Here is a 115,343-nt window from a genome sequence, read left to right on the forward strand (position 1 = left end):
AAAAGCAGGCAGGTGATCGACAAGCCATCGCCGATACTCGCGCGCGAGGCAACCACCCTGGAATTATGTAAGCAAAGTTTACGCCAGCGCTCAAAAAATGCCTTGCCTATTCCATCGAATAAAAACTCGGGGATGAGAATGGGTTTTCATGGAGTTTGAGGACATTGCGATCCAAAGGCTCAAGGTTGAAGCTGTTTGCCGAGGTATCGGTTGAGAATGATCAGGGTTTGGGTCCGGGGCAATGGTCTCAGCAGTGCTGCGACAATTGCGTCATGCCTGTATGTCGTACTGGCCATATTCAAGCAATCGGGCAGCAAACCGCTGCCCAATTTAATTGCCCAACAACCCGCTGGACAATTACACCCTCACGGATAACTAAACCCCTTGACCAACGTCAACTCCCCCACCGCCCGCATCGGCACCAGGAACGTCTCCATCTTCTCGTTCGGCGTCCCCTCCTCCGTAATCACCGTAATCTGCGCAGTCGTCAGGGGCTGAACAGCCTCTTCCTGCCCCTCCTCATCACTGCGATACCCGCCACCGTAGTAGTTCACGTACACCAGGTATTGCCCCTTGATCGGCGCCGGCATGGCGAAGATTTCCGGGCCGTAGCCGGTGGTGACGTCGACGTCGAGTGCGCCGCCGTTGGCTGCGACGCGGTCGCCGTACCAGATGTGGCCGCCGTCAGGCGTGACGAGGTGCAGGTCGAGGTCGGTGCCGTCGCTGTCCCAGGCCAGCAGCACTCGCAACTTGGCCGGGGTGGCGCCGCCGCTGGCATTGAGGAACTGCGTGCGATGGCGTTGTTGACCATCGGGGCTGCGGACTTCAACGCTGTTGCTGCCGTTGGGGAATGAGAACGGGCGATCATAGCGGCCGGCGGGGTCGATTTTCAGCGGCATGCTGACGCCGTTGACGATCAGCTTGCCGGGTTCATTGCCCTTGGGCGTGGATTTGATCTGGCCGGTAATGCGAGCGGTATTGGCCTGCCCCACCGGTGTGTTGACCGAGGACGCCGGGTAATTAACCGTCTGACGAAAGTTTTCGCCTTCGCCTTCGGGCGCGCCTGTGCGCCAGCCGCCGACGGGCGTGTCGAGTTTGACCGCGCTATCGGCGGCGAACGTGGTCGGCCATACGCAAAAGGAACAAAGGAACAGGAGGACCTGTGGGTAACGGAGTTTCATGGCCTAATCCAGCAAGAGGTGGCGGGCGAGCCCTTCGATGTAGGTTTCATCCTGGCCGTTGGGGTGTGCTTCGAAGGCCAGGTGCAGGTATTCGTGGGTCAGGTCGAGGCGGTCTTGCAGCGACAGCACCCCGCGCACGTAAATGCGCTGGCGTTCGCGATCGACAAAAGGACGGCCGAAAGCCAGGCGGCAAACGGCGAAGGTGTTGACTTCGTTGTAACCAACTTCGCTTTCCAGCCGTGGTCGCCAGCCGCGGCGTTGTTTTTGCAGCCAGTCTTGCGCGGCGGGCAATGCATCGCAGGAAGCCACTGGATTGTCCCAGCGGCTGAGGCTGGCGCGCGGGTAAGCGTGCAGCAGGATGGCGTCGTAGCGTTGACCGGCATTGGCCTGTTCGACGGCTTGCTGCCAGGAGAGCTTGTCCGGCCCCGGTTGGTCGGAGTGATAGGTGACGTTGCTGCCGGCGAGGACCAGGTCGCTGGTCCACGCGGCGATGTTGCGTGATTCGGTCGCGGCCGGGCGTGGGGCGACGCGCTGTCGGCTGCTGCTGTCGTCGATGCTCAGGCAGTCGCCATTGCGGGTGGCGTTTTGCAGCAGGTAGGTGCGGATCGCGACGCTCAGGGCTTTGGCAGCTTCGGCGGGTTCCGGTCTGGCTTCGCGCTGCAGGACGCGGGCGACGTATTCTTCGCGGTCCAGGCGGGCGACGAGTTTGTCCTTGAGCAAGAACAACTCGCCGTCGCTGTGGATCTCGAGTTGATTGCCGTTGGCGAACTCGACGCGATAGTCGCCTTGCAAAGGCCCGGGCGCTAACACGCGATCCCCCGACAGCACGCGTTTGAGCGGATAACGCGCGAACAGGCCGACCTCGACGCACTTCCCCGCCTCGGCGGGCCAAGACGAAGGCAACACCGTCGCCAGTGCCTGACCGTAATTGCGCAAGACCATTTGACTGGTGCCGCGCCCACCGGCCCAGATCGGCGTGCCGTCCGCCGTCCAGCCAGCGAACCCGCCCTGGCGCGACGAGGGATCCTGATCCCCCAACCAGCTCCAGGTTTTCACCCGCAACCGGCCGCCAAGCTCACCGACGACATTGCCATCAGCCGCATTCAGCACCACATCAAGCAACACCCGCCGCGCCTGATCCTGCGCCGGCATCACGGCCAAGACCTTCAGCAACCCGGCCACCGAAACCCGGGTCTGTGGTTGCAACGACGGCAAGTCCAGCAGCCACTTCGGCGCTTGTCTCGCCTGCCAATACTCGCGCCATTCAGCGCCGGCAATGCCCAAGCGCGCAGGCTCGAAATACAGCCCGCAAGACTTCACCAATGCCTGATCGCGCTCAATCCTGCCGCCCGCCGTGCAGCAATAAACCTCTTCCTTTGATTGCCCGCGACACTCATACGCCGGCTCACGCGCGCCGGTGTCCACCAACCAGCCGTAGACAAACAGCTTCCACAAACTGCCCAGCGGCGTCTGCAGATCAGCAGGCAATGGCTCACGCGAGATCACCTGAGTCTGGCTCAATGAAAGCAATTCATCCTTGAAGCCCAGTCGCAACGGTTCGTCCTGCGCTGTCGCCAGCGCAGGCATCAAACACAACAACCACCAGACCAGACGCCGGGTCATGTCAGTGGACCGTGACCTGACCAAGCGCCGGTTTCTGTTCCTGGGCCTGATGCTGTGGCGCATAGACCTGGGTGAAACGCACCGGCGGTAGATTGAACTGACCTTTTTGCGAGAAGCGCACCAGATGACGCAGGCGCAATTCACCGCTCAAGGCATCCACCGGGATCGCGTAAGCCATTTGCCCCGGTTCGAAACGGGCCTTCTCCAGCGCGGTCGGCTCGGTGCCAGCCTTGCCCATCAGCTTGATGCCCCACGTGGTGCGCTCGACGTCCGCGCCCGGTGGCAGCGGCACTTCGAGCATGCCGTAGCGCAGCGGTTTTGCGGCTTTGCTGGTGATGATCACTTCGTCCAGGTACAGGCTGTCGCTGGACAACGGTTTGGTCCCGACGGCTTCGAGTTTGAACTCGAACGCTTCGTCACCCGGCACCAGACGCGACAGACGACGAGTGATGGTCACGGCCATCGGGTCTACCGGCGGTTGCTTGCTCTGGAAGCTCAACGCAGCGCGAAGCGGGCGTTCTTGCGTCCCGCTCAGCGACAACGTTGCAGGCACGGTTGCAGCCCCCTGCCACGTCCAATACATCTCACCGGTATCACCGTACTTTTTCTTCCAGCCATCACCCGGTGCCAGCGCGATGGTGGGCGAGGCCTGTTCGATGCTGCGTTGCAGCCAGGTCAGCGCCAAGGCGCGTTCCAGGGTCGATTGCTGTGGCAACAAGCGTTGCAGCAGCGCTTGCGCGTGAGCCTGATCGAAGGCTTGCAGCGACAGGTTCAAGGCTTCGACAAACGGCTGGGAACTGGCGGCCACTTGTTGTTGCGCAGCATCCAGTTGACGACTGAACGCCTCCGGCAGATTGACCTTGGCCTGACGCGCCAGAGAGGCGGTCAACAGCCGAGCGCTGGCCAGCCCCAACGCCGAATCCGGATCGCTCATGACCAGGCTCTCTTCGCCGTCGTCCATCACACTCGCCGCATGGCCTTCGCCGGCTTTCACCAAGTCGTCGATCAAACCGCTGAGCAACGTGTTCACCGGCAATTGCATCTGTTTGGCAAACGACAGAATCAACGCCCGCTGCAACAGCGGCGTGTTCTGCGACTGCTTGGCGTACACCTCCAGCACCCGCTGCCAATGCTCCGGCGGCAGGCTCAGTTCCAGCGCTTTGCTGGCGTGCCAGTCAGCGTAGTAGGCATACGCGGTGAGGAACGCATCCGGCTCACCGTCAAAGCCCCACCAGGTGAAGCTCGCCGACGGGCCGGCCATTTGCACCAGCCGCAGGCGGCTGTTCTGCATGATCAAACGCAAGCGATCGCGGATCTGCGGGTTCGACGATAAGGTCGGATAAGCGATGCTCAATGGCAACAAACGACTGGCGGTCTGTTCGACGCCGCCGTACGGATAGCTCAGCAGATCATCGAGGGCCGAACGGAACAGCGCTTGCGGGCTGTCATCCAGACGCAGGCGAATATCCGTGGCGTCCGCCGGCAAGGTCAGCGGCGTGTCACCGCTGGCCACGTCCAGGCTTTGGCTTTGCGTCACCTGCCAGCCTTCGCCGGTCGCGGTCAGGCGCACGGCCAGGGCATCAGCGGTTTTACCATCCTGCACCAGCTCGGCAGTCCACTCGCCATTGGCTACTGTGAACGCTGGCAATGCGATGTAGTTGATGCCGTTGTTCAAGGTCACCGGCACACGCTGTTCCGCGCCGCCGTAGTGAATTACCAGCTCAGCCTTGACCGGCTTCTCGGCCTGACTGAACGCGAACACACCGAGATCCGGTTTGTCGCTGTTGCGGAACTTGGTCGGGCCGCTCCACTTCAGGTACAGCGGCTTTTCCGAGCGGACAAATTGCTTCTTCTGCCCGACCTGGCCTTCATCGGCGATAGCGCGGGCGGTGATGCGCCAGCGGGTCAGCGAGTCCGGCATCTTGAAGGTGAAGCGGGTTTTGCCATTCGCATCGGTGATCAGTTCAGGCTGCCACGCGGCGGTGTCGACGTCTTCGCGACGTGGCCGTTCCAGTACTTTCACCCCGCGCTCGCTGCGGTTGGCTTTGCCCGGCGCGCCTGGGCTGCCCGGCAGTGCCACGTCGTAGCTGATGAACGACAAACTGGCGCTGGTGCGCACATTGTTGCGGCGTGGGTGGTAGAAGAACTGGTCGATGGTCGGCGCGACTTCCGGTTGCAGGGCGTAGACCATCTCGTCCACGACACTGACCGTCAGGTGCGCCGGAATGGCTTTGCCGGCGAACTGGGTAGCGAGATCGACGGTAACGGTATCCCCTGGTTGATACGCCTCTTTGTCGGTGGTGATTGCCACGTCGATCTGCGGCGCGACCACTTTGATGCCGGCGTTCTGGAAGCTGTATTGGCCACCCTTGGTGTAAAGAACCGAGAACGTCAGGTTCGGCGCGAAAGTGTCCTTCACCAGGATGCGCGCGCGGTATTGGGTGTCGCTGATTTTTTCCATCTTCAGCCAATCGCTGCCCTTGGACAGCAGCGCCGTGGCCTCGACCTTGTCGCGTTCCAGCGACAACAGCGCATCGATAATCGGCTCGGGGAAAGTGATCAACGCGAGGGCTTCATCGCCCGCTTTGTACTCGGGTTTATCGAGGACGATTTCCACGGTGCCGGGCACGGCTTTGACGCCGTCGCCGGTGACCGAATGACCGGTCGCGCCAAGCACGCGACCGTGATCATCTTTCAGCGTCAGGTTGTAAGTGCCCGGACGGTCGAAGGCCAAGGTGAAGCCTTTATCTTTGGCGGTGAGTTTACCTTCGCCAGTGGTCTGATCCTCCAGACGCACCCAGCTGTAGCTACTCGGGGTGACCGCTTTGCTCTGCTCGCTGCCACCTTCGTTGGCATAGCTGAAGGCAACCTTGCCGCCCACCGCGCTGAACCGCTGCGGCGCGCTCAGGCGGAAACTCGCAGCACCGCGATCGATGAGGATTTCCTTGGTGGTCTTGACCCGATACGCCGCGCCATCGCTGGCGAACACGGTGAGCATGTAGCGGCTCGGTTTCTCGGCGGCAGGCAGGTCGAGGCTGGCGTTGCCCTTGGAATCGGTGGTCAGTTCGGCGCTGGTCAGCTCTACCGGGAATTGCCCGAGGTATTGCAGCTCGTTATCGACCATCGACAATTGTTGGGCACGCAGGCTCAGGCTCAACTTGGCGTTGGCCACTGGTTTGCCGTCCGGGTACAACAGCACCAGACTGCCCTTCACCGGTTCGCCGGTGCGGTAATCCTGCTTGGCCAGGTTCAGGGAAATCTCGAAGTGCGGCTTGATGTATTCAGCGACGCGGAAGGCGCTGCTGTAGGCCTGATCCTTGTAGCTGAAACGCAGCTCATAACCGCCTGCCACGGCGTTGTCCGGCAGCTGGAAGCGGCCCTGAGTACCGGCCTTGGAATCAAGCTTTAGCGCCAACGATTGCAGCGCGGTACCGGTAGCATCGAGGACGGTCACATTGACGTCGGCAGCAGTCGGCGCCACGGAATCCCGCGCGTTCTTGAACTCGCGACCGACGATTTTCAGCGACACCCAGTCCCCCGGCCGATACAGCGGCCGGTCGGTGAATGCATAGAGTTTGGTGTCGTAGATTTCGCTGTCGTAGTAGAAGTTCTCGGAGACGAACACCCCGCCCTCTTCGTCCTCGCCAATCACGAACGAACGCTCGGGGCTGACGTGTTTCAGACGCAGCAAACCGTCGGCGTCAGTCGCGCCGCTGCTCATCACGCCCAGGCCGTCGGTCCACAGCACATTCACTTTTGGCACCGAACTGCCTTCATGTTTGCGTGCGGCCCACACCAGCAATTCATCGCCAGCAATCTTGCTCACGGCCACGGTGTTGGAGACGAAAACCATGGTGGTCGCGCGGTATTTGCCGACCAGCGCTTCCACCAGGTACAGGCCCGGTTTCAGGTTGCCCAACGGGATGTACACGTTGCCCGGCGAGACACTGACGAACTCGCTGGAAGAACCGGCCAGGTTCACGCCCTCAGGCGGCTGGATCGGTTTGGCTTGCCACAGCGGATAACGGAATTGGCTGACCACCGGCAGGCCCGGAATCAAGGCGAATTGTGGCTGTGCGTCGTAAGGCGTTGGTGCGGCGATGGCGGTGCCCATCTTCAGTTCCGGCACTTCCTCGGTGACTTGTTTACGCGACTCGTAGGAAAACGCCCGCTGCATCACCCTACGGGATTTGCGGTACCAGTTGTCCCACAGGTACGCGAGGGTGTTCGACAGGCCTTCGCCCTTGAACTGGCCGTCACTGACCACGCGGTGCAGGTTCTTCTGGCGCTTGAGGAAATCCAGCGGCTTGTCGATGCGATACACGCGAATGTCCGCGCCGCCGTAAGGCTCCATGCGGAACCGGCGGTAATCGCGGCCCGGCGCTTCGAGGCGAACCATCGCCTGTTCGTCGCTGGCGAAACTGCTGTCGGCCAGCAGGAAAAAGCTTTCACCGGCCACCGGCGTGTAGCCGCTTGGCTCGACGGTGTCTTCGGCGTTGACCGTGGCTAAAGGCGCCAGAAGGGCCAGCAGCAATGAAATTCGAGAGCAAATGCGCAGCATGCGGGCACCGATCATTGGGAGAGGAAGTTCAGTCGATAGACGCCGATGAAGTTGGGGTTGGCTGCGTCGGGTATCCATCGGGTGTCCTTCCATGTCATGAGTTGTTGCAGGCTTGCAGAGCGCATGCCGTTGTCAGTGGGGGTGGTAGTGCCGGTGTGATAGGCGATGAAGCGGCCCATCCAGATCATCAGGTGCTGGTCGTCGCCCTGATCGAAAAACATCAAGTCGCCGGGTCGGGCCTGGGCCACATCGCGGCCGACCAGATGACTGTTGAACTGAATCAGCTTGATCGCGTTGACGTAAGGTCCGACTTTGCCGCCGCCCTGTTGCCATTGCTGGGCGAGGCCGCGTTGGGCGTCGCTCAGTTGCAGTTCCGGCGGCAGGTAGCGATTGGACAAGCCATTGCTGCGCAGCCATTTATCGTCATGGACTTTCAGCGCTTCGTTGGCGGCAAACCGCACCAGCCCGGCGCAGTCCTGCTGATACCAGCGCGGGCTCGGGCCTTGGGTCAGTTGTTCCTGGGCGATGCGCACGAACCAGGCGCGGAATACCTGGGATTGCTGCGGGTCGAGCGCCGGGGCTTCGCTGGCAAAGGTGCGAGTCCCCAGCAACAACGCCAGCAGGCCGAGGCCTCGGATGAGTGTGGTCACAGGGCTTTCCACTCCAGCGGCAGCCACTGCCAGTGACCGTCGGGCTCGCTGCCTTTAGGCAAGGTCAGGGCATATTTGCCATAGCCGCCGAGGGTGCGCAGTTTCGGGATCAGGTAGGTTTGCGCGGCGTTGTAGAACACCGGCTCCATGTCTTGCGGCAGGCTGTCGAGGGTTTCCTGTTGCATCAGTTGCGCCATGGAGTCCGGGCCGAAATAGATCGGCATCAGCAGGTCTTTCGGCACCACGTCAGCCATGGGCGGGAAGCGTTTGTCGAGGGTGCCGAGGGCTTTGTCGACCAGTTTGTCATCGAGGGAGAACAACAACGTCGAACCGTGGCGCGCCAGGCTGACGCGCATAAAGGCTTTGCCGGTGATCGCGTCCGGTTGCTCGGCATCCTTGGCCTTGTAGGGACCGAAGTTGGAGCTGACCTGGCGCTGCCACTGGTGGGTCTGGCCTTCCTGTTTCTCGACCACCGGGAACGCGTGCTCGGCGACGTTGCCTTCGTAGGCGCCGACCATCGAGCCGAACAAGTTGCCCAGGTCGCCGTCGAGCTTGGCACTGTCATCGTCGTTCAGGCTGGCCACCAGCAGCGGCGTGTACAACCGCGAATCGGCGTACCAGCACAGGCCGGCGGCACCGGCCATGTGTTCGGTCAGGGTTTGGGCCGCGGCGGCGTCGGCGCCGAGTTTCACCAGCAGCGGTTTCTGTTGTTCGGCGGCCAGCGGCAAGGTCACGCAGGCGCTGGCGCCCATCGGCATGGCCTGCCAGATCGGTTTGAAGTCGAAGTCTGGCTGGTTTTCCAGTTCATCCATGGCGAGGAAGCTGTGCCAGCCCTTGTCGTCCATGTCGAAACGCAGGCCGGCGAAATTCGGGATGAAGCGCTGGTAACCCATGGCCAGAACGCTGGAATTGACCGAGAGGCGTTGCTTCACTTCAGGCGCGCGGGGTTGCAGGCCGAAGGCTTCGGGGAACAATTTCTGGCCGCTGAGCAGTGCTTCCAGCGATTCAGTCGAGACCATGCCGGGTTCTTCGACTGGACCGTGGCCGGCTTCATAAAGCTTGGCCGGGTTGGACAGCACCACCAGTTTGTCGCCATGAGAGGCGAACAGCAGCGCTTTGCTGTTGTTGTAGGTGAGTTGATAAAGCGGCACCACATCGCCGGCGACCTTGATTTCAGCCAGCTTGCTCAGCTGCGTATCATCCAGCGCCACTTTCGCCAGCGGCTCCAGCACCTTGGCCAGCCCGCCGCGATCCATCACCAACAGGAAATCCTTGAGACGCCCATCCGCCCCGCGCCACAGCGCCACGTCCGCCGGTTGATCGAACAGCTGCTCGATCAGGCTGTCCTGCAACTTCAGGTCATGCTCGTAAATGATCCGCCGCAAGCTGCCGATCAAGCCGAGGCGGTCGGCGTGGGCTTCGTAATAGAAGACGAAATCTTCGGTCAGGGTTTCCTTGAGAAACGGCACCGCCAGCAGATCCTTGGGCAGTTGGCTCAGGGAGTGGGTTTCAAGCAAACCGTCCGGCCGGCCCATGCCCAGTTTGTCACTGGCCAGTTCCGCAGGCGGAGCCTTGGGTTTGTTCAGGAACCACCCCAACCCACCCGCCACGCCGGCCACCAGGCACAGCCCGATTACCAGCGCCGGCCAGCGACGGGACGTGTTGGCCACAGGTGCGGCAGCGGCCGGGGAAGCGGCCGGGGAAACAGTGTTATCACTCATGTTCACAAACCCAATTCATCCGTGGTGCGGGATGTTTAATAGTTGAAAGTCTTGACCAGCAGCAGGTCGCCGATCGCCCGCAAAGGCACGATGAAGGTCTCGCGTTTTTCGTCGACGGTGTTTTCGTTGAGTACCAGATTGATTTGCGAGGTGATCACCTCGTTCTGGTTGCTGGTCTCATCGAAGTTATAGCCGCCGCTGCCGAAGTTGCCCCAATAGTTCACGTAAACCAGATAAGTGCCATGCATCGGCGCGGTCATGGTGAACATTTCCGGGCCGGGGCCATCGACCCCGTCCGGGTCCAGGCCGCCGCCATTGCTCATCGCCGGGCGAGCCCAGAACGCATGCTGGCCGTCGGGGGTAATGATGTGCAGATCAAGTTCGGCCTTGGGGTCGTCCCAACCCAGCACCACGCGAATTCGCGCCGGCGTGCGCAGGTTGTTGGCTTCATAGAATTGAACGCGCTTGAGCGACTTGCCCTCGGAACTGCGCACTTCGACGCTGTTGGACCCGGCGCCGAACGCATATGGCCGGGCGAAACGCCCTTGGTCGTCGGTGTACAAATTCAGGGGATTGCCGTTGACCGCCAGGCTATGGGGCGGACGCAACGTGCCGAGAGCCTTGAGTTGGCCTTCGATCATCGTGCGATTGCGCTGCACGCCCCGGTCGATGGGCGGCGTGGGATAGGCGACTCGAGGATTTTCACTACGGTCCAGCAGGCCGTGATAGCGCCAGCCGCCTACCGGTTCCGACAACTCGGCCGTGGGCTCGGCCCATGCCACCTGTGCGCAGACCAGCGTGATCAGCAGTGAAAGAACACAACGCATGTAACGCCTCCTGCCATGCATAACGAAACCTGGCGCCCAATCCTCGGCGCGTTATCAATCTTACTGCTGGATACTGAAAAGCCGTTTGAGTCGCCTCAAACACACCGTCATGTTTCAAAACATGACGGGATACAAAGGCTGGCAATATAACATTCCCGCCAATCTGTTTTTCCGGTCTTTTTGTGCGCATCTCTGCATTTTTTCAAGTTGACCCGATCGTCGTCTGAGCGAACCACCTATCGGACAACACCAAGCAGTTCCATTGCAGGTCTTTAATGGTTACAGGATTCAAAGCCAGCCCCTCGATCTATCCACCAACACGACACTCGGGACTGACATCGCATCGGGAGACTCGTCATGAAAATCGTCGTCATTGGCGGTACCGGGCTGATCGGCAGACACCTCTGCAAAAACCTGCAAGACCTGGGGCATGAAACCCTGGCCGCATCACCGAGCACCGGCGTCAACGCCCTCACCGGCGAAGGACTGCAAACCGCCTTGCAAGGCGCCGACGTGGTGGTCGACGTGGCCAACTCGCCCTCCTTCGAAGACGCTGCCGTGCTCGAATTCTTCGAAACCAGCGGGCGTAACCTGCTCGCTGCCGAGAAAACCGCAGGCGTCAAACACCATGTCGCCCTGTCGGTGGTGGGCACCGAGCGCATGCTCGACAGTGGTTACTTCCGGGCGAAAATGGCCCAGGAAACACTCATCAAGGACTCAGGCATCCCCTACACCCTCCTGCGGGCCACGCAATTTTTCGAATTCATCGGGGCGATTTCGCACTCGGGCGTGCAGGAAGGCGACACCGTCCGCCTGACCTCCGCCGAGCTACAACCGATTGCCGCCGTCGATGTCGCGACAGCGCTGGCGAAGGTCGCCGTGCAAGCGCCGAGCAATCAGACATTGGAGGTCGCAGGCCCAGAGCGCTGGCCGCTGGTGGAGTTCGTGCGCCTGTTTTTGCAACACACCAACGACCCGCGCCAGGCCCAAGCAGACGACACTGTCCCCTACTTCGGCGCGCCAATCGATGACCATTCGCTCACGCCGGGAGAACACCCCATCATCGGGCCGACGCGCTTCGAGAACTGGCTCAAGAGCAGCGTTTGATACGCAAATGGCTAATTGCACAGACTTGCCCACCCATTAGCATTCGACCTGACCAGTCATTTGCATCGGATTTTAACCAGCATGCTTCGCGGCCATGACCGGCAGAGAACGACCCAAAGGAGACGGTCAATCTCTGTGTCAGGTTCAATCCAAAATAGAAACTAGGTCGCATGCTTTGTGAATGTGATATCCATTACCGGACGGTCATAGTCCAGCAGGTATGCATGATGATGGCGGTACAACTGTAAGAGCAGATCTGTATTGGGGCCAACCACATCCATACCCCTATCGTCATATGGGAAAATCATGACGCGCTTTTTCAAATTGAACAGATAGAAATCACATCTGGGCTTAGGCTGTATCACGGCGAAGTCTTTAGCCAATGCACACCAAAGAAATGCTTGGAGCAGGTTCATAGGCGCTTCAAATGCCACGTTGATCCAATACTCCGGATCATTTTCGCAGTACCACTCAGCTGGATCTATTTCCTCGCTCCAGACTGACCGTTCAGTGGGTATGTCAATGCCGGCAGATCGAAGAGCGTGAATCGCGGCACGATGAGCAAATTGATTGCTTCCGGAGTGAATGCGCAGGCAAGCGACAAGCGCCGTTTCACCAACAAAAACATCGCTGCAAATCTTCGTTGATTTATGCAGTGCTGAAAGGAACTGCTCTATCACCCCGCCGGTTTCGGATAGTGCAAAGCGCAGCCCGCCTGGACACGAGTAGAAAAGAGGTCTAACAAAAGCTTTGCCCCCAAAAACTCTCTCAATTTCAAGCTCTAAATTCATTCAATCCCTTCGTGGTTATCAGCCCGACTCCATAACCTTGGCGGTGCGCAGGGATATTACCGTATGCGTAAGATCTGAGCTAAAGCTGGCCTGCGAGAGACCGCTTCTGGCCGATTCTGTTGAAAAAGTCGGATTTTCAGATCGCCTGAACTCAGGCACGACTACCACTGGAGAACCTACTCACCACATTGAGTGGTTTTTCGGCCCTTCGTTGACCGTTGCCGCTCAGTTAGTGGGTTAGTTTGAGGTTTTTGCTTAGTGCAGGCGCACCTATCCCGTGACCGGTGGACCTTGAGAGGTAAATTTGGCCAGCCGGCGCAGGTTCTGCACCGCAGCGGCCAGCGTGAACTCATCGGTCGCGCCGCTCATGCCACGTAGTCGCAAGCGATCCAATTTCAGGATTCGCTTGAGGTGGGCAAACAACATTTCGACCTTTTTACGTTCGTGGCGAGAGCGCTGATACGCCGGTGTTGCTGCAATGCGCCGAGCCACATCCCGAGCGGCTTCATGGACGCTGCGGGCGATCTTACGAAACGCAGTGTTCGGGCAGCACTTGGCTTTCATCGGACACGCTACGCAGTCGGTCTGTCTGGATCGGAAGATGATGGTGTTGGCTTTGGTGACGTGCGAACGCTCGTTCTTGAAGGCTCGCCACTCGCTGCGCAAGGCGTTGCCGGCCGGGCAGCGGTATTCATCAGCCTCTTCATTCCAGTGGAAATCGGTGCTCGAGAAACTGTCGTTCTTGCGCTCTGTTTTGTCCCACACCGGCACATGCGGCTCGATGTCTTTTTCCTCCACCATCCAAGCCAGCATCGGCGCTGTACCGTAAGCGGTATCGCCAATGAGGCGCTCCGGCTTGATGTCGAACTGCGCTTCGACCCGTTCGATCATTGTCTTGGTGCTCTCAACCTCGGCCGTTCGATGAGCCGGTGTAGGCTCCACATCCACGATGACGCCGTGTTCGGTATCGATCAGATAATTCGTCGAGTAAGCGTAGAACGCGGGGCCGCCTGGAGCAGCGGTCCAGCGAGCCTGAGGATCAGTCAGTGATAAACGCTTCGGTAGCGTTTCGGCCAAAGCCTCTTCATCGAGGGCTTCAAGGTACTCACGCACGGCGCGGGTGCTCAGGGCCGGATCGCTCCAGTTGACCTGTTCATCACCCGGTACGCCGCGCTGCCGACTCGCATCCGCTTTGATGATGCTGGCGTCCACAGCAAATCCTTCGCCTTTGACCAGGCCAGCATCCATGCAACGACGCAGCACCTCGTTGAACAACCAGCGAAACAGATCGCTGTCCCGAAAACGGCCGTGTCGATTTTTGGAAAAGGTCGAGTGATTGGGGACTTCATCCTCAAGGCTCAACCGGCAGAACCAGCGATACGCCAGGTTCAAATGGGCCTCTTCGCACAACCGCCGTTCGGAGCGAATGCCGTAGCAATAGCCCACGATCAGCATGCGGATCATCAGTTCAGGATCAATCGACGGACGCCCGATCGGGCTATAAAAATCGGCGAGGTAATGGCGCAGGTCGTTCAGATCGAGACACTGATCAATGCTTCGCAGAAGGTGATTGGCTGGGATGTGATCTTCAAGGTTGAACGAGTAAAACAGTCGATCCTGCCCACTCGATAACTGTCCCATCATGCTGTGTGCTTCCCTGCTGGCCAATGCAGAGATTTTGCCGCAGGCCAGACAGGGGAGCTACTTTTTCAACAGAATCGGTCGATTTCTGCCTGTCACGAGGGGCAGAAATCGGGCCAAAAGGAGCCAGTCGAGGCGTCCTGGAAATCAGGGGCGATTCATTCTGGTAAAGTCGTTGAGACCAAGGGCGGCAACCACAAAACAATAAAAGACTGGAAAGCCCAGTACGGCGCACAGGAAGTCGAGAGCTGGCTCAGTACGACCTTCGAAGGGCTCCTCACGGGGCCTTTTTTATGCAACGGTGACAGCAGGGAGCTGGATAGTCGAAATGACACATAAAGTTTTGGATTGGCGCAACCGACGCGCCTGGTTGCAACACGTCCGGTCATACGCAAAGCCTTTGCTGACGCCGAGCCTGGCAAAGGTATTGGAGCAGCGCAGGCCCCAGTGCTGGTCGGACGTCATGGACTGGCTCCCGAATCACGATGACCTGGTACCAGAGTTCTGCGATCGAATGTCCTCGTTCTATACCCATTTCAAAGCATTTCACGGCTGCCGACCTGAGTCGCTTTCGAGCTACTACGAGCACGGGCTTCGGGGACAGAACGCCAACTCGATCATCAAGAAATTTCGACAGCTTTTTGCTGATCTCCCAGCGGCCACCCTCGACCAGGCCATCGAGAGGATGAAGCACCGTGAGTCAAGTGAACGGGGCAGGATTTGGCTGTCCGGGGATGACCGCACGATGGTTAGGGAATTCGGTCACTACATCATCAACGGCAGCGAGTACCTCCTGGCACTGGCAGCGAAGCTGTGTGGCGGGCGTTACGACGAGGACTACAGACTCCGGCTACGGACGATCGGCATTCCGACCGTATTGGAGGTGGACATTCCTATCGAGCTCATTACACCTGCGCAGAAGCTGGATGTAGCGAAAATCATACTGTCGGAATGGGGGCAGCTTCGGACAAAACGCCCTTTAGGCATATCGTCGTCACCGAGCTACGTAGTGCGCTCAGACATTCCAGCAGAGTGCATCAAAGCGCACTACCATCCGGCAAAAATTCAGGACTTCCATCACGACATCCCTACCTACATCAACAAGGCTGTGCGATGTGATCACTGCCCACCAGACCCCGAGTCTGCCTAGACCGGAGCCCAATCCGCGCACAGATCCTGGCAGGACATTCAGGGCCTACTTGCCTGAGTAGGCCTGATCGTGAAGGAACACAATAGCTGAGGCCGTGAGGTTTATCGCATACCTAGCGATATGCTCAGGCACTACCTTCGCGTTTTCTCCTGCGCCATGGGCTGAGCTCAGCTTGTTGCGAAGCGTGCCCACAACCATCAGCGGTGTCTCCCAAAACCCCTCCATCTGTGTCTGAGCCATGATGGTTCTCAAAAGCTTTGCAGTGCTATCGCCCTCGCTGTAGCCGAAACGCTTCTGGCCGCAGATCACCTTCATGACGCTCTCATAACTGGCGTTGCACTTGGTGACACAGTCACCGAATTTTCGATGCCTGTAGTCTTCAAGCGCGGCCATGAACTCGGTGTTGGCATAGCGAAATGCGGGTTGCCGGAGCAACTGAAGTGCCGGCTCAATTGCCGTTTCATGGATCACCTGACTGTCTTTGGGGATCACCTTCGATTCCTCAAGAAGCCTTATTGTCTGGCTACTGCGGAAATCTTCGCCCTGCCAAGGCTCCCAGACCTGTTTGGTGACAAAGTAAGGCAGGTGATCGATGCTCAAGAACTCGTTCAATCGAGTCACGACGTCCTCTTGCCGCCCGCCCAAGCACATATGTGCGTCTGCCTGCAGGATGTACTCCACTGCATCGAGAAAGTGGGCATCGCTGCACGTGGTTAGGAACTGCAGGGTATCTTCATGTGGAGATAATCCCTGCCGTTGACTCAATGAGACCCGGCCCACCAAGTAGGTCAATTTTCCATGGAGATGCTCAAGGGCTACAAATAGACTCCCGCCACCCGCATCACGTAGCAGTATGAGCGTCCGTTGCCTGAAGCCTGGGGTCAGCGGCTTTCTGACTGCTGCTTGGTTTTCCTTCCTGCGGGAAAAAACGTTGAAAATATTTCCTATCACATCATCTTCCTGCTGCTAGTTAACTGAGGAACGTATTTCTCGCCCTGTAGCCGTGCCTCCCAGGCAATTAGGTCAGTCGGGATCGTTCACCGGCTGTAGCACCATCCATCGTCCGCCGATACGCGATCGACTGAACTCCCCGTCCACTTGGCACCTATCACTGCGGTCACTTCACGATAAGCGTCTCTTTTCCTGTCTCAGGATCACGAGACCACTTAATGTCGCAAGGGTCATCATTCCCAACCTGGCAAAATAACGAAATCACCTCATCGATACTGATGAAGTACAGGCATTTATCCTTGTCCAGATCTGAGCTGAAGAATGCCCCGTCAAGTCCGCCCCCCTCAGACATACAAGGCGCGAAAACGAAGCTATGAATGATCCGCCCGCATACAAACATAACGTCTCGCCCCTCCTGACAGGCCTTGGAGAGGTCGTAGAGCTCATCTAGGCGGTGGTTGTTACGCCATGTCACGCGCTTCAGGTTTGGATGCTTATGAAGGGGGATAGAACGGTGGCGGGTCTCGTCGGTGATCTTGGCAGGGGCCTCTAGGAGCTTCCTGACGGAGTAGAAGCCGATAAAGATGTCGCGTTCCACCTGGGCAAGTTCTTCATCAGACAGGGCACTGGCCGTTTTGAGGTGCTCAAGACGATCTGCCATCTCTAGCAGCGGTTGTTTCCAGTACCAGCTCTCCCAGATCATCTTGTGAGCCCTCTAAAGTCACTTCGATATCTTGATCAAATAGCTGCTGACCGAGGCGCACAGGCCAACTACGAGCTCTGCGTCTTCGAAAGACGGCTCACGCCCTTCCTGGATGTGCCGCCCGAACTCCGAGGCATACGCCCAGGTTTTGATGACAGCCTGATCCAATGGCGCTGGAATCAGAGTTCGGGAATCATTCATGATCTTCCCGAGGGTCGCTTGTTGGTCGCCAGTGACCTGCCGAGCGACGCACTCCAGCGAAGCCATGGCATGCTGTATCGCCCCCGTCGGGTCTGGAGACGGTCGGCGTGAAAGATCAGCAATCGCCTGGTGTAATTCCTTGCTGGCCGTGACGTGCCCATGTTGATGCTCAGTTTCTTTCGCCGAGGTCAAAACCTGTTCAAAGGATTCAGAGCCACGGATTTCGATGCGACCATCCAGCAGCTTCCACCCTATGCCGTGCTCAATGAAGAACTCGTTCAACTCTGTAGTGAAGTGCTCGTACACGCCAGAGTCATAATTACGGTTGCCGAGGTAATCATCGAGCCGCTCAATGACGTCATACACCTTGAACCACTTGCACTGCTCAAGCCGCTGAACGTTTTCCTCGTGGATATTGGGCCTCTCACTCCAGTTCTGCTTGTCGGGCAAGACCTTCAATGTCTGGCAGATGATTTGGCGCAGATCTGATGGCTTGAGACCACATTCGTAGCTCAATTGAATCAGATACTCCTGCAGCGCTTGCGGTGCGTCTTCCCGGACAGTGATTTCGGCTTCATCGACCTGCGAGAAACCGTTACGCCGTGAAAATGAGTCTTTCATCCTTATCCTCCGCCTCACCTAGTCCACTGGCAAATCGCCATAGCGATCTGGCTCGATAATGCCTGACAATCCGGGGTTGGGATAGGTAACGGGAATCGACGCTTGACCTGGCCCGAGACTGCGCAATCACCCGCAGCGGTCCATTCAAGCCACGAGCTTTGAGAAGCGGCCTCAGTTCTTGCCCGAGCTACCAGTGAACTGGGCGTCACGGAGATCGGCTGCATGGCCCATGCACGCCGCAAGTTTTTCGACTTGCACGCGACCAACAGAGCCAGATCGCCGAAAAGGCGCTGCACTACCCCACCGACGACGTGCGTTTGCTGACTCAAGCTGGTGAAGCTACAAAGGTCATGTCAGTTCTCGATGCTATCAACAGCAGATGGGGCCGCGGAATGCTCCGGGTGGCGAGCGTGCCCGCAACGCCTGAGTGGGCCATGCGACGCAACTTGAAGAGCCAAAGCGACATAACAAAACTCGATCAGCTATGGCAAATATTTTGCCATTAGCTGCTCAATCTTGCATCTAACCACCTGCCCCCTCCAATGTCTCACAGTGCCTGCCTTTGATTGGAAAGTACCTATTTAAGCGTAACCCCAATACATAACATTTGGGTTTCTCCGCTGATGTCTTTGTTCAAATTTGCCTTTATCAGCCATCTCAGCTTCGTTCACAACATTATTTGCTAGAGTAAGAATATCTTCACTTCTTCTATATAGCTAATGAGAATAATCGTTATGGCCAATCATCATGAATTCGAAGCAGAGATCAAGAACAAGCAAATATCAGCCACTATTTTTAATGCTATAGCGAAAACATATTGTGATTATATGATCAATTCCGGAGCTTCCAAAGCAATTGGCTATGCTTCAATTGCTGCCAGCGGCGCTTTGCTAATGACTATTGCTGCACCGGTGGGAATCGTTGGGATTAGCGTAACCGCAATTGGCTTAACCCTTAGTGGCTACGGGCTGGCAGGAGCTTCAGCTTACTCTTCTGATGCAGCATTTTATTTAACAGGAAAATTTAACGGCGGTCAGCTTCAAACAACATACGGAAGAAACTTTGACTCAATTTATGGAACCAAGCCAAGCGATAGAAGACCAGACCCTAACCAAACCAAGACTCAGGCAACAGCAGATTACATAATCGACAAATCCGTAGGTGTATTTATTGACGCCGCGACCAAAGCAGGAAAACCATCTATATCAATCGGCTTGGACGAATTAAATAAATTATTCGAATCAATATTAACAGAAACCGACAAAGTCCTTGAAGAGATCTATAAACAGCAAAAAGCTGAGGCAAGCAAATCTAAAGCATCGCCGCAACTAAAATCGGCCCCTCAATTAAAACCCGGCCGGACGGGACAAAACAACAATGGATACGATGACGGGATCATTGACTCGCACGGTCACTTAAATACGGGAGAAGGAACTAAGTGGACAGGAAATGACGCTGGACCAAAGGCACCAAATGTTTCCAATATTGCTTAACCTTAACTTAAGGATAAAGTGATGGACATTAATTCGGTAAACCTCTCACCATTTGATTTGGGGAATCAGACAATAACGGAAGTTATTCGAAGTATTGATTTAGGCCCATCGGCAGAAGTACCTCTTAACCCTGAAAAGTATCCAAACGTCCCGCCCCTCCCAAAGTGGGTTCCAGCCCCCAAAAATCCGCCAAAATTCACTCTCCCGCCAAACCTGAAAATCCCCGAATACCCTAAACCAACCCGGCCAACCTTTCCCGATGACTTCGAAGATATACTTAAGGCCAAGCTATTAAAATACAATTCATTAAAGCAGAAACCCGTAAAATCCAAAATAAATTATGAACTATGGTTAGCCGCTACTTTTCGGTCACTTGGCGAGGCCAGAACCGCCTCAGCAGACTGGCTTTCCCTAACTACAGCTATCACTGCATACAACGTACAATTAAACGAAATTGCTATCCGTATATCGCAGGTTAAGAACGAGGAAATTTCGCGCCTACTCCTTGAAGAAAAGGATATATTGCAAACTCAGGATCAAATAAAAACGCAAAAAAACAGAATCAAGGAAAAAATAGATAATTTGGAATCCATCTATAAAGCGAGACAAGAGAATGACACAAAATTGCGCCTCGCCGCGCGGTTGAGAAATGAAATTCAAATAAAGAGAGATCCACTACCTGACGGCAAGATAAGCTTCGTAGAATCGCCAGCCTCCGCAGACTACGAAAAATTTTCCGAAGGCACTGACAATAAATTAGTTAGTGTTGCACTTGTAGCAGCAAAAATAGAAGACGAACTACCGGCCGAGTGGTCACTTAAGTTATTTGAGGACGAGGTATTTGCAGCCAAGGTACAACTTATCGCAATAGAGAAGGCAGAGCAGGCGTTAATTGAAAGATCCAATGATATTGCTTCACTGCGAGAAAGCACAAATGACAGACTAAAATTACTATCCGACCAGCACTATACCATAGCTTCATTTTTAACAAACAGTACATCTAATTTATCAGAGCGCCAAGCAGATGTGGCTGCACGTTATATTTCGGCAATTCGAGACTTAAGAGAAAGGGCATGGTCACTGATACAGTCAATCAACATCACGCTAGACAAGGCGCTTCCAAAAGAAATCTCTAGAAGCTTACTTATCGCATTACAGGGAGACGAAGCAGATCGAGGGGAAAAACTTGTTGAAGTTGAGGGGGTACTTGTTGGGATACAAGAGTGGATGCACGGATTATCGCAGAGAATGACGCGTGAGAGCATGATAACCTCAGTATTAGGGGCGGCCGAAGGTACCACTTGGCAAGGCAACTGTAGTTTCAAAAACGAATTACCAAAGCTCCCGACAGCACTTCTTCGCGGTATTCGAATTTTCTCTCCGAATGAAAATAATTATAGCCCATGCATCGTTCGAATTACTCCAAAGAACTCAGACACTATTATTCTAGGCTTTAGTACTCTGAGGGCCCCAGAAAAAGGCGACGACAATTTTTTTGGTGCTCCTTTACTATGGAATGATAACCCCTTTAGAGAGTGGAAGGTTATACTTGAGGCAGTACCTGGTTCCCAGCTTTTAATCCCTGAAAGCATTGTCCTTGAAATACTTTTTGATCGGCTACAAGACTACGACTGGTTAGATTTGTAAGATCCATATTGTTTTTAAAAGTCTGTTTGAAGTGATTGAACTGTCAAATTTAAAAGTATTAAAAGAAAGCCCGCATAGGCGGGCTTTGTTGTATCTGGGGGATTGGCCCTCTCTGGGCGTGATCGGCATCTACCTCTCTTCCTTAAGGCAGATAAGCGAGGACCATTTCAATGTTCTGACGCAGCGCCTGTTCCACCGACTGCAGCGAGGTGGGGTTATGCAATCTGACATGGGACTGCGTATTCAGGCATCTTTATCGTCATCATCGTCACTAACAATGTTACTGACGGTGGCCTGGCTAACCTGAAACTGAGAAGCAAGCTGCTCCTGTGTGTAGTTCCCGGTCATGTAGTAACCCTGTATCTCCGTGCGTTCTCGGTCGGTCAATCGAGCGTTGCCCGCCCTAGGCGTGACTGCTTGTAATACCGGTGCAGCAGCTTGAAGTCTTTTCCGAAGGTCAGATGCCAACACCATTTTTTGGGCGACCTCCAGCGCGTTAGCAGCACTAAGATCCTCATGCAACAACTGACGCTCGACAGCTAGAAGGGCGTCGTTCATCTCCTGAAAGGATCGATGGGTGGCTGCGACTTGCGACCTGGTCATAGCTTGGCTCTCGGTCTTGATCACATACCCTGAAGGATCGTTGAGTTCTTCTGCCATCTTCCAACTCCTGATAATTTTGATATTCGAAATATTAGATATTATTACCAGTAAACGTCAATGGCTGATTAATTGGTGATAAAAACCGTTATCACCAATTAAGGTTTTGCCTCGAGTTTTACTGAAATCTCTATCTATAGGTAGGTTACAAATAGTTCTTGCCGTCAGTGATCTGACTCGTTAATCTCTGTCCTTAGATTACCTACCTACACAAAGCGAGATAAAAACCATGACTACTACCCACTACGACCCAAAAGCTGTTGGTGAAGCCATCGACAACATCACCGCCGGCCTGGAACGCGTGATGACCGGATTTGCCAACCTGAAATCGCTGCTGGCCCCGGTACCCGATGCCGCGGAGGGCCCCGAGCTCAATCCGCGTGATCCGGCCAACAAACTGGATAACGGCAAACTCACCCCACGGGGCATCGAGGTCTGCTACCGACTGTTTGATGCAGGGAAAAGCCGCTACGCCGTCGGGGCCGAAATGGACATCAGTTTCGGCGCGGCCACCCATCGCTTTGAAGCCTGGAAAGACGCCGGAGGCCTGGATCGTGAGAAACAGCCGCTGGACTGACTAAAAACGGAATGACCCGTGAGGCCTAGAAAGGCCACGGGTCATGATTCCCTGAGAGACGAGATGGCATGACCCAAGCGACGACGACCGACCTGGTACAACCGAGTAATGAGCGCCGGCTCACCGCGGCCGAATTCCAAGACCTGGCCGCGGTGCCGGCGGCGGTCGAATGGTTCGCCAATCTCGACAACCCACGCACCCGCCGCGCCTATCAGAATGACCTGCAGGACTTCTGCAGCTTTGTCGGCCTCAGCGGCGCGGAAGAGTTTCGCGCCGTGACCCGCGCGCATGTGCTGGCCTGGCGTGCCGATCTGGAACAGCGCGGGCTGGCCGGGGCGACCATCCGCCGCAAACTGGCGGCGCTGGCTAGCTTCTTCGATCACCTGTTGGAGAGCAACGCGGTGGCCGGCGGCAACCCGGTGCACGGCGTCAAGCGGCCGAAGATCGACAGCAGTGAAGGCAAGACCCCGGCCTTGGGCGATCACCAAGCCAAGGCACTACTCGATGCGCCGGATCCGGACACCCTGAAAGGCCAGCGGGATCGGGCGATTCTCGCCGTGTTGCTGTACCACGGCCTGCGCCGCGAGGAAGCGGCGTTATTAAAAGTGGCGGACATCCTGGAGCGGCGCGGCATCAAGCATTTAAGGATTCATGGCAAGGGCGGGAAATTACGTTTCGTCCCGCTTCATCCGGTAGCGGCTGAACGCATCTATACGTATTTGAAAAACTCCGGGCATCAGCTGGACAATCCGAAAGCGCCACTGTTTAAGCCTTTGCGCGGCCGGCAGACCGGCGCCCGCATTAGCGCCAATGGCCTGTATGCGATGGTCGGAGACTACGCCAAAGCTGCCGGCATCGATGTAGCCGAATTGGGCGTCCACGGTCTGCGCGCAACGGCGGCGACCAATGCCCTAGAGCACGAAGCTGATATTGCAATGGTCCAGGTCTGGTTAGGGCACGCCAATACCAGCACTACGCGGATGTACGACCGCCGCCACTCACGACCGGAGGACTCTCCTACGTACAAAGTGCGCTATTGAAGGAGGTGGTAAGGAGTCAGCTGTCGAACGCAGACATTCCTGAATGTCTGCATCGGGTTGAGTGCAGCCCTTCGCGTCAGGCGGCCATCTGCCAAATCGGCATGGGTCGCGAAACCGGAATCGAACCTTTCTCTTTGTTATTGAAAATAAAGGGAATTTTTTAGTTCGAAAATTTTCTACCTCTATGTGTACCCTCAGTCTGCGAGCAGCCTCAGTATTGAGCGTTGCTACCGGTTTCCACCGAGTAATCACCATGGAAAATTCGGGTGTGGTCATCCACACGGAAGGGTCCTTCGGTGAGTGGACTTTTCCAAGGGTACGACTGGAACGCAGTAGAGCACCGTATGAACGACAGCGAACCTAACTCCGGTTGGACCAGCAACGGGTCGCAGACCACCGATTTCATCGGATTTGATCAGCAGGGAACGACCCAATACCGCCGATGGCGACAGGCAGCATCAGTCGATAAATGCAGTCGATCGGTTTTGCGAAAACCTTCAAACCACCTAATTTAGAAACCCAAGACCACCCAGCTTTCGTGGACTGAATGGTCTTGGGGCTGTCTTGCGACAACTCTTTCAGGGCTGTGTCTATAGTGTTGGCGCCGATGACGAGTTGACCCAGTTTTTTACCGCCCCCCCCCGGTGGGGCAGTTTTCAATCAGCGTCGACACTTGTAAAAGACCTTGGGGTTGATCTAGAATCGCCCAGCGTTAAATGGAAAAGGATTTTTCACAGTGCAGAGCTAGAACTCGTTTTTTTTATAAAAAAGCGAGTAACAGCAGAATTGAGCATTAGTCAGGGAGTAGACACATGATCAATAAAGTCATTAAAACCGTTTTTAGTTGGGTAAGCGTTTCGGTATGGGCGGTGTCGGCTCTTGGTATCTGCCATGCCAATGATGTTCCCACTCGGCATTCTATGCCAATCGAAAAAAACGTTCCTGCAAGCGTCAAAACAGTCAATGCGCCGGACAGCGATCCTCAGCACTATCAAGTCATGAACGGCACGCACTTTTCCTATCGGTGTCATGTTCCCTATACAGCCAAGAGTCAACAAGCAGCGGTCGAGGTTTGCGAGATCGATCCCGTCAAGTTGAAACTCCTGAGCTGGCCTGAAACGGAAGTCATCAATCTCATCAGCGGTAACGTCACCATCACTGAGCTTGGCGGGACAGTGGTGACCTATGCGGCGGGTGATATATTTGTACTGCCCCAAGGCTTCAAAGGTATTTGGGATCAACCCTTGCCTATCACAAAAGTTACAGTTCGCCACCCGCTGTACTGGAAAGACTAAGTTAACCCCCAACCGTGTGCCTTCGAATAATAAGATTGCCTGTGCTTTCTTGCGATGATGCGCACGCGGCTTGTTAATTAACCGAACTGACTGATTTTACACTTCAATATTATAAAACATGTCGTTGGCGCCCGCGCCAACGACAGTTTTTGCCGTGTCAGGATGACTGTCCGGCAGCGTACTTAATCTATTTGAAAGGACAAGACATGCCACACTCCGTGTATGTGGGGGCAGCGGAGTACGCTGCGGGCGAAACGGTCAACATCGAAACAGCCATACCGAACTCCGAGACGTGTGCACTGTTGCGCCGACCTGAAAATGGGGTCGCCAATTTCTCACACTATCAAGAGAGCATTTTCGATCTCGTCGTCCGTTCCGTTACGCAGTCACTGGCCTCAGCGGGTTTGACGGCGGGCGATATGGATGCCGTGTTTCTCGTCTCCAATATGCTGGATGCCCAGAACAATCTCGACATCAATTGGCTGGAGGATTTGAGCCGCCGATTGCAGCTGGAAAACACACCTCAATATCAGATCGGCCTGACAGGCTGCGCGGGCTTCCATGCCGCTCTGCGTTTAGGCGCAGGCCTTATTGCGTCAGGGAATTGCTCGCGTGTACTTCTCATCAGCTTTGATCAGGCAGGACAAAAGCTACAGCGTATCTATGGCGAAGGGACGGACTTTACCTACGTAACAGGCGATGCAGCAGCCTCCTGCATACTGAGCAGCAACGCTCAAGGAATGGAGTATGAGCTGATGGGTAAAGTTGAATACACATCTGACACCACGCAAATATCAAACCCATCGTCGGATCAAGAGATGCGAAGCATTTCAAGTCTGATCAAGCGTACTTACGCCAGTGCCAATCTGGCAGCCAGCTCTATACAGCATTATATTTGCAATAACTACACATTGGATATCACCCGACTTTTCTGCCAGCTCGCAGGGGTCGCTTACTCGAAAGCTGTAATCAACAAACTGCCAGAACACGCACATTGCTTCAACTCGGACAACATAATCAATTTGAAGTATTTGAGCGACGAGAAGAAAATCGCCGTTGGCGATAACATTTTACTATTCAGCACCGGACCGTTTCAGTCGGGTGCTTGCGTCATCAAACGTGTTTCCGAGTCGCAACGGCCCTGCGTATGAACAGTATCATCGCGCGATTTTATTCGGTAGCTGAGCGCAATATGAATGCGCCAGCACTGATTACCGACGATCAAGTGTTGAATTACGCTCAGCTAAGCGAGCGTGTCACCTGCCTGGCGGCTGAGATCGATCACTGGTTCCGCGAACATGTCGGGCGGCCAGTTTCTCATATCGACAGGGTGGGTGTTTCCCTTGACAAGGGTATAGATCTTTACGTCTCGATATTGGCGATATTGGCGGCGGGTGCTGGCTACGTTCCTGTTGATCCGCAGGCTACCGAGGAAGCAAGACATCGCATCATCAGTGCCTCTAAATGCGAGTTGATACTGACAGCCAAATGGATTGAGAGCCTTTCGCTCAGCGCCTCGACTTCGGAGCACCAGGGTAATGGTGTAGGCTCGAACAGCGTTGAACCGATCGGGACTGATATTTGCTACACCATCTTTACTTCCGGTTCTACAGGTCAACCCAAGGGCGTTGATATCACCAACAGTAATTTGCTGAACCTGGTGGATTGGGCGATTACCCAGTTCTCTCTTGCGCCTGGGTCAAGAATTCTACAGTACTCGACGATAAATTTTGATGCGTCTGTACTTGATGTGTTCCCCACCCTGCTAAGCGGTGCAGCGCTGTGCATTCCGGATGCTGCGCAACGCATGTCGGAGTCATCTCTTGCGCGGTTTTGCACGCAGCATGAGGTGACGCAAGCCTTCCTGCCGCCCTCCTTGTTGACGGTGTTCGCGCCGACGCGATTTCCAACGCTCAAGGTTATTCTCACCGGTGGAGAGTCCTGTAATCCGCAATCCATAAGCGACTGGTCAAAGGGACGGGTGTTGTACAACCTCTACGGCCCTACCGAGTGCACAGTATTAGTCAGTTGCAAACGCATGGACGAGACGACACCCGCCAACAATATCGGTAACGCCATCCAGGGGGTTCGTTTATATGTCCTGGACGAAAACCAGCAACCCGCCACTCGTGGCGAGTTAAACGTCGCGGGTGTTGCTGTTGCGGCGGGCTATCACAACGATATCGCAGCTACCGCGACAAAGTTTGCAAGACGTCCCGAACTGGATAGCTCAGTTTTATACAAGACCGGCGATATTGTCGAAATTGACGGGGATGGTGAGATCCGGTTTCTCGGGCGTGTGGATCGACAGGTGAAAATCAGGGGTTTTCGTATAGAACTTGAGGAGATCGAGGCAACACTGTACGCGCTCGGCTATCAGGAAGTCGCCTTGATCGCTTCACCGGAAGGCACCCTCGTAGCCTATATCGTAGCGCCTTTGCCGATCGAGTCAGGGGCGTTGCGTCAGAAGCTTTTAGAGCAGTTGCCTGATTACAAGGTACCGCAGTATTTCGTGACGCTGGATACGATGCCCTATAAGAATAGCGGCAAAGTTGATCTGCACAGTTTGCCGCCCTACTCTCCCGTAAACCTAGCCAGTCAAGCACCGTTGCCGACCGATCCAACGTCTACTGCGCTGGCTGAGTTATGGTCGACCGAACTGAATTTGCCCATTGATCATCTACGACCCGATTCTAACTTTCGGGATCTGGGTGGATCATCGATCAATATAATGCATCTGCTGGCTGCCATTGAGCAGGCATTTGGCTTGACGATAGATTTTATGGACTTTCTTGATAAACCCACGCTGGAATTTCTGGTTTCTGCAATACACAAAAGGAGCGAATAGGATGTTGGCTGCAATGAATCATATAGGTCTCACGGTATTGAGCATTGATGAGACCATCAAGTTCTATCGTCAACTGACCACTGTCGAAGTTTATGAAGAAGCTGTGCATGTCAGCGGTGATGGTGTTGGACAAGTCATTAACGTCAAGCAGCCTGATTACAAATCGTGCATGGTAAGGATTGGTCGTCGCGACTTTGAATTGATCGAGCACTATAGTTCGAAAGGTCGCCACGTTGTGACTAATCACAATGACGCTGGCGGCATCCACCTGGCCTTTATGGTTGAAAATATCGACGAGATTTTCGAGCGCGTCACGGCATTGGGGCTTAAGCCTACCACCGACAAACCCTACACTGCCCGCGAACTGGGTGGCTACCAGGCGTTCTTTTTCCGCGACATCAACGATGTACAAATCGAAATTGGTCAAATCAACTAACCGCTGAGTGCGATCATGAAAATCATTCAATGCGGACCACAGCAGTTGGATCAGGTTGCGTATCTTTTCAATCAGTACCGGATGTTTTACGAGCAGGCCGACGATCTAGCGACCTCGTACAGCTTTATTAAATCCAATCTCGACAATGAGAAATCGAAAATTTATCTCTTGTTGGATGACAGTGGTAAAGCCGTGGCATTTGCCCAGCTTTATCCGACCCTGTGTTCGCTGGCCATGAAGCCTTTCTATTGGCTTTACGACTTGTACGTCGATCCGTCTGCGAGGAAGCAGGGGTATGCTCGTCACCTGATGCATTATTTGTCTGAAACGTTCAAGGCCGAAGGCGTCCAACGCTTAAGTCTCGACACCGCTATAACCAATAAAGCGGCACAGGCACTTTATGAATCGCTGGGGTATGAGCAGGAAAAGAATTTCATTACCTATCATAAATTTTTAAACATGTAGACACTGTTTGATGTCGCCGTGGCGACATCAATTATAGGGACGTGAGGCCAGCCTTCACTTAGCCAGGAATATGGAATGTTTCGCGTGAACTCTTCAAATAATCAAGTTTATGATTTGCTTGGCGTAGGCGTAGGCCCTTTCAATCTCGGGCTTTGCTCTCTTCTGCAGCCAGTCGAGTCTATCCGGAGTCTGTTTTTTGAGGCCAAGGAGTGTTTCCATTGGCACTCAGGCATGCTGATTGGTGACGCTACGCTGCAAGTGCCATTCATGGCCGACCTGGTGACAATGGTTGACCCCAAAAGCCCTTATAGCTACCTGAATTATTTGCACGAACAGGGACGCCTTTATCAGTTCTGCGCTTACGAGAGCTTTCATATCCCCCGAGTGGAGTACAACCGCTACTGTCAGTGGGTTAGCGAACGTTTGGATAACATCCAGTTTTCAAAACGGGTGATGTCTATCGAGATCGTTGACGATCTGTTCCGTTTGACTGTTTTGGATGAGCATACAAAAGAGCTGTCCAGTTATTTAGGCAAGGATATTGTGCTGGGTGTCGGCACTGTGCCTAGCTGGCCCGCCGTTGCGCAGCCGCTTCAGAATCACAAAGGGTGCATCCACTCGTCAAACTATCTACAGAAAAAAGAACAGCTTCAGCAACAAAACAGCATCACCCTGGTGGGCAGCGGTCAGAGTGCTGCAGAAATATTTTTGGATCTGCTTAGAGAACAGCCAACATTCGGGTATGACATCAATTGGCTCTCCCGCAGCCGTGGATTTCTCTCCATGGAATACTCCAAACTCGGGGTTGAACACTTCTCTCCGGATTATGTTGAGTACTTCCACAAATTACCGGAACAAAGCCGATTGTCGACACTGCGCGGCCAAGGGCACTGGTACAAAGGCATCTCTACCGATACGATCAAAGATATTTACGATTGCCTTTACATTCAGTCGATTGAAAAAAAATGGCCTATTGTCATCCAGGCGCGTAGCGAACTGGAAAACATTGAAGTGAACGAAAATAAAATGTCTGTCAGCTTTCGACAGCTGGACATGCAGAAGAAATTTTCGTTCCAGACCGACGCCCTCGTCTTGGCGACCGGCTATGAGTATGTGTTCCCGGACTGTCTTTCGTCGCTGGCAAAGTGGTTTGAATTCGATAGTTCGGGGCACCCGGTCGTTAATCGCGATTACACATTGAAGACGACACCTCATGTGCCAGGAAACATCTACGTGCAGAATGCGGAGATCCACTCCCACGGCGTCGGCGCCCCCGACCTTGGAATGGGAGCCTGCCGAAGTGCGAGTATCGTCAATCATCTCTTGGGCCGGGATTACTACACTATCCGTCAGCAGAACGTGTTCCAGAGTTTTGGCATTGCTGCTCAGTGGTCCGAAAACGTCGAGTCTTCGGTATCGTTGCTCCCTACCCTTACTGCGTCATCCGCCTAAAGCATTACTCCTGGTACTCGTCACTAAAACTGAAACTCTGCGATAGAATCCCTATGTCTATTTCGTTACCGCATATGCACGCCTTTGGACTTTCCATCGAAGACCATGCTGCTGATTTACCTGACTATACATTCCCCAAAGATCAAGCATTCCTGAACCAGGAACACCTTGAGTCTCAAGTGCGTTCGTACCCGTTGCGCTTTCCTTTCACTATTGCGCGAGCCCAGGGAGCCTTCATTGAGGACACCCACGGACAAGTCTATCTGGACTTCCTTTCAGGTGCCGGCGCGCTTCCACTTGGACATAACAATGCCGAGGTGAATCAGGCTATAGCCGATCAGGTCCAGTCACTGATGCCGTTTCAAACGCTCGACGTCATGACACCGGTGAAGGACGAGTTCATCAAGTCGGTGATGGCGTTCTTGCCAGGCGATTTTTCCAAAAACGCCTGTATTCAATTCTGCGGACCATCCGGCTCCGATGCCGTGGAAGCGGCCCTTAAAATTGCCAAGCAATTTACAGGTCGAGACAATATTGCTTCGTTTCACGGCGCGTACCATGGCATGACCAATGGTTCATTGGCACTTATGGGTAATTTGAACGCAAAGCACCGCCGTTCGGGGTTGATGCCTGGCGTCCACTTTTTCCCTTTCCCCTATAGTTTGCGCTGTAAGTTCGGGTTGGGCGGCGAGGCCGGTGATCGCGCGTCGATACGCTATATCGAGTCTGTTCTACACGACCAAGAGAGCGGCATTGTCAAACCGGCAGCCATCATTGTTGAGCCTATTCAAGGGGAAGGTGGCGTCATTCCGGCCTCCGCCTACTGGCTTCAAGAGATCCGCCGCATCTGTGACGAGCTCGATATCCTGCTGATTTTTGACGAGATCCAGTGTGGGGTGGGGCGCTCCGGCAAGAATTTCGCCTTCGAGCACGCACAGGTTTTGCCGGATATTCTGGTGATGTCCAAAGCTATCGGCGGTGGGCTTCCATTGTCGTGCCTTGTATTTAGAAAGCACCTTGATACATGGCATTCTGGAGAGCACGCCGGTACGTTTCGGGGCAATCAATTGGCGATGGTTGCGGGAACGACGACGCTGGAAATTATCCAACGCGATGATCTGGCACAGAACGCAACCTTCATGGGAAAGCGTCTCATGGAGGGCCTCGCTGCACTTCGAGAACAGCACCCCTGCATCGCGGAAGTCCGGGGCAAAGGTCTGATGGTCGGTGTCGAGATCGCCAGATCAGGGAAGACGGATCAACTGGGTGATCCGTTGCCAGATCCAGAGCGCGCGGCACTGATACAGCGAGAAGCCTTGAGCAAGGGTTTGATCATGGAAAAGGGCGGCCGATACGGCGCGGTGCTAAGGTTCCTGCCTCCCTTGAACGTGACCCGATCACAAATCGACTTTGCCGTGCGCGTGTTTGCTCATGCCTTGGAGTCAACTTCGCGAGCTCGTCATGAATAACGCCTGGACCCAGCACTTTCTGCACACCGGTCCACGGGGTGCAGAGGCCTATCGCGAGACAATCAATCAGTGCACGCATGAAATAGCCACAATGATTGAGGCGGCATCCAGGCCTTACTCGGGAATGGAACTCAATGCGCTGAAAGAGCAGATATCCTGCCAGTCGCTGGCCAGCGACGATATCATTCCGATGGATCAGGCTATCAAGGAAGTATCCGAACTGATCGCGGCAAATGCCATCATCGTTCAGCACCCCCACTGCATTGCTCACTTGCATACGCCTCCGTTTATCGCTGGAGTTGCCGCGGAGAACTTTATCTCTGCGCAAAACCTTTCCATGGATTCGTGGGATCAGTCAGGCGCAGCCACGTATGTCGAGCAGCGTGTCGTGAGAGAGCTGTGCGATATATATGGGTTTGTGGGCAGCTCCAATGGAGTGTTTACCAGCGGTGGTACGCAAAGCAACATCATGGCGCTTTTGATCGCGCGCGATCGTTTCATTTTTGAAAGAAGCGGGCATAACGTTCAGCTTGATGGTCTGCCTGACTATGCAGGCAGATTGCGAATCATCGCCTCTGACAAGAGCCATGTGACCGTTGACAAGGCGGCGACGATCATGGGCCTTGGCCAGCGCTCGGTTGTGCGTGTTCCCACCCATCCAGACGGATCAATCATTGTTGCTGCGCTTGAACAAACGCTGACCCGCCTGAAAAGCGAGGGGCTTTTGCCCTTTGCAATTGTCGGGACTGCGGGTACCACCGATCACGGCGCAGTCGACGATTTGTACGCGCTTGCACGGATAGCTCGGCAGGAAAATATATGGCTCCATGTCGATGCGGCTTACGGCAGTGCATTGATATTCAGCCACGCTCGAGATCGACTGGCCGGTATTGATCTTGCACATTCGATTGCGTTGGACTTTCACAAAATGTGGTTTCAGCCGATCAGTTGCGGGGCACTGCTCATGGGCGATCGCAAGCACTTCAAGCATCTGCTTCATCGTGCCGATTACCTGAATCGTGAAGATGACGAATTGCCTAATCTTGTCGACTTCACGGTTTCTACGACGCGACGGTTCGATGCACTCAAGGTTTTCCTGTCACTGCGGACCGTGGGCACCCAGACCCTGGGAGCAATGGTCGATCATCTTTTGTTGCAGGCCCAGGAGGTCTCACTGCTGATTGCACAGCGTCCGGATTTCGAATTACTGGCGACCCCCGCGCTTTCAACGGTGCTCTTCCGGTATACGGGAGGCTTCAGCGACGATGCCCTGGACAGGATCAACAAAGCGTTGCGCCTGGCGTTACTGAAGACCGGGACGGCTGTTGTGGGCGAGACGGTAATCGAGGGCAAAACTGCGCTGAAGCTCACCTTGCTTAACCCCTGTCTGACAATGGAGAACTTCAAACAGTTAGTCTCTGATATCGAGCGTTGTGCGATCAATCTTCATCAACCGGATTTGGAATAACGCCGGCCCCAAATCCCGCTGTTACGCGATGAGAGTCAAGACGGCATCTACGGAGTGCCGGCTTGGCCCCCAACGACGCATTAAAGCGAAAGTTGAAAGTGAAATCATCATCGGTCGGTTGACTCGTCGCGGTGCTCGCCATATTTTGATAGAACTGGATAACAAACCATGAATGAACGACCTCCTGTACCGCCGTCCGTCCGCACGACCATTCGCCGCTTGCCTGAACTTGCTAATCATGACCGGGCAACCCTTTATAGTATTTTGGATGAATCGTATGTCTGCCACATTGCTTTCGCAGCGAACAACGACACGCACTGCATTCCAACCGCTCATTGGAGAAAGGATGATTATTTATATATCCATGGATCCAATGGAAGCCGCCTGATAAAAGCGCTAGCTGCTGGCGCACGAACTTCAGTTGCCATTACTTTGCTGGATGGTTTGGTGTTGGCCAAATCAGCATTCAACCACTCGATGAATTACCGATCTGCAGTTATTTATGGGCAGTTTGAAAGCGTGCAGAGCAGCGCAGAAAAACTCGAAGCCTTGGATAGTTTTATGGACAAGATTGCGGACGGCCGCAGGGAAGAAGCGCGACGCGGTAACTCCAAAGAAATCGCCGCCACTAACATACTTCGGATTTCCCTCGTGGAAGTCGCGGTAAAGGTCAGTGACTCCGGCCCTTCTGATAAGGACGATGATCTCGCCCTTCCCGTTTGGACGGGAATCCTGCCGCTGAGACAGACTCACGGATCCCCAGTTCATACCGAAAACAATAAAGATATAATCTTGCCGGATTATGTTAAAGCTTGGGCCAACTGACTGACCAGGGTAACCAGAACCAAAGGGTGCTCAGCAAAAATACGGGCGCTGAGGTGCAATGAGCATTCAGCGAACGCCGTACAACCACGCCTGTTTTTCAGAACATACTAGAAGGTGGAAATAATGACGATAGATCAGCAAGGGCTTTATCAGACAGTTACCGACATGTACTCCATGGTAGATAGGGAGTTAGGCGGGCGTTACCAGCCATTTCTTAATTATGGATACGATTTGCGACCTGGACTTGCCCTGGAACATCGAGATGCTGCTTTTGAAATTTATGCGCAGCTCTATCATTACGTATTGAACACGGTTGATGTTCATGGAACTGATGTGCTGGAAATTGGTTCGGGCCGTGGTGGTGGCAGTTATTATATCAAGCAGTATTTGGGCGCCAACAATGTCGTTGGCGTTGAATATTTGCCGCAAAACGTGAGTGCGTCTCGTGATAGCTTTGGCGGCGTAAATAATCTCGCATTTTATCAGGGTGACGCTAGCAATCTTGATATCGAAATAAATTCTGTCGATGTCGTGGTCAATATCGAGTCATCGCACTGCTATCCAAATTTAGAGCGTTTTTTTGAAGAAGTGCATCGCGCTCTGCGCAATGGCGGAAGTTTTTGCTACGCTGATCTGATGACCCCAGACATGAATGAAAAAGTCAAACAAATTACGGCTCAGCTGCCATTCGAACTAATCAAAGAGGAAGATATAACGGATGGTGTCGTGGGGGGCTTGGCCCTCGCCAACCAAAGAAAATTGTCCCTGATCCATGAAATGGATATTAGTGAAGAGCGTAAAACATGGTGGATCAACGAATGGGCGTGTGTGGGAACGCCTATCTGGCAAGATCTGCAAAAAAGAGAGTTGATGTACATGCATTATGTTTTTAAAAAAATGTAAATATTCCGGGCGAATTATTTTTAAATTGGTGCGTTTGGATAAAAAGTTCAGCTCAAACGGCGTCCGATGAAATGCATCATCAAGGGGGGGGCTTGGTCGCCACTGAGCACAAAACCTTCAAACAATAGGCGCTCGATTGAACTGGTCAAGTAATTCTGGACACGATGTTAATTTTTCTCTCTGCCTGAGCTGACGCCTCGTTGAGGGCCCCCTTCAGGCCTCCTCAACTTCCAGCCTTGAAAACAACACCAGACGTGCCATTGATCTCCATGAGGGCGCCAGGACAATGAAAAAGCGTTGAAGGCGTTCATCCGCTCTGAATCGTCCCTGGTTTCCTAAACGAGTCCGATTGGCTGCTTTTGGCCGATTCTGTTGAAAAAGTAGCTCCCCAGTCTGGGCCTGCGGCAAAATCTCTGCATTGGCCAGCAGGGAAGCACACAGCATGATGGGACAGTTATCGAGTGGGCAGGATCGACTGTTTTACTCGTTCAACCTTGAAGATCGCATCCCAGCCAATCACCTTCTGCGCAGCATTGATCAGTGTCTCGATCTGAACGACCTGCGCCATTACCTCGCCGATTTTTATAGCCCGATCGGGCGTCCGTCGATTGATCCTGAACTGATGATCCGCATGCTGATCGTGGGCTATTGCTACGGCATTCGCTCAGAGCGGCGGTTGTGCGAAGAGGCCCATTTGAAACTGGCGTATCGCTGGTTCTGCCGGTTGAGCCTTGAAGATGAAGTCCCCAACCACTCGACCTTATCCAAAAATCGACACGGCCGTTTTCGGGATAGCGATCTGTTTCGCTGGTTGTTCAACGAGGTGCTGCGTCGTTGCATGGATGCTGGCCTGGTCAAAGGCGAAGGATTTGCTGTGGACGCCAGCATCATCAAAGCGGATGCGAGTCGGCAGCGCGGCGTACCGGGTGATGAACAGGTCAACTGGAGCGATCCGGCCCTGAGCACCCGCGCCGAGCGTGAGTACCTTGAGGCCCTCGATGAAGAGGCTTTGGCCGAAACGCTACCGAAGCGTTTATCACTGACTGATCCTCAGGCTCGCTGGACCGCTGCTCCAGGCGGCCCGCGTTCTACGCTTACTCTACGAATTATCTGATCGATACCGAACACGGCGTCATCGTGGATGTGGAGCCTACACCCGCTCATCGAACGGCCGAAGTCGAGAGCACCAAGACGATGATCGATCGCGTTGAAGCGCAGTTCGACATCAAGCCGGAACGCCTCATCGGCGATACCGCGTACGGTACAGCGCCGATGTTGGCCTGGATGGTGGAGGAAAAAGACATCGAACCTCACGTGCCGGTGTGGGACAAAACCGAGCGCAAGAACGACAGTTTTTCGAGCAACGATTTCCACTGGAATGAAGAGATTGAGGAATACCGCTGCCCGGCCGGCAAGTCATTGCGCAGTGAATGGCGAGCCTTCAAGAACGAGCGTTCACACGTCACCAAGGCCAACACCATCATCTTCCGATCCCGACAGGCCGACTGCGTAGCCTGTCCGATGAAGGCCAAGTGTTGCCCCAATACTGCGTTTTGCAAGATCGCGCAGCGTCCATGAGGCCGCTCGTGATGTGGCGCGGCGCATTGCAGCAACGCCGGCATATCAGCGCTCTCGCCACGAACGTAAAAAGGTCGAAATGTTGTTTGCCCACCTCAAGCGAATCCTGAAACTGGATCGCTTGCGACTACGTGGCATGAGCGGCGCGACCGATGAGTTCACGCTGGCCGCGGCGGTGCAGAACCTGCGCCGGCTGGCCAAATTTACCTCTCAAGGTCCACCGGTCACGGGATAGGTGCGCCTGCACTAAGCAAAAAACCTCAAACTAACCCACTAACTGAGCGGCAACGGTCAACGAAGGGCCGAAAAACCACTCAATGTGGTGAGTAGGTTCTCCAGTGGTAGTCGTGCCTGAGTTCAGGCGATCTGAAAATCCGACTTTTTCAACAGAATCGGCTGTTGGCGGGTTTTCGCGAAAGGCAACTTTGGGTCGATGGCTGCCCCTGATGACAGGCTGAAATCGGCATGAGCGGACAGGCGCAGTAGACTCGAGCAAAGCGAATCGAGTAGTGTTTAAGCTGATTTTGCTCGTGCATCTGCGGGTGTAACCGTGGCGTTCCAGCTATGGTGTAAGCTCCTTTACGTGGCCATCGGCCCCCTGCAAAACCCAGACTAGACAGGAAACAAGGAATGTTATCCATCAAGTCCACGAAAGTATTTTTTGCCCCATTCAGGGCCTGTTTGTAGTTATGCCGGATCTAAAGACATGAAACTCAAGCAACTAAAGATGGTTTTAATTTCACTTTCAGCAATTACTCACAACGTGTCAGCGGATCAAAAAGGCTTGAATCTTGAACCTCTTGCAATGGCTAACACAAGCTGTGCTGCATTTTATGCGGCCGCACAAGTATTGATCAAGCCAGAAGCCAAGAAAGAGTATGAATCTAAATTCAGCACACATTACGCCCTATCACACCAACTCAGTTCTTCATATGAAACGCTAGCAGAGAACTTGAACAAAGAAATCCAACGCCAAGCCACCGATGCTTCATCTTTAAAAGAGAAGGCGCAGATTGTAGACTTCCTATCCAAAAATCTAATTAAGTGCAGCACAATCGAAATCCAATCCACTGCAATAATTAAAAATAACACCACTTACCAAGAATAATTCACTGAATAAATCTTCAACCACGACAACTCTATGAGTCGCTCCCATTTTCGTATACGAATCGAATGGTCTTTTCTGGGCAAGATCGGCAGGTGACCACTGTCTGCTTCGGGTCGGATAGCGACGGTCTAGCATCGACCGTCGCTATAGATGGTCAGACTTCCGTCTGTTCTGCCATTTCCAGGGCATCATCGACCTCGATTCCCAGGTATCTGACGGTGCTTTCAAGCTTCGTATGACCAAGCAGAAGTTGGACAGCTCTCAGGTTTTTTGTCCTGCGATAGATTAGCGATGCCTTGGTTCTCCGTAGCGTGTGAGTACCGTACATGGTTGGGTCAAGGTCAATGGCTGTCACCCACGCTTTGACTATTCGAGCGTATTGTCTGGTGGAGAGATGGTCTGAGTCGTGCAACCGGGTCGGAAACAAAAAGTCCTCGCTGTGGAGGCGGGCCTGATGCATCCAAGCCTCTAGAACCGTTCGGGTTTGCTCGGTGATCTCAAATTGCACTGGGTGGTGGGTTTTCTGCTGCATCACGATGGCCCGTGACGACACATGCTCCCCATGGGCTATGTCTCGGACTCGCAGCTTGGTTAAGTCACAGGCACGCAGTTTGCTGTCGATGGCCAAGTTGAAGAGCGCCAGATCCCGTGTCTTCTCAGCAAGCTGAAGTCTTACGCGGATGGCCCAGATATCTCTGACTCGGAGCGGGGCTTTCTGCCCGACAAGCTTTCCCTTGTTCCAAGGCTGATGGCTGTATGTAGCAATAGTGTTCATGGTTTTTCCTCCACGTCGAAGGAGGACAAGGGTGGATCAGTCACAGGGCGTGGTGATTGCTATTCGGCCAGAAGCGATCACTGAGTTTCATCCATCGCACCATAACAAATCACGAGCATAATGATGCATCTCCAACGATGCAGCATGAGTCGGATCATGAGCGAAACCCAAAGCTGGACAGTCAGGTGCCAAGACACCGCAGATGGAACTGGCGACGTCATCGTCGATTTGCCACCAGAACTACTCGCGAGCTTGGGCTTGGTCCTTGGTGACGAGCTGACAATCGAGGTGATTGATGGCGCGATAGTCCTGAAGCCGAAGCGCAATACATCCCCCAACCCCAATCCCTCGCCACTACCCGCCACCTAATTTACAAGCGGCTTAGCGCAGATGCGTGCTGACAGACGGCTTTCGCAGAAGCCGTCGCTCTGCGGTAAGTACCTGGCATCAACTTTCTCTACCCCAGCCTTGTAGAACTCGTCCGCGACCTTTTCTAAGCGAGCCTCTTTACAGACGGAACTTCTCGCGACGAAATGCCACTCAGCTCGGACGAATAGAAATATCCAAATAAGTGGGGATCAGCTAGTCACTGCCCCCTTTGGAGCACTGGCAATCAGGCTGGCGCCGCAGGCGGTTTTCATACCGTGCAGTGCAATGGGGGTTCCGTCGACGGTATAGGTACCGCTGCCCTCTGCAATGGGAAAAATCCCCTTGCACAGCGGGCAACTGACCTTGTGACCGACTCCCGCAATCGGTTTGCCATTCAGATCGGTTTGAGAGAAGGCCTCAAGCACCACTCCACCATGGCTTGTGGAGTCACCCAACCGGATTATGTCTTTCACGGTATCTCCCTGGTTTACTTGACCGCCTCAGGAATGTTGCAGTCTTCCCTATCAATTCCGATAGCCGTCAATCTATTACTTGCGCGTCCAGACGGATGCAGCGCCTGACGTTATCTCGGCAAGCTGGCCTTCACTGTCGTAGTGATAGAACCATTCATCTTCACCAGGCCAGCCATTGGCAATAGCCCGGCCGGACAGAACCTTACCTGTAGAAGAGTACTTATAGAGAAACACGGAAAACGCATCGCGGGCACTGACTCCGACATAGACCCTATCGCCGTCATCGAGCTGAAACAGCCTTCCAAGGCCTATTAACCTAGCGTCGAGTTTATCTCCACGATCCATCCCTTTAAAACCGACGGTACGAATTTCCAAGAAGGTATCCGCATGGTCGTATAGCATCGCCTGAATTGACTGCACCCCCTTTTGCCCCGGAAGAACGGTAATCCTGTGGTGCCCCCCAGAAAATCCAGAGCAGTATTTCCCTAGCTCACGTGCTTCTTCCACACTTGAGTATTTTTTTTTCATCAGCCTGGGCGTCGAAAACCCCATGCGTTCCGTGTCGTATGGTAAGTGCCCGAAATAATCGCCATCAGAAAATTTCCACTCATCCACTGACTCGCAACGCGCCAGATAGGCGTTGTACGAACCGGTTGCATCGAACGCTTGGAAACTTTTCCTCAGATTCTCAAGCGTCGTACGCACCTCAGGGACATCAAGCAACATCGTGATCTCCATCATGAACAACAACATTCATACGTTGCTTTCCATTGGCCACTTTCCATCCGGCCCCCAATATCTCGCAAAGCATTTTCGACATTTCCGCCACGTTTCTCTACACCCTTCAATACCTGATAGATGAGTTTGTCATTTTCATTACTGTGGATATGGGGTCCGGCGTGGTAGTTCCCGGCTTGCGCAGCATCAGCTCGCCCCGGATGCAAGACTGTCCCGACCTGCGAATTACTCGTCCCCCATAAACGGGCGCCATTTGCCCCAGTATCGATGCCGATATCATTGCGCGCCAGAATCTCTCGAGACTTCTTCACATGTATGTTCTTGTTGCAATTCTCCTGAACAATGTGGTGCGGCGTTTGCCCCGTCATTAAAGGACGGTTTTCGGCTTTCAGACCACCCGCCAGCTTTTTCGCGGAAAGGCCATACGGGTCCACATATTCAGTTGAATTCGGACCGTACTCATACAAATGGATCCCGCCGTCCAGGCCAATTGGATCTTTGCTGATGAAACGACCAACCGCCGGATCATAGTACCGGTGCCGGTTGTAGTGCAGCCCAGTCTCATGGTCATGGTACTGCCCCTGAAATCTGATCGGATTGGTCACCCCCTGCTGTTGTGCCGCCGCCGAGCGCTGCTCACGCACCGCCCCCCAAGCCTTGTACTGCGCACTCCAGGCGATTTCGCCATTCTGATCGGTCAATTCCTGTGGCGTGCCCAGGTGGTCGCACTGATACCAGCTGAGAGCGTCGATCGGTAAAGCAGTGGGTTTGTTACGCCACAACGGGTCGTCATCCTGAATGTAGTCCCCGCTGTAGTTCGGTTGCCCCATCAACTGAATAGGTTTGTGCAGTAGTGCCTGCGCTACCGGGACAAAGCTGCCGGGCTCGTAGATGTAGTGCACGGTGCGCCCGGCGCCGCCATCCTGCTGAGCCGGGCTGCTTTCCCAGGCGAGGAAGTCGCCATCCCAACCATAGAGCGTGAAGCCGCAACCAAGTTCGCGTTGCCTGCGCGCATGTTCATTGCTGTTCCATTGCGAACCTGCTTCCGGGCGTTGTTTGTATTGGGCGCAGGAGTTTTTGTGCAGGCGGCGGCCGAGCGCGTCGTAGGCAAAGTCGACCGACAGGCGCGTGTCTTCAAACCGCACCAAACGATCAAACAAGTCCCACATCATTTGGCTTTGGTTGCCGTTGTGCCAGCGCCGGATCTGATTACCGCGCTCGTCGTATTCGTAGTGCGTGCCAGCATATTCACGCAACAGATTGTCAACCAACTTGCTGCGCGGCGGATCCAGGTCCAGCGGACGGCGAATTTCTGCGGTCTTGTCGTCCAGCAGGTTACTGGCCGGGTCAAAGGCAAAGGTTTCCACACCCAGGCGACTCATGGCGCTGAGCAGGCGACCGACCGGGTCGTAACGATAGGCTAACGGACCACGGCGACTGTCATTGATATCCGTTAGTTGGCCGGCAGCATCGTAGGTGTATTCGCGCTTGAACAGCGTGGATTTTTCGTCACTGCGTCCCAACAGTTGCTCTTGCAAGCGTCCGGCCGGGTCCCATTTTTGCGTTTGCAGCAGGCGGTTGCCTTGGTGGCGGGAGATTTCACGATGCAGATCGTCACGTTCATAGCCGATCAGCTCATGCTCATCCAGACGCAACCCCAACAAGTGGCCGCTGCCATACGTGAGCCAACTGATGCGATGGCCATCAGGACGAGTCGTGGCAATGCGCTGATTGAGTACGTCGTACTCGTGCTGCCAGACCGCGACCACCGGTTTTTCCAAACCAAGATAGTGCTGATGCTCACGCAGCAAGTTACCCGCCGAGTCATGGAACCACTGCAGACGGCTGTCCGCGTTGCTCGCCATCACCAGGTTGCCATTACCGTCGTAGGCAAAGGTTTCGCTTTGCACCTGCTCACCCAGCGTGGCACGACGTTCGATCAGGCGGCCCATCAGGTCAAAGCGAAGCGCAATGCTGCGTTCACCATTGAGCTTTCTGGCCAAACGGCCGCTTTCAGGCTCGTACTGGTAACGGGTAGAGCGCCCGTCGAAGCCGGTTTCTTCCAATAGACGACCGACGGGGTCGTAATGGAAATGCGCGCGGCGTTCGTTTTCATTTTCCAGTACCACCAACCGCCCGAGTTTGTCCCAACGGTAGCGCAGGGTTTGCTCGGCGGCATCGACCCGCTCTGCAACCATACCGGCCGCGGTGTAGCTCCAGGTAGTACAACGATCAAGACCATCGACGTGGGCCAACAGCCGACCTTCGGCATCGCGCTCGAAACGCTCCTCGGTCTTGTCCGGATGTTTGATCAGTACCAGTTGCCCAGCCTTGTACTGATACTCGGTACTCTGCCCCGCCGAGTCGGTAAAGCAAATCATCTGCCCGAATTCGTTGTACTCCCAGGCGCTGGTCTTGCCCGAGCAATCGACGTATTCCACCAACTGACCGGCATCGTTGTAGTCAAGTTTTTTTTCGTTGCCGTTGGCGTCCTTGATCGCCGTCGGCAAGCCCGTCTCGTTGAAGGCATACTCGGTTTTGTTGCCCAACGGGTCGACTGTTTCCACCAGGTTACCGAAGTCGTCATAGGCCCATTCCCACTGGCCACCCTCGGCATCGCTGATTTTGATCAACTGGTTCTGATCGTCATAGGCATAGTGCACTACGCTGTCATCGGCGCGGATATGCTCAAGCAAGTTGCTGCGATCATCGTAACTAAAGCGATCGGTGCTGCCATCGGTATGAACGTGACGTACTACGTTTTTTGCGGCGTCACGGAAGAACCATTCCGAACGTTCATCCGGATGACGGATGCGGTAGGTGTAGCCAAGGATGTCGTAGTAGTGCCAGGTCTCGTTGCCCAGCGCATCACTGACATAGGTCAGGCGAATATTTTCGTCCCACTCCAGGCGCGTGTCGAAGCTGCCGTCATCGGCCCACTCGCGCACGGCCTTGGCATCGGCACCGTGGCCCTGCCATTGCAGGTTCATGCCCCGGCCAGTGCGGTCGGTGTAGCGCGTGATCAAGTGATGCTGGTACTGATACGACCAGGCACCGCCGTTCTCGTCCTGGGCCAGGGTCAAGTCGCCGTAAGCATCGTACTGATAGTGGCACAGTTGCCGCTGCGGTGCGCCGTCACGGATTTCCCAGAGGCCGATCAGCCGGCCGTGATCGTCGATCATCGTGCCGAGGTGCAAATGGACTTTGGTGATGTCGTCCTGGTAGGCGATTAGGTCCGAGAGCACTGACCATTCGCCGTGACGATGTTCATAGTGCAGCATGACGCCGGCGCCGTTGCGCAGCACCACGCCAGTCAACACATAGCGCTGGCCACGACGGACGTAGGTTTCCTTGCGCTCGAAACCACGACACAGCAGCAACTGGTCTTCGCTAGTGCGCACCAGGGTGAGGTTTTCGATGGCATCGTAGTGGAACAGGCCGACCTTGGGTAGCGGATAGGTGTGACTGCGGCCGTCAGCGTCATGGAATTGCAGCGCATCATCGACCAGGTCGAAGCGCGTCGTGAAGGCGCTGATCCAGCGCGCGCCCAATGAGTCCTGATCATAGGCGTCCAGGTTCGAGCAATAAGTGCGCGTCCATTCAATCGGGAACGCTCCGGCCAAACTAAAATCGGTATGAGCGACGTTCTCCGAACCCATCGCAAAGCTGATGCTGTTACAGGTACTGGGGCAGGTGCCATTTTTGTCAGGATTTGCCCTTTTTCCTGCAGGCACTTCATTTTTCCTGACCTCTGTCCGGCCCTCTCCCAACCGACGCTTGGCCTTGCTAGTGGCACCGAATTTTACGTTTCCGGACATACCACGGCCATTTCGCACATTCCATACGGCGACCGCTTTGGCCAGTACCTCTAGCAGAGCCCCCACGGAGTAAGGCATACCGGGATCACTGAGCTTTTTCAGTTGTGTGCGAAGCTCCGGGCCCATGGCCGTCAACAAGCGTGTTTGCTCATGCACCAGCTCCTTGGCCTGCTCAGGTAACAGGAGCTTCGCGGCGCTGTTGACCACCCCCTTGCCGGCGGCCTTGTAGACATCGCAGGCAGCGCCAAAGATATTGCTGAACGCCTTCGTGGGATCATGCAGCAGCTGAGTGCCCACTCCACTGACTTTCTTCCCGGCGTTCTCCATGCTCTTTACCGAGTCGAGATCACCGTCAACCAAGGCATTCAACCCCTTGGAGATTTCCTTGAGAATCTCTTCGCCTTTTTCCCCGGCTTGATCGAGAAGACTCGGCAGTTGCGCTTTGGCCGTTTTCACGAAATCGTCAATTTCGCCAACGATGGCCGCGTTCAAATGCCCGACGATCACATTGATCAAAGCGTCGCCCAGCAGCGTCTTGCCGGCGACCTTCATTTCCTGCCGCACCAGATACAGGGTCGGGCGCAGGCTCATGCGTGCAGCAGCCATATTCGGTGGGTATGGGATCACGCCGATCAGGTCGATGCCCAGGCTCACCCAGTCGAGCGAATCACGCGTCTTGCTTTTGGCCAGGGTGGCAATGTCATTCAGAACATCCACCAGCGCCATGATGTTGCCCACCACTGGCAATGCACCGGCGACGTTTTTGATCCGATCGAGCGTGACGACACCGCCGCTGACCTCTTGCAACCAGGCATCAAATTTAGCCGCATCGCGCCCGACGTCCGCGACTTGAATCTCACTGAGCGGCACGACCGTAGATTGGGGTTCACGTTTTACAACAGCAGTTTCAGTGGTCATGACAGCATCTCACCCGCGAGCAGGCCCGGCGTTTTAAAGGAAGTCTTGGGAGGGGTAACGGTCGGCAAACTCGGCAACTTGCCGCTTTTGCTCGCCGCGCCGAGGATGCGCGAAGCGCTCGGCATGGCTGCGCTGGCCAGCTTCGGCAATCCGGCTACGCCGCCCTGCAGCGCGCCTTGAACTTGCTGCGCGGTTTGCATTGCACCTTGTGCCGTCTGCACCGCACTCATGCCGGTCTGCGCCAGACCTTTGCCCTTCTCCAACAACTCAGCACTGCTGCCAGCACTCGGCAGGGTCTTGGCGACCATGGCTTGCACCTGTGACGGAATGTCATCGGCACCCGGCGGGGTTAACGGCCATTCGGGTTTGCCGATGTAACTGCCGTCACTCCAGGTGTCCGCAGGGTCCTTGCCGAACAGTACCCGTGCCGGGCCCGGTGCGGCGCCGGACACGCTGGCGAAACCCTTGGCATCGAGCTTGCCCTTGAGGCTCCTGCCCAACGCATCGATCACTTCGAAGTCGCCGTCCTTGATGCCCTGACGCCCGGCGTACTGGTTGAACAGTTCGAGGTTGCCCTTGCCCGGTTTCGGCGGTTCGGGGAACACGCCCGCCAGGCTTTTCGCCCCGGTGTAGGCGAAGTTGGCCGCATGGGCGGTGTACGGCCCGCTGGTGGCGTGGGTGATGCCGCCGGCGTTGTAGGTGGTGGCGCTGCCGCCGCCCTGGATCACCAGTTCGGTCTTGGCGGTGATGGTGATGCGGTCGGCATTGGCGGTGATATTGAGCTTGGCCAGCAGGTTGATGCTGTCCTTCAGCGCCCGCACGTCGATGTCGCCGGACGCGGCGACCAGGCGCCAGCCCATGCTCTGCACGAACAGGCGCATGCCCCGACTGGCACTGGCCAGCAGGCGTTTGCCGATCGACAGGCTGGTGTGGCCGGTGCTGCTCAACGCCAGGTGCTCACCGGTGGCGATGTGGCTGGAGCGTGGCGTGGTGAGCGCGATGCCGGCAGGACTCGCCAGTACCAGATGCGGTTCGGTGAACTCCGGAAACTCGTTGGCGGTCATGTTCGCCGGACCGCTTCCGAGGATGCCTTGGTGCTGACTGTGCAGCGCCTTGGCCACGTCATCCTGATCGCCCGGTTCCTGAGCTTGCAGTTCTTTGGCCTGCAGGGCGAAGCCGTCCTGTTGCTCGCTGGCGGTGGCCAGGCGTTCGGCAGTTTCGGGCAGGTCCTTGTGGTGTTTCGATTCGTTCGGCCGTGGCTCGGTGGTGATCAGCAAACCGGCGGCGGCGCGCACCGCGCCATGGCGGTCGGTTCGCAGCTCAAAACCTTCACCACGGGGCTGGCCGCCAGACGGCCGCGGATGGGTCAGGTAGCCGAGGTTGATCGCACTGGCGCCGTGGTCACTGCGCAACGCGATGCTGATCTCGCTGGTGGTGTCGTCGATGCGCAGTTCGTTGGCGCGGCTGCCCTTGTATTCCTTGCTCTTGACCGTGGCCAGGGTCTTGAAGTCGGGCAGTTTGTACGGCGGCAGGTTCACGCCGTGGTACAGGCAACCGGTGATCAGCGGCTGATCGGGATCGCCTTCGAGGAAGGTGATCAGCACTTCCATGCCGATCCGCGGCAGATTGATCGAGCCGAAGTTCTGGCTGGCCCAGTTCGAGGCCACGCGCATCCAGCAACTGGTCTTGTCGTCGTGCTGGCCTTCGCGGTCCCAGAAGAACTGCACCTTCACGCGACCGTACTGGTCGCAGAAAATCTCCTCGCCTTCGGGGCCGGTGACCACCGCGCTCTGGGTGCCGAGGACTTTCGGTTTCGGGTGATCCAGCGGCGGACGGTACGGCACGTCCCAGGGAATGGCGCTGAACTGGTTGCGGTAGCCTTGGTGGAAATCGTCCTTGAGGTCGGTGACGTCGCTGCTGATCACCTCCTCCAGCACCTGCGGCTGCTTGCCTTCGTGGAAGATCTCGGTGAGCAGCCACAGGTCGTTCCACGCCGGGTTGGCGTGTGCGGTCAGCGCGAGGAAATGCCCGCTGACCAGCAAAGGCTGATCGCTGTTGCCTTCGGCCAGACGATAGTCGCTGCGATGGCGCTCCAGCGCCCGATTGGCCAAGTGCTTGCCGCGCTCGCGATCGACGAAACGGCCCGGGTAATCGTAATCTTCAAGGTCCGGCTTGGCGGCACTCTTGGCGTCACTTTCCAGCTCGATCTTCGGCTTGGTGAAGTCGTAATCGCGCCGCGTGGTGCGGCTGGTACGGGTGCTCATGCGCAGGCCGAAACGCTTGATCACCGGCTGATCGGCGACCAACCCGGTGTCCTGCTGATAGGCCACCGGCGCGAGTTTCGGGAACACCGTTTGGTCATCGCCGAACATCAGCAGATGGCCGGAAGCGCTGTGCTGGAAGTGGTAATGAATCCCCTCCTCCTCGCACAGGCGCTGGACGAATTGCAGGTCGGATTCTTCGTACTGCACGCAGTAAACCCGCTCGGGATACAGCGCACTCAATTGGAACTTGTGCTCACTGGCGAGGATGCCGTGTTCTTCCAGGACCTGAGCGATGATCTGCGGCACGCTCATTTGCTGGAAGATCCGCTGGTTGATCCGATGTGCCAGGTAGGCCAGTTGCGGACGCAGGGAGATTTTATAGCGGGTCAGGCGTTTGCCGGCCTCACCCTGGGCGATACTGTAGACCAGCCCGTGAATGCCAGTGCCCGCGGGGGACAACTGCAGAAACGCCAGTTTGTGCAACACGCTTTCGAGGTTGATCGAGGCTTTTTCGCTGACCAGTTCCAGTTCAAATTCGAACGGTTGGTTCAGGCGCTCCCGGCCGGTGAAGGACAGCACTTGAAAGTAGCTGTCCGCCCCATCGATGGTCAGGCTGAAATGGGTCTGATTGGCCGGTGCGAACATTCCGTGTCCTCATGCAATGTTGCGGCACTCGTCGACGCCAATGGCGATCAACGACTGCAAAAATTCTTCAGGAGTACCACCCGCCTCGACCAGCCGTGCTGGCCGAGGGGTAAAACGGTCGGCCTGGATCAGGCGACCGGAACGCGCCAGTCATCGGAACCCGAAGTACCGGATACTTCGTGGGTCCAGGTGATTTTGCGGTAGGTGAATTGCACTTCTTCCAGGTGCGTGAAGTGCGAGTTCGACGGATCCTGGCAGTTGTGCATTTTGTTGTTGATGGCGACGATGATCGCGTCTTCCAGTTTGGTGGTGTAGTAGTGCTCTTGGGTGCCTTGAGCCGAAGTGCGGTACCACTGGATAACGATTTCGCTCATGCGCTCGCCGGAGGTCAGCGCCGCTTGCAGCAGTGGCGAGGACTTGTCGTAGACCTTGGTGATCACGACTGGCTTGTGTACACGCTGACCGGTTGGTTGGCCGGACTGTGGGTCACGCGGGATGATCACGTCGTGGCTGAAAGCCTGAACCATGACCTGGTCTTCGTGACCTTCTTGGTAGGTGTTGCCCACGGAGTCGGCGGTGAACGCGCCGGCAGTGATCAGGCCTTGTTTTTCGCCGGTAACGGACATGTACGCAGGTGTTGCCATGGATGCTCTCCTTGCTCAAAAGACAGGACCGGACGGCGTGATTGCCTGCCCAGGTGTCGGCGGAGAGATCAAAAGTCGTGCCAGCCATCAGATAGCCATTAGGCATCAAGGGGTTAGGTGGCCTCGGCGGTGACTTTTTCGACGTTCACGGTGAGAAACAGAAGAAAAGTGCGCAAGAAGTTGCGCAGTACTGCGCAACTTCTTGCGCACTTGGCTGTAGGGCACGAACTACGTGGCCTGTAGCGATTTATCAGGCTGATTTTGACAATTGAGTGCGCAACTTCTTGCGCACCTCCGCAATAGTCTTCATTCGAGGTCTACTCTGTTCGCGGAAGACGGAAATCATGATAAACAACGGTCAATAGTTACCCTCGGAAACTGGCGGCTTTCAGCCACGAGTTGCCCTTCACTACCGGCGGCTCTCGTTCCGAAGCGATCATCGAACCTCGTGGCATCCATTTTTTCCTCCTGCTGACTCTTTCAATCCCACCTTCAAGGACCGAACCTGTGATCGTATCCCCCGCCAAACTCCTCTTCCTGCCCGGAGCCTCAGGTAACACCCGGTTTTGGCATCCGGTTGCTGAGCGCTTGGCCCACCCGGCGCAGCAAGTCCATATCGGCTGGCCCGGCTTTGCAGACACTCCGCCGTTGCCTAGCGTGACTGGCATGCATGATCTGGTGGCTCGCGTGCTGGCCGAGATCGACCGGCCCACAGCGCTGGTGGCACAGTCCATGGGCGGCATAGTCGCTGTACTTGCAGCGCTTGAACGCCCCGAGCTGATCACGCACCTGACGCTGACCGTCACCTCTGGCGGGGTGGATATGTCTGCTCTGGGCGCGCATGACTGGCGCCCGGATTTTGCTGCCACCAACCCGACACTGCCGAGTTGGTTTCTCGACGACCGCACCGACCTCACGCTCCGGTTGATCGAGTTGCGCATGCCAGTCCTGCTCCTCTGGGGAGATTCTGATCCGATCAGCCCCGTTCGCGTCGGCCAGCGCCTTGCTCAACTGTTACCTCGTGCTGAACTACACGTTTTCCCTGACGCCGATCACAATCTGGGCTTTACTCACGCAGCCGAAGTGGCGAGGTTGATCGAGAGACATCTGGCCTACTGGTAAGCGGAACACTTGTTGCCACCGCGTCGGACTGATTGTGCGACACCGTGCGTTTCAAGACCTGGTGAACAGACAACCGGAGGCATATCGTTCTAACCTCGCCGGATACTCTGCGCAAACCGCGTAGAGATGAAAAAAATCAAAGCATAATTAAAAGTGCACGAACCAACTTGAGTCTATGACATGTGATTTCGCACCTCGTTGACCACCTGCTATGGGTCCAGGCCGTGTGAAAACACGCTGGGCGCATTTAAAACTGAGTTTTGCTTGTGTTGCCTGTGCAACCAGCAAGCGGAAGCGCGAATTACTTCTAGTAGTAACATCGGCCCTCGTAATGCTGTTTGGGCCGCGTCAGCGGCCCAAACAGCCACTCACGGACGATCAAACGGCTGGACTCACGCCCTGATCGCCTCAAGCAGTCCTGCGATGCCGAAGATGCTCATCATCCGTTTGAGGTTGTAGGCGAGCACATGAAGGCTCATCTCTGTGCTTACCCTCGGAAGGGTTTTGGTCAGGAAGTGGGTACTTCCCATCCAGTATTTGAGCGTTCCAAAAGGATGTTCAACGGTCTGTCGGCGACGCCTCATCATCGTTGGATCATGTTCCAGCCGAGCCTGCATCGCGTCGATTACCGCCTCATGTTCCCAGCGCCTCACTCGGCGCTCCTTACCCGTCGTACATTGCTTTTGCATTGCGCAGGACTGGCAGCCCGAGAAGTAGTAACAGTGCAACAACATGCCGTCTTCCATCGACGAATGCCGCCGGGTCAGCAACTGTCCCGCAGGGCATCGATACGCGTCCGATGCAGCAACGTAGATGAAGTCCTGCTTACCAAATCGGCCTTCGGCTTTGCTGCCTGATGTCAGGGGTTTTGGTACAAAGGTGGTGATGCCAGCCTGCTCGCAGGCAAGGATTTCCAGCCCTTTGTAGTAGCCTCGGTCAGCTACCACCGTCAGCGACTCAGCGCCGATCTCTTCACGCGCTTGGTTCGCCATATTGCTCAGTTGCGCCCGGTCATTACCAACGTTAGTCACCTCATGGGCAATGATCAGATGGTGTTTGTCGTCGACAGCTGTTTGTACGTTGTAGCCAACCGTTCCGGTGCCTCGGCCGCTCATGGCCATTGAGCGTGCATCTGGGTCTGTGAGGGAGATTTGCTGGTCTGGACTGTCGTGAAGCTGCGCCTCTATGTCCTTGAGTTTTTGCATCTGCTGTTTCAGCGTTTCGATTTTTTCTTTCAGCCGCTCGGCCTTGGCCCCGGCCACTTCGGGCGTTGCCCGATCCGCCGAATCCATCGCCGCCAGATATCGATCAATGCTCTGTTCGATCTGCTGCATGCGTGCCTTCACTTTGCCCTGGGTGAAGTTACGGTCGCGATTATTGACGGCTTTGAATTTGCTGCCATCGATGGCGATGATTGATTGGGAGAAGAGATTCAGGTTGCGGCAAAGCACTACGAATTGTCGGCAGACGCTGCGAATGGCTTTGCCGTTGTCTTTGCGAAAGTCGGCGATGGTTTTGAAGTCCGGGGCCAAACGTCCTGTCAGCCACATCAACTCGACGTTGCGCTCGGCCTCACGCTCTAGCCGGCGGCTGGACTGAATCCGATTCAGATAGCCGTAGATATAGATCTTTAGCAAGATCGCGGGATGGTAGGCCGGACGCCCCGTTGCAGCAGGATCAACACCGTCGAATCCAAGTGCCCCCAGGTCGAGTTCATCAACGAAAACGTCGACCACTCGCACTGGATTTTCTTCGGTAACGTAATCGTCCAGGCACTCCGGCAGCAGCGTCACCTGCGTCCGGGCCTCGCCTTCAATGAATCGCTTCATGATCGTCCCCGCTACGATCTCGACGATCAGAAGATTAGGCAATCGCAGGCGTTTTCACACAGCCTGGGTCGTTCTCTGCCGACTGTGACAGACAGAAAACGACCCATAGCGGACACAGGCGGGGCATTCCGATTAGCTAAATTGACGCTCATACAGAGTGACCTGCTGAGGAAACAACTCACCGTAGAGAGGATGTGGAATACCGAAAATGTTCACTTCGATGCAAGGTGGCGGGAGCTCTTTGGAGTGATCCAAGATGCCCAGGCCCGCACATGGAATAACCAGACCCGCTTCAGTTTGAACAGAAAGATCCAGGCCGGTCTGATCGTGGTGATTCGTGGAACACTCGTTCTGGATAGCTGCGTACCCCTCAGCAGGCTCGAATTGGCCTGAAGCAACGCCCATGGGGGGATCTCCGTAATCGAGCGCCGAGTAGCCCACCAAAACCAACCCGCTATAAATTGAGAATCGCGTCATGAGACTGCCTATTGATTGCCATGCAAAGACCCAACCAGCGGTATATCACTCGGCTGATCCTTAAGCGAGGGCGAGCCTGTTGAGCTACCGCAATTGGCCGATTCCTGCCTTTCGAGAGAGGCAGGAATCCACAACCCGAAGCGGACTTTCAAGCTTAGTGATCGTGAATTGGTATTACAAGCAACAGTTCGTAGGTCAAATCTGCTTCATAAAATGTGGTGCACCATTCTTGAAAGCCCGACCGGGGCTCGCACAATAGACGGACGATGAGTCCGGACTCCGTACTAAAAGTTTCTTTGACTACTGCGATATCTCCAGGCGCCGCATCACGAGCATTTATCCAATCAACATACACAGCCTTCGTAGAATCGACGTGGGTTAGTTTTATGAAGTCGCCTTTGGAAAGTGTCATGGCTGTCTTTAATGCCTCATACCGGTCAGGTAAAAACCTCGTTCGAGTGACCGCTCTGGCCCGATTTCTGCCTGTCGAGAAGGGCTGCAATGCGCAATTCTCTACCGATCACGGTTACGAAGCATGACGGTCAAATCCCATGCAACCGGTGGTCAGATGCGATGCAAATTATTGGTCAGGTCGAATGCAAACAGGTGGTCAAGTGGAGTGCAATTTCGCACTCAAACGAAGGCCCTACACCAACCGCTCAATCTTCTGATGCTGCCAGACCATTTTGTAATACAGCGTCTGCAACATCAGCATGCCCAGATAGGCCACCGGAAACGCCATCCACACACCTTGCAGCCCAAAGCGCGCATCCAGCAGATACGCCACCGGCAACTGCACCCCGACCACACAAACGATCGTAACTACCACCGGCACCAACACCGTGCCGCTGGCGCGCATGATGCCGCCGACAATCGCCTGAAAGCCAAACACCAGCAGGCTCCAGAGCATGATGTGCAACAGGTGTTCGGCCATCGCCCGGGTGGAATCATCCGTGAGGAACAACCCCAGCAACCAGTGCGACAGCAAGTAACCCAACACCACCAAACCACCGGTCAGGCACGCGTTGATCAACAGCCCCGTGCGCAAAATCGGCCCCATGCGCTCGATGCGCCCTGCCCCAATCGCCTGCGCGCCGAGGATCGACGCCGTGATCGCAATCGACAGCGCCGGGAACTGCACGTAATTGACGATCTGCGTCACCGCCCCGTACGCCGCCGTCGCCTGGGAACCGTGCTGATTCACCAGCGCCAGAATCACCAGCTCCGACAACGACAGCACCACCATCTGCAACCCGGTCGGCAGCCCGATACGCAATACCTTGCCGAGGATCTCCAGATCCAGCCGCATCGACGCAAACATCTCCCGATCCGGCGCCAACGGATGCCCCTTGCGAATCAACCGCCACGCCAGCCACCCCATCGCCGCCAAGTTACCCGCCAACCCCGCCCACGCCGCACTCTGAATCCCCATCGGCGGCAACCCCAACCACCCGAGAATCAACGCCGGCGTCAGCGCCAGCCCGACACACGTCGACACCACCAGCGCCAACAACGGCGACACCGTATCGCTCACCCCACGCAGCAACTGCGTAAACAACACAAACACCAACAGCGACGGCAAGATCCACATCATCACATGCGCATACGCAACCGCATCGTCCAGCACATCCACCGGCGTGCCCAAACCCTGCAACGCCGGCCGGGCAAACACACTGCCCAACACCGCCGCCGCCAACCCGATCATCGCCCCCAACAGCAACGTCGAACCCGCGATGGCCTTCACCAAATGCAACTCGCGAGCACCCCAGGCTTGGCCGATCAACACGCCAGCGCCCGCGCCGAGGCCGATGACCAGGGCGATGAAGAAGAACACCACGGGGAACATACCTGATACCGCCGCGAGAGCCTGTGTGCCGAGCATTTGGCCGATGTAGATGCTGTTGATGGTGCCCGACATGGATTGGAGGAAATTGGAGAGGACCATGGGGGCTAGGAATAGGAGGTAGGTTTGCCAGAGGGGGCGTTGGATGGTGGGGGTTTGCATTGAGGGTCCGTCTCGGGTGGGGGCTGGCGTTTGGGAAATTCTACGCTACGGGACTGGGAACAATGCGCTTCTATTTTGCACGCGGCCATGTGAAATCCGAGTCCGGAAACCTCTGCCAAAAGTAAAGATTTCAATCTCGGACGCGTACTTTTCGGATGCGCAAACCATGGCCGACTTTTTCAACACAATCGGCCAGAAGCGGCCATTTTCGGTCAGTTGTGACAGGCTAAACTCGTCAGCGTGCTTCGCTGCGACTCCAGATTTTTGTCCTGAGTGGGGACCGAGCGTATCGGGTTTACCTCCCTTCTTTTTCAATGCCACATCTGTGCGTCTCATGTCGCCGATAACTGAGTACGTGCGACAGTTTCACGCCCGAATGAGTCGTCGCATAACTCAGAAGTTATGCGACAGCATTTTCAAATCCGCTGTACCAGTATAAAAGCGCAAGGCCCATCGTAAAAAGTTAACTCACTCATCTTAAACGCTGCGCCCCCCCTAAATTCATAAGTTCGTTAGTCATCATCAGCCATATGACCATGCGAGGGGTGTATTGCCGCTTACCTCACGTAAACTCCCGAGACGGCTCCCCATTAATATGTATAGTTTGAGTGAGGCAGTAGCCACGATTTCTGACTGCGCGAAAGAGATACCTACCTCCAGCGCTTTTCTTGAACTTTACTTGCAGTCTACTCAAACTCATCTCCAGGCCACGATAGAGACCAGGCTCTCTCCCAATACTACTAATTAGCTCTGCCCTGCTGATTACGCGCTCCTCCTTGAGGAGCATGTTCTTTACAATTATGCTCTCAATATTTGTCAAGTGTATTTGATTAGCACCATCAAACAGGATTCGATTATTTATATCGAGCTTCCAGCATTGAGGGCGTTGAAGTGATATCTTTGCAAAGTTTGTCATGGTTTTTGATTGTACAATTCATGAATATAACAAAAAACAAATCGCAAAAACTATTACTTATTTTTGTCTTCAGCAATGTTATTTAGGAACGCATTTTTAAACGTAAGCTTTATTAGGGCGACTGCGCAGCCAGACTGTTGACTTATAGCAATATATTTGTAAGTTAGATATTAAGCACTTATAGTATTGTTAGCTTGTTAAAATTCTTAATTATCCAGATTCAAAGTTGATGAATAATTTTCAAATATACCGAGCACACTAATAGATAGCTAGCTCATGAACTGTAACAGTCTTCTGCTGTTTTGGTAACAATATGCCGTCCAACCGACAGCGCACCTGTAGGGGAGGACGCAGAAAACGGAGATTTTGCCACCTGCTCGCGCTGCCCCAAGACTGCCGCAGCATGCAAAGCGGGGCCCCTAGGGCGGAAAAGAACTGCGTTATCGACCGCTCACTCATTGTCTCTTCTCCATTCGTAGGAAATGCGCAGATTTCTCCTAAGACGTTTCGCGTCCGTGAGCGCCAACAGCCAAATAGCTGGGCTTGCTGCGCAAGCTTGAGGAGGAGTTTATAGACCTGGTGTGCGCCAGCCTTTCATTTGGCGACAGCGTTTTTTCATTTCATGACAACCCATAACCTTTGATCTGACATTGCACGTAGCGTTGTTTGAGTCAGTTTTTGCGTGGTGGTCATGCCCCTCTCCAGCCCCACCAATATGTCGTCAGTGGTTTGCAAATTCGCGATGGGGTTTGAGAGTACGAAATCCTGAGGGTCAGCTTTGGGTCGATTCTGTTGAAAAAGTCGATCAGTTTCCACGGCTGAAAAGTACGTGCTTGAGATTGAAATCTTTGCCTTGAGCACAGGACTCCGGGATCAGATTTCGCGTAGCAGCGCGCAATAAAGGCGTTTTCAGCAGTCCGTATGCAGGCAGTCTTGAAGGATCGACTTTTTCAACAGAATCGGCCAAAAGCCGGTATTGCACCGCTGGGGAGGAAATAGCCGTAATCCATTTTCCCCTAGTAAAAAAAATTCAGTTCGGCTCACCAAACGACGAGGCTTTGGGCGGCCATCCGCTTATTGGACTTGGCCTCAAGCATTACCAAATTCATCGAATAGATAATTCGCCCTGGCTAGCAGAGCTTGAGCAGAGAAACGCCATTCATCCGCGACACGATAAACAGCGATTTCTAAAAGATGCCATCCATTATGTCTTTACGTTTCAGGACTCTACCCTGGAATGCATCGTAATTGAGGGGCAGTTCTGGCATCCAAAAGTACAAGTCTTTACCTCGGAGCAGAAGGCAAGGGATGTCTGGCGCCAACTGATAAATGACGTGGGCGTATGATCCCCAATAGTCAGGTGTGGATGACGGCTAGCCACCCTTCGTGGAGGGCTGCAATCGATCAGAGTCGGCAGAATATTGCCTTTGGCCATTAAGTCTGCTCCGTGCCGGTCGATAACAGATTCAACTATCTATTTTTCTAATTTTCTTGCTTTGGGTGCCAATTTGATTAAGCCCATTCAGATCGGGTGTCTAGTTTTATTGAGCGGTTGCGTTGGTCATTACCAGCAACCAGCGCCAGCAGCGGCGCATGCGACACTGGACGCAAAGTGGGGTAATAACAATCTTATGCATGGAGGCGTCCAAGCCTACTACGCATTTTATGATAGCCATTGCCTCGACACAGAAGAAACTGGCGTGCTGGGTGCAATTTCAGCGTCGAAACCGGAAGTTAATCAATTCTTTGTCAAGCCAAATAGACGCATCTATTTACACGCCTTCAGCTCGGGAATAGTAAACCGCAGGACAACTGATGAACCAGTATTTAGTAGAAGCTGTTTGAGCATTGGTAGTTTCATCCCCCAAGCCGGAACAACCTATCAGATTAGCCACTCAGCCCCTGACTCCGGTTGTTCGTTAAAGGTGATCGATACTAAAACAGGGATAGCTCCTGATACCTATATTGTCGAACCAGTTACAAAGGAATGTGGATTAAACTAGAACCGGCTTATGGGGCTCCAGGCTAACCCACAAAAACATAGGCGCTCACTAGGATGTATCCGACGGGCTGCTTAGGGTCGGTTCCGGCCGGTCTCGACCGCAAAAAAACGGCAAAAAAGCTGATTCTTGATTATGAAGCAGTTAAATCCAAAATATCTACTAAAAGAAAATGTACATGAAAAAGCTAAGTAATGATTTCAGTGGAGCACTCCGAACGTTTGCGTACTTCATGGCAAGTGGAAGCCACTACATGCTTGAAAACGTGAAGTACCTCGACATTTATGGCTCTGAGCCGAGTGCAATTGAGATGGTCTTCGCGATATTCGCGAACGTAATAGAGATGGACAGTGAAGGCAACGTGCTCAATTTCACCTACGCCCAAAGGAGAGCGACCGACTACTTAAGGTCATACTGCGACCCACTTTTCAAAGTAACGCCGCCTCTTGAAGACTGGGAAACTGAGCTCTATGGGCCGCCCTCACTCGGACGCTAAGAAATGACTTTAGCTCGCAGACACGAGGGACCGGGAAGGGGCGAAAGTATCCAGCCGAGTGGCTGCTTTTGGCTGTGGACTCAACCGGTCGGCCAAAGACGAAATGAAGCAAGTCAGCACGTCTTGTGCTGACAACCATCTATTCCTTATACGAAATGAACCTACGATTGAATAGGTAATGATGCGGTCATCTTCGCGTGACACACCGCCAGAATTTCATCCGCCAACGCCGAGTCGTCAGGACAGGCGCGCGATAGCATGATCGCACCGACCGCGCGCGCCAGCAGGTCGATCATTTTCTCCCTCGCCTCACCCGCTGGCGCATCCGGCCCGGTCGGGTATTTTTCGCCGAGCGTTTGCAACGTGCGCTCGATGCCTTCAGCGAATGCCGACTTCAAATCGCCGGACTGACGCGCAGCGTCGCCGCACAACGCCGCCATGGTGCAACCCGTGGCGCGCCCGTCGCGATGATCCCTGGACACATACACATCGATGAAATCCTTGATGCTCAGTGCTTCAGCGCTGATCAGCGATTGCGCAAGGCTGTTGGCCGAGGCCTCAGCCATCAAGTCGGCCTTCGAACCGAAATGTTTGTAGAAACCGCCATGGGTGAAACCGGCGGCGGCCATCAGGTCGGCCACGCCGACACCGTCAAAACCGCGCTCGCGAAACACGACTGAGGCCGTTTCGACGATGTGCTCCCGGTTTGCCTGGGCCTGGGCCTTGGACACTCGCATGTTCGATACCTCGCTACAGCTGGAAATTCATGGGTTGATGATACATAGATGTTGCTCATAATCAAAATTGTTGACAGTTTAGATTTCGATCATCATCCTAAATGCCAGCCATATGAAATTTACCAACGGGCACGGAACAAACACCCATGAGCGACCTGAATCTGTTTACCCCTTACACGCTTGGCGCCCTGACGCTGTCAAACCGCGTGGTTCTCGCCCCGCTGACGCGCAATCGCGCCGGAAAAGGCTTTGTACCGAGTGAATTTGCTGCTGCCTATTACAGCCAGCGAGCCAGCGCGGGCTTGCTGATTTCCGAAGCCTCGCAGATCTCGCAGCAAGGACAGGGCTATCAGGACACGCCAGGCATTTACACACCGGCTCAGATAGAGGGATGGCGCAAGGTGACCGATGCCGTGCACGCCAAGGGCGGGAGAATTTTCCTGCAACTGTGGCATGTGGGCCGTGTTTCCCACGTGGATCTGCAACAGCAAGGCGCGGCGCCGGTAGCCCCTTCCGCGCTTCGTCCCGCGACCAAGGTGTTCGTCAACAATCGCTTTGAGGACGTTTCCGAGCCGCGAGCGCTGGAGACTGACGAACTGCCGGGCATCGTCAACGATTTCCGCCAAGCGGCGGCAAACGCCATTGCGGCAGGCTTCGACGGCGTGGAAATCCACGGTGCAAACGGCTATTTGCTGGATCAGTTCATCAAGGACGGCGCCAACCTGCGTACTGACGCCTACGGCGGTTCGATCGCAAACCGTGCGCGCCTGTTGCTGGAAGTGACGGCTGCCGTGGCCGCCGAGATTGGTGCTGAGCGCACTGGTATTCGCCTTTCGCCTGTCTCGCCGGCCAATGGTGTATCGAGCAGTGATCCACAGGCTCAGTTCGATTACATCGTCGACCAACTCAATGCTCTGGACATCGCTTATCTGCACGTCGTCGAAGGCGCGACCGGTGGGCCACGCGACGTGGCGCCCTTTGATTTCGACGCCTTGCGCCAGCGCTTCAAGAACACCTACATCGCCAACAACGGCTATGACCTGAACCTGGCCACGGCACGTCTTGCGCATGACAAGGCCGACCTGATCGCCTTTGGCCGCCCTTTTATCGGCAACCCTGATCTGGTGGAGCGGCTCAAGACCGGTGCGCCACTGTCCGCCTTCGACCCCTCCACGCTCTACGGCGGCGGTGCGGCGGGATACATCGACTACCCGACGCTTGCCGAATCAAGCGCTGCCGCGAACCAGGCACTGGCTGATCGAGCCTGATTTTACTCGCGCATCAATCCCAATCCATGTTCCTGATAAAGAGCTGACATCATGACTACTCACCCGACCGTTCTCATCACTGGCGCTTCCACCGGCATCGGCGCGGTTTACGCCGAGCGTTTCGCCCAACGCGGGCATGATCTGGTGTTGGTCGCCCGCGACCACTCGCGCCTGGAAACGCTCGCCGCAAAGTTGCGTGGCGAACACAACGTCGCCATTGAAGTGCTTCAGGCCGACCTGACTCAACTCAGCGACCTGCACACCGTCGAAGCGCGCCTGCGGGATGACGCGCGCATCGGCATCCTCGTCAACAATGCCGGCGCCGCACAGTCCGGCACCTTCATCGAGCAAAGCACCGACAGCGTTGCGCAACTGGTGGCCCTCAACACCACCGCGCTGGTGCGACTCGCCAGCGCCATCGCGCCACGCCTGGCCAAAGCAGGTGAAGGCGCGATCATCAACATCGGTTCGGTGGTGGGTCTGGCGCCTGAGTTCGGCATGTCGGTCTATGGGGCGACCAAGGCGTTTGTGCTGTTCCTTTCCCAAGGCCTGAGCCTGGAACTTTCGCCTCAGGGTGTTTATGTGCAAGCCGTATTGCCCGCCGCCACCCGCACGGAGATTTGGGACCGCGCCGGTATCGACATCAACACCTTGAGCGAAATCATGGAAGTCGGTGATCTGGTCGATGCCGCACTGGTTGGCTTCGACCGCCGCGAACCGGTGACCATTCCTCCGTTGCAAGAAGGCGAGCGCTGGGATGCCCTGCAAACCGCGCGTCAGGGTCTTTTGTCGCAGATCAGGCAGTCCGCCGTGGCGCCACGCTATTTGACTCAAGTCTGAACCCTGTCGAGCAGGTCGGCCTCGCCCCGCAATCGGACGGAGTAAACATGACCCTTATGGCTACAAGCAATCATCCAGGTTCGCAGTCGTCATTTATCAACGCGGCGAACCAGTCGGTTCTGGTTGGCGGGATACCTTTCGCCTATCGTGATCTGGGACCCAGAACGCAGGTCCCGCTGGTCATGTTCAACCATTGGGGGGCAGTGTTGGATAACTTTGACCCCAGGATTATCGACGGTCTGGCAAAAAACCGGCGTGTCATCACCACCGATTACCGCGGTATCGGTGGCTCGGGTGGCGCCGCGCCATTGACCGTCGGTGAGATGGCTGACGATGGCATCGGCTTTATTCGTGCGTTGGGTTTGGACAAGGTTGACCTGCTCGGCTTTTCACTCGGCGGCTTCGTCGCTCAAGACATCGCCCTGAAAGCTCCCGATCGCGTGCGCAGGCTGATCCTCACCGGAACCGGACCGGCCGGCGGCACAGGCATCGACAACGTCGGCTCGGTGACCTGGCCGTTAATGATCAAGGGTCTGCTGACGCTACGAGATCCCAAGTTCTACCTGTTCTTTACCACCACGGCCAACGGACAACGCGCCGCGTCCGAGTATTTGCAACGATTGAAAGAGCGCCGGCAAGACCGGGACAAAGGCCCGACACCCCGCGCGTTTTTACGGCAATTGAAAGCCATTACTGCGTGGGGCAAGCAGGCGCCGCAAGAACTCGGTCGCCTGCGTATGCCGACGCTGATAGCCAACGGGGACAACGACATCATGGTGCCCACTGTCAACTCGCTTGAGCTGGCAAAGCGAATCCCCAACGCGCAACTGATCATTTACCAGGACGCCGGGCACGGCAGCATTTTCCAGCACCCTACCGATTTCGTGGCCAAGGCTTTGGCGTTCCTCGACGCCTGACAGCCTGAACGTCTCATCGCATCAACGTCGCCGGGGCCGCGCCCCATTCTCATTCCACCGACAAGAGCAACTGCAACATGAAGGCATTTTTTATCAACCGCTACGGCGAGCAGAACGGAATGGTTGGCGAAGTGCCCGACCCTACGGTCGGTGTGCATGACGTTCTGATCCAGGTGCATGCAACGAGCGTGAACCCGTTGGACTCGAAGATCAGAACCGGGGAGTTCAAACTGATCCTGCCCTATACATTTCCATTGGTATTGGGCAACGACCTGGCGGGTGTGGTCGTTCGCACGGGCTCGGCGGTGAAGCGATTCAAGCCAGGAGATGAAGTCTATGCACGCCCTCCCGAGGATCGGATCGGGACGTTTGCCGAATTGATCGCCGTGAACGAAAACGCGCTCGCGCTGAAACCCTCGAACCTTGACATGGCCGAAGCGGCGTCCGTGCCCTTGGCCCTCTTGACGGCCTGGCAGGCGCTGGTTGAGACCGCCCAGGTAAAAAAAGGCCAGAAGGTGTTGATTCATGCCGGATCCGGCGGTGTCGGCACGTTTGCCATCCAGCTCGCCAAACACCTCGGCGCCTTCGTTGCGACGACCACCAGTACGGCGAATGTCGAATGGGTGAAGGCGCTAGGGGCGGATGTGGTCATCGACTACAAGCAGCAAGATTTTGCAACCGAGTTGCGCGATTTCGACGTGGTGTTGAACAGCCTCGGTGCCGATGTACTGGAGAAATCGGTCAAGGTTCTCAAGCCTGGCGGACAGCTCATTTCCCTTTCGGGACCACCGACAGCAGAATTTGCCCAAGAGCAAGGCTTGTCCTGGATGCTACGGCAAGTCATGCGCCTGCTGAGCAGCGGTATTCGCAGAAAAGCCCGCAAGCACGGGGTGAGCTATACATTTTTGTTTATGCGTGCCAACGGGGTACAACTGCAAAAAATCACCTCGCTTATCGAAGCTGGCGTCATCAAACCGGTCATCGATCGTTCCTTCCCTTTTGAATCGACTGCGCAGGCGTTGCGGTACGTCGAGCAGGGCAGATCAAAAGGCAAAGTCACCATAACAATCAAATAAGCGCACTACGAAAAATGTCCGAAGATAACGTGCATGCCGCCAAGTATCACATTCCAGCGCCTGAACCAGAGGAGCAGCCACCGCACAACAGACACACGCAGGAGCGGTTGCAACCGGAAGTCGCACCTCTAGAAAAGCCGATAATCATTTGGCGTAGCTTGATGCTTGAGCAGTAACGAGAAATGGTTGAAGCCATTTAAATGTTTTCGACCAAGTAATCGCACCTGCTTTACACGCGGGTCCTGCACCAACCCCGGAAATAGATGTGATCGGCCGACGCTTGCGGGCCCAAGCCGCGGAGTAAATGAAAACGGGCGCCTGAGTGGCGCCCGTTTTTGTATCCGCGCACCGGACTTCTCACGCTGATTGTCTACGCCAAGTGCCAGGTGATGTGCCGAACTGGCGTTTGAATGCGCGACTAAACGCGGCTTCGGATTCGTAGCCAACTGCAAAACCAATTTGCGCCACATTACCGCGACCTTCGCGCAGGTGTTGAGCCGCCACGTGCATACGCCAGAGCGTCAGGTATTGCATCGGTGGCTGTCCGACCAATGCCGTGAATCGTTCCGCGAATACCGAGCGCGACATGCCCACTTCAAGCGCCAGGGCTTCTGCAGTCCAGCCCTCGGTTGGACGAGCATGGAGCAGCGCCAGTGCGCGCCCGATATGTGGATCTCGCAAACCTGCCAGCCACCCGCGCCGCTCAGCGGGGAGGCTCGCGACGTACTGGCTGACGGCTTCGACGAATAGCAATTCGGAGAGCTTGGCGATGACCGTTGTCGAGCCGAGGCGCCCCGCCGCAATCTCGCTGACAGCGAACCGGAATGAGCTTTCAATCCAGGCTCCCGAAGCCGTCGCGCGCAAGTCTAGTTTCAATAAGGATGGCAGCGACGAAAGCAACGGACTGAAGGGGGTTTCAGAGCCGAGGAATCCGCACAATAGTTGCGTGACCTCGCCGCCCCCGCCGTACTTGATTCGTGAAATAGCGCCGACTTCCGGCGGCTGAATAACTTCGCCCGCCGGCATGGGCGCAATGCTCAGGTCGCTGCCAAAAGAATGAGCGTCATTGTGAGGAAGCAGAACGAGTTCTCCTGCCCGCACGTCGATGGCGGCACCGCCGTCGACTTGTAATTGCATATGCCCTGCGGCGACAAAATGCGACGCAATGATATGTCGAGGTGCCTCCAGGAACGGTTTGCAATCGTCCGCAGAGATTCTTCCCTTGATGCACCAGGGCGCAGTGAATTCCGCCTCGAGGAACACCCCTCCAGACAGCCGAATCACACGCAACACATCAGAAAACGCATCCAGCAATTGCCAGCCCTCCGTTCCGGAGTCCGGAGCATGTAATCAGGCGCACTGGTCATTCATCGCCTGAACTGCGAGGCCTAGATTAGCACCAACGCGGACTCCGTGACCGAGACGATCCCCAGAGGCTTCACCGATGGTCATTGGCTCCGACGTTAACCGTAATTGCCCCACTCCAACTCGACCAGGCAAGCAGGAGATCGATATGAACACCGTTGCTACCATGTCCAGCGCAGGTTCGGATAACGCCGCCCGTTATGCTCAACTTGTCAGATCATCGAAGAAGGCTGAATGGCAGATCGATCGTGATTTGCTACAGGACCGGAGTTTCGACTTCTCGCGCAAATTCTTGCCCGACGGACTGTCGCGGATCGACCGCCTGACCTTTCTCGACGCGGATGAGGCGCGCCTGCTCAGTCAGATTCAGGGCCGAACTTATGCGTATATCTTTGGCTTGGTCGAGCGTTTTATCAGCGCCAAAATGCTCGATCAAGGTCGAGCCCATGTCTTTGACGATCAGCTCGCACTCGAAGCGCTGGTGCGCTTTTCTAACGACGAGATCAAGCACCAGGAGCTGTTCCGGCGCATGGAGACAATGATTGGTTCGCAATTGCCAGCGGGGTATCGTCAAGTTGCCGATCCAAACGATGTGGCGCGCTCGGTACTTGCGGCCAGCACTTGGTCGGTGTTGGCGCTGACCTGTCATATCGAGCTGTTTGTTCAGGCGCACTACGCGCAAAGCATCGCCCCGCGTGAGGAGTTGTGCCCGCTATTCAAGGATGTTTTCAAATTTCACTGGAAGGATGAAAGCCGGCACGTCGTACTCGATGAACTGGAGTGGAAGGCGGAGCACGCGAAACTCTCGCCAGCCGAGCGCGACCAGGCAGTGAATGATCTGATTGCACTGGTGGCGGCCGTCGACGGAATACTGCAGGCACAATCGGCATCCGATGCCGACTACTTTATTCGCAATGTTTCACGGTCATTCAGTGTCGATGAGACCGCGCAAATCAAAGCCTCCGTGCTGAGCGCCTACCGCTGGCAATACATAATCTCGGGCGTGGAGCATCCACACTTTGGCCGGTTGCTTACGCACATGACAACACCCGCACAGATGTCCACGATTCAGACCGCACTGGCACCCATCATGAGCAATTGATCGACTGGCGCGGCCGACCGTGCGTCGGCCGCGCGGCTGCGGGTAGCCGCTTGTTACGGCTTATGAAACGTGTTCCGCTGCCAACAATGACCTGAACTGCGAAACGCTCTCTGAAGATAGTCCGGCAGCTTCGAACGCTGCGCAGGTAAAGCTAACGGGTGCAGGGCCTGGAGCCGTTATGATGCGGTCGGCAACCACAGCTACTTGACTGCTTCGATAAAGTGCGGCGCCTTCATAACCTACGGCATTCTTTTGTAAGAAGTCAGCGCTGTTCGAGGTATGAGAAACCGTGTCGAGAAGCCCCGCCCTCGCAAGTGCCAGCGTTCCCCCACAGATACCGGCAATTGTTGCTCCACTTGAACGACTCGCAAGCAGAAAGTCCCGAATATCCGGTGCATCTGCACGTTCCCAGATCATTCCACCGATGACGACCACAACGTCCGGCTTCCAGTCCAGGCATTGTTCCAAGCTGCTATCCACAGTTACAGCCAATCCACCCTGCGAGCGGAACTGCCCCGTAGTAGAGGCGAAAAACCTGACGTCGATCCCATAAAACGGGGATGCTGTTCCTGCAATAAAAGCGTATTCCCAGTCCGCAAAACCGGGTGTCAGTATCAAGCCCACGCGTGCCATCAGTCAGAATCCTCCATGAAAACGAATAACATAAAGTGACAACAAGTAGATCTCAACGACTGCTTATGTTTTTACACAGCCGCGGTCGACAGCTGCCGGTCATGCGGGCAACCGCCTAGACTGGATTAACTCACTAACCGAAGGACATAAAATGCTCATTGTCTTCAGCGGCCTTCCAGGTACCGGAAAGACGACTATCGCAAGTGACCTTGCCACCAGAACAAGTGCTGTGTATCTGCGGATCGATACGATTGAGCAGGCTATCCGAAATTCCGGTGGTCTGGCACAAGACGTGGGGCGGAGCGGTTACATGGTCGCTAATGAGCTTGCTCTGAGCAATCTTCGTTTTTGGCAGCACGGTCATAGTCGACTGCGTTAACCCAGTAATCGAAAGCCGAAAGGCGTGGAGCGAAATCGCCACACGCTCTGGTGCTCCATTAGTGAATATCCAGGTGGTTTGCTCTGATAAACATGAACATCGGCGACGAGTAGAAACCAGGAAGATTGATATTCCCGGGCTGACGCCACCAACCTGGCAGTCTGTATTGGATCATGAATATGAGGTGTGGGATAACGCCCCGTTTAATATAGACACGGCCCTGACATCTCCAGCGGAGGCAGTGGCAATGATCACCAAACGATTTTTATCCGGGGAGTAGCGTTCGCTAAAGCCCGACGTAGCAAGGTGTGATCAGCAGGCGTGTGGAGCGAATCACAGCCGTACTGAATTGGTGAGCGCTACGTCCCGAACAGGGTCATTCCAAGCGATGGGTGAGAGTAGGAATACTACGATAAGGAAAGCTACCTGGGACAGGTAGAACGGCTCCAGCCACTGTTGCTTCAACGCGACGTAAAAAGTGTTATGGATTACGTCGACCAAAATAATCGCTGCCGTAAGCACGATTCCGGCTCTTGGCTTGATGAAAAGTAGCAATGCTGCAAGCGGGTCAAAAAACGTAAGCGCCCCCCAGAAAATACGGCTGGCCAAGTAAGTGCCAGGCCCGTATCCGTAGTCCCAGAACAAACCATGCGAAACGTCTGCACGGATGTGATTAGCGGTTGCGATCAAAAGGCAGCATGCGAACAAAATTCTGACGGCGAATGACAATTTTGCGGCTATACCGAGCCATGATCTCAGCCCTGAAAGATAAGTCTTAAAGTCGTCAGTTTTCATAATCACCGGGGCTCAGCGAGGCTGAAATCTTGGCCCCGCGACGCCAATATACTGATCCTATTTTTGGCTGAGTGCCGCTATCGATACTCCCGAAGCAACGAAGGTGAGTCCTGCCCCTACGTTCAGGCCATTTACCAGTCGTGGCCTCTGACGCAAAAATCGGGACAGTGCAGTGGCAAATACGCCCATAAGTGCGAATCCCACTGCCGTCAGTGCGGCGAACCATATGCCGTACACCAGCATCTGCACGCTCACTGAGCCGCGTTGTGGGTCGACGAACTGAGGGATGAATGCAAGAACGAAAAACCCGGGCTTCGGATTGAGTGCTGCCGAGAGTAATCCCGTGAGGAAAATGCTCGGCAGTGATTGCCGAGTCGCTGGCTGGAAGCTAATCAGGCTACGAGAGCGCAGGACTTTTATGCCAAGCCAAAGTAGATAACCGGCGCCGATGAGCTTGACGACCCAGAAGGCAACTGCAGACGTCTGCATAAGCAAAGTCAGTCCGAGTGAAGCGGTTGCCACATGAAAGAGAATTCCCGCCCCGGATGCCATGCCCGATACGATAGCGGCTATCCTGCCCTGACTGAGTCCTCGGCCTACGGCCAGCAGATTGTCCGGGCCTGGTGCGAGTACCAATAGCAAGCACGCGGCAGTGTAGGCAAGCCAGATATTGATCGGAAACACGGCATTCTCCTTAAGCTTCACCGAGGCATCCATCCCCACGTAGCGCCAGACTGTGCCCCTACCAGGTTGCAAAGTCAAAACCACTGAATTTGAGAAGATGTATTTGCCCTTATTCACCCATTTCGGGGCGCCTCCCCCAAGAGGTCACCTTCAACACTTTCTATGGAAATGGCTTCAAGCAGCATCTGCTCCAGGATGACAAAAAAACATTTGATGTGAGCCTGTTTCAATGCCTGCGGCCGGGTCACCAGATAGACCTCCATATCTGGAAGCTGGATATCCGGGAACACCCCGATCAGGTCCTTCGCCAGAATACGGGGCAGCACTGCCACGCCCATACCTCGCCTCACCGATTCGAGCTGAGCTGCGAACGAGTTCACGCTGATCTGCGTGCGTTCCAGACCCGCGGCCTTTGCCACACACATTTGCGGCAACATATCCAGCGGAGGAAGCAAGGCAATATTGACCGCAGTGGCCGGAGTCACCCCTGGAAACCGTTTCAGATAACTTGCATCGGCGAAGACACCATAAGCGAGCCTGCCTATGGGGCGATAAATCAACGACGGCTCGCCCAGATGAGCTGTGCGTACGGCAATGTCTGCGACGCCGCGGACGATCTTGTGAAAGTCGGCTGTTATCAGCAACTCCACCGAGCATCGCGGGTGCACAGAGGTGAAGCGACTCGCGGCCTCGAGCACGCAAGACGAGAACCCCTCCCCTGCACTGACCACGACGGTGCCAGATAGCTCTGTGTGTAGCTCGGACATGCCCGTAACGGTTTGACGCCTCAAGCCCGCTTCTGCAGCCAGGGCAACGTCCACGAGGGATTGGCCTCGCGGGGTCAACCAGCACCCTTCAACCCCCCGCTCGACGAGTGGCTCGCCAAGTGCACCTTCAAGTTGGGTCAGCCGTCGCGATACAGTAGATGCGGCGATCCCCAGCAATTGGCCGGCCTGAAGAAAGCTGCCGCGTCGCGAGACTGCCAACAGCAGGCGAAGATCGTCCCAGTTTGCTTGCGAAGCCATGCTTCATATCTTCCCTGATTTGCAAATGTGCAAAGCCATTATGCAGCAGTCGCTGTTTTTCGGCAGAGGCGTCAACGGTATATCTACACGCCCTCGAAACGAATGGAATGGAACGGACTGTATGACTACTGGCCCCAACGACTTTGCGGAACGCGCCGCCAGCGCCTTCAATCGCCGTGATGTGGAAGCGATGCTTACGCTGGTTTGCGAAGACTTCATCTACTTCGATGGGATGGGGATGCAAACCGGTCGCGAATCGATGCGCAAACGAGAAATCGCATTACTCGAAGCGTTCCCCGATGCCCAACTGACCTTCAGCCCATTTGCCGTCAGTGACGATCGTTTGGCACTGACCGCCTTCCTGACCGGCACCTTCACCGCACCATTAGTACTGCCGGACCGGGTGATTCCACCCCATGGCCGCCACATTGCCGTGTACTACGCCGCACACTTCACCTTCAAAGAGGGGCTGGCCATCCGTGAAGAGGTCTTCTTCGACAGTGCGGTGTTGATGTCATTTTTTAGCCGAGCAGGCTGAGGGTTGAGCGATGCACAGCGTATTCGTTACTGGCGCAACCGGCTTGTTGGGCAACAACCTGGTGCGAGAACTGATCGCTCGTGGCTGCGCGGTCAAAGCCCTGGTTCGTTCAATAGCCAAAGGTGAACAGCAGTTCAAGCATTTGCAGGGTGTGGAACTGGTCGTTGGCGACATGGCCGATGTCGACGCGTTCGCAGCGTCGCTGCAAGGCTGCGATACGGTGTTTCACACTGCCGCGTTCTTTCGCGACAACTACAAGGGCGGCAGTCACTGGAAGGAACTCGAAAAGATTAACGTGGAGGGTACGCGGCGCCTGCTTGCACAGGCCTACAACGCCGGTATCCGACGCTTCATCCACACGTCTTCCATCGCCGTGCTCGACGGCGCACCCGGCACGTCAATCGATGAAACTTGCCTGCGGGCCGACGCCGATGCGGATGACTACTACCGCAGCAAGATCCTCGCCGACCGTGTCGTCTTGTCGTTCCTGGAACGCCATCCCGAGATGCATGCCTGCATGGTCCTGCCTGGCTGGATGTGGGGCCCTGCCGACATTGGCCCGACCTCCTCCGGACAGTTGGTTAACGATGTCGTGCGCGGCAAATTGCCCGGATTGATCCCCGGCAGTTTCTCCGTTGTCGATGCCCGCGATGTGGCGTTGGCACAGATTGCCGCAGCCAGACATGGACGGCGCGGTGAGCGCTATCTCGCGGCGGGCCGGCATATGACAATGCGCGAGCTGGTGCCTGTTCTGGGACGTATAGCGGGCGTCAAGACGCCCGTTCGACAACTACCGCTGCCCTTGCTATACACCTTGGCGGCGGTGCAGGAGATCTATGCGCGTATTACCGGCAAGCCCATTCTGCTGAGCATGGCCACGTTGCGCCTGTTGGTACGAGAGAAGGACCGCACCTGTTTCAACCACAGCAAGAGTGAACAAGAGCTTGGCCTGAGTTTCCGGGCGCTGGAGCTGACACTCACTGACACCGTGGCGTGGTACCGCGATCACGATTGGTTTGAGAGTCAAACCTTAAGTTCCCGGAACCGCACTCCTTCCACATTGACCGCACACCTGAACAAGGACGTAAACATACAGTGAGCAGGACAATAATCCTGATGCGTCACGGCCAGCCAAAGCTGGTCGCAACCGACAAAATGTCAGCGCTCGATATGAAAGACTGGATCGAACAATACGACCGGTCCGAAATTACCAACCAACCCGTCCCGGATGCCAGCATGCAGCTCGCCGCAACCGCCACGGTGATTGTCTCAAGCAACGCGCCTCGTGCGCTGACTTCCGTCCAGGCTCTTGGCCTGAAACCCGGCCTCGTCGACGCGCTTTTCCGTGAGGCGCAACTGCCTTATGGTCACTGGAAACTGCCACGGCTATCGCCGTTTACCTGGGCATTTATCCTTCGAGTCTTATGGTTGTGCGGTTACTCACGCAAAGTCGAATCCGTCGGCACTGCGAGGATGCGCGCCAGCACGGCAGCTCAACGACTTCAGTCCCTTGCCAGCGAAGGACCGGTTCTGCTGCTCGGTCATGGCTTTATGAATCGAATGATCGCCAAACAACTGGTGGCAGATGGATGGACTCGGCAAAAACGTAACGGCAGCCAGTATTGGAGTGCAACGGTGTATCAATACGGCGGTGTTTAAGAGGTGCTTCACGATCTTTTTCAACAAACGGAGTCACTTACATGGAAGTCATCAATCAACTACAACCCGCAGAGTGTGAAGGCATGGAGGACATCCGACGCGAAATCGATGCCCTTGATCACGCCGTTATCAAGCTGTTGGGCAAGCGTTTTCAATACGTACTGGCGGCCTCGAAGTTCAAGACCTCAGCGACTTCGGTGCGTGCGCCGGGCCGTTTCAAGGCGATGCTGGCGACACGTCGCGAGTGGGCCGAGACCGAGGGCTTGAGCCCGGATGCCATCGAGAAGATGTACAGCGACCTGGTGAACCACTTCATTGGCGAAGAGATGAAGCACTGGACGGCCCATCAATCCGAAACCTGATTCTGGTGCCTGAAGGGAAGCGACCTTATGAACCCCGTCAGAATTCGTACCCTGCAAAGTACTGACGCTGAGGCGTTGCTGACATTTGAACTGGACAATCGCGAGTGGTTCGAGCGTTTCATTGACGCGCGCGATGCTGCTTTTTACTCGGTGCAGGGCGTCACCGACCACATTGCGACTTATTTATCTGGTTTTGCCGCCGGAACCTGGCACCCATTTGTCATCGAAGATGCTGGCGGAAAAATAGTGGGTCGAGCAAACCTGAAAGGCATCGACATGTCCGAGGGGTCGGCAGAAGTCGGCTACCGGATTGCTCAAAGCGCTTGCGGACAGGGGCTGGCAACGCTGGCGGTGAGGCATCTGATCCAGGAGGCGCAGTTGCATTGGAACCTTAAACAACTGGTTGCCAACGTATACGCTGCAAATATCGGCTCGGCAAAAGTACTCAACCGGTGTGGCTTCTTGATCGAACCGATATCTGGGCAAGAAGGGACAGAGCACGAGTATCGGCTTGGCCTTTTGATTTAGATGAGTGACCGCAAGCTGTGACTTGCTTCGCCCTGCCCGGGCAATGTTCGATCTACACCAGCACGGTCAACCACGCCGACACCAGCAGCAAAAAAGCCAGTGCAGTGTTCATGCGCTTGAACGCGTGTGGCGAACCAAAAGCCCGAGCACTACCCACGCCGAGCAACGCCCACAGGGTCATGCACGGCAAGGAGACCAACAGAAATATCAGCGACAACACCACTAGCCGCAGGGTCTTGTCGCCGCCACTGACAAATACGCTGACCACCGCCACTGCCATCATCCAGACCTTGGGGTTGACCAATTGCAGGGTGGCGGCGCCGAACACACTGAGCCCCTCGTCGTGCGGGGCGGTCGCGTCCAGGGACGGCGGCGCGCTTTGAAAGATCTGCCAGGCCAGCCAAGTCAACCAGAGCACCCCGACCCAGGCCATCGCCTGCTGCACACGCGGAAACCGCAGCAGCGTCTCGCCCACGCCGAGCCCGACTGCAAACACAATCAGCGCCGCCGCCACGCATGCGCCAAAAATGATCGGCAGCGTGGCACCCAGCCCCCGCCGTGAACTGTGGCTCAACACCAGAATATTGGTCGGCCCCGGAGTAATCGAGGCAACGAACGCAAACAGCAGGAAAGGCAGTAACGACTCCATGGCATGGACTCCTTGATCAAGTAGGAAACCATGGTCGCGGGTCAGCGGGATTCAGTCTGGAAGGTTTGAGCAGCGCTTGCGGTAATCCGCGGGTGTGAGCTGGTAGGCACGGCGGAACCAGCGCCCCATATGGCTTTGATCGGCGAACCCGAGGGCACTGGCCACCTGCGCCGGCGACTCGCCCCGCGCCAGCAACTGTCGCGCCTTGGCCAGGCGCAGCTGGATCAAATAAGCATGAGGCGCCAGCCCAAAGGCAGCCTTGAAGGCCCGCGTCAGGCGAAAGCGATCAACACCACAGGCTTGGGCCAGATCATCCAGCCCGATGTCTTCGTAGACATGGGCATGCAAATAGTCACGCGCCACCTGGGCCACCCACGGCAGGCGCGGATCAAAGGCCTGACGCTTGCGCCAATCAAGGTGGCCAGTGAGAGCCCCCAACAAAGTGTCGATGGCGCTCTGGCGCACAATGCGCAAATCGCCCTCATGGAGCGCGTGGAAGGCTTGAAAAATAGCAGTGGCCAGGCGCGGATCCTGGCTCAGGGTGTCGGCAAAACCCGGCTGACTGTTGGCCGGCGCGTGCTCGAACAACGCGTGCAACTCCCGCTCCAGCCAGTGCGGATCGAGGTAGAGCATGGAATAGGTAAAGCCCTCCTCGGTCGGCGCATGCCCATCGTGGATTTCCCCCGGTTCCAGCATGAATACCTTGCCCGGCGTACTGAGATGGCGAACGCGCCGGCAATTGAACTGCTGCACGCCCTGCTCGGTGACCCCCACCAGAAAACTGTCATGCCAGTGCGGATCGTAGGCATGCCCCTGAAAATGGGCACGAATCGATTCAATCCCGGTATCGGCGTCCTGGGACAGCTCAATCCAGTTGCGTCTATCCACGGATAGGCTCCATAGGTCATGGCTCAGCGTTGATCTGTACGGACGACTAAATTACCGAACAATGGAAAAGAACGTTTAGAAGATTTGTGCAGGTTCCTCGGCAAATGCATCCTCATTAACCTTGCGATAGCTACTGATGTCTGCATTCGGTCGATAACTCCCCTCGGTGACAGGCCGCTTCGCAACTCTTCAGTAAGTCCCGTCCCGCACCGACCGTCTGACCTCAGCCTGTATGGCATAAGCCGGTGCCTCCACAGCATTGAAGTCTTGTGTATACCGCTGGGCAAATCCTTCTACCCCCCATTCCTGATACTGCTGCACATGCTTTAGTTCGTGAGCCCAGAGCGCGATGTTCTGTTCTGCGGTTTGAGCGTCCCGGAAGAGGATGATGTCGATCAGCGTCACGGCACCGACATCGGGGTTTTGCAGCATGGCAGTGGCGGCGTTGAATTGGCCGTTGTCGCTAACTTTGTAGTGCGCGGCATCGAGGACGCTGGGGTCGTACCAGCGCTGCAGTTGCTCTCGGATGTGCGCAGGAATGGGTTGGATACCGCCGTTGGCTGCTTCAGCGCGGGCTTGGGTCAGCCACAGCGCCAGGGCAGGTGCCGCGATCTGGTAGATGCCATCAGGCAGCGGACCGAGCACCTGTCCCACGTCTGGCAGGCAGATGCAGCCGTCCAGGCACACTTGTTTCTCGCCTGCTGGGCAGGCGTTGGTCTGGGCTGGCACTTCAAGCGTCAGGCAAAGAACAAACAGCGCCACCAGGCGCGTGGTGATGGGCGGCATTGGGCGCTCCAGGGACGGACGCAGCGCGAACAGTGGGTGACAATTAATCGTCGACGCGCATAGCTTTAGCGTAGTCCTGAACCAAGCGCCCCCAAGAGAATCGCAGTGCTCAAGCCAGTAGCTCGGTAATCCACCGGGCCTGCCGGGTGAGGTCTTGCACCTTCTCTTCCGGCACGGCCTGCCGCGCCCGGGCGAAGTCGGTCAGGGTCTTCTGCTTCTGGCGCAGCATGCGCTGCCACTTGGACAGGAACGCCGGGCTGCGTGCCTGCATCTGCAGCGGGCCGAAGTACAGCTCCTCGGCGGTGTACATCACCGGCTCGGAGCGCTCGGCGACGAGGATTTCGTAGTAGAAACGGTTTTCCCGCAGTACTTCCTCGCAGAGGATGCGGTAGCCATTTTCCATCAGCCATTGGCGCAGAGGCTGCTCGCCGCCATTAGGCTGCAGGATCAGGCGCTCCTGGCCGTTCAGCCGCGCCTTGCCGCTGTCGAGGATGTCGCGGATCGTCTCGCCGCCCATGCCGCAGATGCTGATCGCCGTGATCCCGTCTCCCGGTTCGAGCGCCGCCAGGCCATTGGCCAGGCGCACGATGATCCGCTGGTCCAGGCCGTTCTCGCGCACGGTGCGTTCGGCCGAGCGGAACGGCGTCAATGCCACCTCACCGGCCACCGCCGTCGCGATGGCGCCACGGCGCAGCAACGCCACCGGCAAGTAGCCGTGATCCGAGCCGATATCGGCCAGGCGCGCACCTGCTGGTACATGCGCCGCCACGCGCTCCAGGCGCATGGACAATGTCTGTTCGTTCAACTGCAGTTCCTATTCACCACGAAAGTCCGGCACCTTTGGCATTGGTGCGGGCGGCCCATCATGCTAGGAGAGAGAGGCAGGGTAAAGTGCCGGCATTGGCTCATGCCCCTCTTATGGTTCGTTCGGAAACTCGACGTAAGCGATGACTTTACCGAACGGCGCGCTTGACATACCTATCGGCATACTCACACCTGGGTACCCTGCTATCGGTGTGTTGATGATAGAAACCTGCTCCCCCGGGGCTCGGTTATCCGCAGCGATCAGCAAAAAGTAGGTGCCATCGGCGGGCGCGACGCCGGACGATTCAATTGCCAGAGCATTGGGGCCGACCAAATTATCAGCCACGATATTACCTTGAGCATCGAGCACCACTGCTTTGGGTTTCAGAGCACTTTTCGCAAACCCCACGCACATGTTGTTGCACATTGAGCTGACGTTGATCACGTAAGTCTGGCCCTTGAGCAAACGGAAGTTGAACAGTCGGTAGTTGCCTTGCTGCGTCCCCATGACAATGCGTGGCTCTGCTGGGCTGATCTCCCATCGCACCGGAAACAGGCCACGATTGATCGGTAGTGGAGTGGCCGGTGACTGGCGAATGGCTTCCTGGAATGAATGAGCGATTGGTGTATTGCTGGACTGGACCTGATCTGTGTATTGGCTTTGCGAATTGCTTGAGCAGCCAGTCAGGGACAAGACAACAACAAGTGGTAGTAAGCATTTGAGCATTGGGGGTCGTCCATTGAGTACTACAGCCAGGAGCCGTTAGCCGAATTTAAAATGGCAAACAGTCATTGTCGGCGGCTCTGGCTGAAGCTTGAACGTAAGTAGGTGGAATCGTTGCCCGTCCGCCGGGGAGAGAACAGAGAAGTCTCTTTTGAGACCCGCCCTCCCCCTGCCCTAAAGTTTTTGATTGTTAAGCCGACTTGCAGATGGGCTCGATACTCAGATACCGACGAAAGACCGTCCATGAGTTCCCCCGCACAAACTCGGAGTGCAGTTTCCTCGATATTTCTTGGCCTCCGACTACCACGGGACACTGTCTCGGCCACGCCGCAAATAACGTCAAAACTTCAATTACCCTACAAAGTACGCGCCCGCTATCGCGATGAATTCCGGGGGTGCCAAGGAGCTGTTTGCAGTGAATGTTCTATTTCGCCTGGCGGGCGCCGCCATCGCTGTGACCCTGACGGGTTGTGCCCTGCAAGGCAACGGGATGGCCGATTACTATAAGCGCGAGACTGCCGCGCGCGAGGCGAAAAATCGAGCCATGGCGACCCGGGTACAATCCCGGCCGCTGCCGTTGGATAGCACTTTCAGACTCGCCCAAACTGCCTTGGTGATGGTTGACGTACCGGCTGAAGGCACCGAGCCAGCCACCCAGGCCCGGCTTTTCGCGACCTGCGATTCGTTGACATTAGCCATGGATTATCGAGATGCAAAGAGGTGGAGCAGCCCTTATGTTCTGCCAGCAGACACGGCGCGGAACATCGCTCAGCAGATGTGCCACGCGGTCAGGGACAGCGCTTGGAAGCAGCTTCCCGGTGACAGCGAAGACCTCTTGTTATTGGACCCGGGAACCCTGGTCATCGAGAACTCCCGACGTTCGATCTGGGCGGGCATCGACTTTGGGCGCACCCGTCTGGACGAAAGCGAAGGGAAGCCCTACGGCCGCCAGTTCGAGCGTCTCGAGGTGGACTGTGCTACCCGCCAAGCCAGCACCCGCCTGGTTTATCGTTTAGGCGATCAGGTCTTGCTGCCGCCGCCTGTTCAGCCAATTGACAGTGCATTGGACAAAGAGCAACGCGCCCGGCTGATTGGTGCTGTGTGCGCCGAGCCCGCCAACCTGGCGAAACTCGCCACGCCAGTCACTCGTCAAAAATTACCGCCGGACATGCGTACACCGGAGCTACCGGCGACATTGTTGACACAGGTCAGCGCCCTGCCTCAAGGACAACCGACCCACACGCTCAGCCATTTGCAGTTCACGTACAACGCTAGCTCCCCGCTCGTGCCGCGCGCCGTGGTCAACGACCACCCAATGGACTTGTATCTGCAACCGGGCCCGGCCCGCGGCATATGGCGCGAGCAAGCGACGGGGGCACTGGGCAGCCAGCGTGTGAGCCTGCGCTGGCGCGGGATGATCGAACTTGCCGCGACAAGCAGCACTGAACTCGCGGGCAAAACCACTCAGCAAAGCACTCTCACGAACATCGACTTGGATGGCGATTGGCAAAAGCTCAAACCCGGGAGTGCTATCGCCTACAGCAAACATTTCACTCAGAGCAATGGCAAACCATTCGTGCAGAAATTTGAGTGTTCGGTAGGTGAATCCCTTCCTGCCACACAAACAGTCGCCTCACTGCAAGGCATGGCCCGCAAGGTTACTTGCGTCACCAATAACGCCCTGAAGACAAGTAATGCATACCTCTACCTAGAGGCCTATGACCTGTTCGTGGAAACCGCCGATACTTCAACGCTCATAGTCCAGATCAACACGCTCAGGGCGGCGGAATAACGCATAAAGTTGAGTACATCCATTTCTATTGGGACACGACTGCATAAGGGGCTACTTTGATTCGATTTCAGTCGGTCGTGACAGGCAACAATCGGCTCGATTGCTGCCCTTCGCGACTGGCAGAAAAAAGGATCTTCGCTGCATCTTGCTACTATCGGGCTCCTACCTTTGGCATGACGCAAACATTAGGTTCTTCCATGTTCGACAGAAGCGACTTTGATCAACTCTCCAGTGAGCAACTGACTTTTTGGACAGCGCACAATCATTGCCCCGGCATCTACTACACCGTTTATCCACAAAGCGCCTTCCGAACCCGCTCATCTGAGGAGTGCATCAGGGTAACCAGAGTCCGCAAGCGGCAAGGCGAGAACGGATTAAATTTCTGGCTTTTCGCGGAATGGATCGATTGGCGGCCTGGTGGAGAAAGTTATTTCGCGGGATACGTTTCCGACGCTAAGTTTGAGGAGATCTCGGAAGCTGTTTTCAATCAGATGGTTGCGGATCAGGCGATCGATTTGATCGCTCCGCTCAAACAACCGCTGCATGAGTCGACCGGTTTCGTTGGAGCGCTTTTGATGTACTCAATGAAGACGGAGTTCATCGTTTCGCTGTTCGCGGAATATGAAGATGAGTACATCCATTTCTATTGGGATACGACTGCATGAGCGGTAGCTATGGGTTGTGGATTCAACCGGTCGATGCAACAGATTGGCCAAAAGCAATGGGATGGACTCCTCCTCACTTCGGCATCTTGAGTGCCAGACTGAAAGTGCGAACCACAGTCAACAGTGAGAAGGAGTCCACACATGAAGCTTATGCGAATTGGGGTCGACCTGGCCAAGAACGTGTTTCAGATCCATGGCGTGGATTGTCATGAAAAGCCGATCTGGCGGCAGCGGCTACCACGTGATCGCTGGCTTCAAACGGTGCTGGAAAAGGTCGAACCTGGTTGTGAGATCGGCATGGAGAGTTGCGGTGGGGCCCATCATTGGGCGCGGCAACTCGAAGCTCTCGGATTTCGAGTCAAACTGATCGCCCCTCAGTTCGTTAAACCTTATGTCAAAAGCAACAAGAACGACGCGAACGATGCCGAGGCGATCTGCGAAGCGATGAGCCGTCCCAGCATGCGCTTCGTCGCCATCAAGACGATCGAACAACAGGATATCCAGGCGACGCATCGCATCCGGGCCGGCTTAATCGAACAGCGGACGGCCAAAGCCAATCAGATCCGTGGGCTGGTCGCCGAGTACGGCCTCGTTGCACCGAAGGAATTGCTGATGCTGCGTCGTGCAATACCGTGCTGGCTAGAGGATGTGGATAACGGTTTGACGGCACGCTTTCGTCGTCTGCTGGATGGTTTGTGGGACGACCTTCGTGCGCTGGATGGGCGTGTATGCAAGCTCGACGGCGAGATCACTGCGATCGCGACAAACGAGCCGTCCGCCGTTCGCCTTCAACAGCTGCGCGGTGTTGGTCCAATGATCGCCACAGCGCTCGTCGTCGCTCTCGGTGATGCCCGTCAGTTTGCCAATGGCCGACAGTTTGCCGCCTCGCTGGGACTGACACCGAGGCAACACAGTTCTGGTGGTAAGGATCGACTGCTCGGTATCAGCAAGCGCGGTGATACGTATCTGCGAACATTGATGGTGCATGGCGCACGCTCGGCGCTACGCACAGCCAAATCCAAAGAGGATCGGCTCAGCCAGTGGGCCGTTCGTTTAGCCGAGCGATCGCATCCCAATGTGGCCGCTATTGCACTGGCCAACAAAACTGCACGCATGGCTTGGGCGATGCTGCGTCACGGTACTGATTACCAACCGAATCAGGCAGCGGCCTGATCTATTTACCCGGCGTGTTCTACGAGAGAAACAACTCTTAACCACGATTGCGAAGCAACCTGAACGATGGCAAACCGGTCGAACCGGCGTCGGCAAAACCCTCGAATGTCCAAGTGCGAAAAGCATGAAAAAGCGATCGGGAGCCGGCGCGCGAATAGCCCATCATGGCCCTGCATCAAAACGATGCCGCAGTAAGAGGCCGAATATACGTGTGCAGTCGGCACGGGTGCCAAAGCAACGGGGCTTGCAATGAGGAGGAGTCCATATACGGACATTCAGTTCAAGGTGCCTTGCAGTCCAGCCGCCTAAAGCGTAACCGCATGCTTTCAATCAAGGCTATCGCCAAAACCACGGATCACCTCCAACAATGACTTCACCCGCAGCGGCAGATTCCCGGCCGGGTACACCGCGTGCATCTGCGGGCTCTCACCGCTGCTGGAGGTGAGTTTGTACTCGGGACAGACCCGCAGCAGGCGCCCCGCTTCCACTTCGGGCTCCGCCATCCAGTCCGCCAGCCGGGCGATGCCGAGGCCCGCCAGGGCCGCCTGGAACACCGCCGAACCGGAGTTGAAGCGAAACTTGGGATCAGCCCGAAAGCTGATGGCCTGCGCCTCACGGCGAAAATTCCACTCCTTGAGAATCCGCGGTGCCGTGTGCAGGATCAGCGAGTGCGCCTCCAGCGCTTCGATGGAGTCGGGCGTCCCGCGCCGCTCCAGGTACCCGGGGCTGGCGTACAGGTAACGTGAATAACTCCAGAGTGGAAAGCCGATCAGATCACTGGATTGCGGATACCCGCCACGAATCGAGAAATCCAGTTTGCTCTTGGCCGGGTCGATGGTTTCATCGGTGAAAATCCCATCGACGTTCACGTCTGGATAACGCTCGCTGTACTGCGCGATCAACCGGGGCAATACCCCGTGCCCGAGAAACTCGGGGGCGGAAAAGCGGACCCAGCCGTAGGCCTGGCCGCTGATGCCGGCCAGGTCTTCATCCGCCTCGCGTTGCAGATCCAGCATTTTGTAAGCGTGGGGCAACAAGCGTTCACCCGCCTCGGTCAAGCTCACGGCATTGGAGGAGCGATTGAACAACTTGACCCCGACACTTTCCTCCAGGGCTTGAACAGCGCGGGTCAGCGCGCTGGGGGAGCGCCCCAGTGTACGTGCCGCCGCGACGAAGCTGCGCTTGCGAGCCACCGTTGCGAAGGCTTCAAGTTCCCCCAACATATCCAATGCCATGCGCCACCTCGTTGCACTTTTCACAACGTGGTATTGCAACACATTAAAAGCCCTTCCGTTAACCTTCCTGCTCAAGGACGCAGGCAAGCCGATGCGATGAAACACGTAGAAGCCGCCGGACGCTCCCCCCCCTTCATCGTCAGAGCCTGATTTCATGATCGATATTGTCATCCTTTGCGTGTTCGCCTTCGCCGCTGGCCTGATCGATGCGGCGGTGGGCGGCGGCGGACTGATCCAGATACCTGCGTTGTTCAACGTGCTGCCCACGGCACAACCGGCGGCGCTGCTGGGCACCAACAAGGTCGCGGCAGCCTGCGGCACCGCATTCGCGGCCCGGTCCTTCGTGCGTAAGGTGGTGATCGACTGGGGTCTGGTGATCCCCGCCGCCTGTTCGGCCTTTGTCATGGCCTTCTTCGGAGCGGCCACGGTATCGTCCGTCCCCCAGTCGATGATCCGGCCGGCGGTGCTGGTGTTGATCGTGCTGATGGCGATCTACACCTTCTGGAAAAAAGACTTCGGCGCCCTGCACAAACCCATGCGCATCGGTACCAAGGAGAAACTGCTGGCGATCGTCATCGGCGGTGCCATCGGTTTCTACGACGGACTGTTCGGTCCTGGCACTGGCAGCTTCCTGATTTTCCTGTTTATCCGCTGCTTCGCCTTCGACTTTCTTCATGCCTCGGCGTCGGCCAAGCTGGTGAACATCGCGACCAACGTAGCGGCGCTGATATTCTTCATTCCGACGGGTAACGTGCTCTACCTCATCGCAATCCCCATGGCGGCATTCAACATCCTGGGCGCGCTGACCGGCACGTGGCTGGCGGTTCATAAAGGCGTGCCCTTTGTCCGGACTCTGTTCCTGGTGTTGCTGGTGATCCTGATCGGCAAGCTGTCTTATGACCTGTTCGTGTAAACCTGAAGGAAAACTACATGCATCCCGCGATCTGTAGCAGCTGGCGAAGCCTGCTGCTACAAGGAATGCGTCACGCCTGAAACTGCTTAACTGGCTGGCATTGTGCTTTGTCGTTGAGACGTGTGCTCATGGCGCCGGTTTGCCCGGCATGGACGCGGCACTTGCCCACTACGTTTCAACCATTGCTGGCATCGATAGTCACCATCACGTCAATGAAGTTCTCATAAAAAATCCTCGGCGTAACATCCGCTCCATACCCAACCAATAACACCCCGGAGCACACCATCATGAAACGCCAAATCATCCTCAGTATCGCTTTCTCGGTTTTTGCAGTTAACGCTTTTGCCACGTCTTCTACTCACCCGGTTGTCGCTGAAGGCGGCTCGGATCGTCTGATTGAAAGTCGCGTCGCTGAAGGTGGTTCGGATCGTCTGATCGAGAATCGCGTCGCTGAAGGTGGTTCGGATCGTCTGATCGAGAACCGCGTTGCCGAAGGTGGTTCGGATCGTCTGATCGAGAACCGCGTCGCTGAAGGTGGTTCGGATCGTTTGATCGAGAACCGCGTTGCTGAAGGTGGTTCGGATCGTCTGATCGAGAACCGCGTCGCTGAAGGTGGTTCGGATCGTTTGATCGAGAACCGCGTCGCTGAAGGTGGTTCGGATCGTTTGATCGAGAACCGCGTCGCTGAAGGTGGTTCGGATCGCCTGATCGAGAATCGCGTCGCTGAAGGTGGTTCGGATCGCCTGATCGAGAATCGCGTCGCTGAAGGTGGTTCGGATCGTTTGATTCAGAATCGTGCGGCATGAATGAGTGGCTTTTTCGCAACACTCAACCAAAAAACCCGGCCTCATCAGCCGGGTTTTTTCATGCGTTTTTAGTGCCCGACGGGATCATCAAAGATGGGTCAGCGCTGATACTCGAGCATCGCTAACCTGTCTTCACAGTGACATTCTTTTTGATCTAAATAACAATTCTGTTCTTACAGCAGCGACGTCATTTAGTGTTTGGACATAAGGCCATGAAGAACGCCCAACCTTAAGCCCGGTTCGGAAGGACTCATGTGCGAGATGCCGAATACCTTGAACGCCGCCAACATGAGCACCAGGCCACCGGGCAAGATATTCAGCCGATGGGGTGGCAAGCCCGCCAATTTGAGTTGTTTAACATGCCCCACTTCCAGCAGACGCAACGATAAGCGCAACAGACCGCCGTAGGTGATACCGCTTTGACCATCGTCATTCAAGCCATTGGCCTTGAGCACTTTGGCCAGCATCCGTGCAGTACCTGAAGAGCCAATAGTCTGCTGCCAACCCAGCGCGCGATAACGACGGGTAACTTTTTCAAACTGCAGAGTGGCCACGCGCTCGGCCTCCAGGAGCGCCTTCGCCGATATGCAGCCGCCCTGAAAATAACGCGCGCCAAAAGTGCCGCTGCCAATGGCAATGCTCTCGGTCAAGAGAGGCTGAGTGCCCTGCCCCAGAATCAATTCAGTAGAGCCGCCGCCGATATCCACGACCAGACGCATAGTTTCAGTACTGGGTATCGTATGGGCAACACCGGCGTACACCAGTTGCGCCTCTTCATGCCCAGAGATGACATCTATACGAAAGCCCAGGTGCCGCTCCGCGCTGGCCAGAAACAGTTGGGCATTATCGGCTTCGCGGACGGCACTGGTCGCCACTGCCCGCACGCGACCGGCCTCAAAGCCGCGCAGTTTTTTGCCAAATCGCGCGAGCGCTTGCCATCCCCGATCCAGCGCCAGCTCGTCCAGCGCCCCTCCCTGAAACCCTTCCGCCAAACGGACAGGCTCGCGCAAGGTTTTCACTTCCTGGATCATGAACCCCTGATTGCGCCTGACCGACTGGCCGATCATCATGCGAAACGCATTGGACCCCAAGTCAATGGCCGCAAACAGGGAGGCGTCTCCTTTCATAGAGGGGTTCCTGGCAAATTCATCAGCCCGCAGACGGAGTTCCGTCTGAGCGCTCAAGACGGTTTGCGAGGAGCTTGCCATTCGTTCGATGACATCATGATGACACCCTCAAACCTTTTCGAAAGAACAGACACCGGGCAAACCTGCCTGGGTAACCGTAGCGTTCCGCCGCCTTGACGCTGCCAGGCCTCGCCACTGAATCATCAAGAACGACCGTCCGTAACTCTGCCCCGGCTGCCTCGAACCCTTCGCTATTCTTAACCACACACCACCGCTGGCACGGCTGAACGCCCGGCTTGCGGCATCATCGTCAGGAGTAAGGATCCGGGTAAGGAGCACGCCACCTCAACAGAGTATCGAATAATGAAAATGCTACTGATGGTCGAGTTTCCCCATGAGCCTTTCAACGCGCTTGTCAGGTCGGGGAAAGTCGGCGAAGTCATGAACCGCGTCCTGGAAACCATTAAGCCGGAGGCGGCTTATTTCACTGAGCAGGATGGAATGCGAAGTGGGATTTTTCTGATCGATATAGAAGACCCTTCCGAAATTCCCGGATATGCGGAACCCTTCTTTCTCAACTTTCAGGCCAACTGCAAACTGCGTGTGGTCATGAGCCCGCAGGAACTGCAAAACGCCGGTCTGGAGGAGCTCGGTAAAGCCTGGGCGTGAGGTGCGATCAATGAGAGGGAAACCTGTGGCGAGGGAGCTTGCTCCCGCTTGAGTGCGTAGCACTCACAAAAATCGGCAATTGCTGTCGGATTTTTGGGGCCGCTACGCAGCCCCGCGCGAGCAAGCTCGCTCGCCACAAGCGTGCTCGCCACAAAGGCAGAGCCTGTCGCTTACTGAACGGTTTTCAGCTTGACCACATCACCGGAGATTGTGGTGGTGTAACCGGTCAGGACCCAAGCCCAGAACCAGTTTTCCTGCACCTGGGTATTGATCATCGCGTCGCCGCCCTTGGCCTTGATCGCGGCGTTCTGAGCGCGGATGAAACGGTTGTTCTGCTGGATCGGGATGACGCCGAAGAGCAGGAGGCCAGTGGCGGTCGCCTCACTGTGGCCGACAACGGTGTACTGGTTGCTGTCGTACTGCTGAGTCTTCATCGGGGTGCCGGTGCAACCCGCCAGAACCAGACCGAACAGGGCTACGGCAACAACTTTGCTGAGATAATTCACTGAGTCACTCCATTAGAAATGCCCGGGATCCGTCTCTCGGGCGGTGCATACTTTAACGGACGAAGTGGCTCATTGATATCACCTATGCTGGCTTTATGCAGCACTGCAAAAACAGGTTGATGAGGCATCGATTATTGCGGCTGAAATGTCTGAAGGTAGGCCAACAGATTTTCGATCTTCTCCGGATCGCTGAGCCCCCAGAAAATCATCCGGGTTCCGGGGACCACTTCTTTTGGCGCTTCGATGTAGGCGGTAAGTGTTTCGCGAGTCCAGATGAGGCCTGATGATTTCATCGCGGTTGAGTACTGGTAGTCCGTCGTGCTTCCCGCAGGACGCCCGAAGATGCCATTGAGTTGCGGACCAAAAGAACCCCGTGCCGAAGTCCCTACTTGATGACAGCCGCCGCAGATGCGGTTAAACAGTTTCTGACCGGCTTCAGCATCCCCCGCCGCTTCTGCTTGCATGCTGAATAATCCGGTATTGAGCATCAAGGCGAAGGTAAGGACGGCGGCGTTTTTCATGTGGTGCTCCAAATCAGGTGTTGCTGACAGCAAAAACGGGCGGCTATTTCATCATGACTGGCTGCTACACCGAAGCCTTGAAGTTAATCTATAACCCTCTTCGTCCCTTTAACGTCGTTGCAGGAGCGCCAGAATGAAACCCGTCGAACCCTTTTATCGGGACGCTGGCGCAGGCCCGGGCGTTGTCTGCTTTCACGCCAATGCGAGTCACTCGGTGCAATGGCGTGGACTGCAAGATCACCTGGCTGCAACGTTTCGGGTTCTGGCGCTCGATTCGTTTGGCGCCGGCAAGAGCCCGGCGTGGCCCACCGATCGAATCGTCACCCTCAGTGAAGAAGCGCGTTTCGCCGAGCCGGTGCTCGCCCGCGCCGGCGAACCGCTCATTCTGGTCGGTCACTCTTATGGTGGGGCGGTGGCGTTGATTACGGCGTTGCAGAACCCTGGCCGGGTGCGCGCCATGGCGTTGTATAAGCCGACATTGTTTGCCCTGCTCGACGCCGAATCGCCCCCACCCAATGAGGCGGATGCCATTCGTGAAGTCGTCGCAAACGCCGGGCTGGCACTTGAGGCGGGTAACCTGGACGCAGCGGCCCAGCACTTCATTGACTACTGGATGGGTGCCGGGGCCTGGGAGCAAACCCCGGAACAACGCAAGCCTTCCATCGCCGCCGCGGTGGCCAATGTGCAGGGCTGGGCTCACGCCTTGTTGAACGAGCCGACGCCATTGCAGGCGTTCCGCTCGCTCAACCTGCCAGTGCTTTTCATGGTCGGCAAGGATTCACCGGCATCGTCACGGGCAGTGGCACGGCTACTGACCGGCACACTGCCAAACGTTGAAGTGGTAGAACTCGAGGGGCTCGGTCATATGGGGCCGATTACGCATCCGGAGATCGTCAATCAGGTGATCGTGCAATTTATTGAGCGCAATTGACCTGATTTCACACCACTACAGCGCAGGACGCTGCAGTTTGACCCACTCCTGCACCGCAGGCCGCTGCCATTGACGCTGCGCGTATTCCACCAACGCGGATGGCACGGCATCGCCGTTGAGTATCAGCCGGTTGAGCATCAAGGCCAGATCCACATCAACAATCGACCATTGCCCGAACAAGTACTTGCGGCCGTCAGCCAGCAGCGCTTGTGCGGCATTGATCAGCTTGCGCGCGGCCGACTCGGCAGCGGGCGACAAGGACGGCGATTTGAGGCCATAAAACACCACCAGTGTGGATCGCTCCAGCCGGATGGGCAGCAGATCACTGCGCAGCCACGCCTGGATTTGTCGTGCCTTCGCGCGTTGCGTCAGCTCTTGCGGGTAAACCGGCGTCTGAGGGAGAACGTCTTCCAGGTATTCAGTGATCGCCGACGATTCAGACAAGGCAAAGTCGCCATGCACGAGCGTCGGTACACGCTGGGTCAGCGAGAGGCTGGCATAGTCTTCGGACTGGTTTTCGAAGGCGTCGAGGTCCAGCGGGCTCAGTTCGAACTCGATGCCCTTTTCGCGAAGTGCCACGAAAACCGACATGGCATAGGGGCTGGTGAATTGAGCATCAACGTACAGGCGCAGGCGGGAATCATTCACGAGGACATCTCCATAGGGTGAGCAAACACGCTACGAGATCCGATGCCATAAAGAAAATTCATGATTTTTATGGACACATTCCTGAGCGGAATACCTGCGATTGACAGCAGCTCAGCCCGCACCCGGTTGAAACTTCTTCCGGTAAGCCGCTGGAAGCAGGCCCACTCGCTGCCGAAAAAGCCTGCGAAAGGAATTGCCATCCTCGTAACCGACTTTGTAAGTGATGCTGTCCAGCGTCATTCGTGTCGACTCAAGAAGCTGCTTTGCCCTCTCCACGCGTAGCGCTTGCAGGTAGGTCAGCGGCGTATAACCAGTGGCTTCCTTGAAACGCCTTTTGAAGTTCCTGACGCCGAACCCGAATCGCTGGGCCACGTCATTGATCAACAGTGGCTGATGGAAGTTATCCTCCAGCCAATCTTGTACTCGCAAGATATCGCCATCCCCATGGTTCTTCGGCAGTGACCACATGACATAGACCGATTGCTCGCTGCGCACGTTGTCGACCAACAAATATTTGCCACACTTCTGCGCCAGCTCCAATGAAGCGAACCGACGGATGAGGTGCAGCAAAAGATCCATGGCAGCACTCGCCCCCCCGCAGGTGATGACGCGATTATCCTCGCAAAGGATTTGCTCCTCCTCCAGACAGACCGTGGAATATCGACGGCGAAAAAGATTGGCAAAGGCCCAGTGCGTGGTGGCACGAATACCGTCCAGCATTCTCGCTTCGGCCAGCATGAACGTCGCCGTACACATTGAAGCCACAACGGCACCTTGCGCATGCTGTTGGCGCAACCACGGCCCATAACCTGCAAATGCAGGCAAGGCATCCTTCAGGGTGAAGAGGAACCCCGGGATAACCACCAGATCGGTTCGACAGACTTCGTCGATGGATCGGTCCACGCGTAGCGTCTGCCCGCCCCACGCGGCGACGTCACCGCCATCCAAAGAGGCGACTACCACATCAAACGGCGCGCTGGTGGTGTCGGCGAACAGGTTGGCGGCACTGAGCACCTCCAGCGCCAGGGTGGCGCTGGCGGCGGAACATTGATCAGCCAGTAGCAAAGTAACGTGCATGAATAAATGATCCAGATTGCGCTTTTCGCATGAAAAAAGTCATTTGTGCACCTACCTTATCCGATTTCTCCGCCCTAAAGTGCACCGCTCCACTCAGCCCTCGGCGTATTTATGAATCTCTGGTTTCGACTGTTCCTCATGCTGTTTCGTCGCCCGTGGCGCAAGCCGGTTGATGGGCTGGCCACTACCGTCATCCGCATGCGCGTCTGGCCGCTCGATCTTGACCTCAACCGACACGTCACCAATGGCCGCTATTTCACCTTGGCCGATATAGGTCGCATGGATTTCGTCCTGCGCAGCGGCGCCTTCCGCGTAGCTCTGCGCCACAAGGCGGTGCCGATCGTCGGGGATACCTGGGGCAAGTTCCGTCGAGAACTGAAGCTGTTCGAATCGTTTGAGATTCACACAAAAATGCTCGGCTGGGACGATAAGTGGAGCTTTATGGAACACCGCTTCGTGAGCAAGGGACGCGTGATCGGCGTCGTCATCATGCGGGGGCTGTTCCGTGCGGCCAAAGGCACGGTCCCACCTGCCGAGTTTGTCCGGGAACTGGGGTTGGCTGAACGGTCACCCGAGATGTCGCCGTGGTTGACGGCCTGGTCGCAGAGCTGCGACGACATGAGCCGACAACTCCGAGAGGAAGAAGGCCTGGTTACGCAACCGCCCTCCTGAAGAGAGATCAACACGAGTCCAAGCGCCGCTAGTGGGTTCTCAAATGCGGGCGTTTGTTTAGGGGACTGTTACGTCAGGATCTGAAATATTGAAACTAATCGTTTTTCTACAAGCCGTCCTGTGTTCGATACGTGATTCCTAGTCGCCTTCAACTGAAAATTGTTAGATTTTCTTCAACAAAATCAGCACATTAAGAATAATGATTGGCCCCGCGACACTCGTCAGATCCATCTCAGTATTCATCGTGATGACATCCCCCCCTGCTACTTCATAGCGTAGGGGCTCTCAAATCTCATGATCGAGGGCTTTTGGTTTCTTTAGACGCCTGTTATAGATAGATTAGATCTAACGAAAGATTAAATAGCTATAGGGAAATGGCAGCACTCCGGCAGGTTTGCTTGTTTATAAGGGATATGAAATGCGCGATTTTTTGCACGATGAATCAGTTGTGCCTGAGCTAATGGCTGAGGTCTGTCGCATTTCCCTGGATTTTCTGGCAGAAGCTCGTCATGCAGCAGTGGTCAATACCCAATCAATTAATCGGGTCACTCAATCCTCAATGCCTGAACTGGGGATTGGCAGCCTGGCTGCCCTGACGTCTTATTGGGAAAATTACGGCTCCGCACACACGCGCAGTACCGGACCGCGGTATTACGGTTTCGTGACGGGTGGAACAACACCCGCAGCCCTTGCCGGGGATTGGCTTGTTTCCGTTCTTGACCAGAATGTGGCCACCGAGCGCCATTCCGTGGCGGCGTTCATTGAAGCGCAAACGTTGAACTTCATCGCGGACTTGCTAAAACTCCCCCCGGGCCTCTTCCAGGGTGTGCTGACCACTGGCGCTACTGCAGCGAATCTCGTCGGTCTTGCCACCGCTCGCGAATGGTGTGGCGAACTAATGGACGTCAGTATTGCGCAGGACGGACTTCAAGCCGCGCCCCCCATCATGGTTTTCTGCGCCTCGCCTCATTCAAGCATCGTCAAGGATCTTGGGCTGCTGGGGATAGGTCAGCGCAACTTTATCAATGTTACCTGCCTGCCAGACCGTGAAGTTTTTGACTTGCAGGCTCTGGAAAACGCACTCCGCAATTGCTCATCGAAATGCCGAATTGTGGTCGCCAGTGCGGGCACCGTTAATAGCGGGGATTTTGACGATCTCGTCTCCCTGGCTCGCCTGTGTAAGGAATATGGCGCTTGGCTTCACGTCGACGCAGCATTTGGTGCCTTTGCGCGATGCTCCAATACGTATGAGCATCTGGTTGAAGGTCTGGAACTCGCGGACTCTATAACGGCCGACGCCCACAAATGGCTTAATGTACCCTATGACTGCGGTATTGCTTTTACTCGCCATGTAACCCTTCATGAACGCGCATTCTCGGCGGATGCCCCCTACGTCCCAATGGAGGGGCAGTTACCTGCTTTCATGAATCGGGGCGTCGAACAATCACGACGTTACCGGGCACTACCGTTGTGGATGACGTTGATTGCGTATGGCAAGACGGGCTATCGAGAGCTAATTGAACGTCACTGCGATTATGCTCAGCGCATCGCCTCATGGATTGATAACAGCCCCTGTTATCAAATGCTATGCGAGGTCAGACTGAACATCTTGGTATTCCGATATTACAACGCGGGCAATAGTCCTCAAGAACTGGCAGCATTCAACAAGCGAGTCTTGAGCAATCTCAATGACAGCGGCGAAATGTACATCACCCCTACCCAATATAAAGGTGAGTTCGCTTTGCGTTTGTCTATCAGCAACTGGATGACCCAACCCGAAGATATCGACCGGGTGATCGCTGCCTTAAAACGCGCAGCCGATTAAAGCCAAGCGGCATCTGTCGTATTTTCGAATCAACAAGGAATAATATCCATGTCGTCAACTGCATCCGCGAGTCACGCTCCCGCCAATGGTCTGTTCGGACTGTTTTGTCTGGGTAGTTACTTATTATCCCTGTCTTATGGCACCACGTTTTTATTGGCTATGAAGCTCAGGGAGAGCGGCGGCAGTGAATCCGACGCCGGTACAATTATCTCGGTTGCCATGATTAGCACGTTCCTGGCCGTGATATTTTCCGGGCACCTGACCGACCTGATCGGCGCACCCAAGGCAATCGCCGCCGGCGCGCTATTACTGGCCGCGGCCTGCCTGGGCTTCGCAACTGTCCCTACTTACGGGGTGGCATTGTTGGCCTTCGGTCTGCTTTTGGGTTTTGGCTGGGGTGTTTTCTACACCTTGGGCCCGATCATCGTGGCGATGATCATCGAACCAGCCCGACGGGTGAAATACTTTGCCTTGCTGTCGGGCAGCATGATGAGCGGAATTGGTACTGGCCCATTGGTAGGGCGGGCAGCCGAGGCTTTGGGTTATTCGGTGGAGTCGGCGTTTCTGGTGGCTGCGATCACCAGTCTGTTGGGGGGGTTGGTATTTTTCCTGCTCGGCCCAAAAATCAAACAGCAACAAGCCCAACTTGGCCCGGTTACCGTTTGCAAAATCACGGCCCGGGCCGCACGTTCTGTGCTGCGCTCCAAGGCTGTATTCGCCATTGTCATGGTAGGACTGGGCGGGGCAATCTTCGGCGGGCTGTCGAGCTTTCAAACGTCGTATGCGGCACTCAACCATCTCGACTACTCGCTATTTTTCCTGGGCTTCATGAGCGCGGCGATTTCATGTCGGCTGCTGATTGCAGGATTTATCGTCAAGCGCGACCCGTACGTGATGTCCTGCGTGCTGACCGCGTTGATGGTGATATCGGTTCTGATGTTTATCTTCTCCGCGAAGTCTTCGGGTGCTTATCTGCTGGCCGCGATCATTCTCGGGGTGGGCTATGGCTTGACATACTCAGTCATCAACGGGCTTGCCGCCAACGAAGCACCTGCCGGGCAAACGGCGCAATCATTGGTATTGTTCAGTCTTTCTTATTTTGTCGGCGTATTTGGGTTCCCCCTGTTCGCCGGCAAGGTGATCGTCAATTACGGAATGCCTGCCCTCCTCTACATCATTCTGGTTATCGCCTTGTGCAACTGGTCGATTACGTTGGCTCGCATCGTGTGGCGGCGGACGATGGTGGCCGCGGCGGCGTAAAACTTGTGCCCTCTATTTTTTGTGGCCCCTGAGCAAAAAAATATTAATCCCGACACAACAGAAAGGTATTGCCTACTGACGCTGTAATGATCGAGCTGAGCAGAAAGGAATCTCGCCGCACTTATGTGCCTCACTGTTATCACGCAAGGATGTGAACATACATGTCTACCCTGACGGCCTCGCCTACCGCTGCCTACGAAACCGTTGGTGACGGCGTAGAATCCCGCAATGCTTCATGGAGTTTCGGCGGCACGACGCCGCAACACTTCGATTCTCATGTCTCGAAGTCCGTGCCCAGGTATAAGGACGGGCACGATATTGTGTTGTCGCTCAGTGATTTTTTTGTAAAGAGCGACAGTGTCTGCTACGAGCTTGGCAGTTCCACCGGTACGCTTACCCGGCAACTTGCACAACGCCACTGCGCCTCGGCCAAGTGGGTGGGCATCGACGTTGAAGACGCCATGACCCGCCAGGCAAATACACTGTTGAGCTCGGCACCGCAGCCCAATGTCAGCTTCATCACTGATGACATCCTGACGTTCGCCTATGAAAAAAGCGATTTGATCATTGCTTATTACACGGTGCAATTCGTGCATCCGCGTGTTCGCCAGGCCTTGTTCGATCGTCTTTATGAGTCTTTGAACTGGGGCGGCGCATTTATCATGTTTGAAAAAGTACGCGGCCCTGATGCCCGCTTTCAAGATATTCTCAGTAGTTTGTATGTAGATTACAAACGCGACCAAGGCTACAGCGCCGATGAAATTCTGGCGAAAACGCGAAGTTTGAAAGGCGTGCTGGAACCCTTTTCCACCGCCGGCAATATCGACATGCTTTCCCGTGCGGGTTTCAAAGATATAACCAGCATATTCAAACACATCTGTTTCGAAGGATTTTTTTGCATCAAGTGACAAGGACGTCGTGATGAGCCCAATAACAATCGAGCAATATTTACAGCATCTGCAAATGCCCGCTACGTTTCGCGCCTGGCCAGTGGATTGTGAACTGTGCCAGTCCAAAGAACACTGGGTGCAGATGGAGCACATCCAGGGTCCTGATGAGCAGTCGGTAGCCTTGCCTGTAGTCGGTTGCCAACACTGCGGTCATATTTTTCAAAAATACCGCTTCGATGAAGCCTTTTATCAAGATTACTACGACAAGTTTTATCGCAAGAGCTTGTTTGGCAATACAGAGCCGGAACTCGCCTTCTTTCACGATCAAGTACGCCGAGGCGAGTACTTGCATCAGTATTTGCAAGATTTGCTTCCCGCCAAAGGAAAATTATTGGACGTCGGCTGTTCGGCTGGCGGTCTGATGATTCCTTTCGCCAAACGCGGCTGGTCAGTCAAAGGCAATGACCCCGATTGTGCCTATGTGGAATATGGCAAAAAGATCGGCCTCGACATCGACCTGGTCGGCGCCGAGCACATGAGCCCCAGCGGCGATTACAACCTGATCATCATCAATGGCTCACTGGAACATGTGTATGACGTCAACCAAGTCATGCAACTTTGTCGGCAGGCCAGTGCTGAGGACGGGTTGCTGTTGATTGAAGGTCGCGCCCTGGGCTATGGCCTGGAGCAAGGATTCCTGACCCATAACCATCGGCGCTACCTCAGCGCCAGCAGCATCGAGTACCTGATGTGCCAACATGGTTGGGAACCTGTCTGGACCACCCATGAGCCCGTCTGCGGGCCGACGCGCCCAGGCGCGGTATTTGTGCTGGGGCGTGCCAGTCGCCAACAGGCCGAGGGGCGTCTCGAAGGCATCAAGGCCCAGGGCCGAAAGGCGCTGCTGGAGTCCTATATGCCACGTCTGCATGCATTGCGGACTTGTCCATGAGCGCCTCGGTCTACGCGGTCGAGAAACCCGCAATTCATGTCTATCCCTGCTTGAGGGATGATTTGGTCGTGACGCTACCCGAAGCGGATTCGACCACACCGCGCTACCACCTCTACGATCCCTCTTCAGACATTGGTTTCGAGTTGGGCAAGGCCGAGTACTCCCTTGCCTTGCTTTTCGATGGCCAACGCAGTCACCAAGACATTATTGCCGCCGCGCTTGCGCAGTATCGAATGAAGGTAAGCCCTGAGAAACTAATGCAGTTCGAGCGCAAACTGCTCAATCTGAAACTGCTGAACAGCGCGCAAGCCGCTTACAAAAAGGACCTGCGCGATCCAGCCACAGGCATCACCTACGGCCCGCTGAAAGAGCACCTGCTGATCAATCTGGTGAAAACCAACCCGCAGCCGCTGCTCGATCACATTTACCGATGGGCGCCATGGTGTTGCCGTGCGGCATTCCTTCTGCCACTGCTGGCATTGGCCCTGGCGAGTTTCGTGTATCTGGGCGCGCACTTTGGCACCTTCATGTCCGATGCCGCCGACACCTATGTCCATAGCTACCGCTGGTTGCTCTGGCACTTCCCGGTCATCGTGACTTCCATTGCCCTGCACGAACTCGGGCACGCAATGGCCTGTCGGCACTATGGGGTCAAGGTCAACGATTTCGGGATTGGTATTTACTTGCTGTTGGCCACCGGCTGGGTACGTCCGGTGCAGAAGCAGTGGTCTCAGCTTCCCCTGAATCACCGGGTCATCACCATTCTGGCCGGCCCCATGGTCAGTTTGTTGTATGCCGGCACAGGCATTGCCCTGTGGGCGGTATTTCGAGATACCCAAGGGGTTTTACCCGCGCTTTTCGTGGTGATGGTCGTAGCCTCGTTCATTTCCCTGATACCGACGCTGCTACCCATCTTTAACGGCGACACGTACCTGGCGATTATCGAATGCCTCGAGCAGCCTCGCCTGCGCCAGCGAGCTTTCAATTATGTGAAACGGCATTGGCGTACCCCTGCGCTGGAGCCGGTTCCCCCGGCGTTGCGCAGGCTCTACTGGAGCACATTCCTGTTGACCTGCCTGGGTTGGGTAATCGCCTGGAGCTTCACCGCCTTCACCTTGATCCGCCTTTTCAACCACCCCTGAGGATAGAGCCATGACCCAATCTGTAACGACCCCGGTCGCCAACGAAGAACACACCATCGAGCCTGCTTCGCTCCCTCGGGAAGCCCCCGAAAATAACCTGTTCGAAGAGTTCGACCTCGACGATATCGAAGTAATCGAGAGCAAGGTTTTTGCCTGACCGTTCCACACTTCCTCGGCTTGGCGCCGAGGAAGCCCCCTTCTTTCCCTGACTGGGCAACCGCATGGCTCACTTCGTTAAGCCCGATCCGATTGGCGTGGGCATCCAGTACAACCCCGAAATTCTCGACTGGTTTCCGTTCGAGGACATCGAAGTCGATGTGCTGGAAATCCTGCTCGACAACATTATGGCGCCCATGGATGGTCCGCAAATCATCAAGCCCGCCGCCCGGGCGATGATCGATCGGCTGGCCGAGAAGTTCACCTTGCTGGCGCATTCCAACTACGGCTGCGACTTTGGCTTCAGCCCTCTGGAAGAAACCGCCGCAGTGCAGCGCCATGTGCCCCTGGCCAGGATGTTGAACAGTCCATGGGTCGCAAACCATTGCTTCTATGGCGACAACTCATGGCTGGATATCTGGAGCAGCCCACTGCAGTTCTCCAACGCGGAAGTGCTCCGCTGCGCCGAACGCGCCAAGGCTTTACAGACGCATTACGGGATGCCGCTGGCGCATGAAAACGCCGCCTATTACCTGCAATGCCCGGGCGCGGAAATGCGCGAAGCCGAGTTCCTCGCCCGGCTAGTGCAGCAGTCCGGCACTTTTCTACATCTGGATTTGCACAACATCTACACCAACCACCTGAATCTGAAAAACTTTGACCTGCGCGACTACCTCGACACCTTGCCCCTGGACAAGGTGATCTCGGTGCATCTGGCGGGCGGTAGCTGGCACGACGGGCTTTATCACGATTGGCATGACGCCAGCGTGCCCGAACCGGTTTGGGACCTCTACGAAGAACTGATGTCTCGCTCCCGGCCCTCGGCGATTATTCTGGAGTATCAAGGACAGGCCCACCATGCGCTTACTCGAGTGATGGATGCCAATGACGAACACATGATTGTCACCGATGTTCGGCGGGCACAGAAAATCTGGAACCACCACACAAAGCCCGCACAGGAGCTGGCGCATGGATGCTGAGAAAGTCTGGAAGCTATGGCGACGCCTGCTGCGCGATGAAACATTGCAGCAACAGTTGTTCCAGGCCCAGGGTGCGACCGAGTGGCTACAACACTTCTCCGACGACGAGCGAACGATTTTGCAGGCCTATGCCAGTCAGTTCGAGCGGGTGAAATGGTTCGTCGAAAATTACCAGTTCCGGCTGGTCAATTCCTTTATCAATGCGCTGGAAACCGGCGCACCGTTGACTTTGCGCGCGTTACTCAACATAGGGCTGGATTTGCCTACGCTTTCCAGGACTTTCTTGCGTCAACAAGAGTGGTTCGATTACGGGCCAAAGGTTTATGGCTATTGCGATGCGGCGCTGGGCTTTTTGCTGGAGCGCCAAGAGCTGGCGGACTACCCACAGATTCAGGATCTGATCGGGCTTGAGCGCGAATGTGTGCATTTGTATACCGGCCTGATGGAATCCGACGCCGTGGTGCAAGGCCACTATCAGCGCACCGCCAATGCACGCCTCTATCAGAGCCGCTATGCACTCTCGCAGTGGCTGCGCGATAAAAGCCAGCTGGGACGTAGCAGTCTTGAGGAAACCGGTCAGCATATTCTGGTGTATTTGCCCGATCCTGAGGCCCGCCACAAATTCACCCTTCTAAGCCCGCGCGCGGCGAACCTTTACCGCGACCTGGAGCAACCACGGTTGCCGAGTGACTTGACGCAGCTGTCGGGCTCGACCGCCGGTACGCCATCGAGCGGCGAAGATCTCGCATTGCTCGGCAAACTGCATCAACTCAACGCGATAAGGATGCCGGCCTAAACCATGGAAAGTTCACAGTACTTCTGGTTGCGCTCAACCGGTTTCCCCATTCATCACCTGACGGATCTGGGCAAATTCGCCGAGCTGCCTTCGTGCCGCGCCTTTGAACAGGATTTCCGCTCATTGCAAGGGCTGAAGACAACATTGCTTGAAGAGGCCAACGCCTATTCACCCCAGGCCTGTCGCAAGCTGATCCGCAAGCTCAACGAAGACCAGTCGTTACAGATATCCGACCTGCCGCAAGAATTGCGCGAACCATTGGCCGCGGTAATACAGGACTGGAATGGCTTGCTGGAACGGACTGCGTCGCGGGAGGATGCAGACCGGGAATACCAAGCTTACCTGGAGAGTGCCCGCCAAGGGCTGATCGACTTTCTGGATGACGAAGCGGTGGCCGAGGCGTTGTTCATTTCCAACCCGGCGGCGTTGACGCGCATCCGTGAGCTGATCCGGGATCGGCACAGCAAAAACGATACACGTAAAAAGCAGAAACTGCGTTTGGGCTGGAGTTATGCGCAACGTTTCTGCGCCAAGAACGATACCTCGAGTTTCTTCGGACCGTTGGCCTGGGGCCGGTTCGATACCCATCAGACAGACAATGTGCGGCTGACCCGCAACGATACAGGGTGGATCAAGGACCGCCACACGTTCTTCGAAAACTGGGTGGTGCAACGGCTGGTCGAACAAATCAACCTGCAATGTCCAGACACCGACTGCCTGCCTCTGCAGCTCAACACGGGATGCTACCTGCATGAACAAACCTTGTTCATGCCCATTGGCAAGAGCCAGCGGCTCAGTTCGCAGACCGCGCAGGTACTGGGCTACATCAATGACCACCACGGTCGGGAACCCGTTTTTACAGGGTTATCGAGTGCCTGCCCAGACATCTCGACCAACACATTGCGCGACCTGCTGGAACATCTGGTGAGCAAACGGATCGTGCGTCGAGGCTGGCAGATGTCGCCCCGCGAGCGTCACCCGATAGAACGGTTGCAACGCTGCCTGGCCAGTGTCGGAGTACCCGGTGAGTTCAGTCGGATCTGGCAATCACGCCTTGAAATGCTGGAAGGCGCACGCCGTGATTACGCCAGTGGCGGCCTGGAGCGCCGCACCGAATGCCTGGAGTCTTTGAATCAGCTGCTCGGCGAAGCCGGAGTTGATCTCAGCCGGGAAAGCGGCGCCATGTATGTCGGCCGTTATCCGGTGTACGAGGATTGTTCGAGAAACATCGACATTAGCCTTGGCCAGGCCATGTTCAGCCGGATCAATGAAGAACTGGCACCACTGATGCGCATCAACCAATGGCTGATCAAAGCCATCGCACACCAACTCAACAATGCCTTCATCGAAGTCTGGGCACAGCGCCAGCGCGCTTGCCCCGACAAGCCAGTGGATTTTCTGGAACTTCTCAACGCCCTTGCTCCACGGCTGCCAGCGCTTGAGGAGCATATTGTCATCGATCTTGATCAACGCCTGAAAACAGCATGGGCACAACTGCTGGAGACTTTCCCGGACAACCTCGAGGTGCGTCTTTCGGCTACGGACATTGAGCGTCTGATCTGTCTGCTGAACACCGATCTGGACGTTGCCGGCTTCGAGGTATTCGGCAGCAGCTATCACTCTCCGGATTTCCTGCTCTCCAGTTCGTCAGTGGAAGCCTTCAACCGCGGCGACTACGAAATTATCGTGGGCGAAGTACACCCGGCGGTCCATACCCTGAGCCAGCCCGTTGCCGTGCCCTTCGGCCCGTTCAATGCACAGATAAACCAACAGGTTGAGGCGATTTTTCAGCGCCCTCGCCTGATTCTGGCCGACTCGCCTGACAGCTATCAACGCTCCCATATCGACTGGCCATTGCAGCCCTCTTACCTGCAACTGGTACTGCCCACGGGCGGCGGATGCGTCGCAGCGCACCAGCAATTTTCCGCTGGCCGGGCAAAAGTGCTGCACACCAACGGCCGCCTGCAGGTAGTCGATGCTCTGGGCCAATTCAGCGAAGACCTGCTCTGCGTTTACTCTACCCCCTTGCATCGGCTGGGTTTTGCCTTGGCCGGCAGCGCCGTGGCCAAACACGATCACCGGCGTATCTGGTTGGGTCGCACCCTCTACAAGCGCGCCTCCTGGCTGTTCTCCAATGATCGATTGCCACAGGCAAAGACCTCGGTCGACGACCTCGAACACGCTCTGCAATGGCGCGCGTGGGCGGCGTCCCATGGTTTGCCTCGCTATGCCTTCATCAAGATCGATTCCGAGCCAAAACCGCTATTTCTCGACTTTGATAACCCGTTGTCCTTCGATGGCGTCACCAATGCATTGAAGAATGCCGGCCAGGTGAAGTTTTCAGAGATGCGCCCTAGCCCCGATGAACTTTGGCTCGAAGAAAAACGGGGGCGATTCTGCTGTGAAATACGCACAACATTCTCTACCGGCGAGGACACTTCACATCATTTATGAACGCCCATGTTTTTTAATGACAAGAGTAACGGAATATAAGAAGCCGACTGTGTGGAAGGGGCTAATATTTAGCCCCCCCAAATAAAACTTCGGATACACGCCAACCAAAGCGTATAGAGATTAATTTGCCAGGTTCGACCACGCGGCAGATAGCGCTGCATACTTCGTCTGGAACAGTTCTTTAAGCCTGGAAAAACGAGACGCAGACACAGCAAGGGGCGCAGGCCTGCTGACTCGGCTTACGGATAAGTTCAGATGATAATGAATAACGGCGGCGAAGGGGGTGATGATCATGAAACATATCCTTATGTGTTTTTACGCAAAACTGCGTCAACATCAATGTCATCCTTTGCATTGTGGCCTCTCCGTCCGACTGGAAAGTGCACAACACAATAAAAGACCCCCCTCGCCCTGGCGTCAAGCTTTTAAAGTTAGTATGAATAGGCTTCAAAAGAATGGTGACAACTATTAGAAATACCCTTAATTCGTTCTGATCTAAACATCTGCGCAGACAAAAAAACTGACTTTTCCACTCTCCAGTGTCGACATCCCTGCGCCCTGGCACGTGGTCAAATAGAAGCTAATATTCCCCTGAATCAACCTGCCAAGGACTGCAACCATGAGCCGGCTCGAGCTACTGACCAAATGGAATCGCATGATCGTTCGGTTGCAGATTGAACACGAAATCAGTGCCCGGGATTTCGAGAAGTTCAGCTGGAAACTGGGTATCCCCTGCGTGGTGCTGTCGGCGATTGTCAGCGCCAGCGTCTTTGGCTCGATCAGTGACTCTTCGCCCGTATGGCTCCAATACGTAGCCGGCGTCTTGTCACTCCTGACCCTGGTGTTGAGTTCGGTTCAGACCTTCCTGAACTTTGACACCCGGGCTGCCGGGCACAAAGACACCGCCGAGAAACTTGGGGCGATATCGCGTGAGATACAGGACGAAATCGCCAGCGGCAAAGACGAAGCGATCCTGGGCCCAATCGTTTTGGACATCCGCAAGCGCATTGATTCGATTCTGCTTGATGCGCCAACCTTGCCCAAGTCGACGATCAGAAAACTGGGGGATGTTCGCGTCCACACAGAGACACCGCCAGCAGAGCAAGACACCGTCCCGGCTTGATTAGAGGCCAGACTCTGGTTCGCAGCATCGTGAAAGGAGGCGTTTGAAATGCAACTCATCACGTTGAAAATCGACAAGCCGCAAGAGACGAACTTCATTTTGGGCCAGACGCACTTCATCAAGTCCGTCGAGGACATCCACGAAGCGTTGGTCAACGCCGTGCCAGGTATTCAGTTCGGCGTGGCCTTTTGTGAAGCCTCCGGCAAATGCCTGGTGCGATGGTCCGGCACCGATACCGCCATGATCGAACTGGCGCAGAAAAATGCGCAAGCCATTGCTGCGGGCCATAGCTTCATCATTTTCCTGGGCGACGGTTTCTATCCGTTGAACGTATTGAACACCGTCAAAATGGTTCCAGAGGTGTGCCGGATTTTTTGTGCAACAGCCAATCCGACTGAAGTGATTGTTGCTGAGACGGAACAGGGACGAGCGATTCTGGGCGTGGTGGATGGCTTTTGTGCCAAAGACATTGAAGGCGATGAAGACATTCTGTGGCGCAAGAATCTGTTGCGGCAGATCGGCTACAAGTTGTGATGCCAGTCAGTTAAGTGAAATCCCCTGTGGGACTTGACTGACTGGCATTAGGCCTTGCACCTCACCTGCCCGAATTCTGCACAAGTTGCTCAACGAAAAACTCCACATGCCCTCTCGGATGAGTCGGCAATGGCCAGGTGTCGACGTTGTGAGCCAGGGCCTGGAAGGCTTGGGCGCATTTGGAACGGGGAAAGGCTTCAAGCACTGCACGCCCCTTCTGCACGGCTTTGTGCGCACATTCATCGTTGGGTATCGCGCCGACGTATTGCAGCGAGACATCGAGGAACATGTCGGTAATCTTTTCCAGCTTGGCAAACAGATTGCGGCCTTCCGACGGACTGCCCGTCATGTTGACCAACACCCGAAAACGGTGCAGACCGTAATTCAGGTTGAGCAGCTTGATCAACCCGTAGGCGCCGCTGATCGAGGTGGGTTCATCGCACACGACCACCATCACTTCCTGCGCCGCGCGGATGAAGTTGACCACTGAGCCACCGATACCGGCGGCCGTATCGATCACCAGCACATCCAGCTTATCGCCAATGTCGCTAAAGGACTGGATCAGCGCACGGTATTGCGCCGGCTCCAGATGAATCATGCTCTGCAAGCCCGAAGAGGCCGGGACAACACGAATGCCTCCAGGCCCAGGCAACAGCGCCTCGGACAGCTCGCAACGCCCTTCGATGACATCGGCCAGTGTGTAGCGCGGGGTCAGCCCCAACAGAATATCGATATTCGCCAGGCCCAGATCAGCGTCGAGCAATACGACGCGTCGCCCCATTTTTGCCAGCGCCAGCGACAGGTTAACCGCCACCGTTGTCTTGCCCACGCCACCTTTACCGCCAGTTACCGCGATAACTTGCACGCAATGCACATCATCCATTTTGCCTTCCCTTCCCTGCGCATTGTGTGCCAGTACGTAATGGCACCATCCTGATGCCGGAAGAATAGCTGAAAAGCGCAAAATTGCTGCTTTGTCTCCCGACAAGAGGCTCATCGCCACATACCATCGACCCTTTTCAACGAAAACGCCGCTAATGGGTAGATTCAGAGGATGACACTGCGCTCCTGAACGATCGCTGGCAGATGTACCGATAGATGCGCCTGAACTGGCGCCAGGCTCTCAGGCGCCCTGCTCACCCAGAGATGAAGAAACTACCAGGACGTCTAAATCCAGACGTCATTGATTGCGGTTCTTTCTCCATCCTGATCGCCGGTATTCAGCACGCCACGCGGTTCGATCAGTAGCATCCTCACCTCTCGCTCAGCGTAAGGCTTGTGTTCGACGCCCTTGGGGACGACGTACATTTCTCCCTGCCTGACCACGACGGCCCCCTCTCGAAGATCAATGCGAAGCTCGCCTTCGAGGACGATGAAGGTTTCATCGGTGTCGGCATGGGAATGCCAGACAAAGTCGCCTTCGATTTTCACTACCTTGAACTGGTAGTCGTTCATTTCGGCAATGACCTTGGGCGCCCATTGTTCGCTGAACAACGCCAGTTTTTCGGCAAAGTTAATCGCGGTGCAGGTCGTCACGCCGGGTTGGGAATTCATTTGAGTTGCCCTCATTCGCCAGGATATCGAGCCCTGACTTTAGGGATGACTCAACGCTGCGTATTGCATGATTGTGCAAGTAGCCCAGGAACATCCTCAAACAAGGCCCAGCCGCTTCATCCACCGGCCGGGTGAAACGCCGTAGGTCTGGACGAATTGGCGCGTCATGTGGCTTTGATCGAAAAAGCCTGCGCAGACGGCCGCCTCCGCCATCGAGTGGCCCCCGAACATTAGCGCTCTTGCCAGATCGAGACGTCGTTGAGTCATGTATCGATAGGGGCTCGTACCGTACAGCGCACGAAAATCACGGCTCAGGCTCCAGCGGTCTCGACCGCTGGCCTGCGATAATTCATCCAGGGTAATGACTCGATCCAGCGATTCATGAATCAGCGCGCGCGCGCGTTCAGCCGCAGCAAAGTCAAACGACTTGCGCCGCCCGCGTTGACCACAAAGCACATCCAGCGCTTGCGCGAGATCGTAAATGGCATCGTCTTCTTGCAGGGGCTCGATGCAAGCGTCGAGGTTTTGCAGCAGTGCCTGGGTCGCGGCATAAAGCCGTGGGTCGCTCGATAGACCACCCTCGATGAAGGGCAAGGGCTTGCCACCTAATACTTGCTGAATCAAAGCGGGTTCGATGTAGATCATCCGATAATGAAAACCCGCTTCGGTACCGGCTTCACCGTCATGCACCTCGTCTGGATGCAAAACGATGGTTTTCCCGGGCAGGCTGTGACGCTTGGTGTTGCGGTACTGGAAGCTTTGTACACCCGACAGCGTTCGTCCGATGGCGTACGTATCGTGGCGATGCGGCGTAAACCCATGGCCGCCAAAAAAGGCTTCGATACGCTCGATCTTCAACGGCTGAGCCGAGCGCTTTACCCAATCCTTGTCACCCCTGGCTTTCGTCATGTCCCTGTACCACCTGAATGATGTCGGTACGGTACCAGCCCGCGTGTCCGATGTCCCCGGCGGACTGACCCGTGCATGCCTGAATCGGCCCCCACGGCGGCGGCGCCAAATTTGTCTCTTCCCCTCGTGAACCAGTCTTCAGACCCGCAGTCTTAGCCGTGCCGTAAAAGAAGCTCACCCAACGAAGCGCTCCTACGGTCATTGCTCGTTCCTGTCCCCCTATCGTCGTCATCTCATCAGAGCTGTCCGTTCATGCGCCCAACCGTCCGCCGCTGTCGCTTTATCTCTCTGTGCCTGATGCCTTTATTCCCGCTGCTCGCCAGCCCCGCCCATGCCAGTGGGGAACGGCAACTGGTGGAGGTCATCAACGACTACCGCGCCGATCCCGATCGCTGCGCAGGGCGTACGGTCAAGCCGTTGCGGCCGTTGTCGCTGAAATCGAACCTGGCGCTGCCGGTCGGCTATGGCGGCGGTTTGCGGAACGCCTTGAAAGCTAACGGCTATCAAGCGGTGACGGTGCGCACCCTTCGCGTGGTCGGCGCGCAAGATGCCGATGAGGCGTTTGACATGCTTGAGAGCGACAACTGCGGGGCGCTGCTCGATACTCAGTTCGCCGACATCGGCGTCACTCGCTCCCGTAGCGAATGGCAGGTGGTACTGGCGCAACCGGTGCTCGACGGACGTGTCGGCGATTCGCGAGCAGCGGGCAAGACGTTGCTGGCCGAGGTCAATGCAGCACGGGCCAGGCCGCGCATGTGCGGCCGCCAACGCTTCGCCGCCGCACGGCCACTGTCCTGGAATCCCGCCTTGGGCGCCGCCGCCCAAGGCCACAGCAAGGCGATGGCCTACGGCAATTACTTCGCCCATCGGGATCCCGATGGGGATATGCCGGCAGACCGGGCCAGAGCCGCCGGTTACCGAGGCCGACAGATTGGCGAAAACATCGCCGCCGGACAAAGCTCACCGGGCAAGGCGATGGCCGGCTGGCTGGCCAGCCCCGGGCACTGCGCCAACCTGATGAACCCGATGTTTACCCAAGTGGGCGCGGCCTATGCCGCCGATTCGCGCAGCGATGAGGGTGTTTATTGGACGATGCTGTTTGGTGCGCCTTGAGTGAAGCGCATTCCATAACTCCTGAAATGCCAGTCTATTAAACGCAAACCCTGTGGGAGCGGGCTTGCCCGCGAAGACGGCGGCGCAATCAACATCGATGTCGCCTGACCCACCGCCATCGCGGGCAAGCCCGCTCCCACAAAGACCCAAGCCAAACACCAGATTGGTGGACCACTGGGACCAGACTTTGGGAGCGAGCCTGCTCGCGATGAGGCCATATCAGCCACCATCGCAGGCAAGCCTGCTCCCACAAAGGGATTGGCGACGGACACAATGTTTGCGAACAACACCGACACTGTGGGAGCGGGCTTGCCCGCGAAGACGGCGGCACAATCAACATCGATGTCGCCTGACCCACCGCCATCGCGGGCAAGCCCGCTCCCACAAAGACCCAAGCCGAACACCAGATTGGTGGAGCACTGGGACCAGACTGTGGGAGCGAGTCTGCTCGCGATGAGGCCATATCAGCCACCATCGCAGGCAAGCCTGCTCCCACAAAGGGATTGGCGACGGACACAATGTTTGCGAACAACACCGACACTGTGGGAGCGGGCTTGCCCGCGAAGACGGCGGCGCAATCAACATCGATGTCGCCTGACCCACCGCCATCGCGGGCAAGCCCGCTCCCACAGGTTCCGCCGGTATTCGGGCATTATTCAAATACTCGACGGCGCTGCCACGCTTTGCCGCCCTTTGAAGGCCAGCGAAAAACAGAAAAATATCGCCAACGCGAACCCTGCCGGGAACAGCCAGATGTTTTTCCAGTCATGGCTCTCAGCCGACGCATAGTGATCGGTGACCGCCCCGGCCACCCAAAAGCCAATCAGCATGCCCAAGCCGTACGTCGCGAGCGTGATCAAGCCTTGTGCGGAGCTTCTGAAACGCTCCGAGGCTTTGGCATCGGTGTAGATCTGCCCCGAAACAAAGAAGAAGTCGTAGCAGATACCGTGCAAGGCGATGCCGGTGAACAACATGAACGCGAGGTCCCCGTTGTTGCCGTAGGCGAACAACAGGTAGCGCAACGCCCACGCCAGCATTCCCACCAGCAGCGCGATCTTGATGCCGAAACGCTGAATGAACAGCGGCAGGAGCAACATGAACAGCACTTCCGAGACTTGCCCGATCGCCATCTTCGCGGTTGGGTTGGTCACGCCGATTTCTGCCAGGAACGGGTTGGCATTCTGGTAATAAAACGCCAATGGAATGCAGATCAGAATAGAGGCGATGAAGAACACCAGGTAACTGCGATCCTTCAACAAACCCAAGGCGTCCAGCCCCAGTATTTGCTTTAAGCCGACACTGCCCGGCTCAGGTTTGAGCGGCGCGGTACGCGGCAGGCTGAAGCTGTAGACCCCGAGCACGAAGGAGGCGATGGCCGACATCAGAAACGTGTTGCGCAAGCCACCGGATGAGATCGCTTGTTGCGAATCCCAGGCAAACACGAAGCTGATCACCACGCCCGCGACAATCCAGCCGATGGTGCCCCACACTCTGATCCGCGAGAACTCCAGGGCCGGATCGCGCATCTGCCGGAACGCCACCGAATTCACCAATGCCAGCGTCGGCATGTAAATCATCATGTAGGCCAGCACGAACGGGTAAAACCCACTGAAGTCAGGCGCTCGATAGAGTTGCAACAGCAGCACCGCGCCGATCAGATGCAATACCGCAAGAATGCGCTCGGCGTTGAAGTAACGGTCGGCAATCAAACCGATCACAAAGGGCGCGATGATCGCCCCCCAGGACTGCGTCGAGAACGCCATGCCGATCTGCCCGCCACTGGCCCCAAGATTACTGGAGAGGAAGGTGCCGAGGGTTACGAACCATCCGCCCCAGATAAAGAACTGCAGGAACATCATTACGCTTAATCGCGCACTCATCATGGTCATATCAATCACCGTCTTATTGTTTTTTTTGGAGAGAGGGGCAAACAGGGTTTTCAGGCGTCAGGCAAACCCAATAGCCGTCGATTGAAACGCTCGTCAGACGCCACGCTGGCGAAATCATCAAACGCCTTTCGGGTTTTGCTGATCATGTGCTGGCGGATGAAGGCCGCTCCTTCTGCGGCGCCCTGCTGCGAATCCTTCAGGCAACACTCCCACTCCAGAACCGCCCAGCCGGCAAAGTCGTACTGAGTCAATTTGCTGAAAATCGATTTGAAATCGATCTGCCCATCGCCCAAGGAACGGAAGCGGCCAGGCCGCTCGACCCAACCTTGATAGCCGCCGTAGACACCCGAACGGGCGTCGGGCCGGAACTCGGCGTCCTTGACGTGGAACATGCGGATGCGCTCGTGGTAGCGATCGATGAAGCCCAGATAGTCCATTTGCTGAAGCAGCAGATGGCTCGGGTCGTAAAGGATCGCGGCGCGCGGATGGTGATCGACGGCCTCAAGGAAACGCTCGAACGAGGCGCCATCGTGCAAGTCTTCGCCGGGATGGATCTCGTAGCAGAGGTCGACGCCGGCTTGCTCGAAACAATCGAGGATCGGCAACCAGCGCTTGGCCAGTTCGGCAAACCCCTGTTCGACCAGACCGCTCGGGCGTTGCGGCCACGGGTAGACGTAAGGCCAGAGCAACGCACCGGAAAACGTCGCGTGCGCCTTCAACCCCAAGCGTTGGCTGGCCCGCGCGGCGAGCTTCAACTGATCGATAGCCCACTCGGTGCGGGCCTGAGGCTGACCGCGTAAATGCGCAGGAGCGAAGTCATCGAACAACGTGTCGAACGCCGGATGCACCGCCACCAGTTGGCCCTGCAGATGCGTCGACAACTCACTGATCTCGACACCTGCCTGGGCGCAGACAGCTCTCAATTCGTCACAGTAATCCTGACTGTCGGCGGCGCGCGCCAGGTCGATGTATTGCGTGCCCAGGGTCGGCAATTGAATGGCTTTGTAACCCTGCGCCGCGGCCCACTGAGCAATGTTGGCAAGCGTGTCGAAGGGCGCTTCGGCGGACATGAACTGCGCGAGGAAAATACCCGGGCCGCGCAGGCCTGCCGGTGCTTGGGAAGTGTGGTTCACGGGAAGGCTCTCCGGACTCATGGGTTGCAGACCAGTTCGGTCCACTTCGCGTCGCCGCGATGATTGGCGACCACCGCCTCGATGAACGCCATGCCACGCAACCCGACGTCGATGCCCGGCACGCCGGGGGCATCGTTGCCTTCGACGTTGCTGCGGATCGCGGTGGCGAAATCACCATAGAGATTGGCCATGGCCTCGAGATAACCTTCGGGATGCCCGGCGGGCAAACGCATGCGCTGGCTGGCGGCCTCGCATAACCAGGGTTGGCCGACACCGGAACGAAGGATGCTCAACGGTTGATCGAGGGAGCGATGGATCAGGCTCGCGGGCTCTTCCTGACGCCACTCCAGCCCGCCCCTATCGCCATAGACGCGGATCTTCAACGGGTTCTCTTCGCCGGCGCAGACCTGGCTGGCGATCAACACCCCACTGGCCCCGGCGGCCATCTTGAACAGCATCGCCGCGTCATCGTCCAGTTGCCGCCCGGCAATGTGCGAACCCAAGGTTGCGCACACCTGTTCGATGGGTTGGTCCGCGACGAATTCGGCCAGTGAAAAGGCATGGGTGCCGATGTCGCCAATGCAGCCGCCCAACCCGGACTGCTCGGGCTGATCGCGCCAACTCGCCTGCTTGTTGCCCTGCCCGGCCACATCCCGACTCAGCCAGCCTTGCGGGTACTCGACGATGACCTTGCGCACAGCGCCGATCACGCCGCTACGCACCATCTTGCGTGCCTGCCAGACCATCGGGTAACCCAGATACGTATGGGCCAGTCCATAGAGGCGGTCGCTGCTTTTCACCACCGCCTTGAGCGCCAGCAGCTCGGACAGATTCAGTGCCGCGGGCTTTTCGCTGAACACATGAAAACCCGCGCTCAGTGCCTGACTGGCGATCGGCGCGTGCAAGTGATTGGGCGTGACAATGACCAACAGTTCCATGCGCTGGTCGGCGGGCAGTGCGCGCTCGCTATCGAGCATCTGCTGCCAGTCGCTGTAGCAGCGTGAGGCGGACAATCCCAGCGCCGCGCCGGTGTCCTGATTGTTGCAGGCGTCTCGGCTGAATGCACCGCACACCAGTTCAAAACGACCATCGAGGCCGGCAGCCTGGCGGTGGGCTTTGCCGATGAAAGCGCCCTCGCCGCCCCCGACAAACCCCATTCTTATTTTTGCCGTTGCAACATTCATCGCGAATTTTCTCTTGTTCGGGGCGGATTAACGCTTCAGGTTTGACTATGATGTAACCGGTTACATCATGCCGGAAATTTAGGCTCAGTTACTTCAGGTGTCAAACCCGGGATTAAAAATGAAGCTCATTTCAGCGCACGGCCGGACTGCGGTAAGCTCGCCGGCCACGTTTACATCTGCCGGTTCGATAACGAGGTCGTCTTGTCCAATATCCGTGAAGTAGCCCGGCTGGCCGGCGTCTCGGTGGCCACCGTGTCCAGAACGCTGAAGTCGCCCGAGCGCGTACTCCCCGAAACCCGGGACAAGGTCAATGCCGCCGTGGAACAGGCCGGCTACCGGCCGAACCTCATGGCCGTGCAGTTTCGTTCGCGCAGAACCGGCAATCTGGTGATTCTGGTCCCGGCCATCGCCAACACGTTTTTCGCACGGGTGATCAGCGGTGCCCAACAGGCGGCACAGGCGGCCGGATACCGACTGCTGCTGTGCGACACCCAGGGCCGCGAGGAAATCGAGCGAGAATTTGCCGCGCTGGCGTACGCCCACCAGGCCGACGGCGTGATTCAGTTGCGCGCCTACGACCCTTTTGAGTCGCCCTTCCCCAATGGCGAATCACCGCCCTTGGTCAACGCCTGTGAAGTGATTCAAGGCGGGCGGCATCCGACGATCAGCCTCGACAACCGGGCAGCGGCCAAAGCCATGACGGAGCATCTGATCGATCTGGGCCATCGCCGGATCGGCCTGATCAAAGGCCCGAAAAGCAGCCCGCTCACACGCGACCGTGTGGCCGGTTATCAAGATGCATTACTCCAGGCCGGTATCGCCCTGGACGCGCAATTGATCTGCCACGGCGACTTCACGTTGAAGGCCGGTTTTGATGGCGCGGGAATGCTGCTGGAACTGCCCGACCGTCCGACCGCGTTTTTTTGCGAAAACGATGAAATGGCGATCGGTGCGTTGAAGCGCATCAAACAACAGGGTTTGCGGGTCCCCGACGATATTTCGTTGGTCGGTTTCGATGACATTCCGTTCGCGGCCTACTGTGATCCAGCGTTGACGACCATCGCGCAACCCGCCGAAATCTTTGGCCAAAAGGCCGTTGAAATGCTGATCGCCCTCATCGAAAAAAAGCCCATCCCGGACCGCCATGTGGTGCTGCCGTTCACATTAACCGTGCGTAACAGTACGACCGCCCGAAAGGGATGAGGGAGAAATCATGGACATCCAAACCGACCTGCAACGCATCGCACTCCAGGAAGAAACCCTGAAGTTTGAGCGCTTCGACAAAGCGACGGCCTGGGACTTGGGCACCCGTTTGAAAACCGCCTGCGAGGAGCAAGGCGTGTCCGCCACGATTGAGGTCAGGCTGGCGCGGGACACCGTGTTCTTCTACTCGATGCCCGGAACCTCCGCCAGCAATGCCGACTGGGCACGACGCAAGCGAAATATCGTGGAACTGATGGAACTCAGCTCATACCGCGCAGGCCTGTCCTTCAAGCTTCAGGGCGATTCACTCGAAAATTTGATGGGGTTGCCCCTGCGTGATTACGCCGATCATGGCGGCAGCTTCCCGATATCGGTCAAAGGCGTGGGGTGCATTGGCGCCGTCACCGTTTCAGGGCTGCCCCAGCGTGAGGATCATGCCCTGGTGGTTCAAGTGTTGGCACAGATGTGCGGGGCCGACCCGAGCGAACTCGCGCTTGAGGACGAGTAGCGCGCAGTCGCCACCGAGTCTTGCCCATCAATGCCCGCGCCGCTCCCACAAATGAATTAGCAACGTACACAAATTTTGCGAACAACACCGATCACTGTGGGAGCGGGCTTGCCCGCGAAGGCGGCGGCACAGTCAACATTGGCGTCGCCTGACACACCGCTATCGCGAGCAAGTCGGATCGCCGCACCGCCGCTCCCACATGGATTTCGCTTAATTGTCTGGCATTGGGGTCTCCAAACAGATCGATTACTTCGGTTGCGCCACCGTGCGCAAATAAGGTTTCAGCGTTTTGAAGCCATCCGGATATTTCTTCCTGGCGTCCTCATCGGAGACCGAAGTGGGAATGATCACGTCCTCGCCCGGACGCCAGTTCACCGGGGTGGCGACGGTGTGCTTGGCGTTCAGTTGCAGAGAATCGAGCAGACGCAGCACTTCATCGAAGTTGCGCCCGGCACTCATCGGGTAGATCAGCATCGCTTTGACCTTTTTGTCCGGCCCGATGATGAACACTGAACGCACCGTGGCGTTGTCCACGGCAGTCCGTGCGCCGCCACTGGCATTCGGATGAATCATGTCGTAGAGCTTCGCCACCACCAGGTTCTCGTCCCCGATCATCGGATAGTTGACCGCATGCCCCTGGGTCTCTTCGATGTCTTTGGCCCAGGTCTGATGGTTACTGACAGGGTCGACGCTGAGCCCGACGATCTTGGTGTTGCGTTTATCGAACTCCGGCTTGAGCCCTGCCATGTAGCCCAGCTCAGTGGTGCACACCGGGGTGAAGTCCTTGGGGTGCGAAAACAGGATCGCCCACTTGTCGCCGATCCACTCGTGGAAATGCAGCGGGCCTTCGGTGCTTTCGACGGTAAAGTCCGGTGCTTCGTCGCCAATACGGATTGCCATTTTCGTTCTCCTTACTGTTGAGTCGTAGGGAAGCCGCTGGCTGCTCCAACGGCATTCAGGATCTGCGTTGAACCTGTCAACGCGGATCAGTATAGGAGACGCCTGAACACAAGGGAGTTATCGCCGCGCCAACTCTACAGCCCCTGAACGACGGGGCCTTCAAGCCTTCGAGTTGCCTTCGACCGACACCGCAAGCCCGGATGTCCTGGCCAGCCCGTAGTAGAGAATGCCCGGCACCACCAGCCCGACGATCCAGGAAATATCGACGCCGCCAAGCTGCGCGACCATCGGTCCGGAATAGAAATGCGTGTCGACAAAAGGCAGCTGAACCAGCACACCGAAGACGTACACGCTGATCCCCAACACATTCCAGCGGCCATAACGCCCCGCCGGGTCGGACAACGCGGGAATGTCATAGCGCTCTTTGTTGATGAAGTAATAATCCACCAGGTTGATCGCGCTCCACGGCGTGAAGAAGGTCAACAAAAACAGGATGAAGTACTTGAACGTGGTGAGAAACGAGTGCTGCCCCAGCAATGCAAGCGCGGTGGACGCGCCGACAATCGCCAGCACAAACAGCATGCGTTTACCGGCGGATATCTCGAAGCCTCGACGGAAGCCGCTGATGATGGTGGCCACGCACATGAAGCTGCCATAAGCGTTGAGGGTCGACACCGTGACCTTGCCGAACACCATGCTCAAATACAGCAAGGAAGCGATCACGCCGGTACTGCCCAAACCAACGATGGTGGCGACTTCATGCCCGCGAAAACCCGTGCCCGCCAACGCAGCGGCGAATACTCCCAGCACCATGGATGCCTGGGCGCCCAACACCGTCCCCAGGCCTACGGCGGTGAAGGTTTTCCAGGACGAGGTCTTGCTCGGCAGGTAGCGTGAGTAGTCGGCCACATAAGGGCCGAACGCGATCTGCCAGGACGCGGAAAGGGACACCGCCAGCAGGAAAGTGCTCCAGCCGAAATGGCGATTTTCCAGCAACAGGCCGATGTCGTTGAGCGTCATCAACCGGGTAAACAGGTAGACGAAGGCAATGATGCCCAGCACGCTGGCGACCCGTCCGACCAAGTGGATGACCCGATAACCGAAGATCGTCAGAAACGCGATGCAGGAGGCGAAAATCAGGATGCCGGCGCTGTCGCTGACATCGATCAATTGGGCAATCGCCTGCCCCGACAGCACCGCGCCGGTGGCGCTGAAACCGAGGTACATCAGGCACACCAGCACAATCGGGATCGCCGCCCCATAGACGCCGAACTGCACGCGACTGGAGATCATCTGCGGCAGCCCAAGCTTCGGTCCTTGTGCCGCATGCAGGGCAACCACTGCACCGCCGAGCAACTGGCCGATCAGCAAACCAATCAGTGACCAGAACACATCACCGCCCAGCACCACGGCCAGAGCGCCGGTGACGATCGCGGTGATCTGCAGGTTGGCGCCGAGCCACAGGGTGAACTGGCTGTAGAGGCTGCCATGACGCTCGGCCTCGGGAATGTAATCGATCGAACGTGTCTCGATCAGGGGACTTCGCTGCTGACTATCGCTGACCTTGGTCATTACGGTGTTCTCTTCTGAGGGACAGACGGGTACGGATATTTTGTGGCGAGCGAGCTTGCTCGCGCTGGGCGGCGTAGCGGCCCCAAAAGCGACGGCTGCTGCGCAACCGAACGGGGGCAAGCCCCCTCGCCACAAGCAAGCTCCTTCGCCACAATTGATCGCTTGACTGTTAACTGACTGACAGGGCTTTTAACGCTTAGAAGGCCTTGCTGGCACTGGCGACCACGGTGGCAGTGCACAGGTCGCCATAGCCGTACCAGCTCGCGCATTCGCTTTTCGACAGGTCGGTATCGATGTAGCTGAGGCCCCAGGTCACGCCCACGAAATCACGGGTCAGTTTGGCTTCCCACTCGGTGTAGGCATCACGGCTTTCGCCGTTGGCGGACCAGAAAGCCGGGTCTTTGACATCGTTGCGACCCACGCGCAGGTTCAGGCCAATCTCGGCCGGCAATTCGATTTTGTAGCTGAGGTAGGTGTAGAGGGTGTCCTGGTCCTCGCCAAAGAAGTTCGGCGTATCGTTTGAGTAGTTGGCGCCGAGCTTCACGCCATAAACGTCAAGGATGGCGTAGACCTCACTCATGTTGAATTGGCCTTCCTTTGGATAGTCGTACTTGATGTACCCCAGATCCAGACTGATTGCCTCGGTCGCCTGCCAGTAGTAGCCCGCGTAGTACTCGAGTTCCTGCCGGGTTTTGTATGGGGCGCCGAAATCGACATTCGAGGTCCAGGCGCCAATGTACAAACCGCTGCTGTGCACCAGCGTGGCGCCGGCCTGAACCGCCGGATCCCCCAGGGTTTGCGAAATGCCACGCGTGCGGTAGTCACTGAAAACGCCCAGGGTCATGTCCAGGCTGAAGTCATCGTTAAGCGTCAGTGCCTGGCTGGTCAGGGGAGCCAATACAAGGCTGGCAAGGGTCAATGCTGAGCGTACGTTCATACAAGTCTCTTATTTTTATGGATCAGCGGGTGATGTCGGGCACGGCGTTGCCCTGCCCCTCGCAATACGAGGAGCAGGAGCATTTTTTCGGTACTGCCGGCGGGTAGTCGTCAGGACGCGGGCGCGTAAACCTGCTTGCCCGCGAAGAAAGTCTTCAGGACCTTGGTGTCGAACAGTTCGTCGTCGCTGACCTTGAACACATCACGGTCGAGGATGATCAGATCGGCTTGTTTGCCGGGCGCCAGCGAACCAATCTGTTGCTCCAGCCGCAGGGCTTTGGCGGCATTGAGGGTGTAGGCGTAGAACATGGTCTGGCGATCAATGCTTTCTTTGGCATTCAACACACCCAGCGGCCCTTTGCGCGTGCTGGCCTGGGCGATGGCATTCCACGGGTTGGGGCTGGACACCGGCCAGTCACTGCCACCGGCGATGACCGCACCGGCGTTATGCAAGGATCCGGCGGGATACTGATAACCGTAAGCGAACGCGCTGATATACGGTTTGACCAACTCCACCGTGTAAGACTCGCCGGTGGCCCACAGCAGCTGCATGGAAGCGATCACACCAAGCTGCTTGAAGCGCGGGAACTCCTTGGGATTGACCAGTTGCAGGTGCGTGATGCTGTGGGCCATCGGTGTCGGGTTGAGTTTGCGCGCGTATTCAATGCCATTGAGTGACTCACGTACGGCACGGTCGCCGACCGCATGCATGTGCACAATCCAGTCACGCTTCTCCGCCGCCACTACCAATTCACCAAAGTGTGCCGGGTCGATCAGCAACTGACCGTTTTTGTGACTGTTGGTGAACGGAACGATCACCGCTGCCGTCTGCCCTGGAAACTCCAGGACGCCGTCAGCGAAGACCTTGATGCCAGGGAAGCTCAGGTTGGGCACGTCCTCGAATTTCTTCATCACCTTGGCCAGCACTTCCAGATCGGCCGGCCGGCTTTTTGGGTTGGCCAGCAAAAGCGCCGCAACGTGGGCATTGAGCTCGCCCTTCTCCGCCAGTTCGCGGTAAAGCGGTAGAACACCGTAACTCTGTTCGGTGGCCTGGAAATCGAACAGCGAATCACCACTTCCGGCATTCGCTGCCGCGTCCATCCAGGCGGTAACGCCATATTGATTATTGACCTTCACCGCCTCGCGGGCAGCCTTGAGCATGACCTCGTTGCCAGGCGCGGGGATCTGACTGCGTACCTTGTCCCAGCGCGACTCGGCGAACAAACCATTGGGGGTGAAGTCCGCTGCGTGCCCCACGAAGCTGCGGTCCTGTTCCGACAGACCTTTTACCAATGCCGCGTCGATCTTCAGACGCTTGAGCATCGCGTTGTTGGCCCAGCCGGTATGCCCGTCAATCCCGCTGAGGACCACCGGTTGGTCCGCCCAGCGACCTTGATTGAAGCGCTGACCGAGTTCGCGGCTTTTCTCCCAATAGGCCGAACTCACCCCGGCAATGCTGATCACGTCACCGGCCCGTGCCCGTCCCGCTTCATCCTGCTCGATCACCCATTGCTCAAGTTCCGGCAACGGCTTTACTTCATCCAGCAGGTTGGCCCCCTGGCTGTTGAAGGCCGCAACGACCGGGTGACTATGGGTATCAATCATTCCAGGCATCAGCACTTTGCCCGCCAGATCGATTCGTTGCGTCTGGGCATCGGCCAAGGCGTTGATCTCGGCATTGCTGCCCACTTTCAGAATCTTGCCGTCTTGCACCGCCACGGCCTGAACCAGTGCTTGACCGGGTTCGGCGGTAAAGACCTTGCCGTTGAACAGCACAAGATCAGCGGCGGCCATGGCCTGCACCGAGGAAAGGGCCAGGGCTGCGGCCAACAGGTTGGGAATGAATAGTTGCATCGGAACACTCTCTTGTTTTTATTGGGTGGTTCGGGATGTGGACGCTTGTGACAATGCCTTCGGATCGAGTCCAACGAACGGCGCCTTGGCCCACACGATCTTGCCGCCGACCACCGTCAGCAGCACCTCGTTTCGGCCCAGCTCGTCCTCCGGCACCTGCATGAAGTTCTTGTCCAGCACGATCAAGTCGGCGAACTTTCCAACCTCGACCGAACCGACGACAGCCTCCAGTTTCAGCTGCTCGGCGGCGTTCATGGTGATGGTGCGCAGCACGTCAGTGCGCGACAGAGCCGGGTCGGCATTCAACCTGCCGGCATACTTGGGGCCGTAGCTGTGCGGGTTCAGCGGATCGCCTGAACGGGTGACACCGATCTTCAGCGCCAGGAATTCATCGAGCGGGTCGACGGGCCAGTCGCTGCCATAAGCAACCCGGCCACCCGCGCGGCTGATGCTGCCCGATGGTTCCATGCGGGCAAAACGCGTCGGGCCGAGATGATCGCTGGTGCCGTCGACCGTGGACGGCGCCTGCTGAGCCCACTGGAACGACATGTTGGCGGTCACATCGAGTGCCTTGAAGCGTGCATAGTCAGCGGGGTCCACCGACTCGGCGTGGGTAATGGCCGGACGAAAGCCATTGCCAGGCAGTTGCTGGCGCACGTATTCGATACCGTTCAACGAGTCACGCACCGCTCTGTCCCCGGTGGCGTGAAGGTGCGGGTCGAGGCCGGCTTGCACCGCTTGCAACAGCAGCGGATTGAGCACTTGCGGCGGGAAATACAGCTCACCGGTATTCTTGCCAGGCGTCCACTTGGGCGCGGCATCGGTGCCGGCATTGCGCAGGTACGGGGTCAACATTGCCCCGGTATCCGCTGGAGCGTTGATGATGCCGTCCATGAACAATTTGACGTGACGCATGCTCACACCCGGCGCGACTTTGGCTTCGCCCTGGTCGTAGGTGTTGGCCAATGCCTTGGCCTCGGCAATGGTTTTCGCCGGGTCTGCAGCGGCGGCGGCAGGGTCGAGTTTGATCGCCAGCAAGGCCCGAGCGGTCAGCTCGCCCGACTGTCGCAGGGTGGTAAACGCTTTGCCATTTTCAGGCCCCGACAAGGCATCGAAGAAACTGGTGATGCCTTGCTGGCGCATGGCATCGAGCGCCGCGCGGGTCTGGTTGAGTTTTTCTGCGTCGCTGGCTGGCGGCACCACGGCGGCCATGGCATCGGCGGCACCGTCTTCGCAGATACCGGTCGGGTTGCCGGCGCTGTCGCGCACGTACTTGCCATCCCCCGGATTGACCGTGTGCTTGTTGATGCCAGCGACCGCCAGGCCACGGGAGTTGGTCAGCACGGTATGGAAGTCGGTGGAACGAACCTGAATCGGGCGATTGGTCTTGAGTGCATCCAGCGTCGATTTGTCGGGATCGCCGTCGAGCCCGGTCATGCCCATGCGGTCCCAACTGCCCACTTCAAGCCAGACATCGGGGCCCTTGCCCTTGTCGGCATCCAGG

At 56.2% G+C, this 115,343-nt stretch carries 103 protein-coding genes and 4 pseudogenes (1 of these 107 cut by a window edge); 57 read left to right on the forward strand and 50 right to left on the reverse strand.

Going from position 1 to position 115,343, the window contains the following annotated elements:
* Nucleotides 1–365 precede the first annotated feature (365 nt).
* From AB7M22_RS15815 to AB7M22_RS15840, 6 genes are read right to left on the reverse strand one after another with little or no spacing between them, the layout of a single operon-like run.
* Nucleotides 366–1,181, reverse strand: coding sequence for a YfaP family protein (locus AB7M22_RS15815; RefSeq protein ID WP_454187018.1), 816 nt, complete (start codon nt 1,179–1,181; stop codon nt 366–368).
* 3 nt (nt 1,182–1,184) lie between these two features.
* Nucleotides 1,185–2,804 carry a DUF2300 domain-containing protein gene (locus AB7M22_RS15820; protein ID WP_454187019.1) on the reverse strand — a complete coding sequence of 540 codons (1,620 nt, stop codon included), beginning with the start codon at nt 2,802–2,804 and terminating at the stop codon, nt 1,185–1,187.
* 1 nt (nt 2,805) lies between these two features.
* Entirely contained in the window at nt 2,806–7,380 is a 4,575-nt protein-coding gene (locus AB7M22_RS15825; RefSeq protein ID WP_454188823.1) for an alpha-2-macroglobulin family protein, read from the reverse strand.
* Nucleotides 7,377–8,015: a DUF1175 domain-containing protein gene (locus AB7M22_RS15830; protein ID WP_454187020.1), complete on the reverse strand. Its 639-nt coding sequence runs from the start codon at nt 8,013–8,015 to the stop codon at nt 7,377–7,379. The genes AB7M22_RS15825 and AB7M22_RS15830 overlap by 4 nt, the downstream gene beginning before the upstream one ends.
* Nucleotides 8,012–9,736 (reverse strand): DUF2138 domain-containing protein, encoded by a 1,725-nt coding sequence (locus AB7M22_RS15835; protein ID WP_454187021.1) that lies wholly within the window; start codon nt 9,734–9,736, stop codon nt 8,012–8,014. Before AB7M22_RS15835 ends, AB7M22_RS15830 begins: the two co-directional genes overlap by 4 nt.
* A 35-nt stretch (nt 9,737–9,771) precedes the next feature.
* Complete coding sequence (locus AB7M22_RS15840; RefSeq protein WP_008008415.1) at nt 9,772–10,563, reverse strand: YfaP family protein; 792 nt, start codon at nt 10,561–10,563, stop codon at nt 9,772–9,774.
* Between the two features lie 357 nt (nt 10,564–10,920).
* Between AB7M22_RS15840 and AB7M22_RS15845 the strand changes: the two genes are divergently transcribed.
* The gene (locus tag AB7M22_RS15845; RefSeq protein WP_454187022.1) at nt 10,921–11,670 is read left to right on the forward strand and encodes an SDR family oxidoreductase; all 750 of its coding nucleotides are present in this window, start codon (nt 10,921–10,923) and stop codon (nt 11,668–11,670) included.
* 161 nt (nt 11,671–11,831) lie between these two features.
* Here the strand turns inward: AB7M22_RS15845 and AB7M22_RS15850 are convergent, their stop codons facing one another.
* Together AB7M22_RS15850 and AB7M22_RS15855 are read right to left on the reverse strand one after the other, a co-directional pair.
* Nucleotides 11,832–12,461, reverse strand: a complete 630-nt coding sequence (locus AB7M22_RS15850) for a DUF3885 domain-containing protein (RefSeq protein WP_454187023.1) — start codon at nt 12,459–12,461, stop codon at nt 11,832–11,834.
* Between the two features lie 270 nt (nt 12,462–12,731).
* Nucleotides 12,732–14,105, reverse strand: coding sequence for a transposase (locus tag AB7M22_RS15855; RefSeq protein ID WP_184744775.1), 1,374 nt, complete (start codon nt 14,103–14,105; stop codon nt 12,732–12,734).
* A gap of 156 nt (nt 14,106–14,261) precedes the next feature.
* Here AB7M22_RS15855 and AB7M22_RS15860 point away from each other — a divergent pair.
* Together AB7M22_RS15860 and AB7M22_RS15865 are read left to right on the forward strand one after the other, a co-directional pair.
* Nucleotides 14,262–14,360: pseudogene (locus AB7M22_RS15860) on the forward strand (transcriptional regulator); the annotation flags it as partial.
* 70 nt (nt 14,361–14,430) lie between these two features.
* The gene (locus AB7M22_RS15865) at nt 14,431–15,252 is read left to right on the forward strand and encodes a hypothetical protein (RefSeq protein WP_454187024.1); all 822 of its coding nucleotides are present in this window, start codon (nt 14,431–14,433) and stop codon (nt 15,250–15,252) included.
* A gap of 45 nt (nt 15,253–15,297) precedes the next feature.
* Here the strand turns inward: AB7M22_RS15865 and AB7M22_RS15870 are convergent, their stop codons facing one another.
* The 3 genes from AB7M22_RS15870 to AB7M22_RS15880 all read right to left on the reverse strand — a co-directional run bounded on the left by AB7M22_RS15870 (nt 15,298) and on the right by AB7M22_RS15880 (nt 17,728).
* On the reverse strand, nt 15,298–16,203 hold the full coding sequence (locus AB7M22_RS15870) for an abortive infection family protein (protein WP_454187025.1): 906 nt from the start codon (nt 16,201–16,203) through the stop codon (nt 15,298–15,300).
* 166 nt (nt 16,204–16,369) lie between these two features.
* The gene (locus AB7M22_RS15875) at nt 16,370–16,906 is read right to left on the reverse strand and encodes a hypothetical protein (RefSeq protein ID WP_454187026.1); all 537 of its coding nucleotides are present in this window, start codon (nt 16,904–16,906) and stop codon (nt 16,370–16,372) included.
* An 18-nt stretch (nt 16,907–16,924) separates the two neighbouring features.
* The gene (locus AB7M22_RS15880) at nt 16,925–17,728 is read right to left on the reverse strand and encodes an AbiJ-NTD4 domain-containing protein (protein ID WP_454187027.1); all 804 of its coding nucleotides are present in this window, start codon (nt 17,726–17,728) and stop codon (nt 16,925–16,927) included.
* A gap of 183 nt (nt 17,729–17,911) precedes the next feature.
* On the opposite strand from AB7M22_RS15880, the pseudogene AB7M22_RS15885 reads away from it, so the two are divergent.
* From AB7M22_RS15885 to AB7M22_RS15900, 4 genes and pseudogenes are all read left to right on the forward strand, one after another.
* Nucleotides 17,912–18,024: pseudogene (locus tag AB7M22_RS15885) on the forward strand (IS66 family transposase); the annotation flags it as partial.
* Nucleotides 18,025–18,078: 54 nt separating this feature from the next.
* Entirely contained in the window at nt 18,079–18,234 is a 156-nt protein-coding gene (locus tag AB7M22_RS15890; protein ID WP_454188824.1) for a DUF4113 domain-containing protein, read from the forward strand.
* Nucleotides 18,235–18,462: 228 nt separating this feature from the next.
* Nucleotides 18,463–19,221 (forward strand): hypothetical protein, encoded by a 759-nt coding sequence (locus tag AB7M22_RS15895; protein WP_454187028.1) that lies wholly within the window; start codon nt 18,463–18,465, stop codon nt 19,219–19,221.
* Nucleotides 19,222–19,242: 21 nt separating this feature from the next.
* A complete protein-coding gene (locus tag AB7M22_RS15900; protein ID WP_454187029.1) occupies nt 19,243–20,868 on the forward strand; it encodes a hypothetical protein in 1,626 nt (541 codons plus the stop codon).
* Nucleotides 20,869–21,111: 243 nt separating this feature from the next.
* Here the strand turns inward: AB7M22_RS15900 and AB7M22_RS15905 are convergent, their stop codons facing one another.
* Nucleotides 21,112–21,528, reverse strand: a complete 417-nt coding sequence (locus AB7M22_RS15905; protein ID WP_454187030.1) for a sigma factor-like helix-turn-helix DNA-binding protein — start codon at nt 21,526–21,528, stop codon at nt 21,112–21,114.
* Between the two features lie 229 nt (nt 21,529–21,757).
* Here AB7M22_RS15905 and AB7M22_RS15910 point away from each other — a divergent pair, with 229 nt between their 5' ends.
* The 14 genes and pseudogenes from AB7M22_RS15910 to AB7M22_RS15975 all read left to right on the forward strand — a co-directional run bounded on the left by AB7M22_RS15910 (nt 21,758) and on the right by AB7M22_RS15975 (nt 36,992).
* Nucleotides 21,758–22,105 carry a hypothetical protein gene (locus tag AB7M22_RS15910; RefSeq protein ID WP_454187031.1) on the forward strand — a complete coding sequence of 116 codons (348 nt, stop codon included), beginning with the start codon at nt 21,758–21,760 and terminating at the stop codon, nt 22,103–22,105.
* A 68-nt stretch (nt 22,106–22,173) separates the two neighbouring features.
* Complete coding sequence (locus tag AB7M22_RS15915) at nt 22,174–23,145, forward strand: tyrosine-type recombinase/integrase (protein WP_454187032.1); 972 nt, start codon at nt 22,174–22,176, stop codon at nt 23,143–23,145.
* 812 nt (nt 23,146–23,957) lie between these two features.
* Nucleotides 23,958–24,440: a cupin domain-containing protein gene (locus tag AB7M22_RS15920; protein ID WP_454187033.1), complete on the forward strand. Its 483-nt coding sequence runs from the start codon at nt 23,958–23,960 to the stop codon at nt 24,438–24,440.
* A 206-nt stretch (nt 24,441–24,646) separates the two neighbouring features.
* Entirely contained in the window at nt 24,647–25,591 is a 945-nt protein-coding gene (locus tag AB7M22_RS15925) for a 3-oxoacyl-[acyl-carrier-protein] synthase III C-terminal domain-containing protein (protein WP_454187034.1), read from the forward strand.
* Nucleotides 25,588–27,288: a non-ribosomal peptide synthetase gene (locus tag AB7M22_RS15930; RefSeq protein WP_454187035.1), complete on the forward strand. Its 1,701-nt coding sequence runs from the start codon at nt 25,588–25,590 to the stop codon at nt 27,286–27,288. The genes AB7M22_RS15925 and AB7M22_RS15930 overlap by 4 nt, the downstream gene beginning before the upstream one ends.
* Nucleotide 27,289: 1 nt before the next feature.
* Nucleotides 27,290–27,724, forward strand: a complete 435-nt coding sequence (locus AB7M22_RS15935) for a VOC family protein (protein WP_454187036.1) — start codon at nt 27,290–27,292, stop codon at nt 27,722–27,724.
* A 15-nt stretch (nt 27,725–27,739) separates the two neighbouring features.
* Nucleotides 27,740–28,189 carry a GNAT family N-acetyltransferase gene (locus AB7M22_RS15940; RefSeq protein WP_454187037.1) on the forward strand — a complete coding sequence of 150 codons (450 nt, stop codon included), beginning with the start codon at nt 27,740–27,742 and terminating at the stop codon, nt 28,187–28,189.
* 75 nt (nt 28,190–28,264) lie between these two features.
* Complete coding sequence (locus AB7M22_RS15945) at nt 28,265–29,641, forward strand: lysine N(6)-hydroxylase/L-ornithine N(5)-oxygenase family protein (protein ID WP_454187038.1); 1,377 nt, start codon at nt 28,265–28,267, stop codon at nt 29,639–29,641.
* A 53-nt stretch (nt 29,642–29,694) separates the two neighbouring features.
* Nucleotides 29,695–31,110: a diaminobutyrate--2-oxoglutarate transaminase family protein gene (locus AB7M22_RS15950; protein WP_454187039.1), complete on the forward strand. Its 1,416-nt coding sequence runs from the start codon at nt 29,695–29,697 to the stop codon at nt 31,108–31,110.
* Nucleotides 31,103–32,578, forward strand: coding sequence for a pyridoxal phosphate-dependent decarboxylase family protein (locus AB7M22_RS15955; protein WP_454187040.1), 1,476 nt, complete (start codon nt 31,103–31,105; stop codon nt 32,576–32,578). Before AB7M22_RS15950 ends, AB7M22_RS15955 begins: the two co-directional genes overlap by 8 nt.
* A 168-nt stretch (nt 32,579–32,746) precedes the next feature.
* Nucleotides 32,747–33,403, forward strand: a complete 657-nt coding sequence (locus AB7M22_RS15960) for a pyridoxamine 5'-phosphate oxidase family protein (RefSeq protein WP_454187041.1) — start codon at nt 32,747–32,749, stop codon at nt 33,401–33,403.
* A gap of 123 nt (nt 33,404–33,526) precedes the next feature.
* Nucleotides 33,527–34,306 carry a class I SAM-dependent methyltransferase gene (locus AB7M22_RS15965; protein ID WP_454187042.1) on the forward strand — a complete coding sequence of 260 codons (780 nt, stop codon included), beginning with the start codon at nt 33,527–33,529 and terminating at the stop codon, nt 34,304–34,306.
* Nucleotides 34,307–34,748: 442 nt separating this feature from the next.
* Nucleotides 34,749–36,119, forward strand: a pseudogene (locus AB7M22_RS15970) (transposase).
* 471 nt (nt 36,120–36,590) lie between these two features.
* The gene (locus tag AB7M22_RS15975; RefSeq protein ID WP_454187043.1) at nt 36,591–36,992 is read left to right on the forward strand and encodes a hypothetical protein; all 402 of its coding nucleotides are present in this window, start codon (nt 36,591–36,593) and stop codon (nt 36,990–36,992) included.
* A 154-nt stretch (nt 36,993–37,146) separates the two neighbouring features.
* Here AB7M22_RS15975 and AB7M22_RS15980 read toward each other — a convergent pair whose 3' ends face one another.
* Complete coding sequence (locus AB7M22_RS15980; protein WP_454187044.1) at nt 37,147–37,767, reverse strand: tyrosine-type recombinase/integrase; 621 nt, start codon at nt 37,765–37,767, stop codon at nt 37,147–37,149.
* A 156-nt stretch (nt 37,768–37,923) separates the two neighbouring features.
* On the opposite strand from AB7M22_RS15980, the gene AB7M22_RS15985 reads away from it, so the two are divergent.
* Complete coding sequence (locus AB7M22_RS15985) at nt 37,924–38,136, forward strand: AbrB/MazE/SpoVT family DNA-binding domain-containing protein (protein ID WP_454187045.1); 213 nt, start codon at nt 37,924–37,926, stop codon at nt 38,134–38,136.
* Nucleotides 38,137–38,345: 209 nt separating this feature from the next.
* Here AB7M22_RS15985 and AB7M22_RS15990 read toward each other — a convergent pair whose 3' ends face one another.
* The 5 genes from AB7M22_RS15990 to AB7M22_RS16010 all read right to left on the reverse strand — a co-directional run bounded on the left by AB7M22_RS15990 (nt 38,346) and on the right by AB7M22_RS16010 (nt 47,636).
* Nucleotides 38,346–38,609 (reverse strand): PAAR domain-containing protein, encoded by a 264-nt coding sequence (locus AB7M22_RS15990; protein ID WP_454187046.1) that lies wholly within the window; start codon nt 38,607–38,609, stop codon nt 38,346–38,348.
* Nucleotides 38,610–38,684: 75 nt separating this feature from the next.
* Complete coding sequence (locus AB7M22_RS15995; protein WP_454187047.1) at nt 38,685–39,362, reverse strand: hypothetical protein; 678 nt, start codon at nt 39,360–39,362, stop codon at nt 38,685–38,687.
* On the reverse strand, nt 39,347–44,083 hold the full coding sequence (locus AB7M22_RS16000; protein WP_454187048.1) for an RHS repeat-associated core domain-containing protein: 4,737 nt from the start codon (nt 44,081–44,083) through the stop codon (nt 39,347–39,349). Before AB7M22_RS16000 ends, AB7M22_RS15995 begins: the two co-directional genes overlap by 16 nt.
* Nucleotides 44,080–46,992 (reverse strand): type VI secretion system Vgr family protein, encoded by a 2,913-nt coding sequence (locus AB7M22_RS16005; RefSeq protein ID WP_454187049.1) that lies wholly within the window; start codon nt 46,990–46,992, stop codon nt 44,080–44,082. The genes AB7M22_RS16000 and AB7M22_RS16005 overlap by 4 nt, the downstream gene beginning before the upstream one ends.
* Nucleotides 46,993–47,120: 128 nt before the next feature.
* Nucleotides 47,121–47,636, reverse strand: a complete 516-nt coding sequence (locus AB7M22_RS16010) for an Hcp family type VI secretion system effector (RefSeq protein WP_007900657.1) — start codon at nt 47,634–47,636, stop codon at nt 47,121–47,123.
* 507 nt (nt 47,637–48,143) lie between these two features.
* On the opposite strand from AB7M22_RS16010, the gene AB7M22_RS16015 reads away from it, so the two are divergent.
* Nucleotides 48,144–48,758, forward strand: coding sequence for an alpha/beta fold hydrolase (locus AB7M22_RS16015; RefSeq protein ID WP_454187050.1), 615 nt, complete (start codon nt 48,144–48,146; stop codon nt 48,756–48,758).
* 392 nt (nt 48,759–49,150) lie between these two features.
* Here AB7M22_RS16015 and AB7M22_RS16020 read toward each other — a convergent pair whose 3' ends face one another.
* From AB7M22_RS16020 to AB7M22_RS16030, 3 genes are all read right to left on the reverse strand, one after another.
* Nucleotides 49,151–50,587 carry an IS1182 family transposase gene (locus AB7M22_RS16020; RefSeq protein WP_454187051.1) on the reverse strand — a complete coding sequence of 479 codons (1,437 nt, stop codon included), beginning with the start codon at nt 50,585–50,587 and terminating at the stop codon, nt 49,151–49,153.
* A 132-nt stretch (nt 50,588–50,719) separates the two neighbouring features.
* A complete protein-coding gene (locus AB7M22_RS16025; RefSeq protein ID WP_454187052.1) occupies nt 50,720–50,992 on the reverse strand; it encodes a hypothetical protein in 273 nt (90 codons plus the stop codon).
* A gap of 718 nt (nt 50,993–51,710) precedes the next feature.
* The gene (locus tag AB7M22_RS16030; RefSeq protein ID WP_454187053.1) at nt 51,711–53,069 is read right to left on the reverse strand and encodes an MATE family efflux transporter; all 1,359 of its coding nucleotides are present in this window, start codon (nt 53,067–53,069) and stop codon (nt 51,711–51,713) included.
* 3,094 nt (nt 53,070–56,163) lie between these two features.
* On the opposite strand from AB7M22_RS16030, the gene AB7M22_RS16035 reads away from it, so the two are divergent.
* Nucleotides 56,164–56,481, forward strand: coding sequence for a DUF7677 family protein (locus AB7M22_RS16035; RefSeq protein ID WP_454187054.1), 318 nt, complete (start codon nt 56,164–56,166; stop codon nt 56,479–56,481).
* Between the two features lie 161 nt (nt 56,482–56,642).
* Here AB7M22_RS16035 and AB7M22_RS16040 read toward each other — a convergent pair whose 3' ends face one another.
* On the reverse strand, nt 56,643–57,218 hold the full coding sequence (locus AB7M22_RS16040; RefSeq protein ID WP_454187055.1) for a TetR/AcrR family transcriptional regulator: 576 nt from the start codon (nt 57,216–57,218) through the stop codon (nt 56,643–56,645).
* A gap of 146 nt (nt 57,219–57,364) precedes the next feature.
* On the opposite strand from AB7M22_RS16040, the gene AB7M22_RS16045 reads away from it, so the two are divergent.
* From AB7M22_RS16045 to AB7M22_RS16060, 4 genes are all read left to right on the forward strand, one after another.
* Nucleotides 57,365–58,486, forward strand: coding sequence for an alkene reductase (locus AB7M22_RS16045; protein ID WP_454187056.1), 1,122 nt, complete (start codon nt 57,365–57,367; stop codon nt 58,484–58,486).
* 51 nt (nt 58,487–58,537) lie between these two features.
* Nucleotides 58,538–59,326: an SDR family NAD(P)-dependent oxidoreductase gene (locus AB7M22_RS16050; protein WP_454187057.1), complete on the forward strand. Its 789-nt coding sequence runs from the start codon at nt 58,538–58,540 to the stop codon at nt 59,324–59,326.
* Nucleotides 59,327–59,373: 47 nt separating this feature from the next.
* Nucleotides 59,374–60,243, forward strand: a complete 870-nt coding sequence (locus tag AB7M22_RS16055) for an alpha/beta fold hydrolase (protein WP_454187058.1) — start codon at nt 59,374–59,376, stop codon at nt 60,241–60,243.
* Nucleotides 60,244–60,320: 77 nt separating this feature from the next.
* Nucleotides 60,321–61,319, forward strand: coding sequence for an NADP-dependent oxidoreductase (locus tag AB7M22_RS16060; RefSeq protein ID WP_454187059.1), 999 nt, complete (start codon nt 60,321–60,323; stop codon nt 61,317–61,319).
* Nucleotides 61,320–61,676: 357 nt separating this feature from the next.
* Here the strand turns inward: AB7M22_RS16060 and AB7M22_RS16065 are convergent, their stop codons facing one another.
* Nucleotides 61,677–62,633 (reverse strand): AraC family transcriptional regulator, encoded by a 957-nt coding sequence (locus tag AB7M22_RS16065; RefSeq protein ID WP_454187060.1) that lies wholly within the window; start codon nt 62,631–62,633, stop codon nt 61,677–61,679.
* 199 nt (nt 62,634–62,832) lie between these two features.
* Here AB7M22_RS16065 and AB7M22_RS16070 point away from each other — a divergent pair, with 199 nt between their 5' ends.
* Complete coding sequence (locus AB7M22_RS16070) at nt 62,833–63,786, forward strand: diiron oxygenase (protein WP_454187061.1); 954 nt, start codon at nt 62,833–62,835, stop codon at nt 63,784–63,786.
* A 60-nt stretch (nt 63,787–63,846) separates the two neighbouring features.
* On the opposite strand, the gene AB7M22_RS16075 is transcribed toward AB7M22_RS16070, so the two are convergent.
* The gene (locus AB7M22_RS16075) at nt 63,847–64,419 is read right to left on the reverse strand and encodes a DJ-1/PfpI family protein (protein ID WP_454187062.1); all 573 of its coding nucleotides are present in this window, start codon (nt 64,417–64,419) and stop codon (nt 63,847–63,849) included.
* A gap of 151 nt (nt 64,420–64,570) precedes the next feature.
* Here AB7M22_RS16075 and AB7M22_RS16080 point away from each other — a divergent pair.
* Nucleotides 64,571–65,078 (forward strand): annotated as a pseudogene (locus AB7M22_RS16080) (AAA family ATPase).
* Between the two features lie 53 nt (nt 65,079–65,131).
* Here AB7M22_RS16080 and AB7M22_RS16085 read toward each other — a convergent pair.
* The 3 genes from AB7M22_RS16085 to AB7M22_RS16095 form a co-directional block, all read right to left on the reverse strand.
* On the reverse strand, nt 65,132–65,593 hold the full coding sequence (locus AB7M22_RS16085) for a hypothetical protein (protein WP_454187063.1): 462 nt from the start codon (nt 65,591–65,593) through the stop codon (nt 65,132–65,134).
* Between the two features lie 57 nt (nt 65,594–65,650).
* Entirely contained in the window at nt 65,651–66,310 is a 660-nt protein-coding gene (locus AB7M22_RS16090) for a LysE family translocator (RefSeq protein ID WP_454188825.1), read from the reverse strand.
* An 80-nt stretch (nt 66,311–66,390) separates the two neighbouring features.
* Nucleotides 66,391–67,302 carry a LysR family transcriptional regulator gene (locus AB7M22_RS16095; RefSeq protein ID WP_454187064.1) on the reverse strand — a complete coding sequence of 304 codons (912 nt, stop codon included), beginning with the start codon at nt 67,300–67,302 and terminating at the stop codon, nt 66,391–66,393.
* A 121-nt stretch (nt 67,303–67,423) separates the two neighbouring features.
* On the opposite strand from AB7M22_RS16095, the gene AB7M22_RS16100 reads away from it, so the two are divergent.
* Genes AB7M22_RS16100 through AB7M22_RS16120 form a run of 5 tightly spaced genes read left to right on the forward strand, consistent with a single transcriptional unit; the run spans nt 67,424 to nt 70,389 of the window.
* Complete coding sequence (locus AB7M22_RS16100; RefSeq protein WP_454187065.1) at nt 67,424–67,840, forward strand: ester cyclase; 417 nt, start codon at nt 67,424–67,426, stop codon at nt 67,838–67,840.
* Nucleotides 67,841–67,850: 10 nt separating this feature from the next.
* Nucleotides 67,851–68,939 carry an SDR family oxidoreductase gene (locus AB7M22_RS16105; protein ID WP_454187066.1) on the forward strand — a complete coding sequence of 363 codons (1,089 nt, stop codon included), beginning with the start codon at nt 67,851–67,853 and terminating at the stop codon, nt 68,937–68,939.
* A 17-nt stretch (nt 68,940–68,956) separates the two neighbouring features.
* Nucleotides 68,957–69,499 carry a histidine phosphatase family protein gene (locus AB7M22_RS16110; protein ID WP_454187067.1) on the forward strand — a complete coding sequence of 181 codons (543 nt, stop codon included), beginning with the start codon at nt 68,957–68,959 and terminating at the stop codon, nt 69,497–69,499.
* A 41-nt stretch (nt 69,500–69,540) separates the two neighbouring features.
* Nucleotides 69,541–69,861, forward strand: coding sequence for an isochorismate lyase (locus AB7M22_RS16115; protein WP_454187068.1), 321 nt, complete (start codon nt 69,541–69,543; stop codon nt 69,859–69,861).
* Between the two features lie 27 nt (nt 69,862–69,888).
* Nucleotides 69,889–70,389, forward strand: a complete 501-nt coding sequence (locus AB7M22_RS16120) for a GNAT family N-acetyltransferase (RefSeq protein ID WP_454187069.1) — start codon at nt 69,889–69,891, stop codon at nt 70,387–70,389.
* Nucleotides 70,390–70,441: 52 nt separating this feature from the next.
* Here AB7M22_RS16120 and AB7M22_RS16125 read toward each other — a convergent pair whose 3' ends face one another.
* From AB7M22_RS16125 to AB7M22_RS16145, 5 genes are all read right to left on the reverse strand, one after another.
* Nucleotides 70,442–71,038 carry a LysE family translocator gene (locus AB7M22_RS16125; protein WP_454187070.1) on the reverse strand — a complete coding sequence of 199 codons (597 nt, stop codon included), beginning with the start codon at nt 71,036–71,038 and terminating at the stop codon, nt 70,442–70,444.
* Between the two features lie 51 nt (nt 71,039–71,089).
* Nucleotides 71,090–71,926, reverse strand: a complete 837-nt coding sequence (locus tag AB7M22_RS16130) for an AraC family transcriptional regulator (protein WP_007905734.1) — start codon at nt 71,924–71,926, stop codon at nt 71,090–71,092.
* A gap of 189 nt (nt 71,927–72,115) precedes the next feature.
* Nucleotides 72,116–72,712, reverse strand: coding sequence for an eCIS core domain-containing protein (locus tag AB7M22_RS16135; protein ID WP_454187071.1), 597 nt, complete (start codon nt 72,710–72,712; stop codon nt 72,116–72,118).
* Nucleotides 72,713–72,821: 109 nt separating this feature from the next.
* On the reverse strand, nt 72,822–73,517 hold the full coding sequence (locus tag AB7M22_RS16140) for a tRNA (adenine(22)-N(1))-methyltransferase (protein ID WP_454187072.1): 696 nt from the start codon (nt 73,515–73,517) through the stop codon (nt 72,822–72,824).
* Between the two features lie 111 nt (nt 73,518–73,628).
* Entirely contained in the window at nt 73,629–74,243 is a 615-nt protein-coding gene (locus AB7M22_RS16145) for a hypothetical protein (protein ID WP_454187073.1), read from the reverse strand.
* A 412-nt stretch (nt 74,244–74,655) separates the two neighbouring features.
* On the opposite strand from AB7M22_RS16145, the gene AB7M22_RS16150 reads away from it, so the two are divergent.
* The 3 genes from AB7M22_RS16150 (at nt 74,656) to AB7M22_RS16160 (ending at nt 77,870) form a co-directional block, all read left to right on the forward strand.
* Complete coding sequence (locus AB7M22_RS16150; RefSeq protein WP_454187074.1) at nt 74,656–76,032, forward strand: hypothetical protein; 1,377 nt, start codon at nt 74,656–74,658, stop codon at nt 76,030–76,032.
* Nucleotides 76,033–76,229: 197 nt separating this feature from the next.
* The gene (locus AB7M22_RS16155; protein WP_454187075.1) at nt 76,230–76,697 is read left to right on the forward strand and encodes a hypothetical protein; all 468 of its coding nucleotides are present in this window, start codon (nt 76,230–76,232) and stop codon (nt 76,695–76,697) included.
* 141 nt (nt 76,698–76,838) lie between these two features.
* On the forward strand, nt 76,839–77,870 hold the full coding sequence (locus AB7M22_RS16160; protein WP_454187076.1) for an IS110 family transposase: 1,032 nt from the start codon (nt 76,839–76,841) through the stop codon (nt 77,868–77,870).
* A gap of 326 nt (nt 77,871–78,196) precedes the next feature.
* On the opposite strand, the gene AB7M22_RS16165 is transcribed toward AB7M22_RS16160, so the two are convergent.
* Entirely contained in the window at nt 78,197–79,105 is a 909-nt protein-coding gene (locus tag AB7M22_RS16165) for a LysR substrate-binding domain-containing protein (protein ID WP_454187077.1), read from the reverse strand.
* 154 nt (nt 79,106–79,259) lie between these two features.
* Here AB7M22_RS16165 and AB7M22_RS16170 point away from each other — a divergent pair, with 154 nt between their 5' ends.
* Both AB7M22_RS16170 and AB7M22_RS16175 read left to right on the forward strand, forming a co-directional pair.
* On the forward strand, nt 79,260–80,018 hold the full coding sequence (locus AB7M22_RS16170) for a sulfite exporter TauE/SafE family protein (protein ID WP_454187078.1): 759 nt from the start codon (nt 79,260–79,262) through the stop codon (nt 80,016–80,018).
* A gap of 287 nt (nt 80,019–80,305) precedes the next feature.
* Nucleotides 80,306–80,824, forward strand: coding sequence for a phage infection protein (locus AB7M22_RS16175; RefSeq protein WP_454187079.1), 519 nt, complete (start codon nt 80,306–80,308; stop codon nt 80,822–80,824).
* A 191-nt stretch (nt 80,825–81,015) separates the two neighbouring features.
* Here AB7M22_RS16175 and AB7M22_RS16180 read toward each other — a convergent pair whose 3' ends face one another.
* Nucleotides 81,016–81,951: a Ppx/GppA phosphatase family protein gene (locus AB7M22_RS16180; RefSeq protein ID WP_454187080.1), complete on the reverse strand. Its 936-nt coding sequence runs from the start codon at nt 81,949–81,951 to the stop codon at nt 81,016–81,018.
* A gap of 363 nt (nt 81,952–82,314) precedes the next feature.
* Between AB7M22_RS16180 and AB7M22_RS16185 the strand changes: the two genes are divergently transcribed.
* Nucleotides 82,315–82,620, forward strand: coding sequence for a panthothenate synthetase (locus tag AB7M22_RS16185; protein ID WP_454187082.1), 306 nt, complete (start codon nt 82,315–82,317; stop codon nt 82,618–82,620).
* A 170-nt stretch (nt 82,621–82,790) separates the two neighbouring features.
* On the opposite strand, the gene AB7M22_RS16190 is transcribed toward AB7M22_RS16185, so the two are convergent.
* Entirely contained in the window at nt 82,791–83,126 is a 336-nt protein-coding gene (locus tag AB7M22_RS16190; protein WP_008008496.1) for a hypothetical protein, read from the reverse strand.
* Between the two features lie 131 nt (nt 83,127–83,257).
* On the reverse strand, nt 83,258–83,647 hold the full coding sequence (locus AB7M22_RS16195; protein WP_454187083.1) for a c-type cytochrome: 390 nt from the start codon (nt 83,645–83,647) through the stop codon (nt 83,258–83,260).
* Between the two features lie 133 nt (nt 83,648–83,780).
* On the opposite strand from AB7M22_RS16195, the gene AB7M22_RS16200 reads away from it, so the two are divergent.
* Complete coding sequence (locus AB7M22_RS16200) at nt 83,781–84,578, forward strand: alpha/beta fold hydrolase (RefSeq protein ID WP_454187084.1); 798 nt, start codon at nt 83,781–83,783, stop codon at nt 84,576–84,578.
* 15 nt (nt 84,579–84,593) lie between these two features.
* Here the strand turns inward: AB7M22_RS16200 and yfcF are convergent, their stop codons facing one another.
* On the reverse strand, nt 84,594–85,226 hold the full coding sequence (gene yfcF / locus AB7M22_RS16205) for a glutathione transferase (RefSeq protein WP_454187085.1): 633 nt from the start codon (nt 85,224–85,226) through the stop codon (nt 84,594–84,596).
* A gap of 111 nt (nt 85,227–85,337) precedes the next feature.
* A complete protein-coding gene (locus tag AB7M22_RS16210; RefSeq protein WP_454187086.1) occupies nt 85,338–86,303 on the reverse strand; it encodes a GlxA family transcriptional regulator in 966 nt (321 codons plus the stop codon).
* 111 nt (nt 86,304–86,414) lie between these two features.
* Between AB7M22_RS16210 and AB7M22_RS16215 the strand changes: the two genes are divergently transcribed.
* From AB7M22_RS16215 to AB7M22_RS16260, 10 genes are all read left to right on the forward strand, one after another.
* On the forward strand, nt 86,415–86,975 hold the full coding sequence (locus tag AB7M22_RS16215; RefSeq protein ID WP_454187087.1) for a thioesterase family protein: 561 nt from the start codon (nt 86,415–86,417) through the stop codon (nt 86,973–86,975).
* 418 nt (nt 86,976–87,393) lie between these two features.
* On the forward strand, nt 87,394–88,800 hold the full coding sequence (locus AB7M22_RS16220) for a pyridoxal phosphate-dependent decarboxylase family protein (protein WP_454187088.1): 1,407 nt from the start codon (nt 87,394–87,396) through the stop codon (nt 88,798–88,800).
* Nucleotides 88,801–88,848: 48 nt separating this feature from the next.
* Nucleotides 88,849–90,060 carry an MFS transporter gene (locus AB7M22_RS16225; RefSeq protein ID WP_454187089.1) on the forward strand — a complete coding sequence of 404 codons (1,212 nt, stop codon included), beginning with the start codon at nt 88,849–88,851 and terminating at the stop codon, nt 90,058–90,060.
* Nucleotides 90,061–90,221: 161 nt separating this feature from the next.
* Complete coding sequence (locus AB7M22_RS16230) at nt 90,222–90,968, forward strand: methyltransferase domain-containing protein (RefSeq protein WP_454187090.1); 747 nt, start codon at nt 90,222–90,224, stop codon at nt 90,966–90,968.
* A gap of 13 nt (nt 90,969–90,981) precedes the next feature.
* Complete coding sequence (locus AB7M22_RS16235; protein ID WP_454187091.1) at nt 90,982–91,899, forward strand: class I SAM-dependent methyltransferase; 918 nt, start codon at nt 90,982–90,984, stop codon at nt 91,897–91,899.
* On the forward strand, nt 91,896–93,041 hold the full coding sequence (locus AB7M22_RS16240; RefSeq protein ID WP_454187092.1) for a M50 family metallopeptidase: 1,146 nt from the start codon (nt 91,896–91,898) through the stop codon (nt 93,039–93,041). Before AB7M22_RS16235 ends, AB7M22_RS16240 begins: the two co-directional genes overlap by 4 nt.
* Nucleotides 93,042–93,051: 10 nt before the next feature.
* Entirely contained in the window at nt 93,052–93,198 is a 147-nt protein-coding gene (gene tglA / locus AB7M22_RS16245) for a 3-thiaglutamate biosynthesis pearlin carrier peptide TglA (RefSeq protein WP_454187093.1), read from the forward strand.
* A 64-nt stretch (nt 93,199–93,262) separates the two neighbouring features.
* Entirely contained in the window at nt 93,263–94,177 is a 915-nt protein-coding gene (locus AB7M22_RS16250; RefSeq protein WP_454187094.1) for a DUF692 domain-containing protein, read from the forward strand.
* The gene (locus AB7M22_RS16255; RefSeq protein WP_454187095.1) at nt 94,167–94,973 is read left to right on the forward strand and encodes a hypothetical protein; all 807 of its coding nucleotides are present in this window, start codon (nt 94,167–94,169) and stop codon (nt 94,971–94,973) included. The genes AB7M22_RS16250 and AB7M22_RS16255 overlap by 11 nt, the downstream gene beginning before the upstream one ends.
* A gap of 3 nt (nt 94,974–94,976) precedes the next feature.
* Complete coding sequence (locus AB7M22_RS16260) at nt 94,977–97,427, forward strand: lantibiotic dehydratase (protein WP_454187096.1); 2,451 nt, start codon at nt 94,977–94,979, stop codon at nt 97,425–97,427.
* A gap of 120 nt (nt 97,428–97,547) precedes the next feature.
* Here the strand turns inward: AB7M22_RS16260 and AB7M22_RS16265 are convergent, their stop codons facing one another.
* Entirely contained in the window at nt 97,548–97,721 is a 174-nt protein-coding gene (locus tag AB7M22_RS16265) for a hypothetical protein (protein ID WP_454187097.1), read from the reverse strand.
* A 325-nt stretch (nt 97,722–98,046) separates the two neighbouring features.
* Between AB7M22_RS16265 and AB7M22_RS16270 the strand changes: the two genes are divergently transcribed.
* Together AB7M22_RS16270 and AB7M22_RS16275 are read left to right on the forward strand one after the other, a co-directional pair.
* Nucleotides 98,047–98,550, forward strand: coding sequence for an SLATT domain-containing protein (locus AB7M22_RS16270; protein ID WP_007904837.1), 504 nt, complete (start codon nt 98,047–98,049; stop codon nt 98,548–98,550).
* A gap of 48 nt (nt 98,551–98,598) precedes the next feature.
* Nucleotides 98,599–99,084, forward strand: coding sequence for an adenosine-specific kinase (locus AB7M22_RS16275; RefSeq protein WP_454187098.1), 486 nt, complete (start codon nt 98,599–98,601; stop codon nt 99,082–99,084).
* Between the two features lie 61 nt (nt 99,085–99,145).
* Here the strand turns inward: AB7M22_RS16275 and AB7M22_RS16280 are convergent, their stop codons facing one another.
* From AB7M22_RS16280 to AB7M22_RS16290, 3 genes are all read right to left on the reverse strand, one after another.
* Nucleotides 99,146–99,967, reverse strand: coding sequence for a MinD/ParA family protein (locus tag AB7M22_RS16280; protein ID WP_454187099.1), 822 nt, complete (start codon nt 99,965–99,967; stop codon nt 99,146–99,148).
* A gap of 284 nt (nt 99,968–100,251) precedes the next feature.
* Complete coding sequence (locus tag AB7M22_RS16285; RefSeq protein WP_007904840.1) at nt 100,252–100,638, reverse strand: cupin domain-containing protein; 387 nt, start codon at nt 100,636–100,638, stop codon at nt 100,252–100,254.
* Between the two features lie 96 nt (nt 100,639–100,734).
* Complete coding sequence (locus AB7M22_RS16290) at nt 100,735–101,547, reverse strand: AraC family transcriptional regulator (RefSeq protein ID WP_454187100.1); 813 nt, start codon at nt 101,545–101,547, stop codon at nt 100,735–100,737.
* A 252-nt stretch (nt 101,548–101,799) separates the two neighbouring features.
* Here AB7M22_RS16290 and AB7M22_RS16295 point away from each other — a divergent pair, with 252 nt between their 5' ends.
* Complete coding sequence (locus tag AB7M22_RS16295; RefSeq protein ID WP_454187101.1) at nt 101,800–102,660, forward strand: CAP domain-containing protein; 861 nt, start codon at nt 101,800–101,802, stop codon at nt 102,658–102,660.
* A gap of 656 nt (nt 102,661–103,316) precedes the next feature.
* On the opposite strand, the gene AB7M22_RS16300 is transcribed toward AB7M22_RS16295, so the two are convergent.
* From AB7M22_RS16300 to AB7M22_RS16310, 3 genes are read right to left on the reverse strand one after another with little or no spacing between them, the layout of a single operon-like run.
* Nucleotides 103,317–104,549, reverse strand: a complete 1,233-nt coding sequence (locus AB7M22_RS16300; RefSeq protein ID WP_454187102.1) for a nucleoside permease — start codon at nt 104,547–104,549, stop codon at nt 103,317–103,319.
* Between the two features lie 50 nt (nt 104,550–104,599).
* Nucleotides 104,600–105,703, reverse strand: coding sequence for a sugar phosphate isomerase/epimerase family protein (locus AB7M22_RS16305; RefSeq protein ID WP_454187103.1), 1,104 nt, complete (start codon nt 105,701–105,703; stop codon nt 104,600–104,602).
* Nucleotides 105,700–106,866, reverse strand: a complete 1,167-nt coding sequence (locus tag AB7M22_RS16310) for a Gfo/Idh/MocA family protein (protein ID WP_454187104.1) — start codon at nt 106,864–106,866, stop codon at nt 105,700–105,702. The genes AB7M22_RS16305 and AB7M22_RS16310 overlap by 4 nt, the downstream gene beginning before the upstream one ends.
* A gap of 201 nt (nt 106,867–107,067) precedes the next feature.
* On the opposite strand from AB7M22_RS16310, the gene AB7M22_RS16315 reads away from it, so the two are divergent.
* Entirely contained in the window at nt 107,068–108,069 is a 1,002-nt protein-coding gene (locus AB7M22_RS16315; protein ID WP_454187105.1) for a LacI family DNA-binding transcriptional regulator, read from the forward strand.
* 10 nt (nt 108,070–108,079) lie between these two features.
* Nucleotides 108,080–108,577 (forward strand): heme-degrading domain-containing protein, encoded by a 498-nt coding sequence (locus AB7M22_RS16320; RefSeq protein ID WP_454187106.1) that lies wholly within the window; start codon nt 108,080–108,082, stop codon nt 108,575–108,577.
* Nucleotides 108,578–108,823: 246 nt separating this feature from the next.
* Here the strand turns inward: AB7M22_RS16320 and AB7M22_RS16325 are convergent, their stop codons facing one another.
* From AB7M22_RS16325 to AB7M22_RS16345, 5 genes are all read right to left on the reverse strand, one after another.
* Complete coding sequence (locus tag AB7M22_RS16325) at nt 108,824–109,477, reverse strand: peroxiredoxin (protein ID WP_007904854.1); 654 nt, start codon at nt 109,475–109,477, stop codon at nt 108,824–108,826.
* A 159-nt stretch (nt 109,478–109,636) separates the two neighbouring features.
* Complete coding sequence (locus tag AB7M22_RS16330) at nt 109,637–111,049, reverse strand: purine-cytosine permease family protein (protein ID WP_454187107.1); 1,413 nt, start codon at nt 111,047–111,049, stop codon at nt 109,637–109,639.
* A 196-nt stretch (nt 111,050–111,245) separates the two neighbouring features.
* Complete coding sequence (locus tag AB7M22_RS16335) at nt 111,246–111,986, reverse strand: TorF family putative porin (RefSeq protein WP_454187108.1); 741 nt, start codon at nt 111,984–111,986, stop codon at nt 111,246–111,248.
* Nucleotides 111,987–112,096: 110 nt separating this feature from the next.
* Nucleotides 112,097–113,839 (reverse strand): amidohydrolase, encoded by a 1,743-nt coding sequence (locus AB7M22_RS16340; RefSeq protein WP_454187109.1) that lies wholly within the window; start codon nt 113,837–113,839, stop codon nt 112,097–112,099.
* 18 nt (nt 113,840–113,857) lie between these two features.
* Nucleotides 113,858–115,343 carry the 3' portion of an amidohydrolase gene (locus AB7M22_RS16345; RefSeq protein ID WP_454187110.1) on the reverse strand. It continues 383 nt past the right edge of the window, so 1,486 of the gene's 1,869 nt are visible here — the last part of the coding sequence; its start codon lies off the right edge, out of view; the stop codon is at nt 113,858–113,860.

It is taken from the genome of Pseudomonas sp. ADAK2 TE3594, from assembly GCF_053628675.1.

Excerpts from the sequence above, each read along its gene's own strand:
- AB7M22_RS16135 (WP_454187071.1), bottom strand. The coding sequence starts at position 72,712 with ATGCCGCCCATCACCACGCGCCTGGTGGCGCTGTTTGTTCTTTGCCTG.
- AB7M22_RS15915 (WP_454187032.1), top strand. The coding sequence starts at position 22,174 with ATGACCCAAGCGACGACGACCGACCTGGTACAACCGAGTAATGAGCGC.
- AB7M22_RS16000 (WP_454187048.1), bottom strand. The coding sequence starts at position 44,083 with ATGACCACTGAAACTGCTGTTGTAAAACGTGAACCCCAATCTACGGTC.
- AB7M22_RS16215 (WP_454187087.1), top strand. The coding sequence starts at position 86,415 with ATGAATCTCTGGTTTCGACTGTTCCTCATGCTGTTTCGTCGCCCGTGG.
- AB7M22_RS16330 (WP_454187107.1), bottom strand. The coding sequence starts at position 111,049 with ATGACCAAGGTCAGCGATAGTCAGCAGCGAAGTCCCCTGATCGAGACA.
- AB7M22_RS16070 (WP_454187061.1), top strand. The coding sequence starts at position 62,833 with ATGAACACCGTTGCTACCATGTCCAGCGCAGGTTCGGATAACGCCGCC.
- AB7M22_RS16005 (WP_454187049.1), bottom strand. The coding sequence starts at position 46,992 with ATGTTCGCACCGGCCAATCAGACCCATTTCAGCCTGACCATCGATGGG.
- AB7M22_RS16340 (WP_454187109.1), bottom strand. The coding sequence starts at position 113,839 with ATGCAACTATTCATTCCCAACCTGTTGGCCGCAGCCCTGGCCCTTTCC.
- AB7M22_RS15965 (WP_454187042.1), top strand. The coding sequence starts at position 33,527 with ATGACGATAGATCAGCAAGGGCTTTATCAGACAGTTACCGACATGTAC.
- AB7M22_RS16270 (WP_007904837.1), top strand. The coding sequence starts at position 98,047 with ATGAGCCGGCTCGAGCTACTGACCAAATGGAATCGCATGATCGTTCGG.
- AB7M22_RS16285 (WP_007904840.1), bottom strand. The coding sequence starts at position 100,638 with ATGAATTCCCAACCCGGCGTGACGACCTGCACCGCGATTAACTTTGCC.
- AB7M22_RS15840 (WP_008008415.1), bottom strand. The coding sequence starts at position 10,563 with ATGCGTTGTGTTCTTTCACTGCTGATCACGCTGGTCTGCGCACAGGTG.
- AB7M22_RS16240 (WP_454187092.1), top strand. The coding sequence starts at position 91,896 with ATGAGCGCCTCGGTCTACGCGGTCGAGAAACCCGCAATTCATGTCTAT.
- AB7M22_RS15815 (WP_454187018.1), bottom strand. The coding sequence starts at position 1,181 with ATGAAACTCCGTTACCCACAGGTCCTCCTGTTCCTTTGTTCCTTTTGC.
- AB7M22_RS16110 (WP_454187067.1), top strand. The coding sequence starts at position 68,957 with ATGCGTCACGGCCAGCCAAAGCTGGTCGCAACCGACAAAATGTCAGCG.
- AB7M22_RS16055 (WP_454187058.1), top strand. The coding sequence starts at position 59,374 with ATGACCCTTATGGCTACAAGCAATCATCCAGGTTCGCAGTCGTCATTT.
- AB7M22_RS15950 (WP_454187039.1), top strand. The coding sequence starts at position 29,695 with ATGTCTATTTCGTTACCGCATATGCACGCCTTTGGACTTTCCATCGAA.
- AB7M22_RS16265 (WP_454187097.1), bottom strand. The coding sequence starts at position 97,721 with ATGATCATCACCCCCTTCGCCGCCGTTATTCATTATCATCTGAACTTA.
- AB7M22_RS15875 (WP_454187026.1), bottom strand. The coding sequence starts at position 16,906 with ATGATCTGGGAGAGCTGGTACTGGAAACAACCGCTGCTAGAGATGGCA.
- AB7M22_RS16210 (WP_454187086.1), bottom strand. The coding sequence starts at position 86,303 with ATGCACGTTACTTTGCTACTGGCTGATCAATGTTCCGCCGCCAGCGCC.
- AB7M22_RS16060 (WP_454187059.1), top strand. The coding sequence starts at position 60,321 with ATGAAGGCATTTTTTATCAACCGCTACGGCGAGCAGAACGGAATGGTT.
- AB7M22_RS16305 (WP_454187103.1), bottom strand. The coding sequence starts at position 105,703 with ATGAGTCCGGAGAGCCTTCCCGTGAACCACACTTCCCAAGCACCGGCA.
- AB7M22_RS15975 (WP_454187043.1), top strand. The coding sequence starts at position 36,591 with ATGAAACTCAAGCAACTAAAGATGGTTTTAATTTCACTTTCAGCAATT.
- AB7M22_RS16035 (WP_454187054.1), top strand. The coding sequence starts at position 56,164 with ATGAAAAAGCTAAGTAATGATTTCAGTGGAGCACTCCGAACGTTTGCG.
- AB7M22_RS16180 (WP_454187080.1), bottom strand. The coding sequence starts at position 81,951 with ATGAAAGGAGACGCCTCCCTGTTTGCGGCCATTGACTTGGGGTCCAAT.
- AB7M22_RS16320 (WP_454187106.1), top strand. The coding sequence starts at position 108,080 with ATGGACATCCAAACCGACCTGCAACGCATCGCACTCCAGGAAGAAACC.
- AB7M22_RS16195 (WP_454187083.1), bottom strand. The coding sequence starts at position 83,647 with ATGAAAAACGCCGCCGTCCTTACCTTCGCCTTGATGCTCAATACCGGA.
- AB7M22_RS16115 (WP_454187068.1), top strand. The coding sequence starts at position 69,541 with ATGGAAGTCATCAATCAACTACAACCCGCAGAGTGTGAAGGCATGGAG.
- AB7M22_RS16290 (WP_454187100.1), bottom strand. The coding sequence starts at position 101,547 with ATGACGAAAGCCAGGGGTGACAAGGATTGGGTAAAGCGCTCGGCTCAG.
- AB7M22_RS16325 (WP_007904854.1), bottom strand. The coding sequence starts at position 109,477 with ATGGCAATCCGTATTGGCGACGAAGCACCGGACTTTACCGTCGAAAGC.
- AB7M22_RS16300 (WP_454187102.1), bottom strand. The coding sequence starts at position 104,549 with ATGACCATGATGAGTGCGCGATTAAGCGTAATGATGTTCCTGCAGTTC.
- AB7M22_RS16170 (WP_454187078.1), top strand. The coding sequence starts at position 79,260 with ATGATCGATATTGTCATCCTTTGCGTGTTCGCCTTCGCCGCTGGCCTG.
- AB7M22_RS16095 (WP_454187064.1), bottom strand. The coding sequence starts at position 67,302 with ATGGCTTCGCAAGCAAACTGGGACGATCTTCGCCTGCTGTTGGCAGTC.
- AB7M22_RS15895 (WP_454187028.1), top strand. The coding sequence starts at position 18,463 with ATGGCCAATCATCATGAATTCGAAGCAGAGATCAAGAACAAGCAAATA.
- AB7M22_RS15980 (WP_454187044.1), bottom strand. The coding sequence starts at position 37,767 with ATGAACACTATTGCTACATACAGCCATCAGCCTTGGAACAAGGGAAAG.
- AB7M22_RS16105 (WP_454187066.1), top strand. The coding sequence starts at position 67,851 with ATGCACAGCGTATTCGTTACTGGCGCAACCGGCTTGTTGGGCAACAAC.
- AB7M22_RS15985 (WP_454187045.1), top strand. The coding sequence starts at position 37,924 with ATGAGCGAAACCCAAAGCTGGACAGTCAGGTGCCAAGACACCGCAGAT.
- AB7M22_RS16200 (WP_454187084.1), top strand. The coding sequence starts at position 83,781 with ATGAAACCCGTCGAACCCTTTTATCGGGACGCTGGCGCAGGCCCGGGC.
- AB7M22_RS16010 (WP_007900657.1), bottom strand. The coding sequence starts at position 47,636 with ATGGCAACACCTGCGTACATGTCCGTTACCGGCGAAAAACAAGGCCTG.
- tglA (WP_454187093.1), top strand. The coding sequence starts at position 93,052 with ATGACCCAATCTGTAACGACCCCGGTCGCCAACGAAGAACACACCATC.
- AB7M22_RS15920 (WP_454187033.1), top strand. The coding sequence starts at position 23,958 with ATGATCAATAAAGTCATTAAAACCGTTTTTAGTTGGGTAAGCGTTTCG.
- AB7M22_RS15850 (WP_454187023.1), bottom strand. The coding sequence starts at position 12,461 with ATGAATTTAGAGCTTGAAATTGAGAGAGTTTTTGGGGGCAAAGCTTTT.
- AB7M22_RS15925 (WP_454187034.1), top strand. The coding sequence starts at position 24,647 with ATGCCACACTCCGTGTATGTGGGGGCAGCGGAGTACGCTGCGGGCGAA.
- AB7M22_RS16040 (WP_454187055.1), bottom strand. The coding sequence starts at position 57,218 with ATGCGAGTGTCCAAGGCCCAGGCCCAGGCAAACCGGGAGCACATCGTC.
- AB7M22_RS15905 (WP_454187030.1), bottom strand. The coding sequence starts at position 21,528 with ATGGCAGAAGAACTCAACGATCCTTCAGGGTATGTGATCAAGACCGAG.
- AB7M22_RS15995 (WP_454187047.1), bottom strand. The coding sequence starts at position 39,362 with ATGTTGTTGTTCATGATGGAGATCACGATGTTGCTTGATGTCCCTGAG.
- AB7M22_RS16275 (WP_454187098.1), top strand. The coding sequence starts at position 98,599 with ATGCAACTCATCACGTTGAAAATCGACAAGCCGCAAGAGACGAACTTC.
- AB7M22_RS15865 (WP_454187024.1), top strand. The coding sequence starts at position 14,431 with ATGACACATAAAGTTTTGGATTGGCGCAACCGACGCGCCTGGTTGCAA.
- AB7M22_RS15910 (WP_454187031.1), top strand. The coding sequence starts at position 21,758 with ATGACTACTACCCACTACGACCCAAAAGCTGTTGGTGAAGCCATCGAC.
- AB7M22_RS15900 (WP_454187029.1), top strand. The coding sequence starts at position 19,243 with ATGGACATTAATTCGGTAAACCTCTCACCATTTGATTTGGGGAATCAG.
- AB7M22_RS16100 (WP_454187065.1), top strand. The coding sequence starts at position 67,424 with ATGACTACTGGCCCCAACGACTTTGCGGAACGCGCCGCCAGCGCCTTC.
- AB7M22_RS15960 (WP_454187041.1), top strand. The coding sequence starts at position 32,747 with ATGAATGAACGACCTCCTGTACCGCCGTCCGTCCGCACGACCATTCGC.
- AB7M22_RS16185 (WP_454187082.1), top strand. The coding sequence starts at position 82,315 with ATGAAAATGCTACTGATGGTCGAGTTTCCCCATGAGCCTTTCAACGCG.
- AB7M22_RS15945 (WP_454187038.1), top strand. The coding sequence starts at position 28,265 with ATGTTTCGCGTGAACTCTTCAAATAATCAAGTTTATGATTTGCTTGGC.
- AB7M22_RS16230 (WP_454187090.1), top strand. The coding sequence starts at position 90,222 with ATGTCTACCCTGACGGCCTCGCCTACCGCTGCCTACGAAACCGTTGGT.
- AB7M22_RS16090 (WP_454188825.1), bottom strand. The coding sequence starts at position 66,310 with ATGGATGCCTCGGTGAAGCTTAAGGAGAATGCCGTGTTTCCGATCAAT.
- AB7M22_RS16125 (WP_454187070.1), bottom strand. The coding sequence starts at position 71,038 with ATGGAGTCGTTACTGCCTTTCCTGCTGTTTGCGTTCGTTGCCTCGATT.
- AB7M22_RS15825 (WP_454188823.1), bottom strand. The coding sequence starts at position 7,380 with ATGATCGGTGCCCGCATGCTGCGCATTTGCTCTCGAATTTCATTGCTG.
- AB7M22_RS16155 (WP_454187075.1), top strand. The coding sequence starts at position 76,230 with ATGTTCGACAGAAGCGACTTTGATCAACTCTCCAGTGAGCAACTGACT.
- AB7M22_RS15855 (WP_184744775.1), bottom strand. The coding sequence starts at position 14,105 with ATGATGGGACAGTTATCGAGTGGGCAGGATCGACTGTTTTACTCGTTC.
- AB7M22_RS16160 (WP_454187076.1), top strand. The coding sequence starts at position 76,839 with ATGAAGCTTATGCGAATTGGGGTCGACCTGGCCAAGAACGTGTTTCAG.
- AB7M22_RS15835 (WP_454187021.1), bottom strand. The coding sequence starts at position 9,736 with ATGAGTGATAACACTGTTTCCCCGGCCGCTTCCCCGGCCGCTGCCGCA.
- AB7M22_RS16220 (WP_454187088.1), top strand. The coding sequence starts at position 87,394 with ATGCGCGATTTTTTGCACGATGAATCAGTTGTGCCTGAGCTAATGGCT.
- AB7M22_RS15890 (WP_454188824.1), top strand. The coding sequence starts at position 18,079 with ATGTCAGTTCTCGATGCTATCAACAGCAGATGGGGCCGCGGAATGCTC.
- AB7M22_RS16295 (WP_454187101.1), top strand. The coding sequence starts at position 101,800 with ATGCGCCCAACCGTCCGCCGCTGTCGCTTTATCTCTCTGTGCCTGATG.
- AB7M22_RS15940 (WP_454187037.1), top strand. The coding sequence starts at position 27,740 with ATGAAAATCATTCAATGCGGACCACAGCAGTTGGATCAGGTTGCGTAT.
- AB7M22_RS16260 (WP_454187096.1), top strand. The coding sequence starts at position 94,977 with ATGGAAAGTTCACAGTACTTCTGGTTGCGCTCAACCGGTTTCCCCATT.
- AB7M22_RS15930 (WP_454187035.1), top strand. The coding sequence starts at position 25,588 with ATGAACAGTATCATCGCGCGATTTTATTCGGTAGCTGAGCGCAATATG.
- AB7M22_RS16075 (WP_454187062.1), bottom strand. The coding sequence starts at position 64,419 with ATGGCACGCGTGGGCTTGATACTGACACCCGGTTTTGCGGACTGGGAA.
- AB7M22_RS16030 (WP_454187053.1), bottom strand. The coding sequence starts at position 53,069 with ATGCAAACCCCCACCATCCAACGCCCCCTCTGGCAAACCTACCTCCTA.
- AB7M22_RS15820 (WP_454187019.1), bottom strand. The coding sequence starts at position 2,804 with ATGACCCGGCGTCTGGTCTGGTGGTTGTTGTGTTTGATGCCTGCGCTG.
- AB7M22_RS16175 (WP_454187079.1), top strand. The coding sequence starts at position 80,306 with ATGAAACGCCAAATCATCCTCAGTATCGCTTTCTCGGTTTTTGCAGTT.
- AB7M22_RS16335 (WP_454187108.1), bottom strand. The coding sequence starts at position 111,986 with ATGAACGTACGCTCAGCATTGACCCTTGCCAGCCTTGTATTGGCTCCC.
- AB7M22_RS15880 (WP_454187027.1), bottom strand. The coding sequence starts at position 17,728 with ATGAAAGACTCATTTTCACGGCGTAACGGTTTCTCGCAGGTCGATGAA.
- AB7M22_RS16225 (WP_454187089.1), top strand. The coding sequence starts at position 88,849 with ATGTCGTCAACTGCATCCGCGAGTCACGCTCCCGCCAATGGTCTGTTC.
- AB7M22_RS16020 (WP_454187051.1), bottom strand. The coding sequence starts at position 50,587 with ATGAAGCGATTCATTGAAGGCGAGGCCCGGACGCAGGTGACGCTGCTG.
- AB7M22_RS16120 (WP_454187069.1), top strand. The coding sequence starts at position 69,889 with ATGAACCCCGTCAGAATTCGTACCCTGCAAAGTACTGACGCTGAGGCG.
- AB7M22_RS16025 (WP_454187052.1), bottom strand. The coding sequence starts at position 50,992 with ATGGGCGTTGCTTCAGGCCAATTCGAGCCTGCTGAGGGGTACGCAGCT.
- AB7M22_RS16250 (WP_454187094.1), top strand. The coding sequence starts at position 93,263 with ATGGCTCACTTCGTTAAGCCCGATCCGATTGGCGTGGGCATCCAGTAC.
- AB7M22_RS16085 (WP_454187063.1), bottom strand. The coding sequence starts at position 65,593 with ATGAAAACTGACGACTTTAAGACTTATCTTTCAGGGCTGAGATCATGG.
- AB7M22_RS15955 (WP_454187040.1), top strand. The coding sequence starts at position 31,103 with ATGAATAACGCCTGGACCCAGCACTTTCTGCACACCGGTCCACGGGGT.
- AB7M22_RS16050 (WP_454187057.1), top strand. The coding sequence starts at position 58,538 with ATGACTACTCACCCGACCGTTCTCATCACTGGCGCTTCCACCGGCATC.
- AB7M22_RS16145 (WP_454187073.1), bottom strand. The coding sequence starts at position 74,243 with ATGCTCAAATGCTTACTACCACTTGTTGTTGTCTTGTCCCTGACTGGC.
- AB7M22_RS16310 (WP_454187104.1), bottom strand. The coding sequence starts at position 106,866 with ATGAATGTTGCAACGGCAAAAATAAGAATGGGGTTTGTCGGGGGCGGC.
- AB7M22_RS16235 (WP_454187091.1), top strand. The coding sequence starts at position 90,982 with ATGAGCCCAATAACAATCGAGCAATATTTACAGCATCTGCAAATGCCC.
- AB7M22_RS15845 (WP_454187022.1), top strand. The coding sequence starts at position 10,921 with ATGAAAATCGTCGTCATTGGCGGTACCGGGCTGATCGGCAGACACCTC.
- AB7M22_RS16045 (WP_454187056.1), top strand. The coding sequence starts at position 57,365 with ATGAGCGACCTGAATCTGTTTACCCCTTACACGCTTGGCGCCCTGACG.
- AB7M22_RS16280 (WP_454187099.1), bottom strand. The coding sequence starts at position 99,967 with ATGGATGATGTGCATTGCGTGCAAGTTATCGCGGTAACTGGCGGTAAA.
- AB7M22_RS16165 (WP_454187077.1), bottom strand. The coding sequence starts at position 79,105 with ATGGCATTGGATATGTTGGGGGAACTTGAAGCCTTCGCAACGGTGGCT.
- AB7M22_RS16255 (WP_454187095.1), top strand. The coding sequence starts at position 94,167 with ATGGATGCTGAGAAAGTCTGGAAGCTATGGCGACGCCTGCTGCGCGAT.
- AB7M22_RS15935 (WP_454187036.1), top strand. The coding sequence starts at position 27,290 with ATGTTGGCTGCAATGAATCATATAGGTCTCACGGTATTGAGCATTGAT.